This is a genomic window from Maribellus mangrovi (assembly GCF_037646455.1).
Lineage (GTDB): Bacteria > Bacteroidota > Bacteroidia > Bacteroidales > Prolixibacteraceae > Draconibacterium > Draconibacterium mangrovi_A.
In genome coordinates this window covers 922,745-1,038,087 of sequence record NZ_JBBIXN010000001.1, presented here as the reverse complement: position 1 = coordinate 1,038,087, position 115,343 = coordinate 922,745, and the positions used below count along the sequence as shown (strand labels likewise).

Sequence of the window (115,343 nt, the reverse complement as noted above, 5' to 3'; positions counted from 1 at the left end):
TGAAATTATGGTGGATATTGCCAAAGAAATGGAACGACGCAAAATGGATATTCCAGTTTTGATTGGCGGTGCTACAACATCTAAAATTCATACTGCGGTTAAAATCGAACCTGAATATTCAAATCCCGTGGTGCATGTAAAAGATGCTTCGCTGGCGGTAAACGTTGTTTCGAACCTGATCGCAAAAAATCAAAAATACATTGATGCGGTTAAGGCCGATTACGAGAATGTTCGCCAGTTCCAGGGTCAAAGGAAGGCAAAAGAATACCTAAGTTTGGACGAAGCGCGTGCGAATCGTTACGTTTCTGATTGGGATAAAACACCGATTTACAAACCTAATTTTACCGGGGTAAAACACCTGATTGATTTCCCGCTTGAAGAACTCCGCAATTACATTGACTGGACTTTCTTTTTTATTACCTGGGGATTGAAAGGGCATTATCCCGCGATTTTTGCGGATGAGAAACAAGGTGAGGCTGCCAAAAAGCTTTACCTGGAAGCCAATGAATTTCTGGATGAGATCATCGGAAAGAAAATGTTGCAGGCGAATGCAGCTTTCGGCATATGGCCGGCCAATGCCGACATGGACGATGTTGTTCTGTACTCGGATGAAGAGCGATCTGAAGAGATTGGCAGGTTTTACAATTTACGTCAGCAGGAAAAGAAAAAAGGCGATAGCCCGAACCTGAATTTGTCGGATTTTGTGGCACCGATCGAATCGGGCAAAATCGATTATTGTGGCGGTTTTGCCACCACTGCTGGAATTGGAATAGAAAAGTGGAAAGATAAATACCGCGAAGAGAACAACGATTATAAAGCCATTATGCTGGAAGCACTGGCCGATCGCTTGAGCGAGGCTTTTGCCGAATTGTTGCACCTCGAAGTTCGTAAAAACTACTGGGGATATGTCCCCGACGAAAACCTTTCGATGGATGATATTTTGAAGGTAAAATACCAAGGAATTCGCCCGGCGCTGGGTTATCCGGCATGTCCAGAACATTCCGAGAAACGAAATCTTTTCAATTTGATCAGGGCTGAAGAAGTGGGGATTAAACTGACCGAGCATTACGCCATGTATCCGAATGCATCGGTTTCGGGCGAGTATTTTGTGCATCCCGAATCGCGTTATTTCAGCCTCGAAAAAGTGGGAAAAGACCAGGTTCAGGATTACGCCAAACGGAAAGGTGAAACGGTTGAATTTATCGAGAAATTTCTGCCCACCAACCTGAACTACAAATAGCAGAAAAATAGTCCGTACAAACGAACTCAGTAAAGCACAGTTTCGTAGAATAAGATACGGTTAAAAAACGGGGATATTAGAAGGATTGAACAGGATTTAAATACCATAAAGTACTATTTTGCAAGCTTTGAATTTCAATAAAAACTGAACAGACAAATGAAGGTTATCGACACCATAAATGCAGCTAAGAGCACGGTTTTTTCTTTCGAACTTTTGCCGCCTTTAAAAGGCAATGATGTTTCGCGACTTTACCGCACGATTGAAAGCCTTACGGAATTCGATCCGAAATACATTAACATTACCACACACCGCGATGAGATAGAGTTTAAGGAACTGGTGGACGGCACGATTGTAAAACGTACGGTTCGGAAACGACCGGGAACAGTGGCAATAGCTGCCGCTATTCAACATAAATACGGAATTCCGGTGGTGCCACATATTTTGTGTGGAGGATTTACAAAAAGTGAAACCGAGCATGTTTTGATCGATCTGAATTTTCTGGGGATAAACAATGTCCTTGCGCTGCGGGGCGATGGCATTAAAGGCCAGCATGTATTTAAACCCACTGAGAATGGAAATACAAATGCCAGTGAACTGGTGGAACAAATTGTTAACCTGGGAAAAGGTAAATACCTCGAAGGAGATTTGAAAAACAATGCTGCTCTTGATTTTTGTATTGGGGTTGCCGGTTATCCCGAAAAGCATTTTGAAGCACCCAACCTGGATTCGGACATGGCCTTTTTGAAACAAAAGGTTGATGCGGGTGCCGACTACATTGTAACACAAATGTTTTTTGACAACCAGGTATATTACGAGTTTGTGGACAAATGCCGGGCTGCCGGAATTACAGTTCCAATCATTCCGGGAATCAAACCCATCAACCTGAAAAATCAGCTGACAGTGCTGCCCAAAATTTTTAGCATCGATCTTCCGTCGGAACTTTCGAAAGAGCTGGCGAAATGCAAAAATAACGACGAAGCCCGGGAAGTTGGAACCGAGTGGGCCATTTATCAATCAAAAGATCTGGTGGCCAACAATGCACCGTCACTGCATATCTATACTTACGGAGTTTCCGATAACGTGAGCAAAATTGTAAGAGCCGTTTTTTAAAAGATAATTCCCAAAAAAAGAGCCTTGAAAATTAAATTTTCAAGGCTCTTTTTTTGTATTAAAATATCCGGTCTTAACCCTCAACGTTAATCTCCAGTTCTTCCTGCTTATTCAGTTTGTCGTTATCTTTCTGGTTATTCAGTTTTAAAGAGTAGATCATGGCTTCTACTTGACGCAACAGGTTACGCTTTTCTTTACTTGGGGCATAAACAAAACCAAAAGCGTTTATCACACGCTGGTTGGCGACATCCAGTTCCGAGAGTGCCACATAAGGACCACCCATAAAATCATTTTCAAGTCGCCACAAACCACGCATTTCTGCCGCATAATTTCCGTTGTGTCGTTGTACATTGAACACTTGATCGAGTCTTTTTTCGGTAGACATGTAACTTCCGTCAGTTGGTCCTTCAACCTGGGCTTTTAAAATACTGTCGCGAATAGGCAACTGATAATTAATTGTAAATGCACTGTCCGATACAAACGGATGAATATAAATTATGATGCCCTGGAAAATTTCGGGTGTATCGTATTGAATCCAGATAAAGTCTTTTGCCTGTTTCACAATCCTAAAACCCGGAGGAACTTTCATGGTGATTCCAAAGTCCTGACTGAGTGTATTTAATACCGCTTTTTCATGAACGCGATTGTAGTTCATGGTGTTGCGTTCTTTCTCAGCCGCCAGGAAATAAGAAAGTATCTTGTCTTTGTTCTCGTTAAAAAGCTCAACAAATTTTTCGGGTGTTTTGGCACTTATTTGTACCGTGGCTTGCGGATAAGCCCAAACGTCGTCGGTAAACTTTACACCTTCCTTATCAACATTGGGCGAAATACTTGTTTGAAGGATGTTTCGGGTGGTTTTAAAGATCTGTTTAAAAGCGTTGTGCGGCACATCGATCAGATCGAACAGCGGCTCTTCCTGCGGCAACATGACTTGTGGCTGCGCCAGGATTTCGCGAATGACGTTCCCGGGCTCTTTGTCCCATGCATCTTTCGAAATTACCACCACAAGTTCACCTGCATTACCAGTAATGTTTTTACGCAGAGTTGTGTCGTTGCTTCCGCACGAAAAAAGAAGTGTGGACAGCACAATGAAAATAAATAAGGGATAGATCTTTGAATTCATAGTGTTGAGCTTTAAATGAGTTTGATGTAAACTTACAAAAACCTTACCAATCTGTTTTCGGAATAAAGCATATTAAAGGCTGAAATTGAAATTGTTACTGCGGTGAGGCAACAAAAAATCCCGCTCTGTTTGAGCGGGATTGAGAATATCATTTTTGATATTATTATTTTTCAATTTTATCCGTATCGGCTTTCTTGTCTTCAGTATCTTCCTCTTTTGTGGCGTTTTTAAATTCTTTCATTCCCTTGCCCAATCCTTTCATCAATTCCGGAATTTTACGGCCACCGAACAGAAGCAAAACAATAATCAGGATGATTATGATCTCCTGTGGTCCTATGAAGCCTGCTATTATAAATAAGTTCATTATACTTTGTTAATTGGTTCGACAACAAAAATAGAAATATTTTGCTAAAATGTTCCGTTAATCATTTTTATTATATCATTTGCATTGGCATAAAGCACCAGGGCCAGCAAAAGCACCATTCCGGCAATTTGGGCATACTCCAGGAACTTTTCTCCGGGCTTGCGTCCGGTAATGATCTCACCCATTAAAAACATCACGTGCCCGCCATCGAGAGCCGGGATCGGTAAGAGGTTCATAATGGCAAGAATGATGGAAATAAAGGCGGTCATGGTCCAGAAATGCGCCCAGTCCCAGGTAGGGGCAAAAATGTTTCCGATGGTGGCAAATCCTCCCAGCGATTCGTAGGCCTTTGTTTCTTTCTTAAAGAAAAGCTTGAACTGTTTCAGGTAATTTCCGGTAGTTTCCACACCACGTTTTATTCCTGCCGGAATCGATTCAAGGAATCCGTATTTAATCGTTTTGAACTCGAAGATATCGGGATTGTTAAACGCCGCATTAAAGCCTATCTTCCCGTCTTCAGTCACATCAACAGTTTTGTGCATCTGCTGACCGTTGCGGGTGAAACTCATGTCGATTTGCGAACCTGCTTTTGATTCGAGATACGCGGTGAACTGATCGTAAAACTCGAAGGATTTACCATCAACAGTACTCAGAACATCACCTACTTCGAGGCCTGATTTTGCAGCCGGATAATCTTTGGCAAGTTTACCGATTTGAATGTCGTAAGGAATACGCTCTTCCCAAATGCCTTTGCTTTTTAGAAGAAGCGCCAGGTCGGCGTCCGTGATTTCCACATCCATTCTTTGTCCGTTACGTTCAACCTGAACGGTTTTGGCGCCATCAAGGACAATGGTGGGTACAATTTTACTGAACTGTTCGATGTGCTGGTTATCGACCGTAAGAATTTTGTCGCCGGTTTTAAAGCCGATCTTTTCTCCGGTTTCGTTCACCACAATACCATATTTTACATTATCGGTAGGCAGGTATTGTTCGCCCCATGCATATAGTACTGCAATGTATATGACCATCGCAAAAAGGAAATTCATCAATACACCACCAACCATGATCAACAATCGTTGCCACGCCGGTTTTGAGCGAAATTCCCAGGGTTTCGGAGGCTGTTTCATGGCTTCCTTGTCCATTGATTCGTCGATCATTCCCGAAATTTTTACGTAACCGCCAAGCGGCACCCAGCCAATTCCGTATTCGGTATCACCTTTTTTTACCTTGAACAGTGAAAACCACGGATCGAAAAAGAGGTAAAACTTTTCGACACGTGTTTTAAATAAACGCGCAAACATAAAGTGACCTGCTTCGTGCAGAACCACCAAAATAGATAAGCTTAAAAGTAATTGTGCGGTTTTTATTAATATCGATTCCATTAACTAACTTTTCTCCTAATTTTTGTTTCCTGATGTTAACAACTCGGTCACCCTTCTTGTTTCAATGTTGGTTTGAATTAAATCGTCTAAGTCCGGATTTTTCATGAAATCCATTGTATTCATGACCTTTTCAATAATCTCGGGCATCTTCAAAAACTTAATCCGTCCCTTTAAAAAAGCTTCCACTACCACTTCGTTCGCTGCATTCAGGATGCACGGCAAATTGCCGCCTTTTTCCATGGCCTCGAAAGCGAGTGCAAGGTTACGAAAAATTTTTGTATTAGGCGGTTCAAAGTCCAGCGTCGGGTAATCCAGAAAGTTGAAACGAGGGAAATTATTTGCCATGCGTTGCGGAAATCCCATGGCATATTGGATTGGTAGTTTCATATCGGGCAATCCCATTTGCGCTTTCATCGATCCGTCTTCAAATTGAACGACGGAGTGAATTATCGATTGCGGATGTACGATCACGTCAATTTTTTCGGAGGGCAAGCCAAATAACCAGTGCGCTTCAATCACTTCAAAACCCTTGTTCATCAGTGTGGCCGAGTCGATTGTTATTTTTGCACCCATGTCCCAGTTAGGGTGTGCCAGTGCACGCTCAACCGTAACATCTTTAAGTTCATCCAACGATTTTCCGCGGAACGGACCACCTGAACAGGTGAGGTAGATCTTTTCAATCGGATTCATGAATTCGCCCACCAAACACTGAAAAATTGCCGAGTGTTCCGAATCCACCGGAAGCAGGTCGACCTGCTTCTCGCGGGCTTTTTTTGTTATTATTTCGCCAGCAACAACAAGTGTTTCCTTGTTTGCCAGGGCGATGTTTTTACCGGCCTTAACCGCATTGTAGGTTGGTATCAATCCCGAGTATCCCACCATGGCAGTAAGGACCAGGTCGATAGTATCCATTTCCACGATCTGGGCAAGCGCTTCATTGCCGGCATACACTTTTATATCTTCATCAATTAAAGCTTCCGAAACATGTATATACTTTTCTTTGTTGGCAATAACCACAACATTTGGCTGGTACTTTTTGGCCTGCTGAATAAGCAATTCAACATTGTTATTCGCGGTCAGTACCTCCACCTCAAAATCATCAGGATTCTGATCTATAACCTCCAGTGATTGTGTCCCGATGGAGCCGGTAGAGCCTAGAATTGCAATACGTTTCTTCATTTGAATAAATATGCTGCCTGTTCTTGTCGTTTAAAAATCAATAAATTGTTCCGGATCCAGTGCTGTTCCGTTGTTCCATAGTTCAAAATGCAAGTGTGCGCCGCTGGATAACTCTCCGGTATTACCGATGATTGCAATAGCCTCCCCGGCTTTTACTTTGTCGCCGGTCTTTTTTAACAGCTCGGCATTGTGTTTATACACCGATACCAGGTCCGATTCATGCTGAACATAGATCACATATCCGGTGTTAAGTGTCCAGCCTGAAAAAATTACTGTGCCGTCGAGAACCGAAGAAATACGGGCGTTTACTTCGCTAACGATATCGATGCCAAAATGGTCGGGCTCGGCATTAAAATGCTCAGTGACGACTCCTCTAACCGGAATAAAAAAGTGCATCTGATTCAGACTAACGGCATTGCCATTCTCATTTTTCAACGACAAACTGAGCTGTTCGGCCAGCAGTTCATCCTGAAAAACAGAATCGTGGTTGTATTGCTGGAATTCAATGTTGGTAGTTGGTGCTTCCGCCCGCATGGTTTGATCATCCTCCGGGACTTCTCCAGCCATAATGGCCTGAATACCTTTAAAAAACTGATCGCGCTTCTGAAGTTCCATCTCCAGCGAATCGACAACCAGCGCATTGCGGACTAACATTTGCCGGTATTCGGCTTTTGGATATCCCGGGATGTATTCGCGCAAACCGGTTGTGGCGATCAATAAGATAACCAGAACAACAATAATGGCAGATAAAAGACTCGTTAGAGTAAACACTTTCAAGCGTGAGAGTTTCATGCTCCAAACGGATTGAAAAGTGGTGTCGTTGTAAATGATCAGCCTGTACTGGTTCTTTAATTTCGAATAAAACTTCTTCTTTTCTTCCACCCCCTGAATAATTTAAGGCAACAAATTTAGTAAGAATTGGAAAAATGCACTGATTATTAGCTTTTTTTAATATTTGCATTTCATCCATTCCGAGAAACAAACAATTATCATTGCCCGAGATCGATATTATTCGGTTATTGTGCGGCGAAAACAGGAAATTAATTGAAATCAAAATACACACAATAAATTCCACAAATCATGAAATTACTACTGATTAGCAATTCAACAATGCCGGGCGAAGCGTACCTGGATTATCCAAAACACGAAATCAAGAAATTTTTAGGCGAAAAACCATTGAATGTTGTTTTCGTACCCTATGCTGCAGTAACTTTTTCGTTCGACGAGTATACCCGAAAAGTGGAAGAACGTTTTGCCGAGATTGGGCATAAGGTCGTTGGGATACATACTTTTAAAGATCCGGTTAAAGCTATTGAGCAGGCAGAAGCGATTGTTGTTGGTGGTGGAAATACCTGGCAGTTGGTGCGCATGATGCACGATAAAAAACTGATGAATCCGATCAAGGAAAGAGCTTTTTACGGTATTCCTTACATTGGCTGGAGTGCGGGTTCGAATGTGGCTTGTCCGACTTTACGTACCACCAACGATATGCCAATTATTGATCCGATGGGTTTTGATTGCATCGCAATGATCCCGTTTCAAATTAACCCGCATTACCTTGATGCCAATCCTGAAGGTCATGGTGGCGAAACCCGCGAACAGCGAATCAGCGAGTTTATCGAAATAAACCCGGATTGTTATGTGGTCGGTTTGCGTGAAGGTACCATGTTTAAGGCAGAAGACGGTACGATTGAACTCATAGGAGACCGTTCGTGCCGAATATTCAAAAAAGGACAGAAACCGATCGAACTTTCTACAGGCGACGATTTTAGCTTTTTGATGAAATAGTTTGATTCCTCAGAAGGTTAAATTCCTGTGATTATTCTTTTTTTGCGCAGGTTTTGAAATTTTAGATTCCCTTAATAAACACACATAAGCGCCCGGATTTAAAAGTGGGTGATTGCAATTCACTAACTTTGCATGAAAATTCGGCTAAAAAATGGAGCTACTTTCAAACAGCTATTTTGCGCTGTTGCTAATCATTGCCCTGGGATTTATTTTAGGCAGGATAAAAATATTCGGGCTTTCGCTCGATGTTTCTGCTGTTATTTTTGTGGCCCTTGTTTTTGGGCATTACGGTGTTATTATTCCCAAAGACTTTCAGTACCTGGGATTGGTGTTGTTTATTTTTACCATCGGTATCCAGGCCGGTCCGGGATTTTTTGAAGCCTTTAAGAAGGAGGGCCGTCAACTTGCTTCTTTTGCTGGTTTACTCATCATTATCGCGTCGCTGGTTACTCTGCTAATCATTGTGGTTTTTGGAGTCGACACCAATATCGCAGTCGGACTTTTTACAGGAGCGCTTACAAGTACACCGGGTTTGGCAGCTGCCATCGATTTTACCGGTTCTCCGTTGTCATCGATTGGTTATGGTGTTGGTTATCCCTTTGGGGTGATCGGGGTGATTCTTTTCATTCGCTTTTTGCCAAAAATACTGCGTTCGTCGGTAAAAGCTGCAGAAGATGATTTTAACTCAAAACTCAGCGAGGAATATCCCGAGATACTTCGCCGTAATTTCAGGGTGGAAAATGAGAATGTGATCGGCAAAACTATTGGCGGTCTGCGCATCCGTTTTATGACCAAAGCGGTTGTTTCACGGATTTTGCATGAAGAAGTTGCAGTTACTCCGTCGGCTGAAACAGTTTTGCATAAAGGAGACGTTATAAAAGCTGTGGGGACCGAACAAGCCCTGAAGAACATGGAACTTTTGATCGGCCCTGTTACCGACGTGGAAATTCCTCTGGATCCAAAATACGATGTACGCACTGTTTTTGTAACCAACAAAGAGGTGGTTAATAAAACCATCGGGCAACTTAATTTGCTGCATACCTACAATGCCACCATCACTCGAATTCGACGTGCCGGTATCAACATTTCTCCTTCGCCAAGTTCGAAACTACGGTTTGGCGATAAGCTGGTGATTGCCAGCAGTAAAGCTAATATGGAAATTGTATCGCGAATATTTGGCGACGATCAGAAACGTTTGTCCGATACCGATATTTTGCCCATTGCGTTGGGGATAATTCTGGGTGTATTTGTTGGAAAAATCAGCATTAATTTGGGAAGTTTCTCGTTTAGTGCCGGACTAACGGGTGGCGTATTGATTGTAGCTTTGGTGTTGAGCCGGATAGGAAAAACAGGACCGATTATCTGGACAATGACCGGTGCCGCAAATCAGTTGATCCGACAATTGGGCTTGTTGCTTTTTTTGGCTTCAGTAGGAACAGGGGCCGGAGCAAATATTGTTGAGACATTCGAGCAATACGGAGTTGAACTTTTCCTTTACGGCGCAGCCATAACCATAGTCCCCATGCTTATTGCGGGACTGGCCGGGAAATACCTTTTTAAAATGAATGTTTTGGCATTAATGGGAGCCATCAGCGGAAGTATGACGAGTACGCCCGGACTGGCAGCTGCCGATTCAATGACCGACAGCAATGCCCATTCTATTGCTTACGCCACGGTTTATCCGCTGGCCATGGTATTACTGATCGTTTGTGTGCAGTTGATAACTATGTTCTTTTAGTGCAAACGTTTAGTTTTCCCAGATGGAACTTAGCTTAAAAGCTTCAAGTTTTATGACTTCCAACTCGCCACCGGTAGTAACTAACACAACTTCGTCGGCTTTTTCGCTTGGAACAAAACAGTTGGAAACAACGGCCTGACCATCGTTGGCGTATATCTCAATCGACGTACGGTCGATCAGTATTTCCAGCTTAATTTTATTGTCGATGGGTGGCAACGGAACGGTAGATCCAAGCACTGTTAGAACACCACGCTTCACATTGTATAAAACCTCGGTTCCCGGATCTTTTGACCCGTGACGTACCATAAATCCAAAATTATCGCATGTTTTAAGATCAAATTCTCCGATGATGTGCAGACAGTCGCCCGAAACGTTTTTTACTTTGTTCTGCTTAATTCCCGGGATGATGTTTTTGTTTTCCCAAGAGCGTCCCTTATCGTGAAGCATTTCGATTTCAGAAATTGGTTTCCGAATTAGTTTGTAACCAGCCGCAAACTTAGTAACCGATAATTCTGATGGAAACGACATCTGTCCGTTGAACGGCATTTCGGGGTAATCTCCTCCGCGCATCCATGCAATTTGAATGGTCCTTCCATCAACTTCCGGAATATTGCTCCAGGTTTGCGTGGCGTAATAGTTTTTACCCCAGTCGCTTTTCATTCTTCCTGAAGATGGAGTGAACATTTCCCCGTCAAAATCTCCGAGAAGATAAGTGCCGTCGCCATCAAACATAACCCAAACTGTTTCGTCGGGTCGGTTGGTTACTGTGAACTCAACCAAATCGGGGCATTCAAAAAATCCGGGTATATGGCTTTTCCATTTCCAGTCGGTAAGGTTCTCCGATGTATAAATCGAAATGCCTCTTGAATTGTCATTCTCGGTGAGTTTTCGGTACAGAACCATGACGTATTTTTGCGTGGGAGCATGCCAAAAAACTTTCGGATCGCGGGCATCGTCGATGGCATCGAAGGGAATAATAGGATTGTTTTCGTATTTCTCCCAGGTTCTTCCTTTGTCGGTGCTATAGGCGATACGTTGTCCGCAATGTTGGCTGGTGTAGAACGCAACTAGTGTTTTGGTTTCGTCGTTTTGTTTTCCCAGCAAATTGTTTTTATCGACTATTGCCGACCCCGAAAAAGCAGTACAACGCTCTTTATCTGTCGAGTTTTCGTCCGGAAAGATTGCGATCGGCAGGTGTTCCCAGTGAATAAGATCTTTACTAACAGCGTGCCCCCAGTGCATGTAACCCCATTCGTTCCCATTTGGATTATGCTGGTAAAACAAGTGGTATTCTTCATCGTAGTACACCAGACCATTCGGATCGTTCATCCAGTTCACAGGCGGCGTAAAATGGTACTGCGGCCTGTATTCTTCATCATATTCTTTCGTGTTCGACTTATCAACACCCGGGGTAAAAGCCAGCAGACCAGCGAGTAAAACTGTTAATAAAATATTCATGAATCAGACTGTTGATATTTATGTTTATGGACTTAAACATAGAAAAAAAATTTGCTCAATTAAAAATAATCTTTACATTTACTCTCACAAACCCATAAATGTAAAACCGTTCTTTGATTGACGCTTTGATTTTCAAACAATTTTAATCCACAGTAAAGGCTCGCTGATGTTGATCAGTGTTCTCAGGATTTTTTGTCGAAAATGATCAGTATACAACCCAATTAACTGATCAGTATAGGGAGAAATTTCATCGACGCGAAATTTGTCTCGTCTGCTCCGGGCAAAATTTGTCCCGGTTTTCAGCAAGAAAATATTGTAGTGTTCATCAAAGAACAGTGACTTTTGTGCTATGAACTGTAGAAAACACAAACCCGATAATAAGTAGATTACAGAGTCGCTTTCCGAAAGGAAATGAGTTCTTTTTTTATTGATTTAAGTAGTTGGAAGTTCCGGAAACGTTTGTTACAAACCCACTGTTTTAAAATTACAAACCCATTAAAACAGGTACATCGTTGAAGTAATTTCCGACCCATGCCGAAACACCTTTGCGCTTATTGGTTGGTCGGCGTGGTGAATTACAAACCCTAATTTAAATTGTAATGAGACGCTTTTTAATTATTGCTTTGGTACTTTTTGACGCTTTAAGTACCATGGCCCAGAAGCATGTGCAGGAGAGGATCCCCAGTGGGAGTGCTCCGATCAATATCGCTTCACAAGAGAGTAGAAAATCATTTATCGCACCCCTGGATTTTAACCTGAAATCAGGAACCGTTCTGAAATCAGATTTCCAGGTGGAATTTGTTGATTTCCCCGAAAACGCGAAATCCGCATTTTTGTATGCTATTTCCATTTATGAAAACCTGATCTCATCGGACGTGCCGATCAAAGTTCAGGCAAAATGGCAAAAAATGGGCTCTAACGTTTTGGCTCACAGTTCACCAAGTTCTTTCTACAAGAATTTCGACGGAGCGCGTGTGTCGGATGTGTATTATCCGGTAGCCCTGGTAGAAAAACTTTCAGGGAAGGACATGAACGGAGCCGAAGCAGATATCATCTGTACCTTTAACGGGAACATGGAATGGTACCTGGGAACAAATGGCAACGGTCCGTCTGATGAGTACGACTTTGTTACTGTGGCGCTTCACGAGCTTGTTCACGGACTCGGTTTCTCCGGATTTTTCGACGTTGATAATGGTGTTGGTGATCTCAAGAATGCTCAACATCAGCCCAGTATTTACGACTGGTACATTTATCAAAACAACTTGCAGGTTTGCGATCATGATCATTTCGATATGCCTTCATCGGAACTTAGCGATGCTTTGCAGTCGGGAGCTTTGAAACTGTCAGGGAATGATGGTGCAGAGATTGAAAAAGTTTACGCGCCTAAAAACTGGAACGACGGATCGAGCATTTATCATTACAATGAAAGCGGATTCGAACGTGGTGATGCCAATGCTTTAATGAGTCCTTATGTTTTTAAAGGCGAAGCCATTCACTACCCCGGCGATAAAACTTTAAAAGTATTAGCCGATCTGGGTTGGAAATCAATGAATGTTGATGGTCTGCGTATCAAAGATTTTGAAGAACCGGTGGCCATTCTTCCGGTTTCGGTTGAAGTGAGCAGCGAACTCAAAATTGATAGTTCATCGGTTACGTTTACGTATTCAACCGACAGATTCACAAGCTCAAAAACAGTAAAACTTGCATACAACAAGTCGACCAAAAAATTTGAATCGGAGGTTCCTCTTTCAATAAACAGAGGAAATGTACAGTATTATTACTCAACAAGTACGAATTCGAAAGTGAAATTTACCTGCCCCGATAATGCACCGGAGAAAATGTATACATTCAGAATCGGACAAGATTATTATCCGCCAAAACTGAATCATAATCCACTAAAACTGTTAACCACTGCTAATCCGGTTCTCGATATGAAAGCCATTGCATCGGACAATGTGGGCATCGAGTCGGTTAGTGTCATTTACCGTATAAACGGAATTAATCAGGATCCTTTTCAGCTAAAACTTCAGGGACAGGATGTTTACACCGGACAATTGCAACTGCCTGCAGGTTTAACCCAAGCGGATGTAATTGAATACCGTGTATTGGCAGTAGACAATACCCAGCGCGGGAACAAAAGATATTTGCCAACATCGGGGTATTACCCGGTTGAGGTGTTCGAGTCGGCCAAACCGGTTAGGTCGTACACCAATAGTTTCGATGAATACACTGAAGATTTTGAAATCTCAGATTTCGAGATTACGAATCCAATAGGTTTCTCAAGTGGTGTGCTTCACACCTTGAATCCATATCCGCAATCGAGCGTTGAAAACGAAAAATACAACCTGATCGCACAGCTAAAATTCCCGGTAATTATAGCCCAAAATGGCGAAATGAGTTTTGATGAGGTGGTTCTTGTTGAACCCGGCGAATTGGGAACTGTCTATACTGAAGATCTTTTCTGGGATTTCGTAATTGTTGAAGGTAGCAAGGACAACGGAAAAAGTTGGTTGCCTGTTACTGAAGGATACGACTCGGGTGCCGATGTATTGTGGAATTCGCATTTTACCAATAATCTGAAAAGTTCGGTTTCGGCAGCAAGCGGCTCCGAAAGCATGTTTCTACGTCAAACGATCGATCTCACTGCCGATACTCCTTTTGAGGAAGGAGATACCGTATTGTTTCGTTTTCGTTTGGCATCTGACCAACAGGTTACCGGTTGGGGTTGGGCCATCGACAACCTGGAAATACAGAAAAGTGTAAAAACCGAAGCAGATGAAACACTTGCCGATATTAACGTTTCCATTTATCCGAATCCTTTCCAAAACAGCATTTTTGTCGACGGAATTGAATCAGATGGATCGGACCTGGAAGTTACGGTTACCGACCTTTACGGGAAAACCGTATTTCGCGAAATCCGTTACGGTTCGGCTTTTAGCAATAGAATTAAAATCGATTTGCCTAATGTTGCTCCTGGCATCTACCTGGCAAGTATAACAGATAATCAATCCCTCACAATTAATCAAAAAATCATAAAAAATTAGCATTATGAGTAGTTTAATGATCATTGCCTTTTTTATGGCATTCACCGGATTTATAACCTCGTTGATTACGCTGTACAAAATGGTAAATAAGAAAAAAGCGCAAAGGTTACCAAATTAGATGATTGGTATTACAACCTTAAATTAGGGAGATGCCGGAATTTTATTCCGGCATTTTTTTTGCCTCGATACTGTTTAAAATAAAGTGAACAGTTTGTTTTTAATCAGAAAAATCGAACTTTTGTATCGTTTTTTGGTTAGTGTTATTGCATTTTGCGATGCACTTTTTAGGGATGAAATGTAAAAAGAGTAAAGTTAAAAGCTGAAAATCAACCAACTTTTGGATGATCAGCAATTGAAAGCAATTTTAAACAATGAAGATAGGTTTATTTACAGTTCTGTTTTTGTCCATTGTGAGCTCCCTTGCCGCACAGCCACTTAAAAGTATCCGGGGAACTGATGTTCCTTGTCCCTTATGTGTGGCCTCGGGAACGGTTGAAAAATCATATATCCCACCACCGGCCGATTTCCTTTTAAAATCAACAGGTTCAAAGAGTAATTTTGTTGTGGAATATGGTACCGGATTTCCAGCTGCTGCAAAACCGGCTTTGGACACGGCGGTTGCCATTTGGGAAAGCATCCTGGAATCGGATATGCCCATTCATTTGCGTGTGACCTGGAGTCCGGGATTGGGAACAAATACGTTGGCATCCTGCGGCCCGGAAACTTACTATTCAAATTTTAAAGATGCCCCGCTTAAAGACAGGTATTATGCTGTTGCTATCGCCGAAAAAATTGCCGGTGAAGAACTCAACGGAGTTACACGACCCGATATTGAAGCAACATTCAGTAGTCGTATTAGCTGGTATTATGGAACCGACGGAAACACTCCAGAAGATAAATATGATTTTGTTTCGGTGGCGCTGCACGAAATTGCGCATGGTTTGGGATTTGCAGGTTTTTTCTTTGTTGAATCGGATTTAGGCGGATATGCCTATTACGAGTTTGGCGATGCTACCACATACGATGTTTTGGTAGAAAGACTCTCAGGTGCTAAGTTGCTGGATCATCATTTGTTTTCAAATCCTTCAACTGAATTGGAAAGTGCCCTTACCGGCAGTTTATACGCCAACAGTCCAGTCGCCAAGAAACGGAATTCGAGAGTACGTCCTAAACTATATGCACCTTCACCATTCGACGCCGGCTCCAGCATTAATCACCTGGATGACGATACTTATCGTACAGGCAACGAGAATTCTTTGATGACCCATGCCGTTGGAATGGGCGAAGCCATTCACGATCCCGGTCCGTTAACACGAGGAATTATGGAGGATATTGGCTGGACAAATCTGATTATCCGGCATACTCCGGTAAAAGATAAAGAAGAGGTGACTCTGTTGAATTTTACGGCAAATATCGACAGTTATTACGACATTGAAGAAGGTTCAGTTCGGGTCATTTATTCAACAGATCATTTTGAAACAACTCAGGATACGCTGGTTTTAACCGCTTCGGGAAATGGAGAAGATTTTTTTGCAAGTCTGGAACCTGAAGGTGACAATGATATCCAATATTTTCTGGAAGCGGGCGACATTAACGGACGTGTGAGAACCTCGCCATGGAACGCACCCGATTCGTTACACAATGTACACTTTGGCCCCGATAATAAAGCGCCGGTTATTTCAAGCAATGTTATTCCGTATTTTTTGCTGCGTGGAGAACCGCTTGAAGTTACTGCCAAGATCGATGATAATTTAGGTTTGGACACCGCCTATGTTACTTATTCCATTAACGGTGTGGCACAAACTTCTTTCGGACTGAGTCTGGAATCGGGAACCACATATACAGGAACTTTTAATTTCCAGCTGGATGAACTTCAGGATGGAGATTCAGTCACTTATAATATTGTGGCGTTGGATGCTTCTTCGAACCAAAACATGGCGGTTTATCCCGAAGCAGATGCACTGGAGTTCAGGGTGGAACAAATTTATCAGCCAACAACGAATTATGAGACTGATTTCAATACAAAAAATGCAGCATTTATTATATCTGACTTCTCAGTATATACGGCCGAAGACTTTAACGACGGAGCACTTCATAGCCCGCATCCATACGAAAGCCCGAATACCGATAACAAAGACCTTAATTTTTCAACCTTTTTAAAGTATCCGATCATTATACAGGAAGATGGAGATATGTCGTTCGATGAGGTGGTTTTGGTGGAGCCCGGAGAATTTTCGGCAAGTTATGGCGATGATGAGTTCTGGGACTATGTAATCGTTGAGGGGAGTAAAGATTATGGTGAAACGTGGTATCCGCTTGCTGATGGTTACGATTCGGGCGATAATCCTACCTGGGAACAAAACTACAATGAGGGCATTGCTACCGGATCTCAGGACTCGGATACAAAAGGAACTGCCGACTGGTTTGTTACCCGCGAGATTTCATTGCTTGAAAACGGTAATTTTGCTGTTGGAGATACAATTCTCATTCGCTTTCGCCTGTATTCCGATCCTTATGCACATGGCTGGGGCTGGGCCATCGACAATTTAAGGATTCAGTATCCGCTGGCCGCTGCAACCGTTTTATCGCCGGGGCAGGTGAATGTTTATCCCAATCCTTTTAGCAGTACCATCCGGGTTGAGTTGTATCCCGAGAGTGTGTTGAACGAGGTTCGAATTGAAGTTTTTGACATGTACGGAAGAAAGCTTCACGAAATCAATCGCCGGAATCAGATGGAATTGAAAGAGACAATCGACCTTCAGAAATACAGCAACGGCTTATATCTGATCAAGGTAAGTGAAAACGGTTTACCCGTACTTTCAAAGAAAATGATTAAGAACTAAAAATTTACGTTCGCTTTAAATTTCAAACCAAAAACTATAGAATTGCTTTTATTTTAAAATATAATTCTATATTTGCTTGCACAAAGAATAGATAATGCAGACAACATTTAACAATAACTGTTTCTACTTTTATTTTTATTATGGTTCTGAAGACGGGATCAGGAAGTAGGATATTGTTAAAAACTGAAAGATATTTTACAGAAAGGTCTCGAAATAATTCGGGGCCTTTTTTTATGAAAGGTAAACGAATAAAACGAGTCCCGAATGTTCGGGAAAAGTTAAGTCGAAAATCTGTGGAAAACAGCAAATTGAATGAAATGAAAATAACAGTTATTGGTCTGGGACTTATTGGAGGTTCGATAGCAAGGGATTTGCGCAACAGTGGTTTTGCCACCGAATTGATCGGAGTTGAGAATAACGAAGATCATGCCGAGCAGGCTCTTGAACTTGGGCTTGTAGACCGCGTGTTACCGCTGGAAGAGGGAGTGAAAAACACCGACATGGTGATCATTGCCATTCCGGTGGATAAAACACTTGCTTTACTTCCCGATATTTTGGATCGGATAGACAGCGGAACTACGGTTACCGATATGGGATCGACCAAAAAGCAGTTGGTTGATGCCGTTTCAAGGCACAAGCGAAGAAAGAATTTTGTTCCGGCTCACCCCATGTCGGGTACCGAGAATTCGGGGCCAAAGGCTGCCCTCGAAAACCTGTTCCGCGGTAAGATCGCAATTATTTGCGACCAGGAAGATTCGGGGCCGCAGCACATCGCTTTAATCGAAAAATTGTTTCAAAACCTGGGAATGGACATTGCCTACATGACTGCTGACGAACAAGATCACAGCACCGCGTTTGTGTCGCACCTGCCACACGCTGCGGCTTATGCATTGGCCAACGCTGTGCAGGCTAAGGAAGATCGGAATATCATTTTCGACCTGGCGAGCGGTGGTTTCCGGTCAACTGTTCGACTGGCTAAAAGTTCGGCAACCATGTGGCACCCCATTTTTCAACAAAATCGCCCGTACGTTGTTGAAGCGCTGAATGTTTACATCAAACACCTGACACAGTTCCGCGATTGCATGAAGCACGAGAACGATGAAAAGATGTGGGATCTGATTGAAAATGCCAATAATATCCGTGAAATTCTGGGAGGAGCAAATCCGCATCTGGTAAAAAACGAAGAAAAAATTACAAAACTTTATACAAAGAAATCATGACTTTAAAACTTGACATTAATCCGATAAAAGCGTGGTTGCCACACATCGACAATCCATTGCTTATTTCAGGACCATGTAGCCTGGAAACGGAAAAACAGGTACTTGACACTGCACGTTTACTGGCCAAAGACAAGCGTGTATTTGTGTACCGTGGTGGAGTTTGGAAACCACGTACACGACCGGGGTCATTCGAAGGAGTTGGTTCAATTGGCCTGAAATGGCTGCAAATGGTGCGCGAAGAAACCGGGTTGCCGGTAGGTGCCGAAGTGGCCAATGCACAACACACCGAAGAAGCACTGAAAGCCGGTTTGGATGTGCTGTGGATTGGGGCACGGTCGACTGCCAGCCCATTTGTGGTGCAGGAAATTGCTGATGTGCTCAAAGGATCGGATGCGGTAGTGATGATCAAAAACCCGGTAAATCCCGACGTGCAGTTGTGGATGGGAGCCATCGAACGTGTTCACCAGGCGGGAATTAAAAATATTGTTGCTATCCATCGTGGATTTACACCATTCCGCGATACCAAATACCGCAACTACCCGAACTGGAAAACGGTTATTGAATTGCGCCGAAATATTCCGAACCTGCCTATTATTTGCGACCCGAGCCACATTGCCGGTAAACGCGAATATTTGCATGAGATCTCACAAAAAGCTTTCGATATGGGCATGGAGGGATTGATGCTGGAATCGCATATCGATCCGTCATGTGCATTGAGCGATGCCGGACAGCAACTTACACCGGCAGACCTTAGTAAATTGCTGGATAAACTGGTGATCCGATATGAATCGGCCAATAATCCGGAATTTGAAAATCGTTTGGACATGTTACGTAACCGCATCGATGCTATCGATTCAGAATTGCTCGAAATGCTGTCATCGCGAGTGGAGATCGTTAAAGAAATCGGACGGTATAAGAAAGAGAATAACGTTACGGCACTCCAGATGAACCGCTGGTCGCAACTGATGGATAATCGCATTAAGCTGGGTAAAGATCTGAACCTGGACGAGACCTTTATCAAAATTCTTTTCCAGTTGATCCACGAAGATTCGGTGCGTATGCAAACCGAAATTATGGATACCGAAGAGTAAATCTATTAGCTCCGAAGAATACAGCTGTCACTAATAAATCCGGGCAACCGGATAACGTTTAAAAGTCTTCTCGGCCCATTCGGTATTGTTATAAATATAGGTTAACTGGGCCCGGTGGTTCTTTGCAAATTCCGGATCGTCAGCACGTTTGGCTTCAAATTCTTTTTTGAATACCGGATGATCATTCAGGTATTTCAATGCATTTTCTTCAAAACCATATGGCGAAAAATATTCCCGCTGGTCAAGTACCGAATCAAAGAAGTTCCAGCGGAAAAAGGAATCCATAGCTTTGGGCTCGAGCATTTCAAGCAGGTATTTCATTTTTTGCTGACGCACCGGAACAAGCAGATCGCCGGCGTAATACTGTATGTTTTGAATTTCCTGGTGCGTACTGACATTATTATGGAAATAATGTCCGTTGTAAGGCCGTTTTGCACTGTCGTATTCATCAATGTAATCCACTTCAACTTCCAGCACCTGATCTTCCTCCAGTGTTCTGAATTCAACGCCGTTCAATTTTAATCGCTCAATAACCTCAGTCCAGGCCTGAGGCAACACATAGTATTCCGGAATTTTGATTTCATTCAGAGTAGTGTAAACATCGTAATAGCGGATTTCTTTTGAATAAGGTTTCGAGCGGTCGTAGCCAAAGCGTGGCAGCCCGGTAACCTTGTCAATCACTTCGTTGCTGGTTCCGTAACCGTCGAAAGTAAATGTGGTGTAGTGTGTGGTGTCCACTTCGTAGGTCAGCGGATAAGTTTTCATGGCCAGTAGTTCTTCGTTTCCGTGCTTGCGGCTGGCAATAATTTCTTTTGAATTTTCTGAAGTGAAATCAGCAAGCGTTGTTATGAACTGATAACACGATTTTACTCGATCGGGGAAATGTTTGTACACGTGATTTTCGGTCATCATCCCATAGCTGTTAAATAAACTGGCGTAGCCCGATGAATAACGCGGAGCATCCTGCCAGAGCAAAATTCCGGACGAAGGATCGTGAAAGATCCAGTTTACATAAGGCGTAAGTTTGTAATTGCCTGCATCCATTTTTTCGAAAATATCGGGGATCATCTGCTTGCGAAGAAACTCTTCCTGGGTAGGTGGAAAATAATCGGGAAAAGGAGTGATCCAGGTGATACTGTATTGATGATCGGAACCGTTCGTGGTGTGCGTATCCAGGAAAACATCCGGATCCCATTCCTGAAAAATACGATTGAATGAAAGTGCGTTTTTTGAATCGCATTTGGTGAAGTCACGGTTCAGATCGAGATTTTTGGCATTTCCGCGAAAACCTGTTTCGTAAGGCGTGGCCTGGTTGGCCCTGTTATATGGCCCCCGGTTTAAATGACCACCAATGTTGTAGACCGGAACAATAACGATCACCGTATTTTCGAGCCAGCTTTTCATTCCGTTTTTATTGCGCAGAATATCGTCGGCGAATTGCAGGCTGGCGTCAATTCCTTCGGGCTCACCCGGATGAATACCGTTGTTGATCAGCAATACTGATTTTCCCTGATTTTTTATGGTCTGCGGATCGAATTCAGGTTCGGAATTGATAATAAAAGTGTGCAAAGGTTTGCCGATGTCCGTCGTGCCTCTTTCGACAAGTTGGGCATTTTCATAATTTTCGTCGAGTACACGGTACATTTCAATCACCTCGCTGTAAGTGGGGGTATAATTCTCTTCATAACGAAGCTCGATCAGCGGCTGTTGTGCTGAACTTAAAAACGCACCACATAAAATCAGTAATGCGGTGAAAATGTGTCTTGTCATTTTTCGAATATTTTTGGTTCGTCCCGGCAAAACGGAGACGTTTACGAACTATTTGCGAACCAAATCTAAGTAAGAATAATCAAAGTTGTTCTTTTCATCGTGAAAATCTTTGCGTGCGGCCTCTTTCCATTCCGAATAGTCGATCTCGGGGAAATAAACATCGGCCTCGAAAGGCTGATGCACAAGTGTGAGGTACAATTTCCCGGCTACCGGATAAAACTGACGGTAGATCATTCCACCTCCAATAATAAAGGCTTCATCTTCACCTTTTACCTTTTCAATGGCTTCATTTATCGAGAAAACCGTTTCGCAGCCCGGGAAAACATCGTCTTTTTTGTCAGTAATAACAATGTGCCGACGATTTGGTAAGGGCCATTTGGGTAATGATAGAAGCGTGTTTCTTCCCATGATGATTGTGTGACCCGAGGTAATTTCCTTGAAACGTTTCAGGTCGTTCGGCAAATGAAACAGCAGATCGTTGTTTTTACCGATGGCAAAATTCTCGGCAATGGCAACGATAATCGAAATGTTTTTATGGATCATTCTTGAATTTTTAAACTGCAACAATTCCTTTAATATGCGGGTGCGAATGGTAATTCACTAACTCAAAATCTTCGAATTTAAAATCGAAAATACTCTTCACATCCGGATTTATTTTCATGGTTGGCAGTGGATAAGGTTCGCGGGTAAGCTGAAGTTTTACTTGTTCGATATGGTTGGTGTAGATATGTACATCGCCAAAGGTGTGTACAAAATCGCCGGGCTGAAGTCTGGTTACTTGTGCCATCATCATAGTCAGTAAGGCATACGATGCAACGTTGAACGGAACGCCTAGAAAAACATCGGCGCTTCGCTGGTAAAGCTGGCACGAAAGTTTTCCGTCGGCTACATAAAATTGGAATAGAATGTGGCACGGAGGCAGGTTCATTTTGTCCAGTTCGCCAACGTTCCAGGCACTTACAATGTGCCGCCGCGAATCCGGATTATTTTGAATAGATTCCAGCACCTGGCTGATCTGATCGATGTGTTTTCCATCGGGAGTTGGCCAGCTGCGCCACTGGTAGCCGTAAATATGCCCCAGGTTACCATCATCGTCGGCCCATTCGTTCCAGATCCTGACGCCGTTATCCTGAAGGTACCTGACATTGGTGTCGCCTTTTAAAAACCAGAGCAATTCGTAAATAATCGATTTTAAATGAAGTTTTTTTGTGGTTACCATCGGGAATCCTTCGCTTAAATCAAAACGTAGCTGATGACCAAAACGGCTGATTGTTCCTGTTCCAGTACGGTCTTCTTTTTTTGTTCCCTTCTCCAAAATCGTCTCCAATAAATCAAGATACTGCCTCATAGTTAAATTCTTTTAGTCGGGTGATGACTAGTTCTGACAAAAATAGAAATTCACAAAAAGGTGTTTCAGAAATGATACATTTAGATATCCACAAATGTTTAGATGTTGTTAACGAAATTTCAATGGGAATTATCTATCTCACTAAAGGTGATAGCATTATTACGGGTTGATCTTTGCCCCGCATTTCTTACAGAATTTCGCGTCGTCGTCGTGTTTGTCGTGTAGGCAACTGGGGCAAACCTGGGTATTTCCTTTGTAAGAAGGATTTATAATCTCGGCAGTTACAATTCCGGTTGGAACAGCAATAATGGCATACCCCATTATCATGACAATGCTGGCCATGAATTGCCCCAGTGAAGTTTGAGGACTAATGTCGCCATAGCCCACAGTTGTTAAGGTTACAATCGCCCAGTAAATCCCTCGCGGAATGCTTGTAAAGCCGTGAGCCTCACCCTCAATAATGTACATTATAGTGCCAATTACAACTACCAGCACAATTACAAAAAAGATGAACACACTGATTTTTTCGCGGCTGGCCCAGAGTGCTTTTGCCAGCGTTCGGCCGGCCTGCGTGTAGCGGGTAAGCTTTAATATCCGGAAAATACGCAACATGCGAAGTATACGTATAACCACCAGGTGATGCGACCCAATAATAAAAAGCCCAAGGTAAGTAGGAATGACTGAGAGAAAGTCGATGATACCGTAAAAACTGAAAATATAGCGCAGAGGTTTTCGGACAATGATTATACGTAGCAGGTATTCTACAGTGAAAATTCCGGTAATTACCCACTCAAGTATGCGTAAAATGGGGCGATAATTTGTTCGAATTGCAGGAACGCTTTCGAGCATCACAAGTGCCACGCTAAGCAAAATGACCACCAACAGAGCTACATCAAAGAATTTTCCCGCTGGTGTATCGGCTTCAAAAATTATTTCGTAAAGTCGCTCCCTGGTTTTGCCCATTATCTTTGCATTTGCGGATTAAATATACAATAATCTTTTTTTAGCTGGAAAAGTAAAAAGGCCTTTCCCTGATATAAAGGAAAGGCCTTTTGATATAATATAGGATTAGGTTTTTCTTACAACACCGAATCTACTTCCTGATAAGGAAGGTCGAAAGCTTCGGCAACACCTTTGTAAACGACTTTACCGTCTACAACATTTAATCCTTTGCGCAGCGGTTCGCTGTCGATACAAGCCTGCTTCCACCCTTTTTCGGCAATTTGAATGGCAAAAGGTAAGGTTGCATTTGTTAATGCGATGGTTGAAGTGCGAGGTACGGCTCCCGGCATATTGGCCACACAGTAATGCAGAACATCATCGATCACAAATGTCGGATCGGCATGTGTCGTAGCAGTGGTTGTTTCGAAACATCCGCCCTGGTCAACCGCCACGTCGACCAATACAGTACCCGGTTTCATGGTTTTCAACATGTCTTTGGTAACCAGGTGGGGCGCTTTTGCTCCGGGTATAAGAACGGCGCCAATAATCAGGTCGTGTGATTTTACCATTTCACGAATGTTGAATTCGTTGCTCATCATGGTTTTGACATTGGCCGGCATAATATCATCGAGATAACGCAAACGCGGCAAACTAACATCCATAATGGTAACATCGGCACCCAGTCCGGCAGCCATTTTTGCTGCTTCAGTACCCACAATACCTCCACCAATAATCAATACTTTGGCCGGAGTAACACCCGGTACACCACCAAGCAGAACGCCATAACCACCAAAAGTTTTTTCGAGGTACTTGGCACCTTCCTGAACCGACATGCGGCCGGCTACTTCGCTCATTGGAACAAGCAAAGGCAGCGAGCGGTCAGGCAATTCAACGGTTTCGTAAGCCAGGCAAACCGATTTGTTCTCGATCATGGCATTCGTCAGTGCTTCGCCCGAGGCAAAGTGAAAATACGTGTAAAGTATCTGTCCCTTCTTAATAAGTTTATATTCCGGCTCAATCGGTTCTTTTACTTTGATAATCATTTCAGCGATGCCATAAACATCTTCGATGGTGGGTAGCATCCGAGCTCCGGCTGCTATGTAATTTTCATCATGGAATCCACTTCCGTTGCCACCGCCGGCTTGCACATAAACCTGGTGACCACGTTTTACCAGTTCGGCTGCTCCTGCAGGAGTAAGAGCTATTCTGTTTTCATTGTTCTTAATTTCTGTTGGTACTCCTATTATCATTGTAAAAGTTTTTGGTGTTATATTTCAAGTCAAAAATAGACCTCTCCAACTGACTAAAATATGACAAATATTATGGAAAACGGCGTTATTCGCGGGTGAATTGAACAGAGTCTGTAATAATAAAAAATTGGAAGTTAACAATTCAATAATATTTGAAAATGAAAAAAAATGATCATTCTTGATTTCAGATTGTTAAACTTATATTTGCTCAACTATTTTATATTTTACAACATGCCGACAGTATCAGACAGGGGACGGATAATGCCAGATTCGCCAATCAGAAAACTGGCTCCCTTAGCTCAGAAAGCTAAGGACAAGGGGATTAATGTTTTTCACTTAAATATCGGACAGCCCGATTTACCAACTCCTCCGGAGGCATTAGCAGCCATAAAAAATATCGACAGAACCATTCTGGAATATACACCAAGTGAAGGTATTACATCTTTCAGGGAAAAATTAGCCGAGTATTACCACCGGTTCGACATTAATGTTGATGCCAGCGATATCATAATTACATCGGGAGGAAGCGAGGCGGTTACTTTTGCTTTTATGAGTTGCCTCGATCCGGGCGATGAGATCATTGTTCCTGAGCCGGCATATGCCAACTACGAAGCTTTTGCGATTGTTGCAGGAGCAAAAATTAAGGCCATTGCGGCCAATATTGAAGAAGGTTTCTCGTTGCCGCCGGTTGAAGAATTCGAAAAACTGATCAGCCCGAAAACTAAAGGGATCATGATTTGCAATCCGAATAATCCCACCGGATATTTGTATACGCAGCAGGAAATGAATAAAATTCGTGACCTGGTTAAAAAATACGATCTGTATTTATTTTCCGATGAAGTGTATCGCGAGTTTTGTTATACCGGAGCTCCTTATATTTCGGCGTTCCATCTGGAAGGAATTGAGCAAAACGTAGTGTTGGTTGATTCGGTTTCGAAACGCTACAGCGAATGTGGACTTAGAATAGGCGCGCTGATCACCAAAAATGAAGCCGTCAAGAAGAATGTGATCAAGTTCTGTCAGGCACGGCTGAGCCCGCCACTTATTGGGCAAATTGCCGCTGAAGCTTCGCTGGATGCCGATCCGGACTACATGCTGAACAACTACAACGAATACGTTAACCGCCGCAAATTCCTCATCGACGGATTGAATCGCATTGATGGAGTTTATTCTCCAATTCCCATGGGTGCATTTTATACTGTAGCACGTTTGCCCGTCGACAATGCCGATAAATTCTGCGAATGGTTACTATCCAATTTTCATTACGAAAACCAGACGATTTTTCTGGCCCCGGCTTCGGGATTTTATACCGGATCGGACCGCGGAATGGATGAAGTAAGGATTGCCTATGTCCTGAAAAAAGAAGATCTTGCCAAGTCGCTAAAAATTTTAGAGGAGGCTCTAAAAGTTTATCCGGGAAGTAGGGTCAAACAAAGAATTGTGAATGAAGAAGTAAAATAAAAAAAGCCGGTCCGTCAATCGACAAACCGGCTTTACTTTATATCTGTTTTTCGCTACTTCAGATTTTTTACACGTTCCATGGCTTCCAGCACATTTTCCCTGTCGGCAAATGCTGAAAAGCGGAAGTAACCTTCTCCCGCCGGACCGAATCCTGAACCGGGAGTACCAACAACGTTGGCTTCGTTCAGTACTTTATCGAAGAAATCCCATGAGGTCATTCCGTTTTTGGTCTTCACCCAAACATACGGTGCGTTAACTCCGCCAAAAACTTCGTAACCAATTTCGGCGAGGCTCTCGCGCATAATTTTGGCATTCTCAAGGTAGTAAGCAATCACATTGGCTACTTCTTTTTTGCCTTCTTCGGTGAAAATAGAAGCGGCAGCTTTCTGTACCGGGTACGAAACTCCGTTGAATTTGGTCGATTGGCGGCGGTTCCACAAAGGTTTTACCGGGTATTCTTTTCCGTTTTTGTCGTAGGCAACCAATTCTTCGGGAATTACTGTAAATGCACAGCGTGTTCCGGTAAATCCGGCTGTTTTCGAGAAACTTCGGAATTCGATGGCCACTTTTTTAGCGCCTTCAATTTCGTAAATCGAATGTGGTATGCCATCTTCGGTAATAAAGGCTTCGTAAGCGGCATCGTATAAAATAATGGCCTTGTTTTCGGTGGCGTAATCTACCCACTTTTTCAGTTCCTCTTTGCTGGCTACCGTTCCCGTTGGATTATTCGGGTAGCACAGGAAAATCAGGTCGGGCGTTTCTGTCGGCAATTCAGGAATGAAACCATTCTCTTTTGTACAAGGCATATAAATGATGCCGTCGTAATAACCATTGGCCTGGCAGCTTCCTGTTTTTCCGCTCATTACCGTAGTGTCGGCGTAAACCGGATAAACCGGATCGCAAATGGCTATTTTATTCTCGTTGCCAAAAATTTCCTGAATATTTCCGGTGTCACATTTCGATCCGTCGGAGATAAAAATTTCGTCAGCCGAAATATCAACGCCGTTTGCCTGGTACGAATTTGCAGCAATGGCTTCGCGTAAAAAAGCATAACCCTGCTCGGGACCGTAACCTTTAAAGCTTTCGCTTTTGGCCATTTCGTCTACGCCTTCGTGAAAGGCTTTTACTACTGAAGGAACCAGTGGCTGGGTAACATCGCCAATACCCATTTTTATTACTTTTTTATCCGGGTTTTCAGCCATAAATTCACTGACTCTTCTTCCAATTTCAGGGAATAAATACCCGGCTTGCAGTTTGAGGTAACTTTCGTTAATAAGTGCCATATTTGTCTGTTATTTTTGTGTCAATATAGTAGAGGCGCAAAGATAACAAATTAAAAGTTCCTGCTTTTTGAAAGCTTGCTGTACTATTTTTATTTAGATTTTTTTAAAGAATGGAAATCGTGCCGGTATGTCTGGATTTTGAATACACACACTTAGGTTTTCAAAATATTTAGTTTTAACGTATTCCTTGATTCTGGTAGAATTACCGGTCGCAAAATTGTGTGAGGTAAAATTGAGAAACGAGTATCAGTTTTAAAAAGATTTTGTGATGAAATCCCGTAAATCGGTTTGGTTTGGTATTTTTGTAGGTAAACACTTTAGATCATGCAAAACTTCTTTGTAAAATCACACGGACTGGGAAACGATTACATTGTTCTCGATCACGAAAACATAACTTTTAAACTCACGGAAGCAGCCATTATTCGCATTTCCGATGTACATTTTGGTATTGGTTCTGATGGAATACTGTTAAAAGTGCCGTCAGAAAAAGCCGACTTCGGGCTGCGTATTTTAAATCCGGATGGTTCGGAAGCTGAGAAAAGCGGAAACGGGCTGCGTATTTTTTCAAAATATTTGTACGATCACGGTTTTACAACAGCAAAAAGTTTTAGCATAGAAACACCGGGCGGCCTGGTTCGTGCCGAAATTATGGAGGAGCGCGAGGGGAAAGCTTATATGATTAAAGTGGATATGGGCAAAGCCATTTTCGATGCCGAAAAAATTCCGGTGAATATTGAAAAGCCCGAATGCATTGACGAACCGCTACCATTGCATGATCAAACTTTTTACATCAACTGTGTGTCGGTTGGTAATCCGCATTGCGTGATTTTAGTTGATGACCTGAATGAAGCTGAAGTTAAAACCTATGGTTCGGATATTGAAAATCATCCCTTGTTTCCCAGACGTATTAATGTCCAATTTGCAAAAGTAATTTCGCCCACTGAAGTGGAGATTATGATTTGGGAGCGAGGTGCCGGCTGGACTCTGGCATCAGGAAGTTCGTCGTGTGCTGTAGCTGCCACGGTATTGAAACGAGGACTGAGCGAGCGTGACCTTACGATAAAAATGCCCGGCGGAACATTGCACATCGAAATCGACGAAGACTGGGAAATCCGCATGACAGGCGAAGTTCGTGAAATTGCTTCCGGTACATTGAGTGCGGAATTAATTCAGGATTTGGATTTGTAAAGCCAGCATTGTTTAGATGATGAACCGGCAGACTGAATTATTCCTTATGTAATAAAGTACATCAAAGAAAATCAGTAAATCAGATTTCCAGGTTGGTAAGTTCCTTGGCCACTTCAAATTCATAACTCGGGTATTCATACATAGGCATCCGGGGTTCGGTTTGCCCAATGGAATAACCATAAATACTTTTGTATTCAGTTCGGTCTTCTCCCATTTCTTCCAACTGATCCAAAAATTCCTCGATCGATTTTGATTCAATAATGATCACTTTACCCATTTTGTTAATGATGGGGCTGTGGTTTCGGGTGCGATCGTGCTCAAATTGCAAAATGCGCCTACCGTACCGCGTTATACCAATGGTTCTGAAAGTCAAACTTTTCCCAACCCCCGGAAGATTCAGAATATTTCTGTCGGTAGCTAAGAACGGCAGGTTGTAGGCATTTCTTAAGCGAGCTGTCTTTTCTTTTATTTTTTTTGAATCGTGCATCAGCGATTCCATAAGCGCGTGCTCTTTCTCAGGGATTTTCCCAAGTTCTTTTTCCTCTTTGGCTTCCTGAACCGCCCGTGCATTGGGCGAAAAAGTGGCGCTGTTCTCCTTAAATCCTTTTACGGTGAAGGTATAGTAGGTTAAAACACCAATGTCGTTCAACACCTGCCTGAGTTTGGCGGTGTGTCCGCGGCGTGAGGCAGCGGCTGTAAAAACAAGCTGGTTGGTTACTGCCCATCCCGAATTCAGTAACACCTGTACAGCTCTTCGGGTTTCGGGGGTGACTTCCATTGGCGATTCAATATGTGTTTGAATCACAAATTGTTTGATCCCGATTTTAGATGCTTTTTGTTTGAATTCCGAAAGAATTTTTCCGAGTGCCGGTGTTATTCGCTGAGGCAAATAGGCAGGTAAACGGGTACCTATTCTTACCCGCACCATCTCGGCATATTTACCCGAATCAGGTCGCTCAAGATTATCTTCTTTTTTCTTCACAGCCATATTATAAATTTCATCCAACATATGTTCCAGGTTTTTGTCGCTGCTCATCAATGCATCGCCACCTGTAAGCAAAATGTCGCGCAACTGCGAATCGTATCTAAAATAATTCAGCAACTCGGGTAGTCGTTCTTTCCACGACTTTTCGGGTTTTAGTTTTTCGAGGTTGAAATTTAAACGACCCCGCTGAAAATCATACATGCGCTGACAGCTGGCGCAGAGTCCGCCACAGGCCCTTCCCACAGTATCGGGGATAAAAATAGCTACTTCGGGATAACGCCGATGAATGTTGTGTGAAGGCAGTATCCAGCCTGCTGCGTTGGGTTTGCCGGGTTCTGTTTTGTCCTCTTTTTCCCAGGCTACAATCTGTCCAAATTCGTCGACCAGTTGCTGGCTGTAAACTACGTAACAACGAATGGCCAGGTCGGCACCAACAGCAAATTCGGGAGTGTGTATATTCAGTAACGACAGGTAGTATGGATTTACAAAGAAAGGAATGCCTTTATCGCGTGCAGCATATAATATTTTCATGGTGTCCGGATCGAGAGAGAAATCAAGCATTTCATTCAGCATTTCCGGCGAACGAACTGCAAATCTTAAGTGAAAGTGATGATCATTCCACCATTCTTCCATTTTCTCTCGTTTTTCGGCATCGCCCATTTCTTCCGAAAAAGAATATTTTGTGCTGGTGATTTCCTTTTCGTCAATTTTTTTCATCAGCAGACGAATAATTCGCTCCTTATTTTCCTTACGAAGTTGAATGACTTTCTCATCGATTCCTGAAGGGTATTTGTTCATCCAGTGTATCACAGTGGTTTCTTTGGGCGGTATTCTCCGATAGCTTCCGTTAAACTGCCGGAAAAGTTGAAGCATGTCGATGAAAAATCCGGGTTTAGCGCCGCCAATTCCAAAATTAATGGCTAACCACAACATTTTTATCGGATCGGTAACCGCCAGTTCACCATGAATATTTTGGTCGGGATAAGCTTCTCCGGCATGATCAATGTAATCGAGTATGCGAATCACCGCGTAGTCGCTCCATTTTAATTTCTTGTAGAGTCCTGAAGTATTGTTTGTGTTGTAATAAAACTTTTCTGCTGCCGGATTTTGATGCAGCCTCGGCAGAATCCAGTTTCGGGTGCCCTGAAGCGCTTCATCGAGCGTTGCTGCATTGCGCATTATTTTTTCCAGAATCGGATTTTCATCTAAAAGTTTTCTTAGAATTCGGTGAGCATGTACAGTTATGGCAATGCTATCTAAAGTTTTTATGGAATTCATGATCGATGATTTTTTAAAATTTATTGGCGTAATCTTTAATATACGAAAATATGCGCTGATATCAAAGGTTTCAAGCAGTGATGGTGCCGGGAATCCGGGCCTGAGCTACTTTTATTTTTATCCTTTTTTCCCGCTGTTCTGAAAATCATTCAAAACAATTATCTTTGCGCTTATTTTTAAGTCAATAAGACTATATTTTAAGGATTTAAAATATCAGGTCGGACTGATCCCGAAGATAAGTATTCGGGAACTGAGTTATAATATAGAATTCCCGAAAGGGAAGGAACACCTAAAAATAGAAAGATGGCACATAAAGCTGGCTTTGTGAATATTGTTGGAAATCCCAACGTTGGGAAATCCACGATCATGAACGCACTCGTTGGAGAGAAGATCTCCATTATTACCCAGAAAATGCAAACAACCCGCCACCGCATAAAAGGCATTGTTAGTGGCGATGATTTTCAGATTGTTTATTCCGATACGCCGGGAATTCTGAAACCAAGTTACAAACTTCAGGAAACGATGATGAAGTTCGTTGATTCGGCATTAATTGATGCGGATGTAATTTTGTTTGTGACAGACGTAGTGGAAAAGCCCGACAAAAATCCGGAATACATCGAAAAAGTGAGAAAATCGAATATGCCTGTGATTGTATTAATCAACAAGATCGATCTCTCGAATCAGGAAGATGTGATGAAATTGTACGACCACTGGAGCAATACTTTTCCGGGGGCTACTATTTTTCCCGTTTCGGCGCGGGAAAAATTCAACATCGAACCCATTTTTGACCGCATTATTGAATTGTTGCCCGAAAGTCCGCCATTCTTCCCAAAAGATGAACTGACCGACCGAAACGAGCGTTTTTTCCTCCAGGAAATTATCCGCGAGAAAATATTGCTGAGCTATCAGAAAGAAATTCCTTATGCCGTTGAAGTAGAGGTGGAGGAATTTAAGGAAGCTGAAAAGCTGATCAATGTTCGTACGGTAATTCATGTAGCGCGCGACAGCCAGAAAGGAATCATTATTGGGCACCAGGGAAAAATGCTTAAAAAAGTAGGAACGGAAGCCCGTAAAGATGCGGAGGAATTCTTTGGGAAAAAGATCTTTCTGGAACTGTACGTAAAAGTAGCCAAAGACTGGCGCGAAAAAGATGGCCAGCTCAAAAAGTTTGGTTACGATGCCATGTGATCCGGATTCAGAACAGAAAGAATTTAGCACACAGAAATTAAGGTAGTTTGTATAAGCCCGATTTTACCTCGGGTGCAAAGATGCCACAAAACACCGGGCTTTAGCCCTTAACAACAAGAAAGAAATGAGCAGCAAAATAATAGCAATAGTAGGACGGCCAAACGTAGGAAAATCAACACTTTTTAATCGATTAATAGAACAGCGTAAAGCCATTGTTGATGAAACAGCCGGAGTAACGCGCGATCGTAACTACGGAAAAGCCGAATGGTCAGGCACTGAATTTTCGGTGATCGACACAGGTGGTTACGTAGTAAATTCGGACGATGTTTTTGAAGCTGAGATAAATAAACAGGTTCACCTCGCCATTGATGAGGCCGATGTTATTGTATTTCTAGTGGATGTAGAATCGGGCATCACCGATTTAGATGACGCCATTGCAGAAATTCTGCGTCGCAGCAGTAAAGAGGTAATTTTAGTCGTGAACAAAGTTGATAACCATGCCAGAATACTGGATGCCCAGGAATTTTACGGCCTGGGACTTGGGGAGATCTACTGTATCTCGTCGATGACCGGCAGCGGAACCGGCGATATGCTTGATGCTTTGGTAGCAAAACTCCCGAAGGTGCCCGGAGTGGATGAGGAACACGAACTGCCGTACTTGTCGGTGGTAGGACGCCCCAATGTTGGAAAATCGTCGTTCATAAATGCCTTGATTGGCGAAGACCGGAACATTGTAACCGAAGTAGCCGGAACCACACGCGACTCAATTCATACGCGTTACAATAAATTTGGTCACGACTTTATGATCGTTGATACGGCCGGTTTACGAAAAAAGGGAAAGGTAAGCGAAGACCTGGAGTTTTATTCCGTTCTGCGTTCTGTGCGTACCATCGAGAGTTCGGATGTGTGCCTGCTGATGATCGATGCCACGCGCGGTGTTGAGGCACAGGATATGAATATTTTTAACCTGATCATCAAAAACAAAAAAGGGGTAGTTATTCTGGTTAATAAATGGGATTTGATTGATAAAGATACGCAGAGCACAAAAAAGTTTACCGAGCAAATCAAAAACCGTCTTGCTCCGTTTGTTGATGTTCCGATCATATTTATTTCAGCCTTAACCAAACAGCGTGTTCACAAAGCACTCGAGGTAGCCATCGAAGTTCATAAAAACCGGAAGCAGCGTGTTAAAACTTCGGAGTTAAATGAAGTATTGCTCGAAGCCATTGAAGAGTATGGTCCACCTTCGGTAAAAGGGAAATTCATAAAAATTAAATATTGCACCCAGTTGCCATCACCCACACCGGCTTTTGCTTTGTTTGCTAATTTGCCGCAATACATAAAAGAGCCGTATAAACGTTACATCGAGAACCAGTTGCGCGATAATTTTAACTTCACGGGGGTGCCCATTCAGATCTACTTCAGGCAGAAGTAATTCTCTTTGAAATCCTCTTCTGTATTGCGATAGAATTTCCTAAATCGTATATTTAGGAAAAAGAATTTTCATGGCACGATTTTTAAAAGACCGCTCAAAAGCCAAAGGTACTGCTCCCGGTTCGTTGATACTGATTGGCAGGCAGAAGATGGATAAACCGATCATCCAGGTCATGAAATTTGACAAGGATGAACTGGTTGAAAAAGAAGTTGCTTCGATAAAAGACGCCAGGACAGAGTTTAAAAAAGACGCCGTAACCTGGATAAATATTTATGGAATTCATGACCTGGAAATGATCCAGGACCTGGGCACCGAATTCAACCTGCCGGCTCTTCTTCTCGAAGATATTTTGAATACCGACCAGCCGCCCAAATACGAAAATGGTGAAACTTACGATGCCTTTATTATAAAAATGTTGCAGGCGGAAGAAAAATCGAACCGCATACACGCCGAGCAGATCAGCATTGTTCTGGGTGAAAACTATGTGCTGACCTTGCAGGAAAGAGTAGGTGACTTTTTTAATCCGGTCCGTGAGCGTATTAGAAAGGGAAAAGGACGTTTGCGACACAATGGGAATGATTACCTGGCGTATGCCTTAATGGATACCATTGTTGATTATTATACCGGTTTGATCGAAAGTATTGGTAGTAAAATCGAAGAGATGGAAGATCGCCTGTTCCGGAATATGGACTCGGGCATGGTGGAAGAAATCTACCGGTTTAAAACTGAACTGAATTATTTACGGAAATCCATCCGGCCGGTACGTGAATTCCTTCTCATGCTGAATAAAGAAGAGGATTCATTTATTCAGGAGAAGAACCAGCAATTCCTGCGCGACCTGTTCGATCTGGTTGCCCAATGTACCGATACGCTTGAGTTATACAACAATATGCTTTCTGACCAGTTGAACATTTATAACACCAACATGAGCAATAAAATGAATGAAGTGATGAAAACACTTACCATTTTTGCTTCGGTGTTTATACCGCTCACTTTTGTGGCCGGAATTTATGGCATGAACTTCGAACACATGCCCGAGCTAGGTTATAAATATTCCTACCTCATTTTCTGGATTGCCATACTCATCCTCGGAGGTGGATTGTTCATCTATTTCAAACGAAAAAAGTGGCTGTAGAGCACTATGACCTTCACCCACTTTCAGTATAAACTGTATTTGATTTTATTTGATATGAATTGTATTATCGTAGCCACGTACTAATATTATTCCACCGTTTGTGCCGGCCATAATTTCAAGTTCGCTGTTTTTTTCGATGTGTTTTGTTGTTTCAATCGAATTTGGCAAATCCACTTTCCCGTGTTTCATCGCCAGATCGATACGAACAGGAATACCGCCCGAATTAACCTGCAGTTTTCCGTATTTGCAGTCGAACGTTAGGCCTTCGAAATCGTCATTTAGTTTGTCGATACTAACATCATCGTCGTAACCGATAAGCTCGAAGTTGGTATTTGTCGACATGCTGTAGCTGCTGTATTTACTTTGGGTAATTCTAACGAAATGCGATTTTTTCAGGTACAGGTCGTTGTCATATGAATCTCCAATTTCCAGGTTTTTTACATCACCGAGTTTTAGTTCAGAATATTTCCCGGTGAAGCTCACTTCTTTGGCTGAGTTGATCTTCAGATTACAGTCGTAAAGATTTAGTTTTACACTGTCAAGGGTTGCATCCGACTCCAAGTCCGAGTATTTTGCTTCCAGTTTCAGCAGTACAAATTCATCGATGAATATTTTGTCATCATACGAGTTGATGGTGAGTTTTTGTGCTTTTTCGCCTTCAAGCCGCGAGTATTTGCTTTCTACTTCCAGTTCTCCGGCCGAATCAAATTCAAGATCGGTATCGTAAAGTTGGAGTTTAGTTTCAGCTTTAAAATCTGAAGCATATATTTTCGAGTATTTGGTTTCCAGTTCCAGCACCGATTCAAAATCTTTAGCATATAATTTGCTGTTATAGAGATTCAGTTTTGCCGTTCCCTTTAAGGTTGGCAGGCTCACATTGCTGTACTTATTCTGAAGGTTGATATTTGCCGCCTCGGGAATGCTGATTTCGTGACTGATGGAAAAATCTTTCAGTTTAATTTTGTCGCCGTTATTCAGTGTAATGGTCGACCGGTTGTTTACTGAATTTATGTTCCGGTAAAAACGGGTATCAATCTCCAGCCGGTTGCCGCGAAGATCGAACTCAAAATCGTCGATCGCCTCCAATAATTTTTGGGCATCCGATTCGCTTCTGGCATTTACATTTACCGTGGTTTTTATACTAACACTTTTCGAGTTGGACAAAATGAATTTTATATCGCCCGAATGGTTCGCCATTTCGATGTTTACATCTCCGGGTACTGTGGTTGATTTGGTAAGCGTTTTGGTGGTTTCATAGTCTTGTGCCAAAGTTGCTGCCGATATCAGCAAAAAAGCAGCAATCAGTGTTGATTTAAAGTGTAATAGTTTCTTCATGGTACTTTTGTTTTTCGATTTCCATCAATAAGCGGTTAAGTATTTTTATTTTTTTCTCGTAGTAGTCGAGCATGACATGTATCACCGGTTCATTGTCGAGTGTGCGGTTCAGGTCTCGTTGGTAGTTGGCGTAAATCGTGTCCATTTGATCCATCTGTTCGAGCAGAAACTGTACCTCAGGATTATCCGCCGGAAGTTCTGGTTTCACCGCTTCCCACTTATAGGCTACCTGCTGTTTTAATTCTTTTTCCTGTTTCCCGAGATCGCTCGAAATATCGGAGAGTGTGTAGATTACTGTTTCCTTTTTCGAGGTTTCGTTAACTACAAAATAGGTGGCCGAAACGGCAAAAATGACAATGGCTGCCACTTTCCAGAACCAGTCAGGCAAACCGCGTCTTTGCGATAAGCCGCTACGGATTCCTTCCCATATAAGGTCGCTTTCAGGTTCTTCTACATCAAGCTTTAGTCGCTTTTCCTGCAATATTTTTTCCAGATCTTTTTTCATAGCTGTTCTCGTTAATCATTTTCGCGAGCAACTGTTTTGCCCTGAAAAACTGGGTCTTGGATGTTGATTCTGTAATGCCCAGTTTTTCTCCAATCTCAGCATGTTTATATCCTTCCAGCGCCCTTAGAACCAGAATTTGCCGTGCTCCTTCGGGAAGCTTTTTTATCAGTTCATGGATCAGTTCCGGTTCCACATCTTCGTTTACTTCTTCGGCAACATAGTGATCGCTGTCGTTCAACGTTTCCATGTCTGTGTATAGCATTTTACCTGTTCGCGAAACATCAATACACTTATTAATTACAATCCGTTTCAACCAGCCTCCAAAAGCTTTCTCGTTCTTCAATTTATGCAATTCCGAAAAAGCTTTTATGAAAGCATCCTGCAGCACATCCTCGGCCAGGCTCTGGTTGTTGGTCATGCGCACCGCAATGTTGTACATTCCTTTCGAATAAAGTTTGTACAGTCTGTATTGCGCCTTCGCATCTCCGTTCTTGCAGCGCTTTACCAGTTTAAGTTCGCTTTGGTTATAAATGACCTCCAAATCCTGTTTTTGTCTTTCGTAAAGTTATGGTAGTACCGTTCTTTTTGTTTGCTTATCCGAAGTTATGACGAAGATAGTTGGAAAAGGTTGGAAGGTTTCGAAAAATATTTTTCAAATTTGTAAGAGAGGAAAAAATAAAACGGAGAGCTTTGATACAAAAATTAAAACTGCAGAAGCTTTTCCCTGAAATTCAAACCATAAAATACGACTATGTTTATCGTTCATGTTTTTGTACGCGTTAAAGCAGAAAGTGTAGAAGCTTTTAAAAACGCCACGCTCGAAAATGCCCGGAATAGCGTCAGGGAACCCGGAATAGCTCGTTTCGATGTCGTTCAGCAACAAGATGATCCTTCAAAATTTGTACTGGTTGAAGTGTATCGAACCGCCGACGATCCGGCCCGGCACAAGGAAACTGGACATTACAAGAAATGGCGCGAAACCGTAGCGGAAATGATGGCAGAACCGCGATCGGCAATTAAGTTTTTTAATGTTTTTCCGGATGAGAACGGCTGGGACTCTTAAATGAAAGACGTAGATAATGATGAATTTCTCTTTTGCGACAGCAACAAAAATAATATTTGGTAGTCATGCGCTCGAAAAGATGCCGACACTTGTTGGTAGCTTTAGTAAGAAAGTTTTGCTGGTTACCGGCAGCTCCGGAAGACGGGATTCAGAATTGGCCAAAAAACTGAAGCCGGGAACGGAAGTCACCTTTTTTAAGGTTGAAAGTGAACCTTCTACACACATGATCACTCAGGGTATGCAACTTGCCCACGAAAAAAAATGCGAGGTTGTGCTGGCACTTGGCGGAGGAAGTGTGATCGATGCTGCAAAAGCCATTGCTGCAATGGCAACCAACCGGGGCGAATTAATGGATTACCTTGAGGTAATTGGGCGTGGAAAACCTTTACTTGCAAAACCACTCCCATGTATTGCGGTTCCAACTACTGCTGGAACAGGTGCCGAGGTCACAAAAAATTCGGTCATTAAATCGCCGGAGAACAATGTAAAAGTGAGTTTGCGTAGCGATTATATGTACCCCGATGTTGCGGTGGTCGATCCCTTACTAACGCTTTCTATGCCACCCGAACTTACCGCAAGTACGGGGGTGGATGCGTTTACTCATTTGCAAGAAACTTTTGTGTCGAACAAGTCGAATCCCTTTATCGATATGATCTGCAGAGAAGGACTAAAACGAATTTCTCGTTCGTTGCTAAAAGCTTTTAGTGATGGCGACGACATTGAAGCCCGCGAAGATATGGCCATGGCCAGCATGTTGGGCGGAATGGCACTGGCAAATGTAAAACTGGGAGCTGTTCACGGTTTTGCTGGGCCAATGGGAGGGATGTTTCCCATCCCTCACGGAACGGTTTGTGCCAGTTTGGTTTCAGCAGTTATTGAAACCAATATTGAAGCACTGACAGCTCAAAACGGTGATCTTTCGAAATACAGCGAGCTGGCAAAAATTCTTACTCAAAATGAAAGGGCTGAAGCGAAAGAATCGATTCGCTGGGTAGAAGAAGTGGTGACCTACCTAAAAATCCCGTCATTGGCAAGTTTTGGCCTCGGCAGAAAGGATTTTCCCATTCTGGTGCAAAAAGCCAAAGTAGCCAGCAGTATGAAAGGTAATCCGGTTGTGCTCGAAGAAGAACAGCTTAACCAAATCCTTGAAAAATCGTTATAGTAGTAAAAAGTAACAGATAGCATCAGCAGAAAAGCTAAGTTAAATGGTGGAATACTTTTTGCAGAATAAAGGCTATCTTTGCATTAAATTCGAATACCATGATTGGCAATTTTTTTCATACACCGGGAACCAAGAAATTCAAAATTACACCACGGTTTCACGATCCGGATCAGGAAGAAAGGGACGAACGCGAAAGACGTATAAAAGAGGAACTGGGGATTGTCGATGAAAAAAAGGACGATGGAAAACCATACCGACCCAACATCAGAGGGCAGTTCAGAGCCAAGGGAGGTTTTTCACGGACTTCGGAAGATGCACGCAGGTCGCAAAACCGGCGCCTGATTTGGATTGTTCTTATCCTGGCATTGGTGCTTTACCTGTTTTTCTATTCCGACTTTTTTGCCTGATCATCTCCGTGATCCATTTTTAAACATCAAAAGTTTTTAATTTGAGCGATATAATCCAGTTATTACCCGATGCAGTTGCCAACCAGATAGCTGCCGGAGAGGTTATACAACGGCCCGCTTCGGTGGTAAAAGAATTGGTGGAAAATGCTCTCGACGCAGGAGCTACTGAAGTTACCATAAATATAAAGGATGCCGGAAAGACGCTGATTCAGATCAGCGATAATGGTTGTGGAATGTCGCCTATCGATGCACGTATGGCTTTCGAACGACATGCTACTTCAAAGATCAGAAACGCCAACGATTTGTTTTGTATCCGCACCATGGGATTTCGGGGCGAGGCACTGGCCTCAGTAGCTGCTATTGCCGATGTTGAACTTCGCACCAAACGCATGGAGGACGAAGTGGGAACGTTTATTCACATTATAGGTTCGGAGGTGAAAACCCAGGAACCTGCCGGAATAAGCAACGGCACCGATTTTAAGATCAAAAACTTGTTTTTTAATGTTCCTGCCCGCCGTAAATTCCTGAAATCGAATTCCACAGAATTAAAACATATCATTTGGGAAATTCAGCGCATTGCTCTTCCCAATCCCAATATTAAATTTTCATTTGTTCATAACGGGACTTCGCTGTACGAACTGCCGGTGACCAGCTACCGGAAACGCATTGTTGATGTGTTTGGAAAGACGTTGAACCAGAGTCTTGTAAGTGTGAAAGAAGAAACCAGTATCGTAAAAATTCATGGTTTTGTCGGACAGCCTAAATATGCCCGTAAAACTATGGGAGAGCAGTTCTTTTTTGTAAACGGAAGGTATATGCGGCATCCGTATTTTCACAAAGCAATTACACAGGCCTACGAACAGTTGTTGCCACCCGATACTTTTCCTTCGTATTTCCTGTTTCTTGAACTCGACCCGGGTGAAATTGACATCAATGTTCATCCTACCAAAACCGAGATCAAATTTGAAAATGAACGCGATATCTGGCCGATCGTTCATGCGGCGGTGCGCGAATCACTGGGAAAACACAACGTTGTGCCTTCGATTGATTTCGACCAAAGGGGCAGTATTGATATTCCTGTTCCCAAAAAAAGCGGCGAAGGTGTTCGTTTTCCGGATATTGAGATCAATCCGGGATACAATCCCTTTGATACCGAAAAGAGTGGGAATGCGGGTAGTTTTAACCCATCGGCGACAACTTATCGTGAAAAGAAAAACCTGGAAAACTGGGAAGATCTTTACCGGGGATCGCAACTGAAACTAAAACCTGAAGATCAGGAACCACGGGAGGAGTTTTCCGGCACAAAAGATCTTTACGCGCAAACCCGCGAGCAATACAGCGGGAAAAAAGTAATGCAGCTAAAACAGCGTTACATCCTTACCCCGGTAAAATCGGGATTGATGGTCATCGATCAGAAAAGAGCACACGAACGTATTCTTTTTGAGCAATTTATCGAAGTGATGAAAAGCGATTCGGTGGCCAGCCAACAACAACTTTTTCCACAAACCATCGAATTGAATCCAGCGGATGCCGAGTTGCTGAAATCGATTTTGGAAGATCTACTGTCGCTGGGATTCGATATTCGCGAATTTGGAAAGAATACTTTTGTTATGAACGGAACCCCGGGAGTTTTGGATGTATCTTCGCCCGAAATGATTGTTGAGAAGTTGCTCGAGGAGTATAAAAATTCGCCGGTGGATGCACGCTCGAAAGTAAAAGTGCAGATCGCCATTTCACTGGCTAAAGCATCGGCACTCGAATACGGTGTTGAATTAAAACAGGAAGAGGTGGATCATTTGATCGATAATCTATTTGCATGTGGTACACCCAACTTTACACCCGACGGGAAAAAGGTGTTGACCATCATTTCTACTGATGATATCGAAAAAAGTTTTCTCAGGTGACAGATTGTCGGTATTTTTAAGCCATTTGAAAATGGAACGGCTCTTGTAAACTTCAGGCCTGATTTGAATGTTTAGTTTTAAATAATTATTGATTGGAAAGAGAGCAGTGTGGGATAAACTTCCAGCTACCATCTTCCTAATTCAAATTTTAATTACATGAATTACAGACCTTCACTGAATATGCCTCCTGTGGTCAAGAATCTGATTCTTGTCAACGTATTGTTTTTTCTGGTAACAAAAATTGTCGGGCAAACCGGTACTGACCTGTACAAGGTTTTGGGTTTGTATTTCCCGGCTTCCGATAATTTCAGGATGCATCAGCTTTTTACCCACATGTTTATGCATGGCAGCATTGGCCATATTTTCTTTAATATGTTTGCCTTGTACATGTTCGGGCGTGTTCTGGAGAGTGTTTGGGGACCAAAACGGTTTCTTACTTTTTTCCTTGTCACGGGTTTAGGAGCAGCGGCCTTGCACATTTTTGTAATGTTTATCGAATACAAGTCGGCCATTTCACAAATCTCACCCGATCAACTGGCCTATTTTAAAGAGTTGGCAGCCCAGGGTAAATACATTCCAAACACGGCTTCCGAGAAAATTACCAGCTTATTAAGTACGCCAACAGTAGGTGCTTCAGGCGCAGTATTCGGTATTCTGTTGGGATTTGGAATGCTGTTCCCGAATACCGAATTGATGTTGCTTTTTCCGCCAATTCCGATTAAAGCCAAATATTTTGTAATTGGTTATGGTGTACTTGAATTGGTGCTCGGTCTTTCACAGCCGGGAAGTAATGTGGCCCACTTTGCGCACCTGGGAGGTATGCTGTTCGGGTATTTTATGATCCGTTACTGGAACAAAAATTCCAATTCGTTTTATTAAAATTTGATTTAATACATTGAAATTTGAGCAGTGGATATTTTAGGCGACATAAAACGTACATTTAAAGAAGGCTCAATACTTACACGCCTTATCTACATTAATATCGGTGTTTTTTTACTGCTAAAGATAATTGCCGTATTTTTTTATTTAACAGGTCAATCGTTTTCGCTGGCCAACTGGCTGGCCGTGCCATCGGTAACCAGTGAGCTGATGAGCAGACCGTGGACACCCATCACCTATATGTTTTTGCATGTTGGTTTTCTGCATCTGCTATTTAATGTTTTGGGGCTTTACTGGTTTGGGCAGTTGTTTTTGTATCATTTCGAAGGAAGAAAATTGCTAAGTGTCTACCTGCTTGGTGGACTGGCAGGCGCGGCACTTTATGTGCTGGCCTACAACTTGTTTCCGGCATTTGATTCGATTTATGGTTTGCTGCTCGGGGCTTCAGCATCAATATTTGCTGTGCTTGTGGCCGTCGCAGTTTACGATCCGAATCGCGAGATACACTTGTTTTTTATCGGTCGGTTTCCGTTGAAATATGTTGCTGGCTTTTATGTTTTGTTATCCATTATCAGTATTACAAGCTCCAATCCGGGAGGAAACATTGCTCATGTTGGTGGTGCTGTTTGGGGATGGTTTTACATTTATCAGTTAAGAAGGGGAAAAGATATGGGATCGGGATTTGCAGATTTTATCAATAAAATAGCTGCTTTTTTTGCCGACGCTTTTAAACCGAAAAGCAAAATGAAAGTAACTTATAAGAAGCCGCCACGCGACGATCATGATTACGCAAAGCAGCAACACCACAAGCAGGAAGAAATCAATCGCATTTTGGACAAAATTGCCAAATCGGGTTACGACAGCCTCACCAAAGCCGAAAAAGAATTACTGTTTAAACAGGGGAAGAAGTAGTTCAGAGTTCAACTTATTTATTTGGCCGAAGTTGGCAAAATATTATAGTATTCCTGTATTAACGCATTTTCTTTATCAATTTCATCAATCCTTCAATTTATCAGTCCCTCACTACTCTTCCAACGAAGAACGAGCCTGGTAAATACTGGCATTGAGTTCAAATCCAATCAACAGGATAAGCGACATGATGTACATTAGAAATAAGACGATCAGCAGGGTTCCCAGCGAGCCGTATATTTCATTGTACTGGCTGAAGTTTTTGATGTAATATGTAAATCCTGCAATGGTAACAATGCTTAGCAAAGTAGCAAGTGTTCCTCCGGCTGAAATAAAGCGCCACTTTGTTTTCTTGGCCGGCGCCATGTAATATAAAAAGGCATAGGCAAAAAAGAAAAGTGCGATTGTTGTGATCCATTTTCCAACGGTCAGCAAACCAAGGACAAAACTGTCGCGCAGAATATCGTTTTTTTCGAGATAGTTGATAAAGATCTGTCCTCCGGTAAGCAGCACAATAGCTACAGTGAGTAGGACAAATAAAATGATAAGCAGGTAAATGGCAGTAATTCTTTGGCTGAGCCAGGTGCGCCGGTGAATACTGTGAATGGTGGCATCGAAAGCACTCATCATCGAAGCCAGACCGTTGGTTGAAAATATCAGTGCCATTAAAAAACCAAACGACAACAAACCGCCGTGAGGGACATTCAGTATATCGTCAACTGTATTTTCTATGATCCTAAATGTGTCTTCATCAGGGACAACTTGTTGAATAAGCTGAAAAAGTTCGTTCTGAAAATCTTCCGGGGGAACGAATGGGATAATGTGCGGGATAAAAGGAATAAGTGTAAACAGGAAAATAACAAAGGGGAAAAAAGCCATAAAGAATGAAAATGCGATGGCTGATGCCCGTGTGGTTATTGAACCGTCAACAATGCTGCGCCAAAAAAACAGGGCGACATCGTAAAGTGGAACATCATCGAAGAAAGGGAGCGATATTTTCTTCGCGCGTTCAACACCATTTTCCCCCAGCTGTTTTAACCGCTGCAAAGTTTGGTTTTTCCCCATAAAACCCGAATTACTGTTTTTCTATCCTGAGTTGATGGATGTATTCTTTAGAGCCGTCTGTTTTCAACAGAAAATAAACCCTGAAATTCCCTTTGGTAGTTTTTAGTTTTCCGATAACCGATTTGGCTCCCTGCTTTCCGCTGTCGTGAATAATGCTAAAGGCGTTCTCTTCGGCAGGGGTAAAACTGTTAAAGAAACTGGCCACAATTTGTTCGGCCTGTGCCTTGCTGTAAACATTATCTTTATCCATCACAACCAATTCTACATTCTGGTTAAAATAATCCGACAATAACTTGGAATCCCCGGTGTTAAAGCTTTTGGTTATATCGTCGGGAATTTGTGCAATCGCCGTGTTCGCCAAAACAGTTACGAATAAAATAAAAAGTGTCGCTATCTTTTTTAATATTGACATTGCTGTATTTTTTTGCTATCCATGCTGCATATTATCAAAAACTATGCAAAAAACACGATTATAGCCTTATTTTTACTGTAAATTTATAAAATTATGTGTCATTAGACCGAACTCAGCAATAAGGTTTTGCTAAGTTTGCTTCTGTCATTATTAAGTATATTGATAATCAGAAGATAACCGCACGATAAGGCACTGGAGTTTTGAAGCGAATTTTGAAAAGCATTTTTTTAGATCTCTTGAAACGAGCATAACGGAAGGCCTTTTGATTTACTGGGGCATTGTTCTGCGAGTTCCATGAGTTCCCAATAAAATATAATATCGTAAACGAATGAACATTACCCTGTTGGTTATTGGTAAAACCGATGCTTCTTACATTCAGGAAGGAATGAATATTTACATTAAACGCCTGAAGCACTATGTAAATTTTAGTGTTGAGGTTATTGCGGATATAAAAAAGGGTAAGAATACCGGAGAGTTACTTCAAAAAACAAAAGAAGGGGAACTGATCCTTTCAAAACTGACACCTGGCAAAGAACTTCATTTGTTCGACGAACGCGGAAAAACCTATTCATCAAAAGGATTTGCCCAGTTTCTCAATCAAAAAATGTTGAGTAGTGTAAAGGAACTGGTTTTTGTAATTGGAGGGCCCTATGGTTTTTCCGATGAAGTTCAGCAAAAAGCAAATTCAAAAATATCCTTATCGAAATTGACTTTTTCGCATCAAATGGTGCGATTGTTGTGCGTGGAGCAAATATACCGGGCATTTACCATCTTAAGAGGTGAACCCTATCATCACGAGTAGGCATGGCGAAAATAAATAAATACACCTACCTGTTTTTGGCTCTCGGAATAATAATTGCTGCCGCAATTATCGAGAACGGACTGTTGAAGAAGCATCCCGAGACAAGCCTCATTCAGGAATTTCAGACGCAAATCATTCAGAATGAGAAGGAGTTGCACCTGCGACTCAATAAACTGAAACATGAACTCTCGACGAGCGATGTTGATGTTCTGATCGAGGATTTTTACCAGCAAAAATATACGCTGGTTAGCGAGAGTGGTTTTGGCTTCTTAATTTATGAAAACGACAGCCTGCGTTTTTGGAGCGATCGCTCGGTAGCGTTTTACAATACTCCCGGAGAGTTCAAGACAACCGATGGTTTTACACAACTCCCCAATGGTTACTATCTGATCGATTCACTAAAAGTTGGCGATTTTTCAGTCTTTGGACTGCACCTCATAAAAAACAACTATACGTTCGAGAATAAATACCTGCAAAACACTTTTTTTAGCAGCTATAAAATACCCGACGAATACATCATCGAAACCAAAAGAGATGAAGATGCTTACATTCTGAACAATGCAGAAGGCGATTTTTTGTTCTCGCTTTGGCCTTACGGGAAGTACTTGTGTACCACCAAGCAGCTTTATTTCCCCGGACTGTTGTATTTGCTGGGATTGGTGTTTCTTCTTATGTATTTCCGGCGCGAATTTGTCGATCGTGTAGCACCTTTTGCACTGAAGTTGGTTGGACTGGCAGGAGCTCTTTTTATTGTGTATTGGTTTCACCTGCTTTTTCTTGTTCCCAAGGTCTTTTTTCACCTTAAGTTTTTTGGCCCCGATTTTTTTGCCATAAACTACTGGTTGCCTTCACTCGGCGATTATTTCCTTCTGGCATTGTTTTTCCTGTTCTGGATCTATAATTTTTCGCTCGATCTGCGCATCAAGGAATTAAAGCAGAATTCAAACCTTCCGGTTCGTGTGCTGGTCTGGATATTAATGTTGATGGCAGCATCGCTCTTTTTGCTTACTCATTTTCTCATTAAAGAGCTCATTTATAATTCAACCATATCGTTTGCTCTCAACAAAATAACCGAAATATCCTACCAGAGTGTTATAGGTATTATTTCGGTGGGAGTGCTGTTGTTGGGGAATATATATTTCACCATCCGAATTAACCACGAATCGCGCCAGTTTTTAAAATTGAAAGAGCTTCTTCTGATCGCACTTTCAGTCGGCGTATTTCTTGGCTTCGTTCAGTGGATTGTTATCAAAGATTTTTATTACACGGTAATCATCCTGTTTATTCTGACCACTTTTATGGCATCGCTGTTTAGCCGAAAATATATCCGCACATTCACTTTGAGTTATCTCATTGTTTTTGTTTCGTTGGTTTCGGTGTATTCGCTCATTGTAATTAACGGCACCATTAAACAGAAGGAGAAAGCGCAACAAAAATTGTTTGCGGTTACGCTGGTTACCGAGCGCGATCCGGCAGCCGAAGTTTTTTTGGCTGAAACACAATACCGAATCCTCAACGACCCGGCCATCCAAAGTTTGTTATTACAGGGCGAAGATGTGGAGGAATACATTGCCCAGTCGTACTTTAATACCTATTTCAGAAAGTATTTACTGAATATTTATGTGTGTTCCGGAATTGATAGCCTTATAATGGAACCGGATGAAGTGAAGGTTCCCTGTATTCCGTTTATGAATGAAATGATCGAGAACCAGGGAGTTCCGATTTCGGGTACCAATTTTTATTTTATGGATAATATGAACGGCAGGATTTCCTACACCGGCCGTTTGTTTATTCAACTCACCCAGGATGGAAAGGGTGTGTATCTCTTTATCGATCTCGATTCGGACCTCTTATTTGAAGGGATCGGTTTCCCTGAGTTGCTGATCGATAAATCGATGACCCGCTCTGAGATCTACCGCAAATTCAGTTACGCAAAATATTATGGAGGCGAACTCACCGATAAATTTGGCGAGTACAATTACAATTTTAACGGGCATCCGTACCTGACTTCAGATGAAGAATTTTCGTTTATAAAACAGGATAAATACGAGCACCTGGTTTACCATATTCAGGATTATAATTTTGTGGTGGTGACCCGCAAATTGCTGTCGTTTGGCGATTACTTGATTGCTTTCCCGTATTTATTTGTGTTTTACCTGGTAATGTTGATGGTGATATTAGTGGTTGGTAACAGTACGGTGCGCGAAAAAAGTTTTCATCTTGATCTGAAGTTCAGGATACAGGCAGCCATCATCTCCATTGTTTTTGTTTCGTTGTTGGTAGTAGCTCTGGTGACCATTTTTTACAACGTGCGCGAATACCGTTCAAAGCACGAGGACGATCTGAATGAAAAAATGAAATCGATTTCCGAGGAGATCGACATGCGCATGACAAACCGACGTGAAATAAACACCGAGCTTGAGCTGTGGTTACAAAGCGAACTTTCAAAATTGTCGAATATTTTCCGCACCGATATTAACATTTACAATACCGATGGAATGCTGATTGCCTCGTCGCGCGGCGAGATCTTTGAACGCGGCCTAGTTTCCACTCGAATCAATTCAAGGGCTTATTACGAGATGTACAGGAATTTCCGCATCAGTTATTTCCAGCCCGAAAACATCGGGCAAATGTCGTATTTGTCGGCATACCGGCCCATCATTAACAACTGGGGCGATTATCTTGGCTTTATAAATCTACCGTATTTTATAAAACAGGATACCTACAGCCAGGAAATTTCCACTTACATCGTTGCGTTCATCAATTTATATGTACTGCTGTTTTTGGCAAGTATTATAGCAGCAGTTTTTATTGCCAATCAAATCACGCGGCCTTTGGTACTCATTCAGCAAAACCTGCAGAAAATGCAGCTGGGGAAACGTAACGAGCCGATTCATTACACCCGTAAGGACGAAATTGGAAGCCTGGTTAAAGAGTACAATAAAAAAGTAGAGGAACTGTCGGTTAGTGCCGAATTGCTTGCCCGGTCGGAGCGGGAATCGGCATGGCGCGAAATGGCCAAGCAGATTGCTCACGAAATCAAAAATCCGCTCACCCCGATGAAGCTAAACATTCAGTATTTGCAGCGTGCAAAAGGGAAAGATGAGGATTACAACAAATACCTTGAACGCGTTACTAATACACTGATCGAACAGATTGATAACCTGTCGAACATTGCCACCGAGTTTTCAAACTTTGCGAAAATACCGCGGGCAACCAACCAGATTTTCCGACTTGCCGATCAGTTGAAGAAAACAATTAACCTTTACGAACCCTACAAACAAGCGGCGATTGTATTTGAACCCAATGGCTGCGAAAATGTAGAGGTTAATGCCGACAAGGAACAACTGTCGCGGGCAATTATTAACCTCGTTAAAAATGCTATTCAGTCGGTTCCTGAAGAACGAAATGCCCGGATTAAGCTGGAACTCAGCCAGAAAAATGATAGGGTTATTATTTCGGTTTCAGATAACGGTATGGGAATTCCCGTTGAATTAAGGCACAAGCTGTTTACACCCAGTTTTACTACCAAGACCAGTGGAATGGGTTTGGGGCTTGCCATTGTGAAGAATATAGTGGAGAATTTTTCGGGCAAGGTATGGTTTGAGACCGAGATTGAAAAAGGCACCACGTTTTATATTGAAATGCCCGAATATCGTTCCGATCAGGGTCAGAGAACAGAAAAAAATGTAAGAATTGATTCGTAGAAAATAAATACCATGGTTCCACTTTCCTTTAAAGAAATATCAGAACGATTACTAAGCATCGATTTCCCGCCAGTCGACCTGGTAATTGGAATCGGTTCGGGAGGTGTTCCCGCTGCAACAATGGTAGCTTATCATTTAAATGCTGAACTTCAGGTGATAAGAATGAATTACCGCGATGAACAGAATAATCCGCGATACGAGAAGCCACAATTGTTGGATGAACCGGTGTTACATCTCGAAGGCAAAAAGATACTACTGGTTGATGATGTTTCGGTGAGTGGAAAAACGATGAATGCTGCCCTTGAATTACTAAAAGGCTATGATGTAAAAACCTGTGCCATGAAAGGGAAGGCTGATTTTGTTCTCTTTCCCGAAATAAAAGACTGCGTGAAGTGGCCGTGGAAGCCCTGATTTATCACCCCTTAATGTTAAATTCAGGATTTTCTTTTTTGTTTTAGTTTAATTGTGCTTTTTCAGTGGCGGGAATTGCTTAAATTAGTAGGAAACAAGTGAATCTGTTAACCGAAAATCGTAAGGCAATTAAAACTCTGATTCAACAACAATATTTACTGAGTGTGGCTTTAGTTAGCCTTTTACTTTGTGCACAAAATACCTGGGCTCAGGAACCCGATTCTTTACAAACACGACCGAAAATAGGACTGGTACTAAGTGGAGGAGGGGCCAAAGGTTTTGCCCATATCGGTGTGATTAAGGTTCTCGAAGAAATTGGAATCACTCCGGATATTATAACCGGAACAAGCATGGGGAGCATAATGGGTGGTTTGTACGCTACCGGATACACAGCCGACGAACTCACCGAAATTAATGCTACAGCCGACTGGAATCATCTGTTGAATGATAAGGTGAAGTTGCAGAATGTGGCCATGGAGGAAAAATCGGAGAGCCGGAAATACATTGTAATCACACCCATTAAAGAAAAAAAGATAGACCTGCCCATCGGATTGATCGAAGGGCATAACCTTGAAGGTCGTTTTTCGGAATTGTTTTGGCCTTTAACATCCGAGGAAAATTTCGATAGTTTGCCCATCCCTTTTCATTGCATGGCTGTTGATGTGGTTTCGGGGAAGGTCATTGAACATCGTTCTGGCGATCTGGTAAGAGCCATTCGTTCGAGTATGGCCATTCCAACGGTATTTGCCCCGGTTATCATGGATTCGATGTTATTTGTAGACGGTGGCGTGGCGCGGAACTTCCCGGTTCAGGAAGCCATCGATATGGGTGCCGACATCATCATTGGAGTTTATGTTGGCTTTCAGGAAGATGTGCAAATTAAGGATCTGGAGTCGATGACAGCTGTTTTGTCGCGTACCGTTGCACTGGCCGGGATTGTAGATGCCAGGGAGCAATTTGATAAAGTGGATGTGCTGATCATTCCGAAACTCGAAGGTTTTAATTCGAGCGATTTTTCAAACGGACCGGCCATTGAGAAACTGGGGGAAGTAGCAGCTCGAGAAAAATTACGCGACTTAAAAACACTGGTCGATAGTCTGGATTTGAAATTGCACAGACCTGCGAAAATATATCAGCCGAAAAAGATCCTTATTACAGGTGTTGAAGTCGAAAATCTAAAAAATATCGATGCCGAATACATCATTTCCAGGTCGGGGATCGAAGCCGGAGATTCTTTATCGCAGTCCGATATAAAAGATGCCATTGAATACATGCATGGTTCGCCCAATTTGCACAAATTGACCTATTCCCTGAAAAAGGATCTGGAAAATGAGGGATACATCCTGGTATTTCATGTTACCGAAAATCCTCGGGCAGTGGTAAAGTTTGCCGCACGTTACGACGATGACCTGGGTGTTGGCCTGATAAGCAACCTTACACTTCGGAATATTATTGTACCGGCTTCGCGTTTTTTGTTTACACTGAACATTTCCGAAAATCCTGAGGTAAGAATCGAGTTAATGAAGCTGATTGGCTCGAAGCAGCACTTTTTTGATCGCTTTTACTACTCTGGATACCGGTACAAATTGCCACTGTACGACAACGGTAATCAATTGGGGCACTATCAACTCAACAATGCCGAAGCCGGATACGGGATTCATTATACACCCGGATTAAATCACGAAATTGGTTTTGATGCGTTTTTTCGCAGGAGTTCGCTTAAACCACGACCCGATCTTCAGAATATATACGAGGAAGCCGGTTTTGGAAAGCACCGTACACGAGACTGGGGCTATTCCTTTTTGTACAAAGTTAACACAACCGACGATCTGTATTTTCCCAAAAGAGGGATTAAGTTTAAAATTCTTTTTACCCATGCGCTTTCGTCAAAATCGGTTTTGGAAGATAAAATGCATGGTGACGACTTTGAGTATTTTGTAGGCGAAAGAAACGATCCTTTTGCAACCCTTCAGATCGACCATAATTGGTACAAATCTTTTGGACCGATTACATATAATTTTGGAATTAGTGGTGGTTTTAATACCGACGATCCGGCAATTAGCGGCAGCTTTTTATTGGGGGGTGAAAATTTCAGAAACCGGAATTCTTACCGCAATTTTGCGGGGTTTAATATGGCTGAATTATACACCCCTAATTTTGCTCTGGTAAAATCAAGCCTGATTGCAGAGGTGCTTAGCGGAGTATATCTTACCGGTACCGTTAATGTGGGTAATGTTGGCAATTCCATCGAAGACCTTTACGATGTGACCGTTGAAAATCCGATTCCGGAGTACATTTGGGGCTTTTGCGCAGCAGTAAAATACGATTCTTTTATTGGCCCTATCCAACTCATGATGGCCCGAAATAATCAGGACTCAAAAAGTCGTTTTCAAATAAGTATCGGTTATCCTTTTTAATCGAATCCCGACTTTTGGTCGGAACCAAAGTGACGCGAAATACATTTAATGTTTTATTTCTCATCAGATTTCTGTTATTTTTAAGCACTTAATTAAATCGGTGATATTTACCAACTAAATAAAAAAGATGAAGACAAGAAGAGATTTTTTAAAAGTTTCAGCCGCCGGGGCATTGGGAGCCATGGCACTTGGCCCGATGGCCTGCACCACTGCTGCTGTCGATAAAAAGAGTTTTGGCGTTGGGTTGCAATTATACACCATTCGCGATGCCATTGCTGATGACCTGCTGGGTTCTTTGCAAAAGGTTTCCGATATGGGCTACAAGTTTGTCGAACTGGCGGATTATAAAGATGGCAAGTTCTACGGAAAAGCACCAAAAGAGTTTAAAAAAATGGTGACTGATCTGGGAATGGAAATATTAAGCAGCCATACACAGGTTGAGGCAGCCGGAATAACCATGGATAATGCTCAGAAGATGGCTGACGATCATGCCGAACTCGGTGTGAAATATTGTGTTCAGCCCTGGGTGAACGACGAGGATCGGAACATTGAAACGTATAAAAAGATGATTGCCGACTGGAACCAGGTGGCTGACGTGATGAATGGTGTTGGTATTCAGTTTGGCTACCATAACCACAACTTCGAATTTGCCAACCTCGATGGAATAATTCCTTACTACGATATTTTCCTTCCTGAAATGGACAAGAATTTGATCACTATGGAACTTGACCTGTATTGGGCAACAAAAGCCGGACAGGATCCTGTAGAAATGTTCGAAAAATATCCGGGAAGATTTCAGTTGTGGCATGTGAAGGACATGGCTGAAAAAAGCGAAATATATTACGAGGTGGAAAAAGCTGATATCACTTCGGTAGGTGCAGGTGTTATTGATTTTAAAAGAATTTTTGCCGCAAAAGAAAAAGCGGGTATGAAAAATTTCTTTGTGGAAGACGACAACCAGGGAAGTGGTAAACCTTTCGAAGGGATAAAAACAAGTATTGACAATCTTACAACCAGGATATTGGTCTAAGAAACGACGAGCATCATTTCGGGGCCGGATTTCAAAAAGAAGTCCGGCCCTTTTTTATTCAGATTAAGTATAATTTGATCGGACCCCGAATAGTTTTTTTATTCCCTGAGCGCATTAAATCGATAATTTGTTAATTTTACAATAAGGAAAGAGACGGTTTTACTGGCACAAAGAGAAAGTTACAATAAAATTAGGCTTAGTGTTATAAATACAATATCTTTGATCCGGTTTGCTATTTCGCTGATTGAACAAACTTTGATTCAAATCTTTTTAAATTAGTGATACACAGTTAACCGTTTTTACAATTGGAACAACAGGATAATTACCTGTTACCTGATTAAACCATACAACTAATTAAGACAAGCTATTAAATGAAGTTTGGATTCTTTGACGATGTAAACCGGGAATATGTGATTACCGACCCGGCAACGCCATGGCCCTGGATTAATTACCTGGGGAATACCGATTTCTTTTCATTGATTTCGAATACTGCCGGTGGTTATTCTTTTTATAAAGATGCCAAATTCAGGCGCATTACCCGTTATCGGTACAATAACGTCCCGATGGATGCCGGTGGGCGTTATTTTTACATTAAAGAGGGCGATACCATGTGGTCGCCGGGGTGGAAGCCCTGCAAAACTCCACTCGATTCCTACGAGTGCCGACACGGAATGAACTACACTAAAATCAAGGGTGAAAGAAACGGGCTCGTTGCCGAGGTATTGTTTTTTGTTCCGTTAAATACGAACGCCGAAGTTCAGAAACTCACATTAAGCAATAATTCTGATCAGGTAAAAAAGATTAAACTCTTCTCGTTTGTCGAATGGGCACTTTGGAATGCCGCTGCCGATATGGAGAATTTTCAACGGAACTTTTCTACCGGTGAAGTTGAAATTGATGGATCGGTTTTGTACCACAAAACGGAGTACAAGGAACGCCGCAATCATTATGCCTACTATTCCGTAAATTCCGAAATTGATGGTTTTGACACCGATCGCGAAACGTTTATGGGGCTTTACAATGGTTTTCATGAACCACAGGCTGTAATTGATGGCGAATCGAAACAAAGCTTAGCGCACGGATGGTCGCCTGTAGCATCGCATTATATTGAGGTAGAACTTCAGCCCGGCGAAAACAAAGATTTTGTTTTTCTACTCGGATACGTTGAAAATAAGGAAGACGAAAAGTGGGAATCGAAGGGAGTGATCAATAAAGCGAAAGCAAAAGAAACCATGGCCAGGTTCGATTCGGCCAAAAAAGTAGATGGAGCTTTAGACGAACTAAAAGACTATTGGGATAATTTGTTGAGCGTTTATACGCTGGAATCAAGTGATGAAAAACTCGACCGGATGGTAAATATCTGGAACCAGTACCAGTGTATGATCACCTTTAATTTTTCACGTTCAGCTTCGTTCTTCGAAAGTGGAATCGGACGTGGAATGGGATTCCGCGATTCAAACCAGGATTTGATTGGTTTTGTTCATCAAATTCCGGAGCGCGCGCGCGAACGAATCATTGATATTGCATCAACACAGTTCCCCGATGGCGGATGTTACCATCAATACCAGCCCTTGACCAAGCGCGGGAATAATGACATTGGCGGTGGTTTTAACGACGATCCCATGTGGCTGATCCTTGGTGTGGTAAGCTACATAAAAGAAACCGGCGATTTTAGCATTTTAAACGAAATGGTTCCATTCGATAACGATATGAACGTGGCTAAAACCATGTTCGATCACCTCACCATATCGTTTAACCACGTCATAAATAACCTGGGGCCACACGGTTTGCCGCTTATTGGCAGGGCCGACTGGAACGATTGTCTCAATCTTAATTGTTTCTCCAACGATCCGAACGAATCGTTTCAAACCACCGAAAACAAAACCGAAGGCTCGAAAGCTGAATCGTTGATGATTGCCGGTTTGTTTGTGGTTTACGGACGTGAATATGTTGAGTTGTGTCAAAAACTTGAAAAATACAAAGAAGCCAAACGTGCGCAACAACAAGTTGATGACATGGTTGAAGCGGTGAAAAAACACGGTTGGGACGGTAACTGGTTCTTGCGGGCTTACGATTATTTTGGCAATAAAATAGGAAGCAACGAAAACGAGGAAGGCAAAATATTTATCGAATCGAACGGATGGTGCACCATGGCCGGCATTGGGTTGGAAGACGGAATGGTAGAGAAAGCACTTGACTCGGTAAATAAACATCTGGATTCGGAATACGGCATTGTATTAAACAATCCGGCATTTACAAAATACTACATTGAATACGGCGAAATTTCGAGCTATCCGGCAGGCTATAAGGAGAATGCAGGAATTTTCTGCCACAACAATCCCTGGATAATGATTGGTGAAACGGTGCTTGGCCGTGGTGATCAGGCCTGGGAATACTACAAAAAGATTTGCCCTGCTTACCTCGAAGATATCAGCGAACTGCATAAAACCGAACCTTATGTTTATGCACAGATGATTGCGGGAAAAGATGCCGCAAAACCCGGCGAAGCCAAAAACTCATGGCTCACTGGAACAGCAGCCTGGAACTACCTCACTATTACGCAGCATATCCTTGGAATTCGCACAGATTACGATGGATTGATCATTGACCCGTGTATCCCTGCATCGTGGAAAGGATTTAAGGTTACCCGGAAATTCAGAGGAGCGACTTACGAAATTGAAGTGGTCAATCCAAAAGGAGTCAGCAAGGGAGTTCAGCAAATGCTGATCGATGGGGAACTGGTGGAAGGAAACAGGATTCCGGTGATGGCTGATGGAATACATAAGGTAAAGGTGAAACTTGGCACTTACGTAACAACCAATGAATATGCCTAATCTAAAACTTGTAACAAAATTATTTTTTATTCTGCTTCTCGCTCAGTACGGATGTTCCACTCCAACGAAAATTAAAAAGCAGAACGGTTCCGATGATATACTGATCAATCAGATTGGTTATCCGTTGAATGCTCCAAAAATTGCGCTCTTACGCATCGATGCCGACGAATTTCAGCTAAAAAACAGCGATGATAAAACCGTGTTTACGGGAAAATGTAACGATTGGAAGTTCTGGGAACTTTCGGGAGATTCGGTTCGTCTGGCTGATTTTTCTGCAATAACTGTTCCCGGCGAATACACGATTTGGGTGAACGATTCAGTTTGTTCATGGCCCTTTAAAATTGAAAACGGTGTTTATAGCGAACTGGCGGATGCTGCATTAAAATCATACTACTACGCACGTTGTGGAGTGGATATCGATTCGTTTTATGGTGGCAAATGGCATTGGCAAGCCGGTCATCCCGATACAAGTGTAATGGTGCACACATCGGCGGCCGATAAAACACGCCCCGAAGGTACTGTTATTTCATCGCCCGGAGGTTGGTACGACGCGGGAGATTATGGCAAGTACATTGTAAACAGCGGAATAAGTACATATACTTTATTGTTGAGCAGTACTTTAAATGCCGAATTTCATGAGGTACAAAACTTGAATATACCGGAATCGGAGAATGAATTGCCTGATATTTTGGATGAAGCTCTTGTAAATCTCAAATGGATGATGACCATGCAGGATCCCAACGATGGCGGGGTTTATCACAAATTAACAACTAAAAATTTTGTGGGATTTGTTGCTCCTTCCGAAACCAACGAACAACGCTATGTGGTACAAAAAAGTACTGCTGCAGCGCTTGATTTTGCAGCAACCATGGCAGCTGCCTCCCGGGTAATGGAACAGAAAGGCTTAAAAGAACTCTCGAAGAAAATGATGGAACAGGCGCAAGAAGCCTGGAACTGGGCCATTCTCAATCCTGATGTGCTGTACCGGCAACCTCAAGATATTTCTACCGGTGCTTACGGCGATTATTCTTTAAGCGACGAATGGTTTTGGGCTGCGGCTGAATTTTACATCAATACAGGCAAACGTCAATTTCTGGATAAAATACTCGTGAACTACCAAAAGCCTGTAACGCCAACATGGAATACAGTTCATACACTTGGCGTAATTTCGTTGCTCACTTCAGAAAAAAGAGACGACTTTGCAGAAATGGAGAAAGATTTCATGGCTCATGTCGATCTGCTCCTGAAGAAAGAACAACTTTCGCCTTATCATGCGAGCATAGACAAATTTGCCTGGGGAAGTAATTCCGATGTGGCTAATGTCGGAATGTTAAAATTGATCGCTTATCAACTTTCCGGCGATAAAAAGTACCTGGATTCAGCAAGCAACGACCTTGATTATATCCTGGGGCGAAACGCTACCGGATTCAGTTTCGTAACAGGATCTGGGCCAAAATCTACACGAAATCCACACAACCGGATCGTGGCTTCGGATGGAGTAGAAGACCCGGTTCCGGGTTTCCTGGCCGGTGGCCCCAATATTTCGGTGATGAATGATTGCGATCCAAAAGAAGTGGTTAGAAGTCCGTATCCGGCAGCTTCGTATGTTGATAAGGAGTGCAGCTACTCCACCAATGAAACTGCGATAAACTGGAATGCTCCACTGGTATTTCTGGTTTCAGGTATAGATTATTGCTACCCGCAATAATAGTGCATAGCACTTTCCTAAAAACGATTTTAACCTGTCAGTCGGGAGACTGACAGGTTTTTTGCCGGCACTTGACAGACTTTTTGGGTTGGTTTACCACATCGTCAAATGTATAATGATGTGTTTAAGCAATTCCATTTTCTTGTAGTTCCTGTCAAAATCTTATTATTTTCGTATGCGTTAACGTGAGCCTGTGTATAAAACAAATCAACATATAGTCGCTATTGCTCTTCGGCTGATCATGGCTGTTCTGATTATTTTCTGCGGACAATCAGTTTGGGCCCAATCGGAATACAGGTTTGATATTTTTACCCAGGAAGACGGATTACCAAACAACCAGATCCAGACCATTTTTCAAGACAACAAAGGATTTATGTGGATTGGAACCAGTCAGGGACTTAGCCGTTTCGATGGGTACGAATTTGTAAACTACCTCCCCGATATCGATAGTCAAAATAACTTGCACGGAAGCCTGATACGTGTGATTAAAGAAGACGCTGAAGGCAATCTTTTGGTGGGAACAGAAACCGGAGGCTTAAATGTTTTTGACCGCGAAAAGGAAACATTTAGCCATCCTTTGAAAGACGCACAGGGATTTCAATACCGCGAAACTTCGGTAAACGATGTTCTCGAGGATAAAGAGGGAAATCTTTGGTTGGCCACCGATTTTAATGTACTGATTTTAGATTCAGCAAACAATATATCCGACTTAAGCCCTGTAAATCACGATGTCTCGATTGACGGCGTTTTTGTCAGAAATCTTGCCTTCGATTTTAATGGTATTTTGTGGATCGGTACCGATGAAGGACTGTTCTATTACGATAAATCAACAAAGCGGCTGGAATATTTTGTATTACCTTTTGGCGATAGCGATAACCACCAAATTTGGGAAATTTACCTGGATTCGGATGGATCGTTGTGGGTGGGAACTTATTCTTCAGGACTGTTTCTAATCGATCCGAATGAGTATTCTTACAAAAGGTTAAAGCTTGAGCCTGCCGCTGCACGTACCGAAACAGTTCGAGCCATTTCAAAAGGAATTTTTGGTGAATACTGGATCGGCACCCGCGGCGGATTGTTTCAGTATTCGAAAGACAAAGGCGTAACCGGATTTTTCAGGCATAACATGCAGGAGCCCAGGAGCCTGTCGAACAACTCTGTATTGTCGGTTTTTCACGATACGAAAGGTGAATTATGGATCGGCACAAGAGGGGGCCTGAACATGCTGGCAAAAAGCAAACAGGTTTTTCACAATTTTACCGCATTGCCCGGCGACAACCGCTACCTGAATAGCAGTATTGTTTATGCCATTTGGATAGATGACGCGGGAAAAATATGGCTGGGAACAGAAGACGGTGGTATTAACATCTACAATCCAGAAACCAAAACATACCGTTACCTCACTGCAGATAAAAAACAGGCGAATCCACTCTCACAAAATTGCATCAAAGCATTTCTTGAAGATAACAAAGGCAACCTTTGGGTAGCGACGTACATGGGAGGTATTGATGTCATTGATTTGAAAAACGGGAATGTAAAGAATTACCGTTATGATCCGGATCGGAAAGGTAGCCTTTCGGATAACCGCGTGTGGGATTTGTGTCACGATGCACAGGGACAAATCTGGACAGTTACCAGCAGTGGAGTGGATCGTTTTGATGCTAAAAGTGAGTCGTTTGGGCACTATCCTCAGTTGAATGGCTATGAGCCTGTGAATTGGATCGATTGCGATTCGGACGGAAATTTATGGATGGGAAGCGATGATGAGGTAATTATTTATCATCCGCAAAAAAAGAGCACAACAAGATATTTCGAGCACACGCGTTCGATGTTTGAAGATAAAGACGGACAAATCTGGATCGCCACCAAAGACAATGGAATAGGACTTTATTCTTTGAACTCGGGGCCTTTGAAATATTACAACGAAGACAGAGGTCTGGCCAACAACCAGGCACTTTGTATCCTGGATGATGATGAAGGAAACCTTTGGATCAGCACTTCGAACGGATTGTCGAAATTTGATCCCGTCAACGAATTGTTTCATAATTTCACCAATAAAGATGGATTGGGGAACAACCAGTTCTGTTATGGTGCTGCGTATAAAAATAAAGCGGGTGAACTGCTTTTTGGAACGGTTGAGGGATTTAACCGGTTCGATCCGAATGAGATTATTGATGTGGATGCCGATGTGCCTCTTGTTTTCACTAATCTGAAGATTTTTAATAGAACAGTTGGCATCAGCAATGAGAAAAACTCGGTGCTCAAAAAAAGCATCTCACAAACCAAACATCTGGAGTTCAACTATACGCAGGATGTTTTTACGCTGGAGTTTGCAGCGCTCAACTATGTAAACAGCCAGAATAATATGTATTCATACAAGCTTGAAGGTTTTAACCGCGACTGGATAGGTCCTTCGAAAGACAGGAGTGCACCGTTTACCAACCTGAATCCTGGCGATTATGTTTTAAAAGTAAAAAGAGTACTTCCAGGCAGCCGACAGCAAAGCAAGGAACTGCAAATGAGCATCACAATACTTCCTCCTTTTTGGAAAACAAACTTGTTCATTTCACTTATTCTGCTGCTCATTCTTGGGTTGGGTTACCTGATACTTCGGTTTTTACTGAATCGGGAAAAGATTAAAAACCAGCTCATTCTTGAACGTGTAAATGCACGCAAGTTGCACGAATTAGACATGATGAAGCTGAAGTTCTTTACCAACATTTCGCACGAAATCAGAACTCCGCTGACCTTGATTCTGGGGCCACTGGAAAAACTGGCTCAAAAGAAAAATGTGGATGCAGAGGTTAAGGAAAACCTGCGGCTCATGCACCGGAATGCGCAAAATCTAAATCGCCTCATTAACCAGTTACTCGATTTCAGAAAGCTGCAAACCGGTAACCTGAAATTGAATTTAACCGAAGCTGACCTGGTTCGTTTCATCCGAAACATTGTGAATTCTTTCAACGATTATGCCATCGAGAAAGACATAAAACTCACTTTTAAAACCCTGAAAAAAAGGTTGTTTGTTTCGTTCGATCCCGATAAAATCGAAAAGATCATGAATAACCTCCTTTCGAACGCTTTTAAATTTACCGAAGCAAAAGGATCGATTTCGATTAATATTTCACTGGTCTTCGACTCGGAAAGTGAAGATTTTTCCGACGAAGGAGGAGAAAAACAATACATCGAAATCAATGTAAAAGATACCGGGAAAGGAATTACAAGCAAAAACGTGGAAAAGATTTTTATGCGCTTTTTCCAGTCCGATGAAAGGGATAAAGATGCCGGGGCGGGCATTGGACTGGCGCTGGTAAAGGAACTGGTACAATTGCACAAAGGGAAGATTTTTGTAACGAGTAAGCCCGGAAAAGGATCGAAGTTCACCATAAGAATTCCATACACTATGGCACACGAAATCGAAGTTGAGCCGAAGCTTAATGGTGCCGATACGCCGGAAATTCAGGTTACCGAGCGACCCGAGGATACTTTAAATGCCCGGGTAATGTTAATTGTGGAAGACAATGCTGATGTGCGCCAGTTTATTCGTGCACATTTTAACGGGTACTATAAAATTTACGAAGCTTCGAATGGCGATGAGGGCTGGAAACTGGCACTGGAAGCCATTCCGGATATTGTGATCAGCGATATTATTATGCCAAAATCGGATGGGTACGAACTGACCAAACATTTGAAAAACGATGAGCGCACTTCGCATATTCCAATTTTATTGTTGACGGCCATGCATTCGAAAGAACATGAACTGAAAGGATTATCGGTTGGAGCCGATGATTACATCACCAAGCCTTTTGATCTGTCGGTGCTGCAGGCAAAAGTCGAGAATATGCTTTCGATGCATGAACTATTGAAAGAGAAATACACGGCCACGATGAAACTTGAACCTTCGAACGTGGTGATTGCATCGCCTGACGAACGATTCTTACAAAAAGTAATTAGTGTTGTTGAAGAAAATATTGCCGACAGTGAACTCGATATTGAAAAGTTTGCAACCCTGATTGGCGTAAGCCGCATGCAACTCTACCGGAAACTAAATGCACTGACTAATATGACGGTGAAAGAGTTTATCCGGCACATTCGATTAAAACGTGCAACACAACTTCTGGAGCAGCAAAAACTCAACATCTCCGAAATAGCTTATGCCGTAGGCTTTAAAGATCTGTCGCATTTCCGAAAGTGTTTTAAACGCGAATACGGCATGAGTGCCACTGAATTTCTTTCCGGTAACAGAGAAAAATAGACCTCCCAAAAACGAAAAAAACTCTCTATTTTGTAACTTACTGAAGATTAGGGGTTAAAGTGTGGTATGCGATGTTTTATCCACATTTTTGAGAAATATTTCCCGAATTTTGGGAATCCTGGCTGTGTGGGGGAAGTCCGGCCTTAGCTTTTGGGAAGAAATACATTCCACGGATCAATCAATCAACATATCTTGCAGAGTACCTTTTTTATGAGCTAAAACAAAATGGGTAAAATGAGAGAAAACCTAAGAAAAACCAACATGATTATTGTTGCATCAATTGTGCTACTTGTGATCTTGTTGATTGTTTTGCTCAACCTGGTACTTAAGTAGGTTTTAGACTAAACGAATATTATTTAATTAAATCTAAATGGTAAACTATGGTAAATTCTGAAAAGAAAGATCATTCACCACGTAGGAAAAATCTGTTCCTTAGCGTAGGTGTTTTGATGCTTATTCAACTATGTTTTGCTTTTACGGTCTACGCGCAAAACATTACAGTTAAGGGAAAAGTTACCGATGCAGGTTCGGGTGAAGCATTGCCCGGAGTAAACGTCGTTTTGCAGGGAACAACCCGGGGAACAATTACAACTGCGGAAGGTACTTATGACCTTGAAGTACCCTCGGCCGATGCAGTTCTGTTATTTTCGTTTATTGGCTACCAGATGCAGGAAGTGCCTGTAAACGGTAGGACCACCATCGATGTAGCTTTGGAAACTGAAGCAACTCAACTCGATGAGGTGGTTGCGATTGGATATGGTACGGCAAAAAAGAGGGACATTACAGGTTCTGTTTCTTCTGTAAGTGGTGAGGCACTGGAAGCCATTCCGGTGACTTCGGCAGCCGAAGCAATGGCCGGACAAATGGCCGGAGTGCAGGTAATCACTACTGAAGGTTCGCCCGATGCTGAGATTAAAATCCGTGTTCGCGGTGGCGGTTCAATTACACAGGACAATTCGCCAATGTACATTGTTGATGGTTTTCCGGTGGATAACATTAATGATATACCCGCATCCGAGATTCAATCGATCGATGTGTTGAAAGATGCATCGTCAACAGCTATTTACGGAGCACGTGGTGCAAACGGTGTAATTATTATTACTACCAAAAGTGGTAAAGAAGGAAAAGTGTCCGTCAGTTATAATGTGTACAGCGGTTTCAAGAAAATTGCCAATACGCTCGACAGACTGGGTGTTGAAGATTTTGTGAACTGGCAATATGAACTGGCAGTGCTTAGAAACGGAATGGATGATCTGACATCATTCGAGAAGTACTTTGGTTATTACCAGGATATTGATTTGTATGCCGGACAAACCGGTAACGATTGGATGGAACAGGTTTACGGACGTACCGGAAGGGTGTTCAACCACGATTTAAGTGTACGCGGAGGATCTGAGAAATTCAATTACAACTTCAGTTATGCAGGTACCAATAACCGCGAAATCATGTTGGGATCGGATTACAAACGCGATAACCTGGCCTTAAAATTAAATCACAATCCAACCGAGAAGATTACGCTTTCATATTCACTGCGTTATTCCGATACCGACATTGGCGGCGGTGGTGCGATCGATCAGATTTCCGGTACACCTACCGATTCGCGTGTGAAACATGCTATGATTTATTCACCAATTCCATTGAATGGTTTGGATGACTATCCCGATGAAGAAATCTCAAGTTACATGATTAATCCGTTGACTGCCGTTGCTGATAACGATCAGCAGCAAAATCGTAAAAGGTTGAACATGCAGGGAAGTTTTGCATGGGAACTGATCGATGGATTAACGTTTAAAACAGAAGTTGGCCTCCAGACTTATCAGCGCGAACGCGATCGTTATTACGGACCTACCACTTACTATGTGAAAAATTATACCGATGCTGATTACCAGGGATTTCCTGCTGCTGAAATGGAAAAGAGAAGAAGACAGGGTATAAGAAATACAAACACCTTGAATTTTGACTTTAAGAATCTTATTAACAACGATGATCACAGTGTAAAACTTTTATTGGGTCAGGAATTAATAAAAGTTGAAGAAAGCACCCTCACAGATATAGTTCAGGGGTATCCTTCATTTTTCACATCAAGCGAAGTATTTCGTCTTACAACTCAAGGAGTTCCTTTAAGTATAGAAAATGAGATTAGTGCCGACAATAAATTAGTATCATTCTTTGGTCGTGCCAATTACGACTACAAAGGAAAATATTTAGTGTCAGCAACATTCAGGGCTGACGGCTCGAGTAAATTCGCAGAAGGTAATCGTTGGGGGTATTTCCCTTCAGCTGCGGTAGCCTGGCGAATTTCTGAAGAAGGATTTATGGAAGGAGTTTCATCTGTCGATAACCTGAAGCTGCGTGTTAGTTACGGTACTGCCGGTAACAATAATATTGTATCCGGACAGATCGTTCAGTCATTTAGTTCGAACAGTACAACTTATATAAACGATGTATCGGGATATTGGGCGGTTTCTTCACGAATGGCGAATCCCGATCTTGTTTGGGAAACAACAGTTACGCGAAATGTTGGATTGGATTTTGGATTATTCAATAACCGCTTGAACGGAACCTTCGAAATGTATTTAAATACCACAACCGATCTGTTAATCGACTTTCCGGTATCGGGAACCGGATACAGTTCCCAGTTCAGAAACATGGGTGAGACCGAGAATAAAGGTATGGAAGCCTCGTTGAACTGGGTCGCTGTCGATAAACAAAACTTCGGACTCTCGTTAAGTGCCAATGTTGGTTTGAACCGGAATAAGATCAAATCGCTCGGTATAATGGAAGACTTTGGTATTGCTTCAGGATGGGCTTCAACCGAAATTGGAACCGATTACTGGATTGCAGTTGATCAGCCTGTTGGCCAGATCAGAGGATATTTGTCGGACGGCAGATACGAAGTATCCGATTTTACAGGTTATGACGAAGATACAGAAACCTGGATTTTAAAAGACGGTGTTGCTGACGTTTCAAGTGTTGTTGGCGAACCTCGTCCGGGTTCGATGAAGCTGAAAGATATCACTGGCGACGGCGAAGTTACCGTTGATGATAACACCATTATCGGCGATGTAAATCCTAAAGCCACGGGTGGTTTTAACCTCTCGGCACGCATCTTCGATTTCGATTTGGCAGCAGTTTTTAGCTGGAGTTACGGCAACGACGTATACAATGCCAACAAAATAGAGTATACTTCAACCAGCAGATATCCTTATCGAAACATGATTGATATAATGGCCGACGGTAAACGGTGGACCAACATCGATGCAAATGGCCAATTGGTAAACGATCCTGATGAGCTTGCTGCAATGAACGCGAACACCACAATGTGGTCGCCTTACATGGACCGCTATGTGTTGAGCGACTGGGCAGTTGAAGACGGCTCATTCTTGCGCTTGAATACACTTACTTTGGGATACACTATTCCTAAAACATTAACTCAAAAGGTACACATCAATAGTTTGAGACTGTACGCTTCAGCCAATAATGTTTTTGTACTTACAAATTATTCAGGTTTCGATCCTGAAGTGTCTACGAGAAGAAGTACTCCTTTAACTCCGGGAGTCGATTACTCGCCTTATCCAAAAAGCAGGCAGATAATTTTTGGTTTAAATCTTAACTTTTAATTGAAGCATCTATAATTATGAAGAAAATAGCATATATACCGATATTATTTTTCGTGGTTTTTACATCATGCGAAGAATACCTGGATGCTCCTACTCAGTCTACAATGGATGAGTCGTTGATTTTTTCAAACGTTGAATTGGCACAGGGAGCAATCGATGGCATCAAAGAGGTAATGGGACAAACCAACTCATACCGGGGAAGGTTTCTCACTCATTACGGTTCAAACACCGATATCGAGTGGTACAACTCATCAACCTCCGACAATGCACGAAGCGATTTAGCGAGATACGTGAATTCTACAACAAACTCAGACATGAACAGGGATAATGTTTACTGGGCAATGTTGTACAGAGGAATCGAACGTGCAAATATTTGCATCAGAGGATTACGAACTTATGGAAATCCTGTGCCCGGAACAGAAATGGGGCAACTTTTGGGCGAAGCAATTACACTCCGCAGCATTTATTATGCCGATTTGCTTAAAGCACACGGAGATATCGTTTACAGGTTCGAACCGATTACATCGGAAACAATTTACCTGCCCAAAACTAACCGCGATGAAATTTACAAGCATTTGATTGCCGACCTGGAAGAGGCTGCTACTTTGGTTGCCTGGCCGGGCGAAACAGAAATGACAGCTACTACAGAGCAGGTTAACAAAGCCTTTGTAAAAGGATTGCGTGCTCGACTATGTCTGGTTGCAGCAGGATATGCTCAACGCGGAAATTCGATCAGCCGTAGTTCTGATCCTGAACTGTCGGTTAGCACGCTTTATCCAATTGCCTTGCAGGAATGTAAAGACGTAATTAACAGCGGTGCAGCATCACTCGAAACTTCTTTCGAAACCGTTTGGAGAAAAAACTGCGAAGAAAATGTTACCGCAGGTACCGAATCACTTTGGGAAATACCATTTGCTCCCGGTCGTGGACGTCACTTGTATACTTACGGCGTGGAGCACCAGGCTAAAGACCAGTATACCGGTCAGCCGCGGGGTGGAATGTACGGGCCGCTTCCAAACGTATTTTACGATTACGATGCTAAAGACACACGTCGTGATATTACTTGTGTGCCTTACAACTGGAGCCAGTCAGATCCTGCTCAGCAGGAATTGATGGGAATCGATACCTGGAATTTCGGGAAATGGCGCTACGAATGGATGAACCGTAGAGTAACCTCAACCAACGATGACGGACTGAATAAGATTTACATGCGTTATGCCGAAATCTTATTGATGGCCGCAGAAATTGAAAATGAACTGAACGGACCTTCAGCTGCTGCTCCGTACCTGAAACAACTTCGCCAAAGAGCATTTAACCAGGAAGATTGGTCAGAAAAAGTAGATGCCTATGTTAATGGTTTAAGTAGTAAGGAGGCGATGTTTAATGCCATTGTTGATGAGCAGGCCTATGAATTCTGTGGCGAAATGGAACGTAAACAGGCCTTGATTCGTTGGAACCTGCTAAAAACCAAATTGGATGAGGCAAAAGTTAAAATGGACGATCTGCGTTACCAAAGTGGTGAATATTCCGATGTTCCTGAGCGCATTTACTACAACTTACTCGATGATAATGAAACCCTTGATTTCTATGGGCTCGAGCGAGGTGAAACCGAGGACATGTCAACTGAATATACGTTCTCCGAAAATTGGGCTACTCCTTCTCAACTCGAGGATGAGAAGATAGGGGCACTCTATACCAACGATCCTGACCAGAACCAGTTCTGGCCGATCTGGCAGGTTTTCATCGATGCAAGTAACGGGATGTTGAACAACGATCCTATTGAATAACATTGGTTTTAAACTAAGAAATTAGACAAATGAATAGAACAATAAAATATATTCGAATCTTACTCGGCTTGCTTGCAATAGTTGCAATAAATGCCTGTGAAGATGATATAAGTCCCGTTATTGAAGAACTTCAATACGACAGGGTGTTTACACCACTCGAACTGGAGGCGAGAATTAGTAATCAAACCACAGTTTCGTTGGAATGGAAATTAAATAAAGGTATCGATACTTATGTGCTCGAGATCAGTGACGACAGTTTGCAGTTTGGAAATTTAATTCATACTGCCACTGTTACACCCGATGAAGTTCCTTATGTTTATGAACTTCCGGCCGGAAACAGCCAGTACTCAGCAAGGGTAAAAGGAACCAGTGCAGAAACTGCTGAATCGAAATGGGCAACACTGGCCTTTAAGTCAGATCCTGAGAATATCTTTAACAATTACGATATTGTAATGACCGGTTTAGGGGAAATTACCGTAAACTGGGTACCCGGAAAAGCTGTTAATTCGCTGTCGTTTATTTCGGCAGATGGCGAAACTTCATATGATATTTCGGCTGAAGAACAAGCCGCCGGTGTTAAAAACATCAGCGATCTTCCGAATGCCGCTTACCAGGTTCAGATTCTGAACAGTGGCAAAGTAAGAGGTTTCCAGAGTTATGTGATGGAGGGTGATGTATTTTTACCTTCGGGTGAAGATCTTGCTGCTGCCATTACAGGTGCTTCCCCGGGAGATGTGATCATTCTGGACCAGGGTGGTACTTATCCCTTTGTTGGAGAATTGGTGCTGGATAAGAGCATCAAAGTAAAAGGCCTGGATGGAGAAATGCCCTTTGTATACATCACTGAGGGCGTGAAATTCTTCGAGATCGGATCAAGTTTAACTCCGGCGGATACGCTTGTATTCCAGAACTTATTCATGAGTGGCTATGTCAACCAAAATCCGAGCGATCAGGTTCGCGGTATTTTCGATGCCGAAAATGATCCTTGTGATGTTGGAGGAATTAAATTTTTCGATTGCAAAATGTATAACATCGGTCGTCAAATAGTCCGCTTGAGAGGTGGAGCCGATCAAACTATTGGTAATTATGTGGTCGACGGTTGTATTATTCACGACATGGGAAGATCAAGTGGCAGTTACGGAGTACTCTGCGCTACCGAAGGCAATACCAATGTTAAGGTTGTTGAGATCAGAAATTCAACAATCGACAGCTTGATGTGCCATTTTATCCGTTACGACGAACCAACAGATTGTCAGCGTATTATTGTTGAAAATTGTACCTTCAATAAAACACCTTTCAGTTCGGGCAGGTATATAATGGATATCCGCGATGCAGTAATTACCGAAGGTGTTGAAGTGAAGAACTGTATTTTTGGAAATACTTCATATGGCGACGATCCTTCGATCAGTGGTATTCGTCCTGCCGACGATGTGACAGTGACAATTACAAATTCATATGCCACTACCGATTTTGTTAATTCAGGATCGTCAATTGTTGATCAGTTGATACCTCTTGAATTAAGTTCTACCGATTTATGGAGCGATCCGGATAATGTTGATTACTCGTTTAGCAGTACGACAGTTGATGCCGGAGATCCAAGATGGAAATAGAGAACTTAAGTATTTAAGTTATTTACATAGTTAGTTAGTTAGTTAGAACCCGGGGTACATATTGATGTACCCCGGGTTTAACTCAGTTTTTCCGATAAAAAATTGATTCATGAGGCTTTTAATTTTTTTGTTTTTTAGTTTTTCAGTTGGTTTTACCATGGCACAAACACCTGCATTCCCGGGTGCCGAAGGTGGCGGAATGTACGTTACCGGCGGGCGCGGAGGAAAGGTGATTTTTGTTGATAATCTGAATAACAAAGGCAAGGGAAGTTTCCGAAAAGCAATTGAAGCAGAAGGACCACGTACCATTATCTTTCGTGTATCGGGAAACATAGAACTCGAAAAAACGATCCACATTAAAAACGGCCATCTCACCATTGCCGGACAAACAGCTCCCGGAGATGGTATTTGTCTGAAAAACTACGGCATACGCGTGGATGCTGACAATGTAATTATCCGTTACATTCGGGTACGTCCGGGCGATAAAGCTCAGGATGAGAATGATGCCATTTACGGACTGCGCCGAAAAGATATTATTATCGATCATTGCAGTTTAAGCTGGGCCGACGATGAAGTGGCCTCATTCTACGATAACGAAAATTTTACGCTGCAATGGTGCATCCTCAGCGAAAGCATGTACGACTCCTATCACCATAAAGGAACTCATGGCTACGGTGGAATCTGGGGCGGATTAAATGCTTCGTTTCACCATAATCTGATTTCTGATCATAGCAGCCGAAATCCAAGGTTTTGCGGTTCGCGTTATTCGAATAACCCCGAATCGGAGAAAACTGATTTCAGAAATAATGTGATTTACAACTGGGGATTCAACAGCGCGTATGGTGGCGAAGAGGGATATTACAACATGGTGAACAATTATTACAAACCCGGCCCGGCAACCAAAAAAGATGTGCGCGACAGGATACTCAACCTGACTCAAACATTTTTCAACGAAAACTACAATACCGATACTCTCGGTGCTGGTTGGTTTTATATCGACGGAAACGTGGTGGAAGGATATCCTCAGGTTTCGGCCGATAACTGGAACGGTGGTGTTCAGGGTAAAGGAGTGAATGAGAAAACCAAGAAATATTCGCGTTTGGATACGCCGATTGAGCATGCGGCTGTAAATACAAGCGATGCAGAAACCGCTTATCAGCAGGTGTTAAAATCAGCGGGCGCTAATTTTGTGCGCGACGATGTGGACAAGCGTATTATTGAAGAAGCAGCATCAGGTGTCGAAAAATTTGGGGCTTCTTACGGAGGAGGTGGTCTGGGAATAATCGATTCGCCAAAAGATGTAGGCGGCTGGCCCGAACTAAAATCGACAGTACCACCAACCGATTCGGACAATGATGGAATGCCCGACTCATGGGAAGAGAAACACCAACTCAATCCTCAAAAGAAAGACAATAACGGGTATAATATCGATAAATCATATACCAATCTTGAAGTATATATCAATGCTTTGGTAAATCAGTAATTCCGCGGAAACAGGATGAAGAACTATCGAACCTATAAAAAATGTATTTATGCACTTGCAGCTGTTTTGTTGATTGCCTTGCAAGCCTTTTCGCAAACCTATATTTCTAATGGTTGGGTAGCTGATAATGGCGACGGGACCTACAAAAATCCAATTATTCATGCCGATTATTCCGACCCCGATGTGGTGCGTGTTGGCAACGATTATTACCTGACAGCTTCATCATTTAATTGTAGCCCGGGATTGCCAATTCTGCATTCAAAAGATCTGGTTAACTGGGAGTTGGTCACTTATGCGCTCGATCCTATCATTCCCGAGGATGTATTCAGTATTCCGCAGCATGGTAACGGTGTTTGGGCACCCTGCATCCGTTACCACAACTACGAATTTTACATTTACTACCCCGACCCCGATTTTGGAATTTATATGATTAAAGCCAAACAAGCTGCCGGTCCCTGGTCGGAACCGGTTCTGGTAAAAGGCGGTAAAGGTTTGATCGACCCGTCGCCGCTTTGGGACGATGACGGTAAAGTGTATTTGACGCACGCTTTTGCCGGTAGCCGGGCACGTATAAAAAGTGTCCTGATCGTGAACGAATTGAGCAGCGATGGTACGCAAGTGATCGGAGAGGATGTAATGGTATTTGACGGACACGATGAACACCCGACGATTGAAGGCCCCAAGTTTTACAAAGACAACGGGTATTATTACATTTTTGCACCGGCCGGAGGCGTTTCAGCGGGCTGGCAAACAGTGCTTCGATCAAAAAATATTTACGGGCCGTACGAAATAAAAACGGTAATGGCTCAGGGCGATACCGATATTAACGGCCCACATCAGGGCGCCTGGGTAAAAACTCCGTCGGGTGAACACTGGTTCATCCATTTTCAGGACAAGGAAGCTTATGGACGTGTTGTTCATTTAAACCCCATGAAATGGGAAAACAGTTGGCCGGTAATTGGTATTGATAACGACGGCGATGGAATTGGAGAACCGGTTTCGATGTTTAAAAAGCCAGATGTTGGACAAACTTACCCGATTGTTACTCCTCCTGAAAGCGATGAATTTAACGGAAGCAGTTTGGGACTACAATGGCAGTGGCATGCAAATCCACACATCTCATACGGATTTCCCTCGGGCAATCTCGGTTTTTATCGGCTAAACTGCATTGTCCGACCCGAAGGCGTTGAAGGACTATGGGAAGTGCCTAATTTGTTACTGCAAAAGTTTCCCGCTGAAGAATTTACGGCAACCACAAAACTTAATTTCGGTGCAAGAACACCGAATGAAGAAGCCGGGTTTGTGGTCATGGGCGAAGATTATCAGTACATCTCAATCCGCCAACTGGAAGAGAAAATGGTGATTCGTGTTGTTCGGTGCAAAAACGCGCGCACGGGCGGATCGGAAGAAGAACTGCATGTTGAAGATTTTGAAGGTGGTGCTATTTATTTCAGGGTAGAAGTAGAAAAAGGTGCCATTTGCAGTTTTAGTTACAGTATCGATGGAAAGAAATTCAAAGAAGTAGCCAGCGAATTTGAAGCCAAACCGGGACGATGGATTGGCGCCAAAATAGGATATTTTGCTTTGTGCGAAGGAACTACAAACGATTCAGGAACCGTTGATATCCACTGGTTCAGAATGAGTAAATAAAGTATGAAGAAGAATCGGCTAATCATATTGATCCTGATAATTTGGTCGTGTACGCTAGGTTTTGCATCCGATTTTGTGGTGGCAAAAGATGGAAGTGGCGATTTTATCACCGTTCAGGAAGCGATTGATGCTGTGCCCGATTTCAGAAAAAACAGAACTGTAATTTTTATAAAAGAAGGGACCTACAAAGAAAAACTAGTGCTGGCAGCCAGTAAAACCAACGTTACCTTTCTTGGCGAAAATCTGGATAAAACCATACTTTCCTACGACGATTTTGCCTCGAAAAAGAATCGATTTGGGGAAGAAATGGGTACTACCGGATCTACTTCATTTTACATTTTTGGAAATGGTTTTCAGGCCGAGAATATCACTTTCGAAAACTCTGCCGGACCGGTTGGCCAGGCAGTAGCGGTTCGTATTGATGGCGATCGCGTGGCATTTAAAAATTGTCGCTTCCTAGGGAACCAGGATACGCTTTATCCACATGGAGATAACAGCCGTCAGTATTACAGGAACTGCTACATAGAAGGAACGGTCGATTTTATTTTTGGCTGGTCCACAGCTGTATTCGAAGATTGTACCATCTTTTGCAAAGATCAGGGTTACATTACAGCACCATCGACTCTGGAGAATACCGAATTTGGTTTTGTATTTCTGAATTGCAAAATCACAGGAAATGCGCCGGAAGCCTCATTTTATCTGGGTCGTCCGTGGCGACCTTACGGGAAATCGGTTTTTGTAAAGTGCGAAATGGGAAATCAGATCAAGCCCGAAGGATGGCACAACTGGGGCGATGAGAACAACGAAAAGACAGCCTATTTTGCCGAGTATAAAAATTACGGTCCCGGATCGAAAACGGATGAACGTGTAAAATGGGCGCATCAGTTGAGCGAGAATGGGGCCCGGAGATATACAGCCGAAAATGTTCTTGGAGATTGGATTGCAGAGATTAAATGGTCATTGAACGAATAAAACACAATAAAAAATGATAAAGCTACTTTATTCAAAATTAATTTTATTACTGATAATTATTGGCACTTCGTGCACTGTCAGCAGCACTCCCGAGCAGGATAAAACCGTCATTTTTGATGGAATTGAGTTTGAAATGCCTGCCATTTCGGAACCGGATATTCCTGACTATTCCGTATCAATAACCGAATTTGGAGCGGTAAACGGGGGGAAGGTACTCAATACGCAAGCCTTTGCCGATGCCATCGAAGCTGTTACCAGGAACGGCGGCGGAAAAGTGATCATTCCACAGGGAATTTGGCTAACCGGTCCTATAACGCTGAAGAGTAATCTTGAACTGCATGCCGTAGCCGGAGCACTCATTGTTTTTTCCGAGGATAAAGATTTGTATCCACTGGTAGAGACCAGTTTCGAAGGCTTGAACACCTGGCGATGCATGTCGCCCATTTACGGAGTAAATCTCGAGGATGTCGCATTTACCGGCCAGGGAGTTTGGGATGGTTCGGGTGATGCCTGGCGTTTTGTAAAGAAAGAAAAGCTGACCGAATCGCAGTGGAAGAAACTGGTAAAGTCGGGCGGTGTGGTTAACGAAGATGGCGACGAATGGTATCCTTCTGAGCAATATCTAGAAGCGGCATCGGGTCCCGGCGATCAGAATGTACGTTCCGACCTCAGAACGAAAGAAGATTTTATGGCGATCAAAGACTTCCTGCGTCCTGTAATGATGAGCATTCAAAACAGTAAGCGTGTTCTGCTCGACGGACCAACTTTTCAGAATTCACCTGCATGGTGTTTGCACCCGCTGATCGTCGAAGATTTGATTGTTCGCAATGTAACCGTTAGAAATCCGTGGTATTCGCAGAATGGCGATGGATTGGATATTGAGTCATGTACAAATGTTCTTGTTGAAAATTGCAACTTCGATGTAGGCGACGATGCCATTTGCATCAAATCGGGAAAAAATGAAGACGGACGCGAAAGAGGCATCCCCTGTAAAAATCTGGTGATCAGAAATAACATTGTTTATCACGGGCACGGAGGTGTTACCGTTGGGAGCGAAATGTCGGGAGGCGTAAAAAATATGCACGTTTCAAATTGTACTTTTATCGGTACCGACGTGGGGCTGCGTTTTAAAAGTAACCGAGGTCGCGGCGGTGTTGTTGAGGACATCTACATTTCAGGTATTCAAATGAAAGACATTCCAACTTTTGCCATTTCGTTTAACCTGTATTATGGTGGAAAATCGGCTTCGGAAATGCTGGCTGATGGGGATTCACAGAGCATGTCGAAACCGGAACCGGTAAGCGAAGAAACTCCGCAGTTTAAAGATATTGAAATTTCTGATGTTATCGTACAGGGGGCCCACCAGGCAGTATTGCTGCAGGGACTTCCCGAGATGAACCTCGAGAATGTGAAGCTGAGTAATATGCTGCTGTCCGCCGATGTGGGATTTGTCATTGTCGATGTAACCGGCGTGCAGATGGAGAATGTTCATCTCGATACAAAAAACGGAAATGCTATTACCATGTATAATGTTAAGGATGTGGACATCAAGAATTTAAAATTCGATTTTGACGGTGGCGATGATATCATTCTTCTCGGGAGTAAATCGGCTGATTTCTCAATAACAAGTACAGATCAAATCGATTTCTCGCCGTTTGTCGCTATTGACGGTGAAGTAGATAGAACAACCATTAAATTGAAATAGAGTAAAATGCGAAATGTATTGAATTATCATTTACTGTTTTTTCTTTCAGTTATATTTCTTTTAAGTGCTTGCCAGGAAAATCAAACGTTGAATATTTATTGCATTGGCGACTCTACCATGGCCAACAAAAAAGCCGAAGTTTATCCTGAGACCGGCTGGTGTCAGGTACTTGGCAATTATTTCGATGAAACGGTAACTGTGCATAATCATGCCCGGAATGGACGAAGTTCGAAAAGCTTTATCGACGAGGGGCGCTGGCAGGTAGTACTCGACAGCATTCAGCAGGGCGATGTGCTTTTTATTCAGTTCGGGCACAACGATGAAAAAGAATACGATTCCACACGGTATACAACGCCGTTTGGAACTTACTCCGAAAACCTTGAAAAGTTTGTGAACGAAGCCCGTGAGAAAGGGGCTGAACCAATTTTGTTTACATCTATTGTGCGAAGAAGGTTTGATGAAGACGGAACCTTGAAAGATACGCATGGCGATTACCCGCCGGCCACACGTAAGGTAGCAGAAGAATTGAATGTCCCGCTTATCGATCTTCAGAAATTAACTGAAGACTGGGTGAACCAGATGGGCGACGCATCTTCCAAAAACATGTATTTGTGGACAGAACCAACAGAGCGTTTCCCTGAAGGACGACAGGATGATACACATTTATCGGAAAAAGGAGCAGCCGAAGTGGCCAAATTGGCTTTGAAAGAATGTATAAGGCTCAAACTTGATTTCTCAAAGAGAATAGAAATAGAATAATGGCTCGATGATGAAGAAAATATTCTTTTTTCTGGGGTGTTTGTTTATTTTGAATAACCTGTTGGCGCAAAGCGGAGTGCAATATGAAATGACTGTCGCGCAGGACGGAACGGGCGATTTTACATCTATTCAGTCTGCCATCAACGCCACCAAGGCTTTCCCCGACAAACGCATCACGATTTACATTAAAAACGGGACTTACCGCGAAAAAGTGAGAGTGCCTTCGTGGAACAACAAATTGTCACTGATTGGCGAAGATGCCGGGAAGACCATCATTTCGTGGGACGATTATTTTAAGAAGATCGACCGTGGCCGGAACAGTACTTTTTTTACCTATACTTTAAAGGTCGAAGCCGTTGATTTTTACGCCAAAAACCTGACGATTGAAAACACCGCCGGTCCGGTTGGGCAGGCTGTAGCTTTGCATTTGGAAGGCAATCGTTGCAGCTTTATAAATTGCAAATTTCTGGGAAATCAGGACACCATGTATCTGACAGGGGAAAACAGCAAACAGTATTTTGGAAATTGCACCATAGAAGGAACCACCGATTTTATTTTTGGCTCGGCAACAGTTGTTTTCAATCATTGTACGATCGTTAGTAGAAGAGATTCCTACATTACCGCAGCCAGTACAAATCAGGGCAAAGCCTTTGGTTTTGTTTTTATGAACTGCAAGCTGGAAGCGAAAGAAGGAGTGACCAAAGTTTATCTCGGGCGTCCGTGGCGACCTTTCGCTAAAACGGTTTTTATGAATTGTGAATTGGGCAGTCATATTGCTCCCGAAGCATGGAAAGAATGGAGTAATGCCGATGATAAATCGACCACTTTTTATGCCGAATACAACAATTCAGGCCCCGGTGCCAATAACACAGATCGTGCCTCCTGGTCGCATCAGTTAAAAAAGGGTGAGGCAAAAAAGTATACCAAAACCCGAATTTTGGGAGACTGGGTTCAAATCTATTTAAACAAGTAGAATGGGCGGCACAAAAAAAATACACTTCGTGCTGGCATTGTTCTCTTTTACTTTGCTTGTAGCATGTTCATTCAATAAAAGTAAGTCAGGGAAGATCGACCGTTATGCTTTGGTTACACGGCATAATGTTGAAAATGTATCTTTCGATACGCTTTCATCGCTTACGGTTGGAAACGGAAAATTTGCATTTACAGTTGATGCTACCGGGCTACAGACTTTTCCTGAAATGTACAGCGCTGGAGTGCCGCTGGGAACCATGTCGGATTGGGGCTGGCACAGTTTCCCGAATACCGAAAACTATCGCCTCGACGAAGCTTATAAGTACTATCAGGTAGAAGGCCGGGAAGTTCCTTACGCCATTCAGCCAAGAGAATCCGGGCGAAAACAGGATGCGGCCAACTATTTCAGGATGAATCCTCATCGCTTACATTTGGGTGTTCTCGGATTCGATTTCCACAAGTCAGATGGTTCTGAGGTCAATCCCAGCGATATCAAAAACATCAAACAAAAACTGGATTTGTGGAGCGGTGTGATCAATTCTTCTTTTGAGATCGAAAACAAGCCGGTTGAGGTTGAAACCTGTTCACACTTCGAAAAAGATGTGGTTTCCGTGTATGTGAATTCGGGAAAAATAGTGAAGGGCGAGATCGGAATCAAATTACGTTTGCCATTTCCAACTGCAAATTGGGGCGGAGATGCCTGCGACTGGAACAAAAATTCGTTCCACCATTCTGAAATTATAAATCAAGATCAGAACAGTGTTGTCTTATTGCACACGATTGATACAACCACGTACTTTATTCGCGTTGAATGGGAAGGGAATGCTCAACTGACAGAGAAAAAGCAACATGAATTTGTTCTGTTTCCTGAAAAAGGAACCCGGGAATTTTCTGCTTCGGTCGAGTTCAATCCGGAAAATGATTTCTTAAGCAACAATCAATTCAAAGCGATAAAACTGTCATCTGCAAATGGCTGGGAGCAATTCTGGAAAAGTGGTGGAGCAGTCGATTTCTCAGAAATTAACGATCCTCGGGCCTTCGAACTTGAGCGTCGTATCGTGCTTTCACAATATCTGACCCGGGTTCAGTGTGCCGGAAATTTCCCGCCACAGGAAACCGGATTAACTTACAACAGCTGGTACGGAAAACCGCATCTTGAAATGCACTGGTGGCATGGTGTGCATTTTGCTTACTGGAATCGAACCGATCTGCTGGAGAAAAGCCTGGGTTACTACTCCGATATTTTATCCAAGGCAAAAATTAAAGCTGAAATTCAGGGCTATGATGGAGTTCGATGGCCTAAAATGACCGACCGAAATGGCGATGACAGCCCTTCGAGTGTCGGGGAATTTTTAATCTGGCAACAGCCGCATCCTATTTACTACGCCGAATTGTGCTACCGTCAAAATCCTGATAAGCAAACGCTTCAAAAATATGAAAAGTTGGTTAAAGCAACCGCCGATTTTATGGCCGACTTTGCACGTTGGGATGCAAAAAACGATCGATATATACTGGGGGCACCTTTGATCCCTGCCCAGGAAAGCTTGGAGCGGGAAGTAACGATCAATCCACCTTTCGAACTGGCCTACTGGTACTGGGGATTATCTACCGCACAAAAATGGCAGACACGATTGGGAAAACCCGTTAATTCCAAATGGCAGGCAGTAATCGATAGTTTATCCGGATTTGAACACAAAAACGGATTATATCTTGCCGCCGAAAGTGCGCCTGACTCTTACGAGAACACGAGATATTATTCTGATCATCCCATGGTCCTCGGAGCGTTTGGGATCATGCCGGAAACCGTTGGAATCGATACAGGATTGATGGCGAATACCTTTGATTACATCGAAAAGAACTGGAATTGGGAAAGTACGTGGGGCTGGGATTATCCAATGGCGGCAATGAGTGCTGTACGTTTGGGAAAACCGGAAAAAGCATTGGACTTGTTATTGAAGGACGTTACAAAAAATACTTACCTTAAAAACGGGCACAATTTTCAGAGCGATCGGCTGAGGATATATCTTCCCGGAAATGGCGGCTTATTAACCGCTGTAGCGATGATGTGTGCCGGATACGAAGGAAATACCAACCGGAACCCGGGTATTCCCGACGACTGGAAGGTAAAATGGGAGGGATTAAAACCAATTTTTTAATTTATAATCATTTAAAGTGAACAGAAAAATTATCTATGGCCTGATGCTGGTAATTACTACCATTTTTTCAGGCATCGCACAGGACAAAGCTGTACCGGCATTCCCGGGAGCTGAGGGATTTGGGAAATATACGACAGGAGGTCGTGGAGGAAGAGTTTTTTATGTGACCACACTTGAAGATAATACTAGTGAAGGGAGTCTGCGCTATGCCGTTAATCACTCAGGTGCCCGAATTGTGTTGTTCAAGGTTACAGGCACCATTAAATTAAGATCAAAGCTCACAATTAAAAACGACAACATAACCATTGCTGGACAGACCGCTCCCGGAGATGGAATAACCCTGCGCGATTATCCGGTAGTTGTTGACGCCGATAACGTAATTATTCGTTACATGCGTTTTCGTCTGGGAGATAGAGCAACTGATGCCGATGATTCATTCGACGCTTTTTGGGGACGCCGTCACAATGACATTATAATTGACCATTGTTCCATGAGTTGGTCGATCGATGAGTGTGCATCGTTTTACGATAACGAAAAGTTTACGCTCCAGTGGAGCATTTTATCTGAGAGCCTGCGCAATTCGGTGCACGCAAAAGGAAATCATGGATATGGTGGAATTTGGGGAGGAAGGGGAGCTTCTTTTCATCATAACCTTCTGGCGCATCACGACAGCAGGAATCCACGTTTTTGCGGAAGCCGTTATTCCAACCGGCCCGAAGATGAGCTCGTTGATTTCAGGAACAATGTGATTTACAACTGGGGCGGGAACAGTGCTTATGCCGCGGAAGGCGGGCATTATAATCTGGTAAATAACTACTACAAAGCAGGGCCGGCATCTTCAAACCGCTCAAGAATTATTCAGCCTTATCCCGATAACGGAAATAATGCTCAACCCGCAGGAACTTATGGCATTTTTTACATCGACGGAAACCATGTAACTGCCAGTTCTTCAGTTACCAGCGACAACTGGAAAGGTGTAAATATGCACTCCTCGTTTTCAACCTATGGTATTACTCAGGTTGATATAAAATCGGAAACTGCCTACGAAAAAGGAGAAGTCACCACACATACAGCAGAAGTTACTTTCGAGAAGGTGCTTGCACATGCCGGAGCAAGTTTGGGGCAGGATTCGATTGATATGCGAATTACAAACGAAGCCAGGAATGGAACGGTAACTTTTCCCGATGGAGGAAGCGGAAGTACTAATGGTCTGATCGATACACAGGATGCAGTTGGTGGCTGGCCGATACTAAAAACCGGTGACACGCCTTTAGACAGCGATAACGATGGAATGCCCGACGATTGGGAAACTGAAAATGGATTGAATCCGGGTAATCCCGACGATGCTCAGCTTAAATCTGTTGATGGTGTTTATCCGAATGTTGAGGTTTACATTAATTCATTAGTAGCCGATATTACGTCCAGCCAAAATGAAAATGCAATAACATCTGCTCCAACAATTTCTGTATCATCGTTGTTGCTGAAAGCCTATTATAACGGCCTTGCAAAAAAAGTTGTAATTGAGCATTCAAAAGAACTTAAGAATATTGAGTTTTATGATATTTCCGGGAAACTGCTAATTCAAAAAAGCTTACATCATTCATCTGTGGATGTTCCGGTTGATGCACTGAAGAACGGGATTTATATTTTACGCGTTCAAGACGAGCAACAACAGATCTTTACTAAGAAAATAGTAATATTCTAAAGTTATCATCCAAAAACAAATGAGCCGTGATGTTCTTCACGGCTCATTTGTTTTCGCAGATAAAAATCCATTGCCATTAATTAGTTATTTCTTGATTACTTTTTGCGTGAATATTCCTTCACCGGTGAATATTTTTAGTAAATAACTCCCGGAGTTCAGTTTGCTCATATCCATGGTTTTAGCGCCGCCTTTGCTTTGTTTCATTAATCCACCGTTCATATTATAAACCTCCACCTTGTTTATCCTGAAAGTGGTATTTATGGTCAATCGGTCAGTTACGGGATTTGGGAACACTATCGGTTCTGACATAGTATTACTTTGGATTCCGGTTGCAAGTTCAAGACTTATCAGGTACAGATTTGCCACGTTATCCTGCGTGATTTGATAGTCGCCTGCAGAAATAGCCAGGATTAAAATCCCATTTGTCGCGCTGTAACTGGTTCCGTTGATTTTAATATCGCCAGTAAACTCATCATTAAAAACCAAAGTTAATGTTGCTTTATCCTTTGTTGCAAACGATACAAGCGTGCTCGACTCAATCTTTAAACACTGGGTCAAAGTCAGTCCGCCGTATATAACGGTTCCTTTCGAATCGGAAAGATTTCCGCTTATATTGAAATAGTCGCTTTCCAGTCCCGATTCTGTGAAATTATGAACAATGTCGCCGGTAATTTCACTACCTCCCGACCCGCCATTTCCGGTAGTATCTTCTACACTAACTGTGTCACCCATAACTGCAACCAGGCTGGTCTGATAATTAACAAGAGCAGTCTTCAGGGCTGTATTTAAATCATACGATGCATCGTCCAATGAATTATTAAATGTCCATTGAAAGTCGCCCCCGTTCATCCGGCCGGCATAGAGCATTACTTTTTCTTTGGCTGCTTCCGGTTCATCGGGAGTATAATTGTACATCACCTCGGCGTTGGTGTCGAAGTTGTTATAGGTATTACTACCGTAGGCCGATTTCACCGAACTATCAATCGTTTCGTTCCGGCTGGCGGCTACATAAGCATCAAAATCAACCGTAGGATTCGGGTATTCGGCATCTCCAAAAGGCACAAACCGGTGCTGCCCGCTCATGAAATTGTTCCAGGCTTTAATGGTTCCACCGTCTTCTTTCGAGAAGGTCGGCATATCGGAATAATCGTTCGACTGTGTTTTTTCGTCAAAAACATCTGATCCCTGCATCGAAGTCAGCATCGGGTATTTACAATTGCGGAAATAATTGGCTTCCACAAACACCGATGATCCTTCTGTTGTGCCCACTCCGTACTTGGCAATACCATCGTAATAATTGTTGTAAACGTGTGCCGAATAAAAACGGACCCGCGGGTGGCGCGAATCGGAATGGTCGTACCAATTGTGGTGATATGTGATAAAAAGTCCTTCAGTGGTGTCCTCACTCAGTCCTAGCAGATTACTTTTTCCGGTATCCCAAAAATGATTGTAAGAGAAAGTTACGTAAGTTGATCTTTTACAGTCGAGTGCGCCATCGCCTTTTGCCTGATCGGAATCGCTGCCTGCATTGCCATAAAAGAAATCGCAATGGTGCACCCAGATGTGATCATTATTTTGTTGGAGTCCAATATCGTCGCCTTCGTCGCTGTCGGTGTTCATGAATCCGATGTTCCGAATTTCAATATTTGATGCATTTTTCACCCGGATTCCCCAGCCGTCCGCAATAGCATCGTCGCCCACACCTTCGAATGTGATGTAACTTGATGCATTGTTGTCGTTTTCAATCACGATATCACCTTTATCCAGGTATTCCGGATCGGTGATCTGCCCGATCAACCGAACGATCAGTGGTCGGTTGTCCTTCCCTTTTTTGAATCCTTCAAGAATCGATTGCAAACCTACACAAGGATGGGTATTCGCGCCTGTTACATCCAAAGAAACCGTGTTCTTTGTGTTTTGGGTGATGTACAAAATCACGGCATTTTCTTTGGGCGTTCCATCGGCTTTGTAAGCGCCCGGGATCTTTACTCCATTAAATGCAAAACCCGTTCGGTCGTGGGTAGAAACATTCAATACTGAAGTTTCTGTTCCCACGGCTTCCATACCCGAAATTACCGGTACCACCTTCAAAGTGTAACTTCCCGGTGCCAGTCCCAACACATCGGCTCGAAAATAGCTGCCATAGTCGCGGATCATCGGGCCATCGATTTGTTGGTTGGTAATGCCTTCTCCGGTGATATAAACATTGTAGCTATCAGCTCCTTCAACAGCCTGCCACATTTCACCCAGACCGATTCAAGCCATCCTTCTGCTTCTTCTATTGTCACTTCCTGCGCCTGGACAGAAAGCTTTGAGAATAAGAGGACTGTAAATATCAGAAATATTTTTATTCTTATTTGTCTGTTCATTTGTAACAGAAATTAACCGGTGTCGCAAACGTTTTTCACCGATATTTATTCTTCTTTGAAAACGTAGTTCAGAAAATCTACGACTTTGGGCCAGGTTTCATCGAACCAGGGATAAAACAACCAGAACGGGTGCGGTGTACGCGGGATGGTGTAAACTTCGTTGTAAATATTGTTTTGGTCGAGTACTTTGAGGAAATCGCCACGGCCGGCGTGAAAACGTGCATTTTTACTGTTGATGAAAATAGTCGGTGGAGTTTTTGCATCGACATAATTTACGGCTGAGGCTTCTTGCCAAAGTTCCGGTTTTTGTTTGTAGGTGGCTCCGAACCAATGGGCACCTGCCGAAGGTTTCGCCGGATCCTCATCTTTTGCACTCTCCGATGGTGTGGTGAAATCGGTAACGCCATCAATATTTACAAGAGCTTGAACGCGGTCGCTTGCATTTTCATTAAGCTGGTGTGAAGGTAAAACACCTTTGCCTCCTGTTGTTGCCAGCAAACTGGCCAGCGTGGCTCCGGCCGAAGTACCCAATACAGCAACTTTGGAGGAGTCGAGGTTAAAGTCGGCAGCATTTAGTTTTAGCCATTTTATGGCCGTCTTCAGGTCGATAACGCCGGCCGGATAAAGTGCTTCCGACGACAAACGGTATTCAACAGTGGCTGCAACAAAACCATGTTCGGCAAGCTTTTGTGCCATCGGAACAAGGTGCGATTTGTCACCCGATGCCCAACCACCACCATGAATTAAAATCACACCCGGATATTTTTGTATTGATTCTACCGGATAAAAGACATCGGCATGCAACTTCCTCTCACCAAACGAATAATACACCACATTTCTTTTATCTGCAATTCCGGAAATGCTGAATTCCTTGACCGCTTTGATAAAGGGGTAATATTTTCGTTCTTTCAGGTAAGTATCATGTACATTAAAAGAGGTGTCGCGTGGAAAATCGGCCTTATACTCCTGGGCAAAACCAAACAGGGGAAGAAGACAGAGAATTACCGCAACAGTTCTTATCATGCTTTTATTTTATGAATCTGGATTGTTCCTTCAACAAGGCTTTAAAATCGTCCATGCTCATAACGCCCGAAGCATCCTGTTGCCAGGCGGCTCCAAAATAATAAGTGAGTTCTTTATTTTCAGGCTTTACAACCAAAACATGACTCAAGCCGTCGTTGGCTTCTTCGATCAGCTGGTCAGTTTTAACAAACACACACATACCCAACAAATCGTTTTGAAGTGTTTGTTTCCCGAAAGTAGCCAGGCAGGTCCAGCCGGGTTTAATGTCATCAAAAATAGCTTTTTCTGTTTCAGGATGAATAACAATACCGGTGGCCAAGTTAGGTAATTCTTCCGATAATTTAGCGGTATATTTTGTCAGGTAACTTCCCGGCTCAATTTCGAGATTGGTATGTAAATCGGTTTTGATGTTATTTATTTCCCATCCCGGATAATCCACGATTACGGTTGATTTTTCAGGGCTGTTCTCAACGGAAGATTTCAATCCGTCGGTCTTTTCAACCCGGACTGCCTTTTCACCATCCCAGAATGCCAGCGAACCCATTCCCAGCGATTCGCCTACTTTCAACACGTCAACACCCCAACCCGAGATTTCGTGGTACGAATCAAATCCGTCGCGCCCAACATTTTGCAGGACCAGGGTATCCGTTTTCTTCCCGAAAATATCGATGGCATTGCGCCAGTCGAGGTAAAGCCGGTAGCCTATTTTATCTGATTCCCAACCAGGACCTTCAAATTGAATATCGAAAGAGTGGTCGGTGTGTTTCTCATCCACGATGATTTGATCGACCGATTTAAATTTACCTCCTTGGTATTCCCATTGTTCTTTTCCACTGCTTTTGGTGACCCAAACCCACTCACCTCCTTCTTTTAAGCCGAGATAGGCCTGGGTTTTTTGAGTACTTTCTTCAACTGCTGATTTTGTTTCTTTTTTCGCTTTTTGATTTGAACATGCTGCGGCAAGAAATGCCAAAACGATAAATACGATTGCAATATTTTTCATAAGATTGTGGTTATTTGTTTAATTCAATTGCGGCCATAATGAGTGGTGCAACTCCTTTTTGGTCGTTATCTACAATTTTTTCCGAAATATAATAATTGTAATCGGCTTCGCGATAAGGATTACCTCCTAAACCGCATGCTCCGCAAGTTTGTGTGAGGGTTGGATATCCGTCGTTTCCTTCTACTACAAGATGTTCAATCATATTGTCGAATGCTGTGTTGGCGATATCAAGGTATTTCTGGTCGAGCACACCCATTTTAGCACTTTTGGCAAAGGCATAAACAAACATGGCCGAACCGGAGGCTTCAATGTAGTTGCCTTCTCTTCCACCCATATCAAGCACCTGGTACCATAATCCTGTTTCTTTGTCCTGAACTTTCATGATGGAGGCACTGAGTTTGTTAAGGATTTTTATCAAAGCATCGCGATCCGGGTGATCTTCGGGCAGGTAGTCTAATACATCAACCAGCGCCATCATGTACCATCCTGTTCCACGACTCCAAAAATGTTTCGACTGCCCGGTTTCCGGCTGAGACCAGCGCTGTTGTTTGCTTTCATCCCAGGCGTGATAAACCAAACCTGTCGCCGGATCAAGGGTGTGTTTGTACACTTCCTGCAACTGAAAGGTCACTTCATCGAACCATTTGGGCTGATCGAAATCTGCAGCATAGCGTGTTAAAAATGGAGACGCCATGTACAAACCGTCGAGCCACATCTGGTAAGGATATATTGTTTTGTGCCAAAATCCTCCTGAATTAGTGCGGGGCTGTTCTTCCATTTGGTGCACCAAAGTTTCAATTCCAAGCTTGTACTTTTCATCGCCGTAATCTTCGAACAAGGTGATCATACTGTTTCCCGGTCGTACCCGGTCGATGTTAAAATCGCTGTGCTTTTGTCCGCTGATCGAGCCATCATCATGCAAAAAATAGTCGATATAGTCTTTCATGTACCGGCCATATTTCGGATCGATATCCTTTAATTTATAAATGGCATCGCCCAAAAATGCATAATCATATTCATACTTGGGTTTTTCGCGATGATAATAAATAAGGCTGTCGGCGCGGTGCATAACGGCATCGGCAAATTGGGTAGCCCAATATAATTCTTTTGTGTCCTCGGTTTTTGGTGTATTACAACCCAGGAATACAGCAATAAATAGTAGTGGAAGTAGTTGTTTCATCTGTTCATTGATTTGTGTACAAAGCTAATGAACATGCAGTTTAGCCGGTGGTTTATTTGTATCATTTTGCGTGACGTTTTTCCCAATGAGTTTTTCAGATTTCAAAACCGACACTTTCGGTAAATGAATAAAACCGTGAATCTGATTTTTTCGGCTGAATTGAAACATTTTATAAATTCGAATTCTTGTATCTTAAACGACGAATAAAATTTAGACGAAAAATGAATATTCCCGATAGCAACACCACTTTCCCGCTTCCGCATCACGATCGACTCTGTTTTCTGAAAAACATTATTACCAATCCCAACATCATTGTTGGCGATTACACGTATTACGATGATTTTGAAGATGTCCGAAATTTCGAAAAGAATGTGAAATATCATTTCGATTTTGTGGGCGATAAACTCATCATCGGGAAATTTTGCATGATCGCTTCCGGGGCTACTTTTATTATGAATGGTGGCAATCATCTGACGGATTCACTCTCTGCGTTTCCCTTTTCAATTTTTGGCGGCGACTGGGCCAGTGCGATGGAGGGGAAAACTTATCCTTACAAAGGTGATACGAAAATAGGAAACGATGTATGGATCGGTCATAATGCGGTGATAATGCCGGGGGTAAAGGTGGGCGATGGAGCGATTATTTCGACCAATACTACGGTTACCAAAGATGTTGAGCCTTATACGATTGTTGGTGGAAATCCTGCAAAAATAATACGGAAACGTTTTTCGGATGAACAGATCGAGATTCTGTTGCAGCTGAAATGGTGGGATTGGGACCTCGAAAAAATAACCCGTTCGGTGAAAATACTTACCGGAACCGATGTGGATGAACTTCGTCAAATGCTTAATGAGTAAAAAATGAAATCAATATTTTCTTTTCTTGCATTGTTAATTTTCTCACTGAACGCTTTTTCGCAGGAGCTAAGCAACGATGCCTGGCTCGATGACCTTCAAATCTATAAAAGGGGATTGGAGCAAAAACACATCAATGGGTTTAACAAGATCAGTAAAACAGATTTTAATGCAGCACTTGAACAGATAAAAGCAACGCTCGGTGAAAAATCGGACCTGGAAACGATAATCGACTTAATGCGACTGACCCGAAAGATCGGGGATGGGCACACTGCTATTTCATTACGAAATCAGGAGACGCATAATTATCCGATTGAACTTAAGAACTTTAACGGCGACTGGAAGGTGGTGAAAGTTTGTAAAAATGATAGCGATTTGCTGGGAATGAAACTTACCGGTATTGATGAGCTTGGTATGCAGGAAGTGGTTGGCAAGGTGGAGAATGTAGCACAGTTTGTTGAAAATGAATATTCGAAAATAATCCGCACGGCACAGTATATCACAAGTTCGGAAGTGTTGTTTGGGCTGGGGATTTGCGGGAACAAAACGTCGGGCACATTTCGATTTGAGGATGAATACTGCGTTCAGACAACCAGATCTTTTACTGCTTTAAGCGAAGCAGAAAACGAAGAAGTATTCAGTGAAATAAGTATTGGGGCGCCTGAAATTCAGGTCCCCGGGAATCCGGAATTTGAACATTTTTGGTACGCTCCGATAGAAGGTACCGATGCACTTTACATTCATTTTGAGAGCTACCCTGCATTTGAAGAAATGATGAAAATAAGCGAAGAAATCGTCGCTTACATTTTTCAGAATAACATTCGCCAGCTGGTGATCGACATGCGCAACAACGGTGGCGGCGATTTGTATGTCGGACTGGTATTGGCTAACGCGTTAAACCTGGCCGATCCTGTTGACTGGAAATCGGGTGTGTATGTTTTGTGCGACAACGTAACATTTTCGGCAGCAACCAGCAATACAGCACTTTTTCGTGAATTGCTGAACGCTAAAATTGTAGGCGAACCAACAGGATCAAACCCGACAGGCTACCAGGATATGGACACTTTTGAACTTCCAAATTCAAAGCTTGTAGTTTGCTATTCCAAGCGCCTATTTCGAATACAGGAAGTTGCAACGCAAGGAGTACAACCCGATATTCCTATAAAATACGAATGGGAAAGTTATTCGCAGGGAAAGGACAACATGCTGGAGTGGGTGATTGGCGAAATCAGAGAATAGATTCTTGTAACGATGCAAAATTCTGCCTACATTTTCTCGAACACATAAATCACTGAGCTGCAACGTGCAGGATTAAATATGCTTTTCATCCATGAAATTGTTCCAATGAAAAATCCTTTTACCACTGCAAGCGACGATTTTTTGTACTTCTCGCTTAGCATCGAAACGTAAAAAGAGTCGAAAGGCATGGATTTTATGTGGCTCAGTTTAAGTTGATATTTCTTGCCTACAAGTTCGACTTGTTCCGGGCTGAAATGCCAGATGTGGCGTGGTACATCCCAGGCCGCCCAATATTCCTTGTAGTGTTTTGCATCGAATGAAGTATGGTTCGGAAGTGCAATTACCAGTTTCCCGGTGGCTTTTAGTGCATGGGTGATGGCCTTCATGTTTTCGTCGATTTGATGGATGTGCTCCAGTACGTGCCAGAGCGTGATGGCATCAAAGCTATTGGCTTCGTAACGAAACAATTGTGGTGTATCGTCAACATCCAATCCAAATTCTCTTTTGGCGAACGAACGCGCATCGGCACTTTTTTCAATTCCATTTACCTGCCAGCCGGCTTGTTGCATCTCGCTCAGAAAAAAAGCAGTTCCGGTGCCCAAGTCAAGAAGGTTTCCGGTTTTTAAGTTCGTAGCTTTTTCGACTAATTTCCGTTTTTGCTTGAGCATGAATTTTCTAACCGCATGATAAACCGAATTCACCAGCCCTTTCGAAGTGTTGGAGTGTGAAACGTAATTTTCAGATGCATAATATGGCCCGATATTTTCTTCGTCGGCAATGCCTTCCGTGATTTTAAATCCACAGGAATTGCATTCTTTTATGTTGAATTCTTCATTCGAAACAAAGTAGTCTTTGCAGGTTTGGAAGTGTGAGAAACTTGTGCTTTCACAAACCGGACATTTAGGCATCTTAAATATTGACATGTGTTAGAAATTGTAACATGAATTTATAAATGGCGCGGAAGTTAAAAAAAAGCTTTTAAACCAAATGAAACTGGCCGAATTAATTTCGAACGAAGACCATAATTTTGATTAATTAATTACCGTTTTTCCCCACGTTAGTATAAAAGAAGAGTTCCTTTCGACCAAGTGCACCTCTTTAAATTTTGGTTGACAAACCTTATTCTGGGATGCTTTATTATCAATGGATTCAGATGTTTTACTTACAATAGTTCTCGAATTTGACACCTATTTGCAGAGCAACTTGCTCAAAGAACGATTTTGTGAAGTAATAAGAGATTATTCGAATTGAATATTATTTTTTTTGGAACATATTGATTTCAAAATGGATTGAAATAAAGACTTTCGATTTTCTTGATAACGATTTGACGCTAAACATTCATTGTTTAACGGGCAATTATAACTGTTAGTTTTAGGATTTATTGACGAATCTGTTAACGTCAAATGACTGTTTTACCACAGGCTAAAAGCGAAGTGAAAAATTATTTTTGAGAACTTAAAAGAATTAAACTAAGCAATAAAACTGAATCATAAATACTAAAAATATACAGGCTTATATTTATCAAAATTCATAATCTTATTAGACTTTAGAAATAATAAATAAACTACATGAAGTTTATAGATTCATATTTAAAACCATTAGTATTTTTAACAGGGATTCTGATGTCTTGGGCCACGGCAAATAGTCAAGCAATCCTTAAGCACTCTTATACTTTTGAAGACGGAACTGCAAAGGATGTGGTTGGCAATGCTGATGCAACAGTGGTTGGCGGAGCGATTAGCAATGGAGCCTATACTTCTGCATCCCAAGGTGATTATGTCAAGCTTCCCGCTGGTACTATCGCTATCAACACCTATCATTCTTTTACAATGGAAGCTTATATCAGGCCTGTTAGTGGTGCCAATAACGGATTTACAATGTTTTGTTTTTTTGGTGATGCCCTTTTTAATGGTTCCTGGGGTAAGGATTACTTCTCAATGTCTGCAGCACGTACCGACGATGTTTCAAGGGTAGCAATTTCATGTGGTAATTCCAGTGCTCCCTGGTCGGCAGAAACGGGTGTAAACAGTACTGAGTACGATGATGGAAAACTGCATTATCTGGTAGCCACAGTAGATGATACCTCGATCTCCTTTTATATAGACGGGAAATTCGCCGGTTCAGAAAATCTGAGTGGTAATAACAAGATATCTTCGATAAGTAATACAGCAGCCTATTTATGCAAGAGCGGTTATACTGATCCTACATGGATTGGTTCCATAGAAGAATTTAATATTTACGATGGTCTTCTAAATGCAGATACAATTACAACCAGGGGAAATGAGACCTTGCTTAATGCTTTGTCTCATTATAATCTAGACTCAGCATCTGCAACAAATCCGGTAGCCCTTACAGAGCTTATTACCAACCCGGGATTTGAATCTTCTTTTACCGGATGGACTAACATTGGAATGGCTACGCAATCGAATAATGTCTTCCCAATTAAAGAGGGAGGTATTTTTGCGGAAAAATGGGTAAACAGAGGCTCAAAGGTGCCTGATGTGAGTGTACAGCAAATACTGAACGGAATACCTAATGGAAATTACGTCCTGAAAGCAGCCGCAGGTAACATTCAGCAAACAGGATCCGGAAGCACAGTTAATTTAGGAAATCCTCAGACAGGGGCCGAACTTTTTGCAGGTTACAGAAAAACCAATGTGAATACAATTAAAGATTACTCCATAAATATAACGGTAATAGATAACCAGCTTAACTTTGGCTTTAAAACTTTAAATGCCTCAGGAAACTGGGTTACCTGCGACAATTTCCGATTGTATTATACCGGCCGATACAGCGTTAATGATTATGCTTCATATGTTAATGATATAGTTAAAGAATCAATAACCTTACTAAACCAGAATTTTTCAAGTAGTGTGAAGGACAATTTGGACTCAGTCATAAATGAAGTTCAACAAATATTAACTGCCCAACCCCTGGATATGGAAGATATCAAGACTGCTCAATCACTGCTTGATGAAGCCGTACAACAGGCTCGCAACTCCTTACAAAGGTATGAAGATCTGCAATCTATGATAGATTATGCGAATAAGGTTATGCAATGGTACAGTGAAGATCAGTCTAAAACAAGCACATTGCAGGAAGCAATTGATATCGCTAATCAAGCAGAAAATAACTATGATCTAACCATAAACGAACTTAATGCAGAAACAACGAATTTAACAACAGTAGTTAATAGCATTGATAAGCGTAAATACATTCCTGCTTGGATGATGGGCAATGTAAATGATCCGGAAAACAACTGGAGTTATAAACGTAGTAAACAATCCAAGAATTGGATTTTATTCTGGGAACCGGGGTTTGGAGATAAACCGGTCTCCATTGTTGACGAATGCCTGGATTTGGCTGAAAAATGCTTTGACTATTATGCGGATTCATTGAAATTCATCACCAAAGGTGCCTCCAAATCAGATAATTACAAAATGATCATAAGACTTAGATATACCTCAGAATGGGAGGCTTCCGGATCCGGGGTTGACGATACAATTGGACTGCTTACCTTAACATCCTGGGCCCTTTCATCAAGAGGAGGGCAGACCATTGCTCACGAAGTAGGTCATTGCTTCCAGTATCAGGTGCATTGTGATAATAACGACGCAAATGGTTGGATGTATGGCTTTGGAGCAAATGCATCAGGAGGAAATGGTTGGTGGGAACAATGCGCACAATGGCAGGCATACAAGATTTTTCCTGCAATGCAGTTCAACAATGAGTGGTTTTCAGGTTATATGGATAATGTCCATAAAAACATTTTACATGAATCACCACGATACAATAATTTTTTCCTTCAGGATTATTGGACTGATTTACATGGAAAAGATTTTATCGGGCGTTTATGGAATGAATCCAGGAGACCAGAAGACCCGGTTGAAGCCTATAAGCGTTTAACCGGAATCTCTCAAAAAGAGTTTAACGATGAGATGTATTATTGTGGCGCTAAATTTGCATCCTGGGATATTCCTTCTCTTAAAGCTTATGGGAAAAATCATGTGTCGTCCCGTCCTCAGCCTCAAATGAAAGATGCCGGAGACAACTACTGGTTAATAGATCAATCGGCCTGTCCTGAAAACTATGGCCATAATATTATTAAACTAAATGCTCCAGCTTCGGCTAAAATTATAACTGCAGAATTTGAAGGCAAGGCAGGAATGAATGGATACAATAAAATAAACACAAGTCACGGGGGATGGCGTTTTGGATTTGTCGCTTTGAAATATGATGGTTCAACTGTTTACAGTGAGATTAAATCAGCCGGCATGACAGTAAATGAAGGTAAAGGGAACATTCGTTTTGAATGTCCTGAAAACTGTTCTAAATTATGGTTTGTGGTTACAGGTGCACCTGATGTACACTGGAGGCATGAGTGGGACGATGATGCCACCGATGATGAACAATGGCCATACCAGGTTAGATTTGGCAATACGAACCTCCTGGGATATCCAAACATTATCACTGATTTCGCCGAAATTCCTGAAGATATCATACGCGTGTATTCGGGAGAAAAAAGGTTATTCATAAAGAATTTAAAAGATATGGCGGAAATTCATGTTTACAATCTATCAGGGCAATGCGTCTTTCAGCAGAAAGTAAATAGTCCTTCATTTTCAACTACAATTCCTTCAGGAGTTTATATCGTAACAATTCGAACTGAAAAAGGCAGAAACAGCCATAAGATTATTATTAGATAACAGAAGTTTATAGTTGAATATGAAAGGTTTCACATCCAGTTCCATTCTTGACCATCATCCGTCTTCCGGACGCTTATGCTCGTCGAAATCCATAATTACAATTTACAGCTATAAGCAAGTATAACCGGGATAGCATAACTCGAATTAAATAACTAAATCATACGAATAAAAAATAAACTTTTAAACAGAAAAAATTATGATTAAAAATTCAACTATTGTCATAGTAGCAAGCCTTCTTCTGATAGGTCTAATTTCAATTAGATTAATAGATAATATTTTTGAACGTAAAAATCTTATTGATAAAAATACGGTTGATAAAGAGATTAAAAGAATGGAGATCAATGAAAAACTTTTAACTGTGGAACCTAAATTATTTCAGTTTAACGAATCTGAATTTATTTATTTACCAGAAATAGCGTTTAAAAATGACAATCTGGATATAGACTATGTTTTATATAAATATGAAAATCAAATTCTAGTAAAAATCCCTATTCATAATTAATGTTTACTTTGGTGATTCAATCGTTTGATAATTCTTAAGTTGTAAGTAGTTGATACAACAAGTAGGAACTTAATTATAAAAGTTTATGAAAATATCTCGACTTTATTTGATTCTTATTAGCCTGTTTACTTTTATATCACTTGGCTATTCGCAAGAACAAGGAGATACCGTAAGTGTTGGGGAAACAAAATTTGTTTTAACCAGCAATAATTTAATTTCAAATCCCGGATTTGAAGATGGCTTTACCGGATGGACAGATGCTACTTCTTCTGCAGCTCAGCTCTCATCCAGTTATTTTTCGATTATACAATCAGGAGGAATTGAAGATTCAAAATATTTGGTGGGAAAAACCAATCAGAGTTCATCATCAGTTGGATCAATCGGAACAGGATGGAAAGTTGAAAAAGGGAAAACCTATTATTTATCTTATAATGTAAAATATCTCGATGCATCGGCTCCCGCAGGTAATGAGATTTATCTTAGAATAAGTCTTACAAATAATAAAACGAGTGCAGAAGAACCATTAATATTAATTGGCTCTACCATTGTTAATGGTGGAGGAGGATGGACGAAAAATGCTGTAAGTTTTACGAATACTTCTTATTCGTATGTAGTTGCACGTTTTAGATGGCTTAGCAATCGATTTGGATTTGACAACTTTGCTCTTCATGAAGCAAGCGAAGTGGCTGATAATACCCCATTGCAAGCTTTAATAAATGAAGCTCTAGGACTATATGATGAAACAGCGGAGGGTGCAGCTGAATTAGAGACCGCAATTACCACAGCGCAAAGTTTCCTGGGAAGTTCTTCTGCCGATGAAATTAAACAGGCAACAGAAGATCTGGGGAAGGCGATTTTTGATTACAAGCTGACAAATGCGAATGCAAATGATCCGGTAGAACTCACCTCTTACATAACCAACCATAGTTTTGAAGATAATTTTGAAGGTTGGACAAATAATGGGATGTATACGCAGTCCAATACAGTATTTACAGGTAAAGAGGGGAATTTGTATGCTGAAAGATGGGTTAACCGCGGTTCTAAAGTTCCGGATGTAGGTGTAAGTCAGAAATTAACAGGTTTACCAAACGGAGCCTATGTTCTAACAGTTGCAACCGGGAACATACAACAAGTTACATCCGGAAGTACACAAAACAATTCATCGATCCCGCAAACAGGTACCTATATTTTTGCCGGTGATAGTAAAACGGCTGTTGATACCATGAAAGATCGTGCAGTTAGCTTTACCGTATTTAATGGTGAAACTGAAATTGGATTTAAAACTGAAAATGCAACTGGAAACTGGGTTACCTGCGATAATTTCAGGTTACAATACATGGGATTTGATCTTGATGTAACGAAAGAATATTTAGCATCAAAAATTGAAATAGCGCGGACTCTTGATGAAGGAAAGTTGCAAGATGCTGTTCGTACAGAATTAAACACAGCTATTGATTCTGCCGAAATAGAACTTCAGGACTCAATGTCTACAGAAGAATCTTTGGCAATTACAATTTCTCAATTGGAGAATGCGATTAAAACATCTGAAGTATCTCAGGCTGCCTATTCCGAATTTCAAAATGTTATTGATGAGGCGACAGATCTTTTGGGAGAAGGCAATGGAAATGATGCCGAATCGTTATCACAAGCAATTGATATTGCGAATATCGCGGTTATTAACTTTACTTTAAGTCTGAATGAAATCGATAATGCCACATCGGCGTTGAGAAAAGCTATATGGATTTATCGTTTGGCTAATGCAGCAGGAGCTGCTCCTAGAGTAACAACCAACACTAATTATGCACGTGGCTCTACAATGATTTTTGGAAGAAGTATCATTTCCGGTGTAAATGTTTCTTCATTACAAGAGCACGGATTTTGCTGGAGCACACACCCGGAGCCTACCGTATTGGATAATCGCAGTACAAAATATTATTCAAATAATGGATATGTGTACTTAATGGAGAACTTACAGCCTTCTACGGTCTACTATGTCCGTGCATATGCTTTAACATCTGGTTATGCTGTTGGTTATGGTGACGTTATTAAAGTAATTACCTTACCTAAAGGAACTGTAAGTTATGGATTATCAAACAATGTTTCCGGTGAAGATCGCGAACGAATTGGGGCTGCAATGAAATCTGCAGTTAATTACCTGAATAATCTAACCAGTATCAAAGGGCTTTGGTTAAATGTTAACTTCGGATCAGGTACGCCAACAGCAGAGGCCTCTTATGGCGGATGGATGCGGTTCGGACCTAATCCATCTTATCAAAGAACGGGTACTGCTCTTCACGAAGTGGGACATGTTGTTGGTGTAGGACAACACAATCTTTGGTATGGTCCGTCATCACCTCTAAGAGAAACAGGATCCAGAGGTCATTGGCTTGGAGATCGCGTTAAGAAGGTAATGCAGTTCCTTGATAATAATCCGTCAGCTTATTTGACGGGAGATCATATTCATATGTGGCCTTATGGTATAAATGGTGCCAGTGAGGATAACGGAAGTGAATTCCTGTATATGGCAATTTCGTTAATTTATCAGGCTCTTGGCGAAGATGGACTGCCTCCAACAGGAGGTTTTGCAACTCCGGCATATACTTTTGAGATTGCAAATGATACGAAGTACTATATTAAAAGCGAAGATGAGCAAACTGGTTTGTACACCTCATTTATTGTTCCAGGTTCTACCGGAAATTTAATGAATAAAACGATGACCCCGGAACAAGCTTTGGCCAATGACAGCGCTGCGTGGCAAATAGAATATAATGCGTTTAACTGTTATTATACCCTAAAAAATGTTGCTACAGGCAGGTATTTTACCTATGTATCAACAGGCACAAATGGTATTCGAACTGTTTCAAAAGGAAATCCAACCAGCTCAGAATATTTTCAGGTTATGAAAGGTAGAGTGGACGTTAACCTTGAAACACTTACAAAAAGAGGATACTGGATTATTCACCCTGAGGCAAAAAGTTCTCCTGCATGTTTGTATGCAGGTACCACTACCAATACTTTAACCAGTAGTTTTAATATTGCAAATTCATCATCCAGACAAAGATGGTTGATTTTACCAGATAGTGAGGTTGCCCGGATTAAGTTGACAACATCAATTAATACTCCCGGATTTGTACAAGATCTTTCAAGAGTTTATGTGTATGCAAGAGATAGGCAAGTAACAATTCAAAACATTGCATCAGTTTCAGATATAGCAATTTATAATTTGTCGGGTGTGCCGGTTGTTGAAGCTAAGAATATTGTTTCATCATACTCGCATTCAGTTCCTAATGGGGTTTATCTGATAGTTGTGAAATCAAATTCAGAACAAGTGGTAAAGAAAGTTATCGTTCAATAAAGACAATTAGAGTCATTAATATGCAGAAGCCAGTTTTCTTAGTAAAACCGGCTTTCTTCTTTTGCTACTCAACTGTTTTAGCTGGTCTCTTTTTCTTTTATTGGTGTGCTTTCTTAGTAGCATGTATAGATTTTGCTATTTTGAAAATCATTTAATATGGGATACTAATCGGTTGCTAACAGGCTGCAAATTGAAGAATGACATTCGTGTGATGACTTAAGCTGAATTCAATCCCGATTATATTATCACCTTCGACCAGACAATCACCCGCAATCCACAACCACAAAATATAATTTATCTAAGCGCAATATTGCCGAACAAAACGTGCGATGTTGAGAATCCTGCATTGGAGACATTAATAAACATTGGAATATGTTGACATTTAGCGAGCTTAAAGAGAGAAGGGAGAATTTTAGTGAAATCTATAAAACAAAAAAGCCTGAAACCATTGATTTCAAGCTCTTAAGTGAGTTTTGATAACTCTTTTGGTTGACCCGCCAGGGCTCGAACCTGGACTCTTCTGGACCAAAACCAGACGTGTTGCCAATTACACCACGGGTCATTCCTTATTGTGCCTTTTTGCTAAAGACGCTGCAAAAGTATAAAAAAAATTTATTCTGCAATATACGTGGAGATTTTTTTTTAAAACCAAAATAGTATCAAAAAAAAGCCGATGTAAATCTTTGACTTATAGTGAAATCGCTTCATCGTAACCCGCAGGATTAAATGTTCTGCAGGACTAAGATACTGCCCGTAAGTGGCTTCGATTTCATCAGAAATGCAATTGAATCGGGTGTGTTAAATTTTGAACATTTAAGGAAATATTGCTTTTCGTAAATTGAGGTCAGTCTGAATTAAAGAATGTACTCTGTAGTAGATCTACCAAAGTATTTGTGAACGCATAGATCAGGAAATTTTGATAAAAGTCCGCGTTCGAAGGGATACAATTGTAAAGAGCTAATTATAATCACATGAAAATTTTATCTTTGCTCTTGTTCATAAAAACAAGACATGCAAAATACAAAACTGGTCAACAGAATTCTTGGTTGGATCGTATTCGTGATAGCTGCCGTAACTTATTTTTTAACCCTCGAGCCCACGGTAAGCTGGTGGGATTGTGGTGAGTTTATAACCAGTGCTTTCAAGTTGGAAGTGGGTCATCCTCCGGGTGCTCCTACTTTTATCATTCTTGGCCGGATATTCACGCTGCTAGGTGGCGGCCCCGAACGAGCTGCTGTTATGGTAAACACTATGTCGGCGTTGGCCAGCGCAGGTACAATAATGATTCTTTACTGGACGATCGTGCACCTGGCTTATAAATTATTTCCCGAGGAAAAATTGTCTTTGGGCGAGCAGATCGCAGTATGGGGTAGTGGTCTTGTTGGGGCATTGGCCTTTTCTTTTACCGATTCATTTTGGTTTTCAGCCGTTGAGGGCGAAGTATATGCCCTGTCGTCGTTTTTTACTGCACTCGTTTTTTGGGCCATTTTGAAATGGGAAAACGTGGCCCACGAAAAAAATGCGAACCGCTGGCTGGTGCTCATTGCCTATCTTGTCGGGCTCTCGATTGGAGTTCACCTCCTGAACCTACTGGCGATTCCGGCAATCGGTCTGGTATATTACTTCAAAAAATATGATTTCTCCTGGAAAGGAGTGATTTGGGCACTTGTAGTTTCCATGGGAATTCTACTCGGCATTCAATATGGAATTATCCCGGGTGTTGCCAAAATTGCCTTTTTATTCGACCGTGTTTTTGTGAATGGTTTTGGATTGCCGTTTAACTCAGGTATCTTGTTTTTAGCGGCACTTGTTATAGCCGGTGCCGTTTGGGGTATCCGTTACACACGTCAGCGAAACCTGGTGCTTTGGAACAATGCAATTACGATGCTTATTGTTATTCTTATAGGATATTCATCGTTTGCTTTAATTCTAATTAGGGCATCGGCCAATCCGCCGATGAACCAAAACTACCCCGATAATGCTTTTGCCTTGCTGCGTTACATTAACCGCGAACAATATGGCGACCGCCCATTGGCTTACGGCCCATATTATAATGCTCCGCGTATTGGGACCAGTAATCCAAAAGATCAATACAATAAAGTAGACGGAGAATACAAAATGACCGGAACCATGCCGGGCAAATCGGAATATGAACCAAAAATGGAAACTGTATTTCCGCGCATGTACAGCGATAATGCCAATCATATCAGGGCATACAAGGAGTGGGGAAAGGTAAAAGGAACACCCGTGCGCGTGCGCGAACGCGGCGAAGTTAAAACCTTGCAAAAACCTACTTTTGGCGAAAACCTGCGCTTCTTCTTTTCCTACCAGTTAGGACATATGTACATGCGTTATTTTATGTGGAATTTCGTTGGCCGACAGAATGATATTCAGGGGCACGGCGAGTTTGATAAAGGAAACTGGATCAGTGGAATCGAAGCATTCGACCGTTCTAAAGTCGGGTCGACAGCTGACCTGCCCGATTTTATGAAAAACGATGCCAGCCGGAATACCTATTATTTCCTTCCGCTGATTTTTGGTTTGCTGGGCATGTTCTATCAATACAATCAGGGGAGAAAAGGAAAAGAGACATTTACGGTTACTATGTTGCTTTTTGTGCTAACCGGAATTGCCATTGTCGTTTATCTCAATCAGTATCCATTCCAGCCACGCGAACGCGATTATGCTTACGCGGGATCGTTTTATGCTTTTGCCATCTGGATTGGGCTGGGCGTTCTGGCCTTACATTCGGCAGTGAAAAAGGTGGTGAAAGGATCTCCCGGAGCTGTTATAGTCACTGTTATTTCGCTGGGATTAGTTCCCGGAATTCTGGCTGCTGAAAACTGGCATGATCACGATCGATCGGGACGATACATGACTCGCGATTACGCAAAGAATTACCTCGAATCCTGTGCTCCCAACGCCATCCTTTTTACCTATGGCGATAATGATACTTTCCCGCTGTGGTATGTACAGGAAGTAGAGGGAGTGCGTCCGGACATCAAGATTATAAATGTGAGTTATCTCGGAATGGATTGGTACATCTACCAACAGCAATTTACGACCAACGATGCTCCACCTGTACCTTTTACTTTTGATCGTGATAAGTATTACATGGGCCGAATGGATGCAGTGTTGTTTCAGGACAGAATAAAAGGATCGGTCGAACTGAGTGAGGCGATGGAATTCCTGGGAAGCGACGATGTGCGTACAAAAGTGAAAGTAACATCGGGTGATCTTATGGATTACCTGCCTTCAAAAGAATTTCATATTACGGTGGATAAACAAAAAGCGGTAGAAAGCGGAACCGTAAAACCCGAAGATGCCGACCAGATTGCTGACCGCGTAACTTTTAAGATCAATAAAAGCATGATCGGAAAAAGTGAAATGGCGGTGCTGAACATGATCGCAGCCAACAACTGGGAACGCCCCATTTACATCGATCACAGCCTGGTGTACACGGGCAATATCCATTTCCTCGACTGGCTGCAGTTCGAGGGACTGGCGTATCGTTTTGTACCTATTCAAACCAAACGGCAGGGAATTATGACGGGAAGAATTGATACGGATATTCTGTATGATAATGTGATGAACAAATTCGTATGGGGAAATGTGAACGATCCTGATATTCACATGGATGAATACAACAGGAAGCAGATCAATATCATGCAAACGCGTTATATGTTTGCGCGTTTGGCGGAAGCGCTGATCAGAGATGGTGAAAAAGAAAAGGCCATCGAAGTAATCGACCGCTTGTTTGAATTGTTCCCGAATTCGATCATCCCGCTGACTTATGATTCGTTTCCGGCGGTAGAACAGTACTACCGAGCCGGCGCATTCGATAAGGCCAATGAAGTGGTTCGTGTTATGGCTCAGAACAGCATCGATATGCTGAATTATTACACTTCGCTGCCGGCCAACCTGGCTGCTTCAATCGAGGGTGAACAAAACCGGCAGATTTCGCAATTGCGCAACCTGGTGATCATCACCCGAAATTATAACCAGGATGAGCTGAACAAGGAAATTGATGAAAAGTTACAGGAGTTGATCAATAAATTACAGTCGTAAGTGCTTATTGATTTCCAACCTGTTTTTGAAGTTTTTTGAGTAATTTATTCCCTCTCGACCGAATTCCGGGAGTGGGATGCAGTTCTATTTCCTGCTGAATGATCTCGAAGAGTTCGGGCTTTAAATCCGGCTCATTTTCTGAAATGTTATACAGAATTTGCATGGCATGTACCCGGTTAGCAACAGGCTCTTTTCCCGATGTGAAAGTATTGAGGCAGTAATCCATCAGAAATCCGAAAAACCGCTCTTCAATATTATTCTGACTGATCAGTTTTAAGAAATGACGTTTTTTACCGTGGTGTTGTTCCGTTTTTATCTGTTCAACAATCTCATTTAAATAGGGTTGAATGACCTCCGGATTGTTTTCGTGCAATTTGTCGGCCATGTAAATGGCACGCCAGCTGTTGGGATGCTGATTATAAATGGCCACTTTCATTAACGCCGGTACATGTTCGGTGTTTGATTCCAGCTCCGTTAATATGAGCTCGAAATTGTCCCATGATTCCAGTAACTGCAACAAATCTTTTTCCGTCATTCAGATTTTTCAAACAAAGATAAACACACTTAAAAAATTGGGGCAATGTTTTTAAATTTATGTCATGATTGAAGTGAGCTGTGCATTGATAATAGATGGGCAAAAGATTCTGGTGGCACAAAATAGGAATGATTCCGATCATCCTGATAAATGGGAATTCCCGGGAGGGAAAGTAAAAAGCCATGAAACGCCTGAACAGAGCATCATCAGGGAAATTCAGGAGGAACTTAATTTATTGGTCGAAGTCAGGCAAAATCTAAAACCGGCGATCTGCGATTACGGTCACAAAACTATCCGGCTGATTCCTTTTGTTTGTTCGATAAAAAGCGGTGAGCTGCAGCTGAATGATCACAAAGCCGCGAAATGGGTGGATATGGAGCAGTGTAAAGAAATTGATTTTTCGGAGGCCGATAAAGCCTTGTTGCAGGATACCTCGAATTACGAGCGCTTAAAAGAATACCTTGGGAAACAAATGAACGATACCTGATAAAACGGCTGCCCAGCCAACGATGGAAACGATCATGTACGGCACAATACGCTTGCGTTTTCCGTAGTATTTGTTGGCCAGAAATGCGCCAATGGGGATGGTCAGAATTACGGGTGTTGCAATAATGATCCCCCAAAAACCGTACGATTTTTTTACACGAACGATAAAACGGTTTTTCCGGGTAAAATGACGGGCTTTTTTTATTGGTTTGTTACGCTGACAGAAAGTTTTGAAACGCTGCTTAAAAGTGTTGGGTACCATCGCACAAGCACGCGGATGCAACCAGTCCAGCCCCCTCACCAAGGGCTTGGTCAGGTAATAGAAAAATAAAAATCCTCCGATACCACCGGCTAACACAGAAAGAATCGCGTATTTGTATTCCAGTCCGATGATCATGGCATAAGGCAGTGTAACGATGTACTTTACCGATGCCAGTAAAACAATATGCAAGATTTTGATTACCACTAATTACCCTGTATAAACTTCTCCTAAAACGTACAAAACGAATAATTGTTTCATGAGTTTGATACAACTTTTAGGGATTTACAATTTCTTAACGAATTGGTGTAGTATGCTGCTAATCAAAGGATAATCTTATGTTTTGCAAAGTCCGGCTTTATGGTTCAGCTGACTACATTTATCGGATTTCCGTTCAGGAATGCTCGAAGATTTTCGCCTGCAATGTTCATTAGTCGCTGGCGGGCTTCAAGCGTTGCCCAGGCAATGTGCGGTGTAATAAAGCAGTTTTTTGCTTTAAGGAGCGGATTGTCGGGTGTGGGCGGCTCAAGCGAAAGTACATCCAGTCCTGCCCCGGCAATTTGTTCCGCATTTAAAGCAGCTGCTAAATCCGGTTCGTTGATCAGTGGTCCGCGTCCGGTGTTCACAAGGAAAGCCCCGGGTTTCATTTTTTTAAGTACAGAAGCATTTATGAATTCCTTGTTTTCATCGGTTAGCGGACAGTTAACGCTTACAAAGTCACTTTCTTTTAACAGCTCATCAAGATCAACCTGCCGCGCATTCAGCTCAGTATCTTTTTTACTTCGGTTATTAAAAATTACTTTCATGCCCATGGCCAGTGCAATTTGTGCTACTGCCTGTCCGATTTGACCGAATCCGATGATGCCCATGGTTTTATCGGCCAGTTCGGTTTGAGGGTACAGCCAGTAGGCAAAATCTTTGCTTTTCGACCAGTCGCCAGCCGAAACCGACTGGGCATGAACGGCCACGTGCTGCGTAAAATGAAGCATGTGTGCAAAAACCATTTGAGCCACCGATGCCGTACTGTAGGCCGGAATATTGCATACAACAATACCGGCTTTTTGGGCGGCAACCGTATCGACCACATTATAACCGGTGGCCAATACACCAATAAACTTCATTTTTGGTAATTGCGAAATAACGGCTTCATCGATAACCACTTTATTGGTATAAACAATTTCGGCGTCCCGCGCACGTTCAATCGTATCTTCGGGTGCGGTATAATCATAAACCGTAAGTTCGCCCATAACTTCTATACCTTCCCAGCTCAGGTCGCCGGGATTTAAAGTGTGTCCGTCCAGTACTACTATCTTCATTTTGTTAATTATTTCGGTCAAAAAAAATTCTTTGTAAACCTAAGCAATTTATTCGTTTACACCGGAGCTTGAATTATTATTGATAAATATCTTATCTTTATGATGCAAAAGATAAAACAGAATACACATTTTTAAAATTTGATGGTATGACCCACCCCAAATCAAAAATTGAGCACGGGAAAATTCTGATTGCGGAGGATGACCTGATCAATCAACGCCTGCTCTCCTACCAGTTAAAAGAATTGCAGGATAATTTGATCTTCGCCTGCAACGGAAAAGAAGCCTTTGATTTGTTTAAAGAAAATAACAATGTCTCCCTTGTTTTAATGGACATTCAAATGCCCGGGATGAACGGTGTTGAAGCCACACAAAAAATTCTTGAATACGATCCGAAAGCCAAAGTGATCGGACTTTCGGCTTATCCCAAAGAGGAATGCCGCTTCGATGTAGAAATTGTTGACTTTGTGGATTACGTTACCAAACCGGTTAATAAAAACGAGTTGGTAAAGGTTATTTTTCAACATCTTACGTAAACCCGTTTATTTGGGAAACACATTTATTCTCCCTGAACTTTCGCCCATTTTTCAGCGATCATATTCAGAACATCCATTGGATCGTAACCCCGGCAATGTCCCATCATGGGCACAAAAGTAACCACCGCATCCGACTCGGGATTGGTCTGTTCTTTCAACATTCGGTCAAACGAGCGCATCGGAGGATTCAGGTAGAAGTTATCCATGTCGCCCATCCATATCCATAATTTTTCCTGTAGTTTAGGGCCCAGTGTTTCCCAGTTGTTTTCAACATAACGTTTCAGATCGTGCTTTTCCCATTCCTTAACCACTTCTTTGTCGAAGTTACCGCTCACCGGATCGAACAAAGCTTTGGGTAATCCGTCGGCTCCGCGTGTTGTAAACAAAGCACTGAACGCACTAAATTGTCCGCCCGAATTTACATAACTGTCATTCGGCGAAAGCACATTTTCGAAATAAATAAAATCCTTTTGCGATACGATTGGTTCACCGTTCACGTCGCGCATAATGGGGCGCAGGTAACCATATTCGTTGATATAGGCATTTTCGTCCTTGTAAATATTCATAAGCTGACAGTATTCAAAATCCACTTCGTCGGCGCTGTATGAAAAGCAGCCGTTAAAAAAATCGGGGTAATAAATCTGCAGCGAAAGCGAAACATAGCCGCCGGTTGAACAGCCGTCGAGGTAGCGCGATTCGGGTGTGCCTACTGCCCGGAATTCTTTTTCGATGTAGGGAATCAGTTCTTCGGTGAGTGCAACGCCGTATGGGCCGCTGTTTTCGGAATCCATCTGGTAGCAGTCGCCAAACGGACCATAGCCGTCGAGGAAAACATTTATGATCTGCGGCGCTTCATCCGACATCCACCATTTCTCCATCTTACTACCTTCAAGAACCATGCGGGTGGCCCGGGTGTAACGTCCACCATAACCGGCAATATTGTACCGAACCGGGTAAGTGGCATCCGGATTTTTGTAATAACCCGATGGAAGCACAATTGCTGCTTTTATCCGAATTTCTTTTCCCCAGAATTCCGAAACGGCATCGCTTTTAATGTCCACCAGCTTAAGAAATTCAGTTTCTGTAAATTCAGGTGCCTCGGTTAGTTCTTCCAGCTGTACATCAAGCGTTGTATCTTCATTCAAGTCGAGTGAGACCGTTTGGCTGAATAGATTGCCGGGTTCGTTAATACCCGACTGCCAAAGGTTCTGGTCCCAGAGTACCTGCACTTTGTAGGTTCCTTCGGGAAGAGCATCCAGGTTGACATCAACCGATTTGGTAAGTTCTTTGCTTGCGTCGAATACAAAAGGCTCCGAGGAATTCCAATCGTTCAGGTTAATTGCAAAAATCTTATTCGATAGGTTGGGCCAGGTATTCATCCTGGGATTTTGTCCACGCCCGCTACTTGCGAACAGAAAAAGCCTGCCTTCAGGCTTAAACTGATCCAGGACATTTTCGGAAATCGTTACATTCACTTTTAACGACCAGGTATTTTGAGCTTGTACAGTGATGATTACAAGGAACATTAGACCCAGAACAGACAGCACTTTTTTCATGATTTTGGTAGTATTGATTTGAAGAAAGCTAAAGCTATAAAATAATTGTATTGCATTAAATAAAGCCACGGAAAACTTTCGTTCTAACTTATATTTGTGTTGATTTTGTCACAGATACTAATTTCAATGTAACTCAGCTATTTGAAAAAAGCAGCATCGATTTGGGCGAAAAGCAAATAAAATACTGACAGAAGGTTGTAGGATTTTTTGTTAAATTGCCGGTAGTTGTATTCGTAGGGAGACTTCAATGTGGCTTAATACGAGCTTGTTATGTGTGGATTTGTTAAAGCGGAATACCGATCTGCAATTCCCCGCGAATGATTAAAATAAAATCGAAAATGAGCAAATACCTGTTATTCATAGCCGTACTTCTTTTGGCAGCTTGTCAGAATCGCACTACAAATGATTTTATAATCAGTAAAAATTCTTCAAACACTACTTTTTATGTTTCCGCAGATTCTCCGGAGTTGGTGAAATGGGCTGCAAAAGATCTGGCTGAAGATCTCGGGGAAATTCTCGACACGAAAATCACAATTGACTATACCGATCAAATCCATCTTGAAAATAAAGGAATTTATATCGGTAAATTCGACAGCAAACTGATAGCCGATCTCCCCGAAAACTACAACAATCAGTTGAAGGGTGAATGGGAAAAATTCGTTGTAAAAAAATACGGGGATAATCTTTTTATCGTTGGCAGCGACATCAGAGGTACGGTTTATGGCATATTTGATGTAGCTGAGCGAATGGGAATTTCACCATGGAAATGGTGGGCCGATGTTCATCCTGAAAAACAAGAATCAATATTGCTGAGATTGCCGGAAAACGGAATCGAAGAAAGCCCTTCAGTGCAATATCGCGGGATCTTTTTGAACGATGAAGACTGGGGGCTGCAACCCTGGGCGGCAAAAACATTTGAACCCGAAACCGGAGATATTGGTCCCAAAACCTACGAAAAGATATTTCAGTTGCTGCTCCGGCTGAAGGCCAATACCATATGGCCGGCCATGCACCCGTGCACAAAGGCCTTTTTCAGCATCCCGGGAAACCGGGCCATGGCAGAGAAATACCATATTTCAATCGGTACTTCGCATGCCGAACCTATGCTCCGGAACAATGTGGATGAATGGAGCAAAGAAGCGTACGGCGATTTTAATTACTTTACCAACAGCGAAAAAGTAAAGGAATACTGGAGCGAACGAATTGCGGAAACCAAAAACGGGGCCAACATTATAAGCATGGGAATGCGCGGAATTCACGACTCCGGAATGGAAGGAAACGCCACCCGCGAAGAAAAGGTGAAACTGCTTGAAAAAATTATCGGGGAGCAACGACAGATTCTGCTTGAATACATCGATAAACCCATTGAAGAAATTCCCCAGGTTTTAACCCTTTACAAGGAAGTGCTCGATCTGTATAATGCCGGATTAAAAGTTCCTGATGATGTAACACTAATGTGGACCGATGACAATTACGGCTATATCCGGCGGCTCAGCGATCAATTGGAACAGCAGCGAAAAGGGGGTAGTGGTGTGTACTATCATTTAAGTTACTGGGGTAGGCCGCACGACTACCTCTGGCTTTCGACGACACAACCAGGATTGATCTGGTACGAAATGACAAGGGCTTACCAAAACGGGGCAAAAAAAATATGGATTGCCAATGTTGGCGATATCAAACCGGCCGAGTACAACATGGAATTTTTTCTCGATCTGGCGTGGGACATCAACAGCATCTCCGAAACGACCATTAAACAGCATTTGCTGGATTGGAGTAGCAGGGAGTTTGGCCCGGGAAATGCCGGTGTGATAGCCGGTGTTTTAGATGAGTATTACCGTTTGGCTTTTTTGCGAAAACCCGAATACATGGGATGGAGCCAAACCGAACCTACTACCGGAACAAAAATGAGTGAGTTTAGCCCGGAAGAGGCACAGCGCAGGTTGGATGCTTACACCGAATTGGTAAAAAAAGTGGAGGCCCTAAAATCATCCATTTCAAAAGAACGCCGCGACGCATTCTTTCAATTGGTGGAATATCCGGTTAAAGGAGCGGCTTTAATGAATCAGAAATTCTTGTTCGCACAGCAATCGTTTCTTTCAAATAATAAAACTGAGAAAGAAGAATTGGCCAATAAAGTGCAAAAAGCTTATGAAGAAATTGGTGCACTCACCCACGAATACAATCAAACTATAAGCGATGGTAAATGGCAATACATGATGTCGATGAAACCACGCAATTTGCCGGTATTTTCAATGCCTGATTTTCATTTGGATGCTACCTCACCAAATGAAGATGTTCAAAATCAGCAACAGCCACGAAGAATCCCGATATTTATACAGGCCAAAGATTATTCACAAGCCGGGGGCGAAGAAAATTACCGGTGGAACGTTATTGAAGAACTGGGATACAGCAACGAAAGTGTTACACTTTTTCCTTTCGAAAACCATCTGTTTCAGGAGGAAAAACCTTACCTGGAATATTCAGTTCCGATTGAAAAGCCCGGTGCGTACCAACTAGAGGTTTGTTGTTTGCCCACGCATTCGAATAATTTCGATCACAAGATTTGGATCGAAGTAAACGACGCCAAAAAGAAAGAATTTTCCTTAAATACAAGAGGAAGAAGCAGGGAATGGAAAGAAAATGTATTGCGCAATTTTGTGCCTGTTACCTGTCCCATCGAAGTTGAGAAAACGGGCAAGCTCACTTTTAGAATATTTGTAAACCAACCCGGTATTGTAATCGATCAAATGGCCATATATCCTGAGAATGATCGAAGGCATTACGAAATTGTCCGATGAGTCGTTGATTCGAATAGCTTATTAAATTCTGACATATGTTTGTCCCCGTTGGCGCGGATTTGTAATCCGTGCTTTGTTTTGTAAAAACAAAATGAATTTTAGTTATAACCTTAATCAGGATGAGACATATAAAAAGCAAAAGGGAGAAACATTGTTTCTCCCTTTTGTGGTGCCACCTGGAATCGAACCAGGGACACACGGATTTTCAGTCCGTTGCTCTACCAACTGAGCTATGGCACCATAAAGATCGGCTATCAGCAGCACCCCTTTATTTTGGTGATGCAAAAGTATACATTTTTTTGAAACAGCAAAGAAAATTTATTGAATTTGAAAAAATCAACTTTCTGTATCGATTTTTGTTCATCGGGTGTTGTACTTTGTCTGTAATGATCGTTTTAAGAGCGAACAGATGGGGCAATCAAATTCTTTTTTTACTTTTGCAGGCTGACTTTAAGGAATAATGGTAGATACTGATTATCTGATACATACATTAAAGAATGGGATCCGCATCATTCATCAGCGCACCGACTCGCCGGTGGGGCATTTGGGCGTGCTGATCAATGCAGGTTCGCGCGACGAAAGCGACGGGGAACACGGGCTGGCCCATTTTATCGAACACTCGGTTTTTAAAGGAACCGGGAAACGAAAGGCTTTTCATATTTTAAGCCGCATTGAAGGTGTTGGCGGCGAACTGAATGCATACACTACCAAGGAAGAAACCGTTTTGTATGCTACCTTCCTTACCGAATATTACGACCGCACCGCCGAGTTGTTGAGCGATATTCTTTTTCACAGCGTTTATCCCGAAAAGGAACTGAAACGGGAGAAGGAGGTGATTTACGAAGAGATCAATTCGTACAAAGACTCGCCTTCGGAATTGATTTTTGATGAGTTTGAGGAACTGGTTTTTGACGGGCACCCGATTGCCCGAAACATTCTTGGAACCAAAAAACAGTTGCAGGCATTTACCCGCGATTCAATTTTTCGCTTTATCGAAAACAACTACCACACCGACCAGATGGTGATCAGTTCGGTGGGGAATATCGATTTCGGGAATCTCGTTAAAATGCTGGAAAAGTATTTTGGAGCGGCTCCAGAAAAATTGCGTACCGAGAAGCGCACCAAATTCGAGAACTACATTCCGCAGCAGAAAACCTTCCGTCGCGATACGTTTCAGTCGCACTGTGTAATTGGAAACACGGCATTCGATGTGCAGCATCCGCAGCGCATTGTTATGGTGTTGTTGAATAATATTCTTGGAGGTCAGGCACTGAATTCGCGCCTGAACCTGGCACTTCGCGAGCGACGGGGCATGGCTTACAATGTGGAATCGAGTTATGCAGCCTATAGCGATACCGGCTTGTTCAACGTTTATTTTGGCACCGATAAAGAGAACCTCAATAAAGCACTTAACCTGGTGCAAAAAGAGTTCGATCTTTTAAGGAATACAAAACTCGGTGGTCTGCAATTGAGCCGTGCCAAAAAGCAGTTGATCGGTCAGATTGCAATTTCAACCGAAAGCCGCGAGGACATGATGCTGACTATCGGGAAAAGTTACCTGCTTTACGATAAGGTAGATCCAATTAGGGAGGTTTTCAGAAAAATAGAGGATATTAGCGCCGAGCAAGTGCTCGAGGTCGCTAACTTAGTGCTCGACAAAAAGCAAATGAGCACCTTGATTTATAAGTAAATTCAGGAGAATTCAGAAGATGAACCTCGAAAAAAAACTGGACAAATACATCCTGGATCATATTGATGAGGAGGATCCGATCCTGACTGAACTCGATCGCGAAACGCACCTGAAAGTTTTAGGGGCAAGAATGATCTCGGGAAATTTGCAGGGGCAGGTACTTACGATGATCTCAAAAATGATCCGCCCAACAACTATTCTGGAACTGGGAACTTATACCGGTTATTCGGCCATTTGTCTGGCTAAAGGATTGCAGGAAGGCGGAAAGTTGGTGACCATTGAAGTGGACGACGAGTTGGAAAGTCTGGCAAGAAAATACTTCGAAAAGGCCGGGATTTCAGACAAGGTTGATCAACGAATCGGTTCGGCGCTTGAAATCATTCCAACGCTTTCTGAAAAATTCGACCTGGTGTTTATGGATGCCGACAAGCGGGAATATCCGGATTATTACAATTTACTGATCGACCGCCTGGAAAGTGGTGCTCATATTCTTGCCGACAATACTTTGTGGAGTGGGAAAGTGCTGGATAAGCCCCGGCACGATGACTTTCAAACAAAAGGCATTCTGGCCTTTAACGAGATGATAAAAAAAGACCACCGCGTTGAGAAAGTGATTCTTCCTTTGCGCGATGGCATGACACTGATCAGGAAGAAATAGCTTTTGGCAGGTGCATAAAACTTAAAATTGCCAGCGCAACACAAATCGCTGATATTCGCACATCTCCGAGGTATAGCTCAAAACGTTCAAAATCATTCAGATAATAGGTTTGCGCTTTTACGAAATGGTGTGAGCCCAGCATGATGTAAATCCATGCAAAATGGATGGCCCATGAATACCCAATGTGACCTGTTTTCAGAATCAGGTTATTTCGGAACACGCCAACAGCAAAAAGTGAGATTAAGGTAAATAGAGCAAGGTCGCCCCTGTTGTGAAAAATCCACTTGAAAAATGCCAGGTGAATAAGCATAAAAATGAGTGCAACTGCTACAGAGATCATCCAGTCAGGACTTTTTTTGAAAGTGCTTTTTATTCCTTTTAAAAGTAAAGCTCCCAAAATGATTTCTTCATTCAAGGTATAAAACAGTGTATGTACAAAATTTTTATAATTCCCGAGGAATACCTGTATTCCGTTTTTTAGTGCCACAAATTTTATGACGAAATAAGATCCGACCAGAAACACTGCAAATGCCAAAAGTGTCAGCAATATCTTTTTGCGGTTTAGCTGAAGTCCAATCCAAAATAAAGCCTCTTTCTTCCAGACCAGCCAGGAAAGGAACAAGATAAGGAAAGTGCCGATTGCCGAACTGTAATATCGTGGAAAATAGTAATACGAAAACACAAGGTGAACCAAAACGATCAAGGCGATCAGATTGATTTTCCGGTTTAGTAAGAGTTTAAACACGAGATTGGTTTTCCATAAAGTTATCGAAAATCCATCATTTTTTACTTTTTCTTTTAGTTGGTGGAGAAGAATAGTGAGTAATTGTGTATCTCAGGGATTATGCGATTCAGGGAATTGTGAGATAGAATTTTAAAAAATAACACCGCGTCAGGAAAGCTATTCTTCCTAGGCGCGGTGTCATAGTATTTATTCGTATAAATATAACTCTATTCGCTTTTCTTAACGACCTTGAATTTGGGTTTTCTGTTCTTGTTACTGTTTGGATTATTTCCCTGGTTTTGACTCTGACCCTGCGCCTGAACCTGTTCCTTATTCTGATTACGGTTTCGTCTGTTTTTTCGTCCGCGGTTACTCGAGCGCCTGTTTTTTATGCTTTTATCGCGCTTTTGCTGTTTGTCGAACCTTTCCAGTTCGCCTTCCAGGGTTACGGCGCTATCCAGATTGTCGCTTTCTTTTACTTTGTTGGCAAACGTATCGATCTCAGGTTTCTTACCCCGTTTATTTTTCTGGATAATGTCTTTCACCTGTTTTAGCGACAGGTTGAATGTATTGCCGATATTGCCTTCCAGTGTGTACCAAATTTCTTTTTTAAGATAATCGGTCTTGAAGGGCTTGGCCATTCCGGCAGCCAGTTCCAGGTTCAGTAATTCTTTTGGGAATTCATTACCGGCTTCAACGTAGGCATCCAGTTCATACAGCAAACAGCATTTTAATTTACCGCAGGCTCCGGCCATTTTTTGTGCCGATGGAGAAAGCCCTTGTTTAAGTGCGGCATCTGAAGAAATGCTTTCGAAATCTGTTCGCCAGCTCGAGCAGCACAACTCGCGACCACACGACCCGATTCCACCAATAAGTCCGGCTTCCTGTCGGGCTCCAATCTGTTTCATTTCGACTTTAATCCTGAAATCGCGGGCATAAACTTTGATCAGTTCCCTGAAATCAACACGTCCTTCGGCAATGTAGTAGAAAATGGCTTTTTTGTTGTCGCCTCTGAATTCCACATCCCCGATTTTCATGTCAAGTCCCAGCTCTGATGCGGCCTGACGGGCGCGTATCATTGTTTGTTTTTCCCTGGCACGTGCTTCTTCCAGCTTCTCCAGGTCGGTCTCTGTAGCCTTTCTGTAGATCGGGTTCAGATCGTACCTCGATGGATTTTTTATCTTTAGTTTAAACTGTTTTTCAGCCAGATATCCGGTTAGTGAAACTTCACCGACATCATGCCCCGGCGACGTGGCTACCACCACTTTATCGCCCCTTTTTACGGGTATGTTTTCAAGGTTTTTAAAATATTCCTTTCGGGTAGATTTAAATTTTACTTCAACAATGTCTGATTTATCTGTAGTGTCCGGCAAATCGCTTAGCCAGTCATATCCTGCACTGGTTGTTGAATTATTAAATGAACATCCATTACAACTCATAATCTCCTCTCTGCTTTCTTTCAGATTGCCGTATGTCTCTCTGATCCATTGTCTTAGGAGTACTTTTTCGGGCAATCTCGTTAAATAATTCGATACAAAGATTGAAAAAAGAATTGAATATCGCATTTTATTCTTATCTAAATTAATACTTATTGGTATGAATTTGGTCGAAATTTCTTCTTGATCAATGTTTTAGGAGTACCTGGTGCCAGGTATTTAGCCTACAAAACATTTCGAAGAAGCAGATTACAATTGTATTCTGATTTTTTTATTTCTTTATTTTAACTTCAGGTCCGAAAAGAAAAAATACGATGCAAAATCAAAAACCAGGCTGGATACTATTCATTTTCTTTATGCTGCTGTTCAGCGGAGTCAGTGCTTTTAACCTGACGAAACAGGCTGAAATAAGTGTGCTGACCTGTAGCCCCGGTGATGAAGCTTACTCGGTTTACGGACATTCGGCCATTCGTGTACACGATCCTATATTACAGTACGACATGGTTTTTAATTATGGAATTTTTGATTTTAGTTCCTCAAATTTTGTCTGGCGCTTTGCCAAAGGAGAAACTGATTACCTGCTGGGTGCCACAAAATACAGAGCGTTTATGAGTGAATACATTCATTACAGGCGTAGTGTTTTTGAACAGCAGCTAAACCTCTCACAAGCAGAAAAACAAAAGATATTTGACTTTTTGCTTTGGAATGCCGCGCCCGAGAACAGGGTGTATCGTTACAACTTTTTCTTTGATAATTGCGCAACTCGTGTTCGCGATGTAATTGCACAAAACATAGAAGGAGGCGTTGAATACACGGATTTGGCAAGCGGGAAAACGTTTCGTGATTTGATATCAGATTATCAGCAAAAACTGCCCTGGTTAAATTTTGGTGTTGATTTTTTGGTGGGAGCCGATGCCGATTGCGAAGCCACATTACAGGAAGAAATGTTTATGCCCGATTATATTCTGAAACATTTTGCAGCCGCCCGGCGTGCCGACAATGGAGAGGCTTTGGTTGCTAAAACCCAGGTGCTTTACAAAGCCCCCGAAAGTGTTCTGAAAAAGAATGTTATTACAAGTCCATTTGCGGCTTGTAGCTTTTTATTTCTTTTGATTTTGGTATTCTCCTTTAAACAGTTTCGTAAAGAAAAACTTAAGCCTGTTCCTGATCTCATACTATTGGGGATTAATAGTTTTTCCGGCCTTTTTGTGAGTTGGTTTGTATTCTATTCGGAACATCCGGCCATGAGCCCGAATTATAACCTGCTTTGGTTGTTCCCGCTGAATTTTGTTTTCGTCTTGCTGTGGATGAAGAAAAAATGGAGACCATTCCTGAGGTATTATCACTTGTTTATCTCAGCATGGTGGGTCCTTTTTATTGTAACGGGCGCTTTTCTTCCTCAAAAGTTTCATCCAGTATTTTTTCTGATGACCGGCATGTTTCTGATTCGCCCGCTCTTGCATTCATTTTTAATACTGAAGGAGCGAAAGAGCTTAAAACAGTAAAAATGATTTTGGGGTTTTGTTGAAAAAAAACGATCAACTATCGGTCTCTGAATTTCCTTTCCGTAGCTAAACTTTTATCTTTGTTTCGCTCTAAAATCTGAATAATTTGGCAGGATCGAAAAAATATGTTGAAACTCCTTTGATGAAGCAGTATTACGCCATCAAAGACAAACATCCCGATGCAGTTTTGCTGTTTCGTGTGGGCGACTTTTACGAAACTTTTGGTGAGGATGCCATTAAAGCAGCCGAGATTTTAGGGATCACTCTTACCCGCCGGGCTAATGGTGCTGCCAGCTATGTCGAATTGGCCGGATTTCCGCATCATGCCCTTGATACTTACCTGCCGAAACTGGTGCGTGCCGGGCAGCGGGTAGCCGTTTGCGAGCAGCTCGAAGATCCAAAGCAGACCAAAAAAATCGTAAAGCGGGGCATTACTGAACTGGTAACACCCGGGGTTTCTATCAACGACAATATCCTGGAGAATCGCGAAAACAATTTCCTGGCCTCTGTGCATTTCGATAAAAAACGTGCAGGTGTTTCCTTTCTCGATATTTCTACAGGTGAATTTCTTACGGCGGAGGGAACCTATGAATATGTCGATAAACTGCTGAATTCTTTTCAGCCTAAGGAAGTCCTTTTTCAGCGGGGACGTGGAAATGAATTTACCTCGATTTTTGGATCGAAATATTACACTTTCAACCTCGACGACTGGGTGTACACTACCGATGCAGCCAACGATCGTTTGATGCGGCATTTTGAAACCAGTTCCTTAAAAGGATTTGGTGTGCAGGATATGCAGCTGGCTATTGTGGCATCTGGGGCAGTTTTGCATTACCTCGATATCACCCAGCATCAGCATCTGGGGCACATTTCGGGTTTAAGCCGGATCGAAGAAGAACACTATGTTTGGCTCGACCGTTTTACCATACGTAACCTCGAACTTTTTCATCCGATTCACGAAAGCGGCAAATCGTTGATTGAGGTGATTGATAAAACCATTTCGCCAATGGGATCACGTTTGCTGAAACGCTGGATGGCATTGCCATTAAAAGATATTGAGCCGATAAATGAGCGCCAGGAGGTGGTGGAACTGTTTATGAAACAGCCCGAAACCAAGGAAAATATTGAAGAGCATCTCCGTCAGATGGGCGATCTTGAGCGCCTGATATCGAAAGTTGCGGTTGGACGCATCAATCCGCGAGAAGTGGTTCAGGTAATGAATGCGCTGAATGCCATTGGTCCGATCAAGACGATTTGTACAAAAGCTGAAAACAGCGCGTTAAAACGATATGCCGAGCAACTGAATCCCTGCGACATTATTCGCGAGAAGATAAAAAAAGAAATTGTGGCCGATCCGCCAACGGCAGTCAACAAGGGAAAAGTTATTGCAGAGGGTGTTTCTCAGGAACTGGACGAACTGCGAAAAATAGCCTACTCGGGTAAAGATTACCTGGCGCAAATTCAAAAACGCGAAAGTGAAA

General features: G+C 42.3%; 80 protein-coding genes and 2 tRNA genes (2 of these 82 running past the window's edge). 51 read left to right on the top strand and 31 right to left on the bottom strand.

The genetic code is table 11. The annotated features are described in order from the left end of the window. Positions 1-1,240, top strand: partial view of a methionine synthase gene (gene metH / locus WFY05_RS03935; protein ID WP_340111422.1) — the 3' end only. It extends 2,429 nt beyond the left edge of the window; only the last 1,240 of its 3,669 coding nucleotides appear in the window; its start codon lies beyond the left edge, outside the window; it ends in the stop codon at positions 1,238-1,240. 156 nt (positions 1,241-1,396) lie between these two features. Next, positions 1,397-2,350 (top strand): methylenetetrahydrofolate reductase [NAD(P)H], encoded by a 954-nt coding sequence (gene metF / locus WFY05_RS03930; RefSeq protein ID WP_340111421.1) that lies wholly within the window; start codon positions 1,397-1,399, stop codon positions 2,348-2,350. A 73-nt stretch (positions 2,351-2,423) separates the two neighbouring features. On the opposite strand, the gene WFY05_RS03925 is transcribed toward metF, so the two are convergent. The 5 genes from WFY05_RS03925 to WFY05_RS03905 all read right to left on the bottom strand — a co-directional run bounded on the left by WFY05_RS03925 (position 2,424) and on the right by WFY05_RS03905 (position 7,280). Continuing rightward, a complete protein-coding gene (locus WFY05_RS03925; RefSeq protein WP_340111420.1) occupies positions 2,424-3,473 on the bottom strand; it encodes a DUF4837 family protein in 1,050 nt (349 codons plus the stop codon). 163 nt (positions 3,474-3,636) lie between these two features. Next, positions 3,637-3,837 (bottom strand): twin-arginine translocase TatA/TatE family subunit, encoded by a 201-nt coding sequence (gene tatA, locus WFY05_RS03920; RefSeq protein WP_340111419.1) that lies wholly within the window; start codon positions 3,835-3,837, stop codon positions 3,637-3,639. A gap of 44 nt (positions 3,838-3,881) precedes the next feature. Next, on the bottom strand, positions 3,882-5,219 hold the full coding sequence (gene rseP, locus WFY05_RS03915; RefSeq protein ID WP_340111418.1) for an RIP metalloprotease RseP: 1,338 nt from the start codon (positions 5,217-5,219) through the stop codon (positions 3,882-3,884). A 15-nt stretch (positions 5,220-5,234) separates the two neighbouring features. Next, the gene (locus WFY05_RS03910; protein ID WP_340111417.1) at positions 5,235-6,398 is read right to left on the bottom strand and encodes a 1-deoxy-D-xylulose-5-phosphate reductoisomerase; all 1,164 of its coding nucleotides are present in this window, start codon (positions 6,396-6,398) and stop codon (positions 5,235-5,237) included. Between the two features lie 30 nt (positions 6,399-6,428). Further along, complete coding sequence (locus WFY05_RS03905) at positions 6,429-7,280, bottom strand: M23 family metallopeptidase (RefSeq protein ID WP_340111416.1); 852 nt, start codon at positions 7,278-7,280, stop codon at positions 6,429-6,431. 198 nt (positions 7,281-7,478) lie between these two features. Between WFY05_RS03905 and pepE the strand changes: the two genes are divergently transcribed. Continuing rightward, positions 7,479-8,186: a dipeptidase PepE gene (gene pepE, locus WFY05_RS03900; RefSeq protein ID WP_340111415.1), complete on the top strand. Its 708-nt coding sequence runs from the start codon at positions 7,479-7,481 to the stop codon at positions 8,184-8,186. 151 nt (positions 8,187-8,337) lie between these two features. Further along, a complete protein-coding gene (locus WFY05_RS03895) occupies positions 8,338-9,924 on the top strand; it encodes an aspartate:alanine exchanger family transporter (RefSeq protein WP_340111414.1) in 1,587 nt (528 codons plus the stop codon). 9 nt (positions 9,925-9,933) lie between these two features. On the opposite strand, the gene WFY05_RS03890 is transcribed toward WFY05_RS03895, so the two are convergent. Continuing rightward, positions 9,934-11,382 carry a glycoside hydrolase family 32 protein gene (locus WFY05_RS03890; protein ID WP_340111413.1) on the bottom strand — a complete coding sequence of 483 codons (1,449 nt, stop codon included), beginning with the start codon at positions 11,380-11,382 and terminating at the stop codon, positions 9,934-9,936. A gap of 599 nt (positions 11,383-11,981) precedes the next feature. Between WFY05_RS03890 and WFY05_RS03885 the strand changes: the two genes are divergently transcribed. The 4 genes from WFY05_RS03885 (at position 11,982) to WFY05_RS03870 (ending at position 19,580) form a co-directional block, all read left to right on the top strand. Continuing rightward, positions 11,982-14,426, top strand: a complete 2,445-nt coding sequence (locus tag WFY05_RS03885; RefSeq protein ID WP_340111412.1) for a T9SS type A sorting domain-containing protein — start codon at positions 11,982-11,984, stop codon at positions 14,424-14,426. Positions 14,427-14,797: 371 nt separating this feature from the next. After that, complete coding sequence (locus WFY05_RS03880; protein ID WP_340111411.1) at positions 14,798-17,269, top strand: T9SS type A sorting domain-containing protein; 2,472 nt, start codon at positions 14,798-14,800, stop codon at positions 17,267-17,269. Positions 17,270-17,409: 140 nt separating this feature from the next. Further along, entirely contained in the window at positions 17,410-18,489 is a 1,080-nt protein-coding gene (locus WFY05_RS03875) for a prephenate dehydrogenase (protein WP_340111410.1), read from the top strand. Then, a complete protein-coding gene (locus WFY05_RS03870; protein WP_340111409.1) occupies positions 18,486-19,580 on the top strand; it encodes a chorismate mutase in 1,095 nt (364 codons plus the stop codon). The genes WFY05_RS03875 and WFY05_RS03870 overlap by 4 nt, the downstream gene beginning before the upstream one ends. A 30-nt stretch (positions 19,581-19,610) precedes the next feature. Here WFY05_RS03870 and WFY05_RS03865 read toward each other — a convergent pair whose 3' ends face one another. The 5 genes from WFY05_RS03865 to ald all read right to left on the bottom strand — a co-directional run bounded on the left by WFY05_RS03865 (position 19,611) and on the right by ald (position 24,890). Next, entirely contained in the window at positions 19,611-21,350 is a 1,740-nt protein-coding gene (locus WFY05_RS03865; protein WP_340111408.1) for a M14 family zinc carboxypeptidase, read from the bottom strand. A 48-nt stretch (positions 21,351-21,398) separates the two neighbouring features. Continuing rightward, on the bottom strand, positions 21,399-21,893 hold the full coding sequence (locus WFY05_RS03860) for a dihydrofolate reductase (RefSeq protein WP_340111407.1): 495 nt from the start codon (positions 21,891-21,893) through the stop codon (positions 21,399-21,401). Between the two features lie 10 nt (positions 21,894-21,903). Beyond that, entirely contained in the window at positions 21,904-22,698 is a 795-nt protein-coding gene (locus WFY05_RS03855) for a thymidylate synthase (RefSeq protein WP_340111406.1), read from the bottom strand. Between the two features lie 159 nt (positions 22,699-22,857). Then, entirely contained in the window at positions 22,858-23,661 is an 804-nt protein-coding gene (locus WFY05_RS03850; protein ID WP_340111405.1) for an ion transporter, read from the bottom strand. Between the two features lie 116 nt (positions 23,662-23,777). Then, positions 23,778-24,890 carry an alanine dehydrogenase gene (gene ald / locus WFY05_RS03845; protein ID WP_340111404.1) on the bottom strand — a complete coding sequence of 371 codons (1,113 nt, stop codon included), beginning with the start codon at positions 24,888-24,890 and terminating at the stop codon, positions 23,778-23,780. A 231-nt stretch (positions 24,891-25,121) separates the two neighbouring features. Between ald and WFY05_RS03840 the strand changes: the two genes are divergently transcribed. After that, positions 25,122-26,351 carry a pyridoxal phosphate-dependent aminotransferase gene (locus WFY05_RS03840; protein WP_340111403.1) on the top strand — a complete coding sequence of 410 codons (1,230 nt, stop codon included), beginning with the start codon at positions 25,122-25,124 and terminating at the stop codon, positions 26,349-26,351. Between the two features lie 53 nt (positions 26,352-26,404). On the opposite strand, the gene WFY05_RS03835 is transcribed toward WFY05_RS03840, so the two are convergent. Beyond that, on the bottom strand, positions 26,405-27,634 hold the full coding sequence (locus WFY05_RS03835) for an LL-diaminopimelate aminotransferase (RefSeq protein ID WP_340111402.1): 1,230 nt from the start codon (positions 27,632-27,634) through the stop codon (positions 26,405-26,407). A 324-nt stretch (positions 27,635-27,958) separates the two neighbouring features. Here WFY05_RS03835 and dapF point away from each other — a divergent pair, with 324 nt between their 5' ends. After that, positions 27,959-28,822: a diaminopimelate epimerase gene (gene dapF / locus WFY05_RS03830; RefSeq protein WP_340111401.1), complete on the top strand. Its 864-nt coding sequence runs from the start codon at positions 27,959-27,961 to the stop codon at positions 28,820-28,822. Between the two features lie 79 nt (positions 28,823-28,901). Here the strand turns inward: dapF and WFY05_RS03825 are convergent, their stop codons facing one another. Then, on the bottom strand, positions 28,902-31,085 hold the full coding sequence (locus WFY05_RS03825; protein ID WP_340111400.1) for a KamA family radical SAM protein: 2,184 nt from the start codon (positions 31,083-31,085) through the stop codon (positions 28,902-28,904). A 303-nt stretch (positions 31,086-31,388) separates the two neighbouring features. On the opposite strand from WFY05_RS03825, the gene era reads away from it, so the two are divergent. The 3 genes from era to corA all read left to right on the top strand — a co-directional run bounded on the left by era (position 31,389) and on the right by corA (position 34,843). Then, positions 31,389-32,273 carry a GTPase Era gene (gene era, locus WFY05_RS03820; RefSeq protein WP_340111399.1) on the top strand — a complete coding sequence of 295 codons (885 nt, stop codon included), beginning with the start codon at positions 31,389-31,391 and terminating at the stop codon, positions 32,271-32,273. Positions 32,274-32,397: 124 nt separating this feature from the next. Continuing rightward, on the top strand, positions 32,398-33,708 hold the full coding sequence (gene der, locus WFY05_RS03815; protein WP_340111398.1) for a ribosome biogenesis GTPase Der: 1,311 nt from the start codon (positions 32,398-32,400) through the stop codon (positions 33,706-33,708). A 70-nt stretch (positions 33,709-33,778) separates the two neighbouring features. After that, complete coding sequence (corA, locus tag WFY05_RS03810; RefSeq protein ID WP_340111397.1) at positions 33,779-34,843, top strand: magnesium/cobalt transporter CorA; 1,065 nt, start codon at positions 33,779-33,781, stop codon at positions 34,841-34,843. 45 nt (positions 34,844-34,888) lie between these two features. Here corA and WFY05_RS03805 read toward each other — a convergent pair whose 3' ends face one another. From WFY05_RS03805 to WFY05_RS03795, 3 genes are read right to left on the bottom strand one after another with little or no spacing between them, the layout of a single operon-like run. After that, positions 34,889-36,178: a hypothetical protein gene (locus WFY05_RS03805; RefSeq protein ID WP_340111396.1), complete on the bottom strand. Its 1,290-nt coding sequence runs from the start codon at positions 36,176-36,178 to the stop codon at positions 34,889-34,891. Continuing rightward, positions 36,156-36,683: a hypothetical protein gene (locus WFY05_RS03800; protein WP_340111395.1), complete on the bottom strand. Its 528-nt coding sequence runs from the start codon at positions 36,681-36,683 to the stop codon at positions 36,156-36,158. The genes WFY05_RS03805 and WFY05_RS03800 overlap by 23 nt, the downstream gene beginning before the upstream one ends. Continuing rightward, complete coding sequence (locus WFY05_RS03795; RefSeq protein WP_340111394.1) at positions 36,634-37,224, bottom strand: RNA polymerase sigma factor; 591 nt, start codon at positions 37,222-37,224, stop codon at positions 36,634-36,636. The genes WFY05_RS03800 and WFY05_RS03795 overlap by 50 nt, the downstream gene beginning before the upstream one ends. Before the next feature lie 210 nt (positions 37,225-37,434). Between WFY05_RS03795 and WFY05_RS03790 the strand changes: the two genes are divergently transcribed. The 6 genes from WFY05_RS03790 to WFY05_RS03765 all read left to right on the top strand — a co-directional run bounded on the left by WFY05_RS03790 (position 37,435) and on the right by WFY05_RS03765 (position 43,010). Beyond that, entirely contained in the window at positions 37,435-37,746 is a 312-nt protein-coding gene (locus WFY05_RS03790) for a putative quinol monooxygenase (protein ID WP_340111393.1), read from the top strand. Between the two features lie 16 nt (positions 37,747-37,762). Beyond that, positions 37,763-38,908, top strand: coding sequence for an iron-containing alcohol dehydrogenase (locus tag WFY05_RS03785; protein WP_340111392.1), 1,146 nt, complete (start codon positions 37,763-37,765; stop codon positions 38,906-38,908). Between the two features lie 98 nt (positions 38,909-39,006). Beyond that, positions 39,007-39,315: a hypothetical protein gene (locus tag WFY05_RS03780; protein WP_340111391.1), complete on the top strand. Its 309-nt coding sequence runs from the start codon at positions 39,007-39,009 to the stop codon at positions 39,313-39,315. 41 nt (positions 39,316-39,356) lie between these two features. Beyond that, positions 39,357-41,219, top strand: a complete 1,863-nt coding sequence (mutL, locus tag WFY05_RS03775) for a DNA mismatch repair endonuclease MutL (protein WP_340111390.1) — start codon at positions 39,357-39,359, stop codon at positions 41,217-41,219. 156 nt (positions 41,220-41,375) lie between these two features. Then, positions 41,376-42,098, top strand: coding sequence for a rhomboid family intramembrane serine protease (locus tag WFY05_RS03770; RefSeq protein WP_340111389.1), 723 nt, complete (start codon positions 41,376-41,378; stop codon positions 42,096-42,098). A gap of 30 nt (positions 42,099-42,128) precedes the next feature. After that, positions 42,129-43,010 (top strand): rhomboid family intramembrane serine protease, encoded by an 882-nt coding sequence (locus WFY05_RS03765; RefSeq protein WP_340111388.1) that lies wholly within the window; start codon positions 42,129-42,131, stop codon positions 43,008-43,010. 111 nt (positions 43,011-43,121) lie between these two features. On the opposite strand, the gene WFY05_RS03760 is transcribed toward WFY05_RS03765, so the two are convergent. After that, the gene (locus WFY05_RS03760; RefSeq protein WP_340111387.1) at positions 43,122-44,072 is read right to left on the bottom strand and encodes a YihY/virulence factor BrkB family protein; all 951 of its coding nucleotides are present in this window, start codon (positions 44,070-44,072) and stop codon (positions 43,122-43,124) included. Between the two features lie 10 nt (positions 44,073-44,082). Next, positions 44,083-44,484 carry a DUF4783 domain-containing protein gene (locus tag WFY05_RS03755; protein ID WP_340111386.1) on the bottom strand — a complete coding sequence of 134 codons (402 nt, stop codon included), beginning with the start codon at positions 44,482-44,484 and terminating at the stop codon, positions 44,083-44,085. 328 nt (positions 44,485-44,812) lie between these two features. On the opposite strand from WFY05_RS03755, the gene rlmH reads away from it, so the two are divergent. The 19 genes from rlmH to WFY05_RS03660 all read left to right on the top strand — a co-directional run bounded on the left by rlmH (position 44,813) and on the right by WFY05_RS03660 (position 80,067). Continuing rightward, positions 44,813-45,286 carry a 23S rRNA (pseudouridine(1915)-N(3))-methyltransferase RlmH gene (gene rlmH, locus WFY05_RS03750; RefSeq protein WP_340111385.1) on the top strand — a complete coding sequence of 158 codons (474 nt, stop codon included), beginning with the start codon at positions 44,813-44,815 and terminating at the stop codon, positions 45,284-45,286. A 2-nt stretch (positions 45,287-45,288) separates the two neighbouring features. Continuing rightward, on the top strand, positions 45,289-48,993 hold the full coding sequence (locus WFY05_RS03745) for an ATP-binding protein (protein ID WP_340111384.1): 3,705 nt from the start codon (positions 45,289-45,291) through the stop codon (positions 48,991-48,993). 12 nt (positions 48,994-49,005) lie between these two features. Continuing rightward, a complete protein-coding gene (locus tag WFY05_RS03740; RefSeq protein ID WP_340111383.1) occupies positions 49,006-49,404 on the top strand; it encodes a phosphoribosyltransferase in 399 nt (132 codons plus the stop codon). A gap of 164 nt (positions 49,405-49,568) precedes the next feature. Further along, entirely contained in the window at positions 49,569-51,821 is a 2,253-nt protein-coding gene (locus WFY05_RS03735; RefSeq protein WP_340111382.1) for a patatin-like phospholipase family protein, read from the top strand. Between the two features lie 127 nt (positions 51,822-51,948). After that, positions 51,949-52,851, top strand: coding sequence for a sugar phosphate isomerase/epimerase family protein (locus tag WFY05_RS03730; protein ID WP_340111381.1), 903 nt, complete (start codon positions 51,949-51,951; stop codon positions 52,849-52,851). A gap of 371 nt (positions 52,852-53,222) precedes the next feature. Next, a complete protein-coding gene (locus tag WFY05_RS03725; protein ID WP_340111380.1) occupies positions 53,223-55,685 on the top strand; it encodes a glycoside hydrolase family 94 protein in 2,463 nt (820 codons plus the stop codon). Continuing rightward, positions 55,678-57,393: a glycoside hydrolase family 9 protein gene (locus tag WFY05_RS03720; RefSeq protein ID WP_340111379.1), complete on the top strand. Its 1,716-nt coding sequence runs from the start codon at positions 55,678-55,680 to the stop codon at positions 57,391-57,393. Before WFY05_RS03725 ends, WFY05_RS03720 begins: the two co-directional genes overlap by 8 nt. 241 nt (positions 57,394-57,634) lie before the next feature. After that, positions 57,635-61,648, top strand: coding sequence for a two-component regulator propeller domain-containing protein (locus WFY05_RS03715; protein WP_340111378.1), 4,014 nt, complete (start codon positions 57,635-57,637; stop codon positions 61,646-61,648). A gap of 380 nt (positions 61,649-62,028) precedes the next feature. After that, positions 62,029-65,268, top strand: a complete 3,240-nt coding sequence (locus WFY05_RS03710) for a SusC/RagA family TonB-linked outer membrane protein (RefSeq protein WP_340111377.1) — start codon at positions 62,029-62,031, stop codon at positions 65,266-65,268. Between the two features lie 17 nt (positions 65,269-65,285). Beyond that, on the top strand, positions 65,286-67,055 hold the full coding sequence (locus WFY05_RS03705; protein ID WP_340111376.1) for a RagB/SusD family nutrient uptake outer membrane protein: 1,770 nt from the start codon (positions 65,286-65,288) through the stop codon (positions 67,053-67,055). Positions 67,056-67,084: 29 nt separating this feature from the next. Next, a complete protein-coding gene (locus WFY05_RS03700) occupies positions 67,085-68,665 on the top strand; it encodes a DUF5123 domain-containing protein (RefSeq protein ID WP_340111375.1) in 1,581 nt (526 codons plus the stop codon). Between the two features lie 109 nt (positions 68,666-68,774). Further along, complete coding sequence (locus WFY05_RS03695; RefSeq protein ID WP_340111374.1) at positions 68,775-70,148, top strand: pectate lyase family protein; 1,374 nt, start codon at positions 68,775-68,777, stop codon at positions 70,146-70,148. Positions 70,149-70,163: 15 nt separating this feature from the next. Beyond that, complete coding sequence (locus WFY05_RS03690) at positions 70,164-71,798, top strand: glycoside hydrolase family 43 protein (protein WP_340111373.1); 1,635 nt, start codon at positions 70,164-70,166, stop codon at positions 71,796-71,798. A gap of 3 nt (positions 71,799-71,801) precedes the next feature. After that, complete coding sequence (locus WFY05_RS03685; protein ID WP_340111372.1) at positions 71,802-72,770, top strand: pectinesterase family protein; 969 nt, start codon at positions 71,802-71,804, stop codon at positions 72,768-72,770. 13 nt (positions 72,771-72,783) lie between these two features. Continuing rightward, on the top strand, positions 72,784-74,475 hold the full coding sequence (locus WFY05_RS03680; protein WP_340111371.1) for a glycoside hydrolase family 28 protein: 1,692 nt from the start codon (positions 72,784-72,786) through the stop codon (positions 74,473-74,475). Between the two features lie 6 nt (positions 74,476-74,481). Further along, a complete protein-coding gene (locus tag WFY05_RS03675; protein WP_340111370.1) occupies positions 74,482-75,234 on the top strand; it encodes a rhamnogalacturonan acetylesterase in 753 nt (250 codons plus the stop codon). Between the two features lie 7 nt (positions 75,235-75,241). After that, the gene (locus tag WFY05_RS03670; protein WP_340111369.1) at positions 75,242-76,207 is read left to right on the top strand and encodes a pectinesterase family protein; all 966 of its coding nucleotides are present in this window, start codon (positions 75,242-75,244) and stop codon (positions 76,205-76,207) included. Between the two features lies 1 nt (position 76,208). Continuing rightward, a complete protein-coding gene (locus tag WFY05_RS03665; RefSeq protein ID WP_340111368.1) occupies positions 76,209-78,362 on the top strand; it encodes a hypothetical protein in 2,154 nt (717 codons plus the stop codon). A 16-nt stretch (positions 78,363-78,378) separates the two neighbouring features. After that, a complete protein-coding gene (locus WFY05_RS03660) occupies positions 78,379-80,067 on the top strand; it encodes a T9SS type A sorting domain-containing protein (protein ID WP_340111367.1) in 1,689 nt (562 codons plus the stop codon). 84 nt (positions 80,068-80,151) lie between these two features. On the opposite strand, the gene WFY05_RS03655 is transcribed toward WFY05_RS03660, so the two are convergent. The 4 genes from WFY05_RS03655 to WFY05_RS03640 form a co-directional block, all read right to left on the bottom strand. After that, positions 80,152-82,308, bottom strand: coding sequence for a pectate lyase family protein (locus tag WFY05_RS03655; RefSeq protein ID WP_340111366.1), 2,157 nt, complete (start codon positions 82,306-82,308; stop codon positions 80,152-80,154). A gap of 173 nt (positions 82,309-82,481) precedes the next feature. Further along, complete coding sequence (locus tag WFY05_RS03650; RefSeq protein WP_340111365.1) at positions 82,482-83,459, bottom strand: alpha/beta hydrolase fold domain-containing protein; 978 nt, start codon at positions 83,457-83,459, stop codon at positions 82,482-82,484. Between the two features lie 4 nt (positions 83,460-83,463). Beyond that, entirely contained in the window at positions 83,464-84,462 is a 999-nt protein-coding gene (locus WFY05_RS03645; protein WP_340111364.1) for a DUF4861 family protein, read from the bottom strand. A gap of 10 nt (positions 84,463-84,472) precedes the next feature. Further along, the gene (locus WFY05_RS03640) at positions 84,473-85,642 is read right to left on the bottom strand and encodes a glycoside hydrolase family 88/105 protein (RefSeq protein WP_340111363.1); all 1,170 of its coding nucleotides are present in this window, start codon (positions 85,640-85,642) and stop codon (positions 84,473-84,475) included. 221 nt (positions 85,643-85,863) lie between these two features. Here WFY05_RS03640 and WFY05_RS03635 point away from each other — a divergent pair, with 221 nt between their 5' ends. Both WFY05_RS03635 and WFY05_RS03630 read left to right on the top strand, forming a co-directional pair. Beyond that, positions 85,864-86,499 (top strand): CatB-related O-acetyltransferase, encoded by a 636-nt coding sequence (locus tag WFY05_RS03635; RefSeq protein ID WP_340111362.1) that lies wholly within the window; start codon positions 85,864-85,866, stop codon positions 86,497-86,499. A 3-nt stretch (positions 86,500-86,502) separates the two neighbouring features. Next, positions 86,503-87,735, top strand: coding sequence for a S41 family peptidase (locus WFY05_RS03630; protein WP_340111361.1), 1,233 nt, complete (start codon positions 86,503-86,505; stop codon positions 87,733-87,735). Between the two features lie 26 nt (positions 87,736-87,761). Here the strand turns inward: WFY05_RS03630 and WFY05_RS03625 are convergent, their stop codons facing one another. Beyond that, positions 87,762-88,658 (bottom strand): class I SAM-dependent methyltransferase, encoded by an 897-nt coding sequence (locus WFY05_RS03625; protein WP_340111360.1) that lies wholly within the window; start codon positions 88,656-88,658, stop codon positions 87,762-87,764. 645 nt (positions 88,659-89,303) lie between these two features. Here WFY05_RS03625 and WFY05_RS03620 point away from each other — a divergent pair. The 3 genes from WFY05_RS03620 to WFY05_RS03610 all read left to right on the top strand — a co-directional run bounded on the left by WFY05_RS03620 (position 89,304) and on the right by WFY05_RS03610 (position 96,298). After that, positions 89,304-92,441, top strand: a complete 3,138-nt coding sequence (locus tag WFY05_RS03620; protein WP_340111359.1) for a DUF6055 domain-containing protein — start codon at positions 89,304-89,306, stop codon at positions 92,439-92,441. A 196-nt stretch (positions 92,442-92,637) separates the two neighbouring features. Beyond that, complete coding sequence (locus tag WFY05_RS03615) at positions 92,638-92,943, top strand: hypothetical protein (RefSeq protein ID WP_340111358.1); 306 nt, start codon at positions 92,638-92,640, stop codon at positions 92,941-92,943. Positions 92,944-93,028: 85 nt separating this feature from the next. Then, positions 93,029-96,298 (top strand): T9SS type A sorting domain-containing protein, encoded by a 3,270-nt coding sequence (locus tag WFY05_RS03610; RefSeq protein WP_340111357.1) that lies wholly within the window; start codon positions 93,029-93,031, stop codon positions 96,296-96,298. Positions 96,299-96,784: 486 nt separating this feature from the next. Here WFY05_RS03610 and WFY05_RS03605 read toward each other — a convergent pair. Next, positions 96,785-96,860: transfer RNA gene (locus WFY05_RS03605), tRNA-Gln, on the bottom strand. A gap of 449 nt (positions 96,861-97,309) precedes the next feature. Between WFY05_RS03605 and WFY05_RS03600 the strand changes: the two genes are divergently transcribed. Continuing rightward, positions 97,310-100,366 carry a protein O-mannosyl-transferase family gene (locus WFY05_RS03600; RefSeq protein WP_340111356.1) on the top strand — a complete coding sequence of 1,019 codons (3,057 nt, stop codon included), beginning with the start codon at positions 97,310-97,312 and terminating at the stop codon, positions 100,364-100,366. Between the two features lie 4 nt (positions 100,367-100,370). Here the strand turns inward: WFY05_RS03600 and WFY05_RS03595 are convergent, their stop codons facing one another. Continuing rightward, the gene (locus tag WFY05_RS03595) at positions 100,371-100,901 is read right to left on the bottom strand and encodes a HEAT-like fold family protein (RefSeq protein ID WP_340111355.1); all 531 of its coding nucleotides are present in this window, start codon (positions 100,899-100,901) and stop codon (positions 100,371-100,373) included. 64 nt (positions 100,902-100,965) lie between these two features. Between WFY05_RS03595 and WFY05_RS03590 the strand changes: the two genes are divergently transcribed. Continuing rightward, positions 100,966-101,388, top strand: a complete 423-nt coding sequence (locus WFY05_RS03590; protein WP_340111354.1) for a (deoxy)nucleoside triphosphate pyrophosphohydrolase — start codon at positions 100,966-100,968, stop codon at positions 101,386-101,388. Here the strand turns inward: WFY05_RS03590 and WFY05_RS03585 are convergent. Beyond that, the gene (locus WFY05_RS03585; protein WP_340111353.1) at positions 101,350-101,838 is read right to left on the bottom strand and encodes a hypothetical protein; all 489 of its coding nucleotides are present in this window, start codon (positions 101,836-101,838) and stop codon (positions 101,350-101,352) included. The genes WFY05_RS03590 and WFY05_RS03585 overlap by 39 nt on opposite strands. 173 nt (positions 101,839-102,011) lie before the next feature. Continuing rightward, the gene (locus tag WFY05_RS03580; RefSeq protein ID WP_340111352.1) at positions 102,012-102,962 is read right to left on the bottom strand and encodes a D-2-hydroxyacid dehydrogenase; all 951 of its coding nucleotides are present in this window, start codon (positions 102,960-102,962) and stop codon (positions 102,012-102,014) included. A 146-nt stretch (positions 102,963-103,108) separates the two neighbouring features. Between WFY05_RS03580 and WFY05_RS03575 the strand changes: the two genes are divergently transcribed. Next, complete coding sequence (locus WFY05_RS03575; protein ID WP_340111351.1) at positions 103,109-103,495, top strand: response regulator; 387 nt, start codon at positions 103,109-103,111, stop codon at positions 103,493-103,495. Positions 103,496-103,518: 23 nt separating this feature from the next. Here WFY05_RS03575 and WFY05_RS03570 read toward each other — a convergent pair whose 3' ends face one another. After that, entirely contained in the window at positions 103,519-105,051 is a 1,533-nt protein-coding gene (locus WFY05_RS03570; protein ID WP_340111350.1) for an alpha/beta hydrolase-fold protein, read from the bottom strand. Between the two features lie 317 nt (positions 105,052-105,368). Here WFY05_RS03570 and WFY05_RS03565 point away from each other — a divergent pair, with 317 nt between their 5' ends. Then, entirely contained in the window at positions 105,369-107,849 is a 2,481-nt protein-coding gene (locus WFY05_RS03565) for a glycosyl hydrolase 115 family protein (protein WP_340111349.1), read from the top strand. Positions 107,850-108,016: 167 nt separating this feature from the next. Here WFY05_RS03565 and WFY05_RS03560 read toward each other — a convergent pair. Continuing rightward, positions 108,017-108,089: transfer RNA gene (locus WFY05_RS03560), tRNA-Phe, on the bottom strand. A gap of 220 nt (positions 108,090-108,309) precedes the next feature. Between WFY05_RS03560 and WFY05_RS03555 the strand changes: the two genes are divergently transcribed. Next, positions 108,310-109,539 carry a M16 family metallopeptidase gene (locus WFY05_RS03555; RefSeq protein ID WP_340111348.1) on the top strand — a complete coding sequence of 410 codons (1,230 nt, stop codon included), beginning with the start codon at positions 108,310-108,312 and terminating at the stop codon, positions 109,537-109,539. Positions 109,540-109,558: 19 nt separating this feature from the next. Beyond that, positions 109,559-110,197 (top strand): O-methyltransferase, encoded by a 639-nt coding sequence (locus WFY05_RS03550; protein WP_340111347.1) that lies wholly within the window; start codon positions 109,559-109,561, stop codon positions 110,195-110,197. Here the strand turns inward: WFY05_RS03550 and WFY05_RS03545 are convergent. Both WFY05_RS03545 and WFY05_RS03540 read right to left on the bottom strand, forming a co-directional pair. Then, complete coding sequence (locus tag WFY05_RS03545; RefSeq protein WP_340111346.1) at positions 110,184-110,942, bottom strand: CPBP family glutamic-type intramembrane protease; 759 nt, start codon at positions 110,940-110,942, stop codon at positions 110,184-110,186. The two genes, WFY05_RS03550 and WFY05_RS03545, sit on opposite strands and share 14 nt — an antisense overlap. Positions 110,943-111,148: 206 nt before the next feature. Continuing rightward, positions 111,149-112,486 (bottom strand): PSP1 domain-containing protein, encoded by a 1,338-nt coding sequence (locus WFY05_RS03540; protein ID WP_340111345.1) that lies wholly within the window; start codon positions 112,484-112,486, stop codon positions 111,149-111,151. 185 nt (positions 112,487-112,671) lie between these two features. Here WFY05_RS03540 and WFY05_RS03535 point away from each other — a divergent pair, with 185 nt between their 5' ends. Continuing rightward, positions 112,672-113,862, top strand: a complete 1,191-nt coding sequence (locus tag WFY05_RS03535; RefSeq protein ID WP_340111344.1) for an Lnb N-terminal periplasmic domain-containing protein — start codon at positions 112,672-112,674, stop codon at positions 113,860-113,862. A 142-nt stretch (positions 113,863-114,004) separates the two neighbouring features. Continuing rightward, positions 114,005-115,343, top strand: the 5' portion of a protein-coding gene (gene mutS / locus WFY05_RS03530; RefSeq protein ID WP_340111343.1) for a DNA mismatch repair protein MutS. Its footprint extends 1,244 nt past the window's final position; 1,339 of the gene's 2,583 nt are visible here — the first part of the coding sequence; it begins with the start codon at positions 114,005-114,007; the stop codon falls past the right edge of the window.

What these genes read in the sequence shown, in the direction of transcription:
- WFY05_RS03825 (WP_340111400.1), bottom strand. Translation starts at nt 31,085, where the DNA reads ATGAATTCCATAAAAACTTTAGATAGCATTGCCATAACTGTACATGCT.
- WFY05_RS03745 (WP_340111384.1), top strand. Translation starts at nt 45,289, where the DNA reads ATGGCGAAAATAAATAAATACACCTACCTGTTTTTGGCTCTCGGAATA.
- WFY05_RS03785 (WP_340111392.1), top strand. Translation starts at nt 37,763, where the DNA reads ATGATGAATTTCTCTTTTGCGACAGCAACAAAAATAATATTTGGTAGT.
- WFY05_RS03600 (WP_340111356.1), top strand. Translation starts at nt 97,310, where the DNA reads ATGCAAAATACAAAACTGGTCAACAGAATTCTTGGTTGGATCGTATTC.
- WFY05_RS03695 (WP_340111374.1), top strand. Translation starts at nt 68,775, where the DNA reads ATGAGGCTTTTAATTTTTTTGTTTTTTAGTTTTTCAGTTGGTTTTACC.
- WFY05_RS03640 (WP_340111363.1), bottom strand. Translation starts at nt 85,642, where the DNA reads ATGAAACAACTACTTCCACTACTATTTATTGCTGTATTCCTGGGTTGT.
- WFY05_RS03725 (WP_340111380.1), top strand. Translation starts at nt 53,223, where the DNA reads ATGAAGTTTGGATTCTTTGACGATGTAAACCGGGAATATGTGATTACC.
- WFY05_RS03710 (WP_340111377.1), top strand. Translation starts at nt 62,029, where the DNA reads ATGGTAAATTCTGAAAAGAAAGATCATTCACCACGTAGGAAAAATCTG.
- WFY05_RS03615 (WP_340111358.1), top strand. Translation starts at nt 92,638, where the DNA reads ATGATTAAAAATTCAACTATTGTCATAGTAGCAAGCCTTCTTCTGATA.
- WFY05_RS03890 (WP_340111413.1), bottom strand. Translation starts at nt 11,382, where the DNA reads ATGAATATTTTATTAACAGTTTTACTCGCTGGTCTGCTGGCTTTTACC.
- ald (WP_340111404.1), bottom strand. Translation starts at nt 24,890, where the DNA reads ATGATAATAGGAGTACCAACAGAAATTAAGAACAATGAAAACAGAATA.
- WFY05_RS03595 (WP_340111355.1), bottom strand. Translation starts at nt 100,901, where the DNA reads ATGACGGAAAAAGATTTGTTGCAGTTACTGGAATCATGGGACAATTTC.
- WFY05_RS03655 (WP_340111366.1), bottom strand. Translation starts at nt 82,308, where the DNA reads ATGTGGCAGGCTGTTGAAGGAGCTGATAGCTACAATGTTTATATCACC.
- WFY05_RS03835 (WP_340111402.1), bottom strand. Translation starts at nt 27,634, where the DNA reads ATGGCACTTATTAACGAAAGTTACCTCAAACTGCAAGCCGGGTATTTA.
- WFY05_RS03700 (WP_340111375.1), top strand. Translation starts at nt 67,085, where the DNA reads ATGAATAGAACAATAAAATATATTCGAATCTTACTCGGCTTGCTTGCA.
- era (WP_340111399.1), top strand. Translation starts at nt 31,389, where the DNA reads ATGGCACATAAAGCTGGCTTTGTGAATATTGTTGGAAATCCCAACGTT.
- WFY05_RS03800 (WP_340111395.1), bottom strand. Translation starts at nt 36,683, where the DNA reads ATGAAAAAAGATCTGGAAAAAATATTGCAGGAAAAGCGACTAAAGCTT.
- WFY05_RS03635 (WP_340111362.1), top strand. Translation starts at nt 85,864, where the DNA reads ATGAATATTCCCGATAGCAACACCACTTTCCCGCTTCCGCATCACGAT.
- WFY05_RS03850 (WP_340111405.1), bottom strand. Translation starts at nt 23,661, where the DNA reads ATGGGCAAAACCAGGGAGCGACTTTACGAAATAATTTTTGAAGCCGAT.
- WFY05_RS03870 (WP_340111409.1), top strand. Translation starts at nt 18,486, where the DNA reads ATGACTTTAAAACTTGACATTAATCCGATAAAAGCGTGGTTGCCACAC.
- WFY05_RS03535 (WP_340111344.1), top strand. Translation starts at nt 112,672, where the DNA reads ATGCAAAATCAAAAACCAGGCTGGATACTATTCATTTTCTTTATGCTG.
- WFY05_RS03855 (WP_340111406.1), bottom strand. Translation starts at nt 22,698, where the DNA reads ATGAGGCAGTATCTTGATTTATTGGAGACGATTTTGGAGAAGGGAACA.
- WFY05_RS03760 (WP_340111387.1), bottom strand. Translation starts at nt 44,072, where the DNA reads ATGGGGAAAAACCAAACTTTGCAGCGGTTAAAACAGCTGGGGGAAAAT.
- dapF (WP_340111401.1), top strand. Translation starts at nt 27,959, where the DNA reads ATGCAAAACTTCTTTGTAAAATCACACGGACTGGGAAACGATTACATT.
- WFY05_RS03550 (WP_340111347.1), top strand. Translation starts at nt 109,559, where the DNA reads ATGAACCTCGAAAAAAAACTGGACAAATACATCCTGGATCATATTGAT.
- WFY05_RS03610 (WP_340111357.1), top strand. Translation starts at nt 93,029, where the DNA reads ATGAAAATATCTCGACTTTATTTGATTCTTATTAGCCTGTTTACTTTT.
- WFY05_RS03540 (WP_340111345.1), bottom strand. Translation starts at nt 112,486, where the DNA reads ATGCGATATTCAATTCTTTTTTCAATCTTTGTATCGAATTATTTAACG.
- WFY05_RS03840 (WP_340111403.1), top strand. Translation starts at nt 25,122, where the DNA reads ATGCCGACAGTATCAGACAGGGGACGGATAATGCCAGATTCGCCAATC.
- WFY05_RS03685 (WP_340111372.1), top strand. Translation starts at nt 71,802, where the DNA reads ATGAAGAAGAATCGGCTAATCATATTGATCCTGATAATTTGGTCGTGT.
- WFY05_RS03740 (WP_340111383.1), top strand. Translation starts at nt 49,006, where the DNA reads ATGGTTCCACTTTCCTTTAAAGAAATATCAGAACGATTACTAAGCATC.
- WFY05_RS03555 (WP_340111348.1), top strand. Translation starts at nt 108,310, where the DNA reads ATGGTAGATACTGATTATCTGATACATACATTAAAGAATGGGATCCGC.
- WFY05_RS03650 (WP_340111365.1), bottom strand. Translation starts at nt 83,459, where the DNA reads ATGATAAGAACTGTTGCGGTAATTCTCTGTCTTCTTCCCCTGTTTGGT.
- WFY05_RS03875 (WP_340111410.1), top strand. Translation starts at nt 17,410, where the DNA reads ATGGTTCTGAAGACGGGATCAGGAAGTAGGATATTGTTAAAAACTGAA.
- WFY05_RS03895 (WP_340111414.1), top strand. Translation starts at nt 8,338, where the DNA reads ATGGAGCTACTTTCAAACAGCTATTTTGCGCTGTTGCTAATCATTGCC.
- WFY05_RS03720 (WP_340111379.1), top strand. Translation starts at nt 55,678, where the DNA reads ATGCCTAATCTAAAACTTGTAACAAAATTATTTTTTATTCTGCTTCTC.
- WFY05_RS03730 (WP_340111381.1), top strand. Translation starts at nt 51,949, where the DNA reads ATGAAGACAAGAAGAGATTTTTTAAAAGTTTCAGCCGCCGGGGCATTG.
- WFY05_RS03690 (WP_340111373.1), top strand. Translation starts at nt 70,164, where the DNA reads ATGAAGAACTATCGAACCTATAAAAAATGTATTTATGCACTTGCAGCT.
- WFY05_RS03565 (WP_340111349.1), top strand. Translation starts at nt 105,369, where the DNA reads ATGATTAAAATAAAATCGAAAATGAGCAAATACCTGTTATTCATAGCC.
- WFY05_RS03645 (WP_340111364.1), bottom strand. Translation starts at nt 84,462, where the DNA reads ATGAAAAATATTGCAATCGTATTTATCGTTTTGGCATTTCTTGCCGCA.
- WFY05_RS03770 (WP_340111389.1), top strand. Translation starts at nt 41,376, where the DNA reads ATGAATTACAGACCTTCACTGAATATGCCTCCTGTGGTCAAGAATCTG.
- WFY05_RS03780 (WP_340111391.1), top strand. Translation starts at nt 39,007, where the DNA reads ATGATTGGCAATTTTTTTCATACACCGGGAACCAAGAAATTCAAAATT.
- WFY05_RS03925 (WP_340111420.1), bottom strand. Translation starts at nt 3,473, where the DNA reads ATGAATTCAAAGATCTATCCCTTATTTATTTTCATTGTGCTGTCCACA.
- WFY05_RS03630 (WP_340111361.1), top strand. Translation starts at nt 86,503, where the DNA reads ATGAAATCAATATTTTCTTTTCTTGCATTGTTAATTTTCTCACTGAAC.
- WFY05_RS03590 (WP_340111354.1), top strand. Translation starts at nt 100,966, where the DNA reads ATGATTGAAGTGAGCTGTGCATTGATAATAGATGGGCAAAAGATTCTG.
- WFY05_RS03755 (WP_340111386.1), bottom strand. Translation starts at nt 44,484, where the DNA reads ATGTCAATATTAAAAAAGATAGCGACACTTTTTATTTTATTCGTAACT.
- WFY05_RS03570 (WP_340111350.1), bottom strand. Translation starts at nt 105,051, where the DNA reads ATGAAAAAAGTGCTGTCTGTTCTGGGTCTAATGTTCCTTGTAATCATC.
- WFY05_RS03910 (WP_340111417.1), bottom strand. Translation starts at nt 6,398, where the DNA reads ATGAAGAAACGTATTGCAATTCTAGGCTCTACCGGCTCCATCGGGACA.
- WFY05_RS03805 (WP_340111396.1), bottom strand. Translation starts at nt 36,178, where the DNA reads ATGAAGAAACTATTACACTTTAAATCAACACTGATTGCTGCTTTTTTG.
- WFY05_RS03860 (WP_340111407.1), bottom strand. Translation starts at nt 21,893, where the DNA reads ATGATCCATAAAAACATTTCGATTATCGTTGCCATTGCCGAGAATTTT.
- WFY05_RS03865 (WP_340111408.1), bottom strand. Translation starts at nt 21,350, where the DNA reads ATGACAAGACACATTTTCACCGCATTACTGATTTTATGTGGTGCGTTT.
- rlmH (WP_340111385.1), top strand. Translation starts at nt 44,813, where the DNA reads ATGAACATTACCCTGTTGGTTATTGGTAAAACCGATGCTTCTTACATT.
- WFY05_RS03790 (WP_340111393.1), top strand. Translation starts at nt 37,435, where the DNA reads ATGTTTATCGTTCATGTTTTTGTACGCGTTAAAGCAGAAAGTGTAGAA.
- WFY05_RS03625 (WP_340111360.1), bottom strand. Translation starts at nt 88,658, where the DNA reads ATGTCAATATTTAAGATGCCTAAATGTCCGGTTTGTGAAAGCACAAGT.
- metF (WP_340111421.1), top strand. Translation starts at nt 1,397, where the DNA reads ATGAAGGTTATCGACACCATAAATGCAGCTAAGAGCACGGTTTTTTCT.
- WFY05_RS03715 (WP_340111378.1), top strand. Translation starts at nt 57,635, where the DNA reads ATGGCTGTTCTGATTATTTTCTGCGGACAATCAGTTTGGGCCCAATCG.
- WFY05_RS03880 (WP_340111411.1), top strand. Translation starts at nt 14,798, where the DNA reads ATGAAGATAGGTTTATTTACAGTTCTGTTTTTGTCCATTGTGAGCTCC.
- WFY05_RS03885 (WP_340111412.1), top strand. Translation starts at nt 11,982, where the DNA reads ATGAGACGCTTTTTAATTATTGCTTTGGTACTTTTTGACGCTTTAAGT.
- tatA (WP_340111419.1), bottom strand. Translation starts at nt 3,837, where the DNA reads ATGAACTTATTTATAATAGCAGGCTTCATAGGACCACAGGAGATCATA.
- WFY05_RS03680 (WP_340111371.1), top strand. Translation starts at nt 72,784, where the DNA reads ATGATAAAGCTACTTTATTCAAAATTAATTTTATTACTGATAATTATT.
- WFY05_RS03665 (WP_340111368.1), top strand. Translation starts at nt 76,209, where the DNA reads ATGGGCGGCACAAAAAAAATACACTTCGTGCTGGCATTGTTCTCTTTT.
- der (WP_340111398.1), top strand. Translation starts at nt 32,398, where the DNA reads ATGAGCAGCAAAATAATAGCAATAGTAGGACGGCCAAACGTAGGAAAA.
- rseP (WP_340111418.1), bottom strand. Translation starts at nt 5,219, where the DNA reads ATGGAATCGATATTAATAAAAACCGCACAATTACTTTTAAGCTTATCT.
- WFY05_RS03670 (WP_340111369.1), top strand. Translation starts at nt 75,242, where the DNA reads ATGATGAAGAAAATATTCTTTTTTCTGGGGTGTTTGTTTATTTTGAAT.
- WFY05_RS03580 (WP_340111352.1), bottom strand. Translation starts at nt 102,962, where the DNA reads ATGAAGATAGTAGTACTGGACGGACACACTTTAAATCCCGGCGACCTG.
- corA (WP_340111397.1), top strand. Translation starts at nt 33,779, where the DNA reads ATGGCACGATTTTTAAAAGACCGCTCAAAAGCCAAAGGTACTGCTCCC.
- WFY05_RS03575 (WP_340111351.1), top strand. Translation starts at nt 103,109, where the DNA reads ATGACCCACCCCAAATCAAAAATTGAGCACGGGAAAATTCTGATTGCG.
- WFY05_RS03675 (WP_340111370.1), top strand. Translation starts at nt 74,482, where the DNA reads ATGCGAAATGTATTGAATTATCATTTACTGTTTTTTCTTTCAGTTATA.
- WFY05_RS03705 (WP_340111376.1), top strand. Translation starts at nt 65,286, where the DNA reads ATGAAGAAAATAGCATATATACCGATATTATTTTTCGTGGTTTTTACA.
- pepE (WP_340111415.1), top strand. Translation starts at nt 7,479, where the DNA reads ATGAAATTACTACTGATTAGCAATTCAACAATGCCGGGCGAAGCGTAC.
- WFY05_RS03620 (WP_340111359.1), top strand. Translation starts at nt 89,304, where the DNA reads ATGAAGTTTATAGATTCATATTTAAAACCATTAGTATTTTTAACAGGG.